The organism is Stenotrophomonas sp. GL_111 (genome assembly GCF_057835245.1).
Window position 1 is genome coordinate 228645 of sequence record NZ_CM174421.1, and the last position, 111696, is coordinate 340340.

Annotated in this window: 104 protein-coding genes, 1 tRNA gene and 1 riboswitch (2 of these 106 running past the window's edge); of the genes, 65 read left to right on the forward strand and 40 right to left on the reverse strand. The window is 67.3% G+C overall.

Features of this window, described 5'->3' with window-relative positions; genetic code table 11:
- Together AC3IPM_RS00980 and AC3IPM_RS00985 are read left to right on the forward strand one after the other, a co-directional pair.
- Positions 1-447: the 3' portion of a pseudouridine synthase gene (locus AC3IPM_RS00980; protein ID WP_489302066.1), read on the forward strand. The gene continues 285 nt to the left of window position 1, outside the view; the window shows 447 of its 732 coding nt (coding positions 286-732); its start codon lies beyond the left edge, outside the window; the stop codon is at positions 445-447.
- A complete protein-coding gene (locus AC3IPM_RS00985) occupies positions 435-1331 on the forward strand; it encodes an RHS repeat domain-containing protein (protein ID WP_489302067.1) in 897 nt (298 codons plus the stop codon). The genes AC3IPM_RS00980 and AC3IPM_RS00985 overlap by 13 nt, the downstream gene beginning before the upstream one ends.
- A gap of 350 nt (positions 1332-1681) precedes the next feature.
- Here the strand turns inward: AC3IPM_RS00985 and AC3IPM_RS00990 are convergent, their stop codons facing one another.
- Positions 1682-2233, reverse strand: a complete 552-nt coding sequence (locus AC3IPM_RS00990) for a DUF2059 domain-containing protein (protein WP_489302068.1) — start codon at positions 2231-2233, stop codon at positions 1682-1684.
- Positions 2234-2372: 139 nt separating this feature from the next.
- On the opposite strand from AC3IPM_RS00990, the gene arfB reads away from it, so the two are divergent.
- The 3 genes from arfB to dcp all read left to right on the forward strand — a co-directional run bounded on the left by arfB (position 2373) and on the right by dcp (position 5678).
- Positions 2373-2804 carry an alternative ribosome rescue aminoacyl-tRNA hydrolase ArfB gene (gene arfB, locus AC3IPM_RS00995; protein WP_489302069.1) on the forward strand — a complete coding sequence of 144 codons (432 nt, stop codon included), beginning with the start codon at positions 2373-2375 and terminating at the stop codon, positions 2802-2804.
- 46 nt (positions 2805-2850) lie between these two features.
- Entirely contained in the window at positions 2851-3411 is a 561-nt protein-coding gene (locus AC3IPM_RS01000) for a lysophospholipid acyltransferase family protein (protein ID WP_489303986.1), read from the forward strand.
- Positions 3412-3521: 110 nt separating this feature from the next.
- Positions 3522-5678 (forward strand): peptidyl-dipeptidase Dcp, encoded by a 2157-nt coding sequence (dcp, locus tag AC3IPM_RS01005; protein WP_489302070.1) that lies wholly within the window; start codon positions 3522-3524, stop codon positions 5676-5678.
- A gap of 115 nt (positions 5679-5793) precedes the next feature.
- Here dcp and AC3IPM_RS01010 read toward each other — a convergent pair whose 3' ends face one another.
- Both AC3IPM_RS01010 and AC3IPM_RS01015 read right to left on the reverse strand, forming a co-directional pair.
- Entirely contained in the window at positions 5794-6243 is a 450-nt protein-coding gene (locus tag AC3IPM_RS01010) for a 3-dehydroquinate dehydratase (protein WP_489302071.1), read from the reverse strand.
- 3 nt (positions 6244-6246) lie between these two features.
- A complete protein-coding gene (locus AC3IPM_RS01015) occupies positions 6247-6663 on the reverse strand; it encodes a hypothetical protein (protein ID WP_489302072.1) in 417 nt (138 codons plus the stop codon).
- Between the two features lie 180 nt (positions 6664-6843).
- On the opposite strand from AC3IPM_RS01015, the gene lepB reads away from it, so the two are divergent.
- Positions 6844-7464, forward strand: a complete 621-nt coding sequence (gene lepB, locus AC3IPM_RS01020; protein ID WP_489302073.1) for a signal peptidase I — start codon at positions 6844-6846, stop codon at positions 7462-7464.
- 136 nt (positions 7465-7600) lie between these two features.
- A complete protein-coding gene (locus AC3IPM_RS01025; RefSeq protein ID WP_489302074.1) occupies positions 7601-8884 on the forward strand; it encodes an MFS transporter in 1284 nt (427 codons plus the stop codon).
- On the opposite strand, the gene AC3IPM_RS01030 is transcribed toward AC3IPM_RS01025, so the two are convergent.
- Together AC3IPM_RS01030 and AC3IPM_RS01035 are read right to left on the reverse strand one after the other, a co-directional pair.
- Positions 8874-9779, reverse strand: coding sequence for a LysR family transcriptional regulator (locus tag AC3IPM_RS01030; protein WP_489302075.1), 906 nt, complete (start codon positions 9777-9779; stop codon positions 8874-8876). The genes AC3IPM_RS01025 and AC3IPM_RS01030 overlap by 11 nt on opposite strands.
- 11 nt (positions 9780-9790) lie before the next feature.
- Entirely contained in the window at positions 9791-10756 is a 966-nt protein-coding gene (locus AC3IPM_RS01035) for a LysR family transcriptional regulator (RefSeq protein WP_489302076.1), read from the reverse strand.
- Positions 10757-10863: 107 nt separating this feature from the next.
- Here AC3IPM_RS01035 and aceB point away from each other — a divergent pair, with 107 nt between their 5' ends.
- From aceB to AC3IPM_RS01055, 4 genes are all read left to right on the forward strand, one after another.
- A complete protein-coding gene (aceB, locus tag AC3IPM_RS01040) occupies positions 10864-12495 on the forward strand; it encodes a malate synthase A (protein ID WP_489302077.1) in 1632 nt (543 codons plus the stop codon).
- A gap of 63 nt (positions 12496-12558) precedes the next feature.
- The gene (aceA, locus tag AC3IPM_RS01045) at positions 12559-13851 is read left to right on the forward strand and encodes an isocitrate lyase (protein ID WP_489302078.1); all 1293 of its coding nucleotides are present in this window, start codon (positions 12559-12561) and stop codon (positions 13849-13851) included.
- Positions 13852-14046: 195 nt separating this feature from the next.
- Positions 14047-15090: a GGDEF domain-containing protein gene (locus AC3IPM_RS01050; protein ID WP_489302079.1), complete on the forward strand. Its 1044-nt coding sequence runs from the start codon at positions 14047-14049 to the stop codon at positions 15088-15090.
- A 15-nt stretch (positions 15091-15105) separates the two neighbouring features.
- Positions 15106-17646 carry a putative peptide modification system cyclase gene (locus AC3IPM_RS01055; protein ID WP_489302080.1) on the forward strand — a complete coding sequence of 847 codons (2541 nt, stop codon included), beginning with the start codon at positions 15106-15108 and terminating at the stop codon, positions 17644-17646.
- Here AC3IPM_RS01055 and AC3IPM_RS01060 read toward each other — a convergent pair.
- Complete coding sequence (locus AC3IPM_RS01060; RefSeq protein ID WP_489302081.1) at positions 17633-17932, reverse strand: NHLP-related RiPP peptide; 300 nt, start codon at positions 17930-17932, stop codon at positions 17633-17635. The genes AC3IPM_RS01055 and AC3IPM_RS01060 overlap by 14 nt on opposite strands.
- 190 nt (positions 17933-18122) lie before the next feature.
- Here AC3IPM_RS01060 and AC3IPM_RS01065 point away from each other — a divergent pair, with 190 nt between their 5' ends.
- Complete coding sequence (locus tag AC3IPM_RS01065) at positions 18123-19298, forward strand: putative peptide maturation dehydrogenase (protein WP_489302082.1); 1176 nt, start codon at positions 18123-18125, stop codon at positions 19296-19298.
- 9 nt (positions 19299-19307) lie between these two features.
- On the opposite strand, the gene AC3IPM_RS01070 is transcribed toward AC3IPM_RS01065, so the two are convergent.
- From AC3IPM_RS01070 to AC3IPM_RS01080, 3 genes are all read right to left on the reverse strand, one after another.
- Positions 19308-21299 (reverse strand): acetyl/propionyl/methylcrotonyl-CoA carboxylase subunit alpha, encoded by a 1992-nt coding sequence (locus AC3IPM_RS01070; RefSeq protein ID WP_489302083.1) that lies wholly within the window; start codon positions 21297-21299, stop codon positions 19308-19310.
- An 89-nt stretch (positions 21300-21388) separates the two neighbouring features.
- Positions 21389-22999 carry a carboxyl transferase domain-containing protein gene (locus AC3IPM_RS01075; RefSeq protein ID WP_489302084.1) on the reverse strand — a complete coding sequence of 537 codons (1611 nt, stop codon included), beginning with the start codon at positions 22997-22999 and terminating at the stop codon, positions 21389-21391.
- A 9-nt stretch (positions 23000-23008) separates the two neighbouring features.
- A complete protein-coding gene (locus tag AC3IPM_RS01080) occupies positions 23009-24172 on the reverse strand; it encodes an isovaleryl-CoA dehydrogenase (protein WP_489302085.1) in 1164 nt (387 codons plus the stop codon).
- A 169-nt stretch (positions 24173-24341) separates the two neighbouring features.
- On the opposite strand from AC3IPM_RS01080, the gene AC3IPM_RS01085 reads away from it, so the two are divergent.
- The 3 genes from AC3IPM_RS01085 (at position 24342) to AC3IPM_RS01095 (ending at position 27176) form a co-directional block, all read left to right on the forward strand.
- A complete protein-coding gene (locus AC3IPM_RS01085; RefSeq protein ID WP_489302086.1) occupies positions 24342-24947 on the forward strand; it encodes a TetR/AcrR family transcriptional regulator in 606 nt (201 codons plus the stop codon).
- A 114-nt stretch (positions 24948-25061) separates the two neighbouring features.
- On the forward strand, positions 25062-25580 hold the full coding sequence (locus AC3IPM_RS01090) for a c-type cytochrome (protein WP_489302087.1): 519 nt from the start codon (positions 25062-25064) through the stop codon (positions 25578-25580).
- A gap of 153 nt (positions 25581-25733) precedes the next feature.
- A complete protein-coding gene (locus tag AC3IPM_RS01095; RefSeq protein WP_489302088.1) occupies positions 25734-27176 on the forward strand; it encodes an ExeM/NucH family extracellular endonuclease in 1443 nt (480 codons plus the stop codon).
- Between the two features lie 30 nt (positions 27177-27206).
- On the opposite strand, the gene AC3IPM_RS01100 is transcribed toward AC3IPM_RS01095, so the two are convergent.
- Positions 27207-28067: an EamA family transporter gene (locus AC3IPM_RS01100; protein WP_489302089.1), complete on the reverse strand. Its 861-nt coding sequence runs from the start codon at positions 28065-28067 to the stop codon at positions 27207-27209.
- Between the two features lie 42 nt (positions 28068-28109).
- Here AC3IPM_RS01100 and AC3IPM_RS01105 point away from each other — a divergent pair, with 42 nt between their 5' ends.
- Entirely contained in the window at positions 28110-28793 is a 684-nt protein-coding gene (locus AC3IPM_RS01105; RefSeq protein WP_489302090.1) for an alpha/beta hydrolase, read from the forward strand.
- Entirely contained in the window at positions 28790-29890 is a 1101-nt protein-coding gene (zapE, locus tag AC3IPM_RS01110; protein WP_489302091.1) for a cell division protein ZapE, read from the forward strand. Before AC3IPM_RS01105 ends, zapE begins: the two co-directional genes overlap by 4 nt.
- Positions 29891-29922: 32 nt before the next feature.
- On the opposite strand, the gene AC3IPM_RS01115 is transcribed toward zapE, so the two are convergent.
- Positions 29923-30753 (reverse strand): DUF2884 family protein, encoded by an 831-nt coding sequence (locus tag AC3IPM_RS01115; protein ID WP_489302092.1) that lies wholly within the window; start codon positions 30751-30753, stop codon positions 29923-29925.
- 590 nt (positions 30754-31343) lie between these two features.
- Between AC3IPM_RS01115 and AC3IPM_RS01120 the strand changes: the two genes are divergently transcribed.
- The 5 genes from AC3IPM_RS01120 (at position 31344) to AC3IPM_RS01140 (ending at position 37650) form a co-directional block, all read left to right on the forward strand.
- Positions 31344-33755 carry a ribonucleoside-diphosphate reductase subunit alpha gene (locus AC3IPM_RS01120; protein WP_489302093.1) on the forward strand — a complete coding sequence of 804 codons (2412 nt, stop codon included), beginning with the start codon at positions 31344-31346 and terminating at the stop codon, positions 33753-33755.
- A gap of 231 nt (positions 33756-33986) precedes the next feature.
- On the forward strand, positions 33987-35006 hold the full coding sequence (locus AC3IPM_RS01125; RefSeq protein ID WP_489302094.1) for a ribonucleotide-diphosphate reductase subunit beta: 1020 nt from the start codon (positions 33987-33989) through the stop codon (positions 35004-35006).
- A gap of 136 nt (positions 35007-35142) precedes the next feature.
- Entirely contained in the window at positions 35143-35556 is a 414-nt protein-coding gene (locus AC3IPM_RS01130) for an acyl-CoA thioesterase (RefSeq protein WP_489302095.1), read from the forward strand.
- Positions 35557-35600: 44 nt separating this feature from the next.
- The gene (locus AC3IPM_RS01135) at positions 35601-36422 is read left to right on the forward strand and encodes an NAD-dependent protein deacetylase (RefSeq protein WP_489302096.1); all 822 of its coding nucleotides are present in this window, start codon (positions 35601-35603) and stop codon (positions 36420-36422) included.
- Between the two features lie 82 nt (positions 36423-36504).
- Positions 36505-37650 (forward strand): NADH:flavin oxidoreductase/NADH oxidase, encoded by a 1146-nt coding sequence (locus AC3IPM_RS01140; protein WP_489302097.1) that lies wholly within the window; start codon positions 36505-36507, stop codon positions 37648-37650.
- Positions 37651-37692: 42 nt separating this feature from the next.
- Here the strand turns inward: AC3IPM_RS01140 and AC3IPM_RS01145 are convergent, their stop codons facing one another.
- Entirely contained in the window at positions 37693-38625 is a 933-nt protein-coding gene (locus tag AC3IPM_RS01145; RefSeq protein WP_489302098.1) for a substrate binding domain-containing protein, read from the reverse strand.
- A 121-nt stretch (positions 38626-38746) separates the two neighbouring features.
- Here AC3IPM_RS01145 and aceE point away from each other — a divergent pair, with 121 nt between their 5' ends.
- The 3 genes from aceE (at position 38747) to purU (ending at position 43343) form a co-directional block, all read left to right on the forward strand.
- Positions 38747-41413 (forward strand): pyruvate dehydrogenase (acetyl-transferring), homodimeric type, encoded by a 2667-nt coding sequence (gene aceE / locus AC3IPM_RS01150; RefSeq protein WP_489302099.1) that lies wholly within the window; start codon positions 38747-38749, stop codon positions 41411-41413.
- 208 nt (positions 41414-41621) lie between these two features.
- The gene (locus AC3IPM_RS01155; RefSeq protein ID WP_489302100.1) at positions 41622-42422 is read left to right on the forward strand and encodes a hypothetical protein; all 801 of its coding nucleotides are present in this window, start codon (positions 41622-41624) and stop codon (positions 42420-42422) included.
- A gap of 69 nt (positions 42423-42491) precedes the next feature.
- Positions 42492-43343: a formyltetrahydrofolate deformylase gene (gene purU / locus AC3IPM_RS01160; RefSeq protein ID WP_489302101.1), complete on the forward strand. Its 852-nt coding sequence runs from the start codon at positions 42492-42494 to the stop codon at positions 43341-43343.
- On the opposite strand, the gene pncA is transcribed toward purU, so the two are convergent.
- The 4 genes from pncA to AC3IPM_RS01180 form a co-directional block, all read right to left on the reverse strand.
- Complete coding sequence (pncA, locus tag AC3IPM_RS01165) at positions 43344-43970, reverse strand: bifunctional nicotinamidase/pyrazinamidase (protein ID WP_489302102.1); 627 nt, start codon at positions 43968-43970, stop codon at positions 43344-43346.
- Between the two features lie 57 nt (positions 43971-44027).
- Positions 44028-44699 carry an epoxyqueuosine reductase QueH gene (locus tag AC3IPM_RS01170; RefSeq protein WP_489302103.1) on the reverse strand — a complete coding sequence of 224 codons (672 nt, stop codon included), beginning with the start codon at positions 44697-44699 and terminating at the stop codon, positions 44028-44030.
- 66 nt (positions 44700-44765) lie between these two features.
- Positions 44766-47063, reverse strand: a complete 2298-nt coding sequence (gene metE, locus AC3IPM_RS01175) for a 5-methyltetrahydropteroyltriglutamate--homocysteine S-methyltransferase (protein WP_489302104.1) — start codon at positions 47061-47063, stop codon at positions 44766-44768.
- 214 nt (positions 47064-47277) lie between these two features.
- Positions 47278-47512: riboswitch (cobalamin riboswitch) on the reverse strand.
- A gap of 46 nt (positions 47513-47558) precedes the next feature.
- Positions 47559-47855: a HigA family addiction module antitoxin gene (locus AC3IPM_RS01180; protein WP_489302105.1), complete on the reverse strand. Its 297-nt coding sequence runs from the start codon at positions 47853-47855 to the stop codon at positions 47559-47561.
- 279 nt (positions 47856-48134) lie between these two features.
- Here AC3IPM_RS01180 and AC3IPM_RS01185 point away from each other — a divergent pair, with 279 nt between their 5' ends.
- The 12 genes from AC3IPM_RS01185 (at position 48135) to AC3IPM_RS01240 (ending at position 59683) form a co-directional block, all read left to right on the forward strand.
- Positions 48135-48908, forward strand: coding sequence for a hypothetical protein (locus tag AC3IPM_RS01185; protein WP_489302106.1), 774 nt, complete (start codon positions 48135-48137; stop codon positions 48906-48908).
- Positions 48909-48978: 70 nt separating this feature from the next.
- Positions 48979-49548: a sigma-70 family RNA polymerase sigma factor gene (locus AC3IPM_RS01190; protein ID WP_489302107.1), complete on the forward strand. Its 570-nt coding sequence runs from the start codon at positions 48979-48981 to the stop codon at positions 49546-49548.
- Positions 49545-50330: an anti-sigma factor gene (locus tag AC3IPM_RS01195; RefSeq protein WP_489302108.1), complete on the forward strand. Its 786-nt coding sequence runs from the start codon at positions 49545-49547 to the stop codon at positions 50328-50330. Before AC3IPM_RS01190 ends, AC3IPM_RS01195 begins: the two co-directional genes overlap by 4 nt.
- A gap of 149 nt (positions 50331-50479) precedes the next feature.
- On the forward strand, positions 50480-51439 hold the full coding sequence (locus AC3IPM_RS01200) for an acyl-CoA desaturase (RefSeq protein WP_489302109.1): 960 nt from the start codon (positions 50480-50482) through the stop codon (positions 51437-51439).
- A 1-nt stretch (position 51440) separates the two neighbouring features.
- Positions 51441-52721, forward strand: coding sequence for an NAD(P)/FAD-dependent oxidoreductase (locus tag AC3IPM_RS01205; RefSeq protein ID WP_489302110.1), 1281 nt, complete (start codon positions 51441-51443; stop codon positions 52719-52721).
- On the forward strand, positions 52718-53485 hold the full coding sequence (locus AC3IPM_RS01210; protein WP_489302111.1) for a DUF1365 domain-containing protein: 768 nt from the start codon (positions 52718-52720) through the stop codon (positions 53483-53485). The genes AC3IPM_RS01205 and AC3IPM_RS01210 overlap by 4 nt, the downstream gene beginning before the upstream one ends.
- Complete coding sequence (locus AC3IPM_RS01215) at positions 53482-54738, forward strand: class I SAM-dependent methyltransferase (protein ID WP_489302112.1); 1257 nt, start codon at positions 53482-53484, stop codon at positions 54736-54738. The genes AC3IPM_RS01210 and AC3IPM_RS01215 overlap by 4 nt, the downstream gene beginning before the upstream one ends.
- Position 54739: 1 nt before the next feature.
- Positions 54740-55297: a DUF2878 domain-containing protein gene (locus AC3IPM_RS01220; RefSeq protein ID WP_489302113.1), complete on the forward strand. Its 558-nt coding sequence runs from the start codon at positions 54740-54742 to the stop codon at positions 55295-55297.
- Complete coding sequence (locus AC3IPM_RS01225) at positions 55294-56091, forward strand: DUF1295 domain-containing protein (RefSeq protein ID WP_489302114.1); 798 nt, start codon at positions 55294-55296, stop codon at positions 56089-56091. The genes AC3IPM_RS01220 and AC3IPM_RS01225 overlap by 4 nt, the downstream gene beginning before the upstream one ends.
- Positions 56088-57161 (forward strand): SAM-dependent methyltransferase, encoded by a 1074-nt coding sequence (locus tag AC3IPM_RS01230; RefSeq protein ID WP_489302115.1) that lies wholly within the window; start codon positions 56088-56090, stop codon positions 57159-57161. Before AC3IPM_RS01225 ends, AC3IPM_RS01230 begins: the two co-directional genes overlap by 4 nt.
- Before the next feature lie 10 nt (positions 57162-57171).
- Positions 57172-57711 (forward strand): lipocalin family protein, encoded by a 540-nt coding sequence (locus AC3IPM_RS01235; RefSeq protein ID WP_489302116.1) that lies wholly within the window; start codon positions 57172-57174, stop codon positions 57709-57711.
- Between the two features lie 82 nt (positions 57712-57793).
- The gene (locus tag AC3IPM_RS01240) at positions 57794-59683 is read left to right on the forward strand and encodes an RpoH suppressor (protein ID WP_489302117.1); all 1890 of its coding nucleotides are present in this window, start codon (positions 57794-57796) and stop codon (positions 59681-59683) included.
- Between the two features lie 85 nt (positions 59684-59768).
- Here AC3IPM_RS01240 and AC3IPM_RS01245 read toward each other — a convergent pair whose 3' ends face one another.
- Positions 59769-61139 (reverse strand): helix-turn-helix domain-containing protein, encoded by a 1371-nt coding sequence (locus AC3IPM_RS01245; protein ID WP_489303988.1) that lies wholly within the window; start codon positions 61137-61139, stop codon positions 59769-59771.
- A gap of 111 nt (positions 61140-61250) precedes the next feature.
- Between AC3IPM_RS01245 and AC3IPM_RS01250 the strand changes: the two genes are divergently transcribed.
- The 5 genes from AC3IPM_RS01250 to mmsB are packed head-to-tail and all read left to right on the forward strand — an operon-like array spanning position 61251 to position 66788.
- Positions 61251-62756: a CoA-acylating methylmalonate-semialdehyde dehydrogenase gene (locus tag AC3IPM_RS01250; RefSeq protein WP_489302118.1), complete on the forward strand. Its 1506-nt coding sequence runs from the start codon at positions 61251-61253 to the stop codon at positions 62754-62756.
- Positions 62757-62780: 24 nt separating this feature from the next.
- Positions 62781-63935, forward strand: coding sequence for an acyl-CoA dehydrogenase family protein (locus AC3IPM_RS01255; RefSeq protein WP_489302119.1), 1155 nt, complete (start codon positions 62781-62783; stop codon positions 63933-63935).
- Complete coding sequence (locus AC3IPM_RS01260) at positions 63932-64729, forward strand: enoyl-CoA hydratase (RefSeq protein ID WP_489302120.1); 798 nt, start codon at positions 63932-63934, stop codon at positions 64727-64729. Before AC3IPM_RS01255 ends, AC3IPM_RS01260 begins: the two co-directional genes overlap by 4 nt.
- Positions 64726-65901: an enoyl-CoA hydratase/isomerase family protein gene (locus tag AC3IPM_RS01265; protein ID WP_489302121.1), complete on the forward strand. Its 1176-nt coding sequence runs from the start codon at positions 64726-64728 to the stop codon at positions 65899-65901. The genes AC3IPM_RS01260 and AC3IPM_RS01265 overlap by 4 nt, the downstream gene beginning before the upstream one ends.
- Positions 65898-66788, forward strand: a complete 891-nt coding sequence (gene mmsB / locus AC3IPM_RS01270; RefSeq protein ID WP_489302122.1) for a 3-hydroxyisobutyrate dehydrogenase — start codon at positions 65898-65900, stop codon at positions 66786-66788. The genes AC3IPM_RS01265 and mmsB overlap by 4 nt, the downstream gene beginning before the upstream one ends.
- A gap of 130 nt (positions 66789-66918) precedes the next feature.
- Here mmsB and AC3IPM_RS01275 read toward each other — a convergent pair whose 3' ends face one another.
- From AC3IPM_RS01275 to AC3IPM_RS01285, 3 genes are all read right to left on the reverse strand, one after another.
- Positions 66919-68694, reverse strand: a complete 1776-nt coding sequence (locus tag AC3IPM_RS01275; protein ID WP_489302123.1) for a peptidoglycan-binding protein — start codon at positions 68692-68694, stop codon at positions 66919-66921.
- A 37-nt stretch (positions 68695-68731) separates the two neighbouring features.
- Positions 68732-69157, reverse strand: coding sequence for a lysozyme inhibitor LprI family protein (locus tag AC3IPM_RS01280; RefSeq protein ID WP_489302124.1), 426 nt, complete (start codon positions 69155-69157; stop codon positions 68732-68734).
- A gap of 146 nt (positions 69158-69303) precedes the next feature.
- Positions 69304-69729: an organic hydroperoxide resistance protein gene (locus AC3IPM_RS01285; protein WP_489302125.1), complete on the reverse strand. Its 426-nt coding sequence runs from the start codon at positions 69727-69729 to the stop codon at positions 69304-69306.
- A gap of 111 nt (positions 69730-69840) precedes the next feature.
- Between AC3IPM_RS01285 and AC3IPM_RS01290 the strand changes: the two genes are divergently transcribed.
- A complete protein-coding gene (locus AC3IPM_RS01290; RefSeq protein ID WP_489302126.1) occupies positions 69841-70674 on the forward strand; it encodes a cupin domain-containing protein in 834 nt (277 codons plus the stop codon).
- 15 nt (positions 70675-70689) lie between these two features.
- On the opposite strand, the gene AC3IPM_RS01295 is transcribed toward AC3IPM_RS01290, so the two are convergent.
- A complete protein-coding gene (locus AC3IPM_RS01295; RefSeq protein WP_489302127.1) occupies positions 70690-71646 on the reverse strand; it encodes a cation diffusion facilitator family transporter in 957 nt (318 codons plus the stop codon).
- A gap of 196 nt (positions 71647-71842) precedes the next feature.
- On the opposite strand from AC3IPM_RS01295, the gene AC3IPM_RS01300 reads away from it, so the two are divergent.
- From AC3IPM_RS01300 to AC3IPM_RS01320, 5 genes are all read left to right on the forward strand, one after another.
- Positions 71843-73306, forward strand: coding sequence for a SulP family inorganic anion transporter (locus tag AC3IPM_RS01300; RefSeq protein WP_489302128.1), 1464 nt, complete (start codon positions 71843-71845; stop codon positions 73304-73306).
- A gap of 81 nt (positions 73307-73387) precedes the next feature.
- Entirely contained in the window at positions 73388-74419 is a 1032-nt protein-coding gene (gene dusA, locus AC3IPM_RS01305; RefSeq protein WP_489302129.1) for a tRNA dihydrouridine(20/20a) synthase DusA, read from the forward strand.
- 212 nt (positions 74420-74631) lie between these two features.
- A complete protein-coding gene (locus AC3IPM_RS01310) occupies positions 74632-75003 on the forward strand; it encodes a hypothetical protein (RefSeq protein WP_489302130.1) in 372 nt (123 codons plus the stop codon).
- A gap of 74 nt (positions 75004-75077) precedes the next feature.
- Entirely contained in the window at positions 75078-75761 is a 684-nt protein-coding gene (locus AC3IPM_RS01315; protein WP_228884579.1) for a response regulator transcription factor, read from the forward strand.
- A gap of 22 nt (positions 75762-75783) precedes the next feature.
- A complete protein-coding gene (locus tag AC3IPM_RS01320) occupies positions 75784-77211 on the forward strand; it encodes a sensor histidine kinase (RefSeq protein ID WP_489302131.1) in 1428 nt (475 codons plus the stop codon).
- A 42-nt stretch (positions 77212-77253) separates the two neighbouring features.
- Here AC3IPM_RS01320 and AC3IPM_RS01325 read toward each other — a convergent pair whose 3' ends face one another.
- Both AC3IPM_RS01325 and AC3IPM_RS01330 read right to left on the reverse strand, forming a co-directional pair.
- On the reverse strand, positions 77254-78060 hold the full coding sequence (locus AC3IPM_RS01325) for a M90 family metallopeptidase (protein WP_489302132.1): 807 nt from the start codon (positions 78058-78060) through the stop codon (positions 77254-77256).
- Positions 78027-78299 (reverse strand): hypothetical protein, encoded by a 273-nt coding sequence (locus AC3IPM_RS01330; RefSeq protein ID WP_489302133.1) that lies wholly within the window; start codon positions 78297-78299, stop codon positions 78027-78029. The genes AC3IPM_RS01325 and AC3IPM_RS01330 overlap by 34 nt, the downstream gene beginning before the upstream one ends.
- A 129-nt stretch (positions 78300-78428) precedes the next feature.
- On the opposite strand from AC3IPM_RS01330, the gene birA reads away from it, so the two are divergent.
- The 4 genes from birA to AC3IPM_RS01350 all read left to right on the forward strand — a co-directional run bounded on the left by birA (position 78429) and on the right by AC3IPM_RS01350 (position 81089).
- Entirely contained in the window at positions 78429-79394 is a 966-nt protein-coding gene (gene birA, locus AC3IPM_RS01335; protein ID WP_489303990.1) for a bifunctional biotin--[acetyl-CoA-carboxylase] ligase/biotin operon repressor BirA, read from the forward strand.
- Positions 79391-80122: a type III pantothenate kinase gene (locus AC3IPM_RS01340; RefSeq protein WP_489302134.1), complete on the forward strand. Its 732-nt coding sequence runs from the start codon at positions 79391-79393 to the stop codon at positions 80120-80122. Before birA ends, AC3IPM_RS01340 begins: the two co-directional genes overlap by 4 nt.
- Positions 80123-80158: 36 nt before the next feature.
- Entirely contained in the window at positions 80159-80971 is an 813-nt protein-coding gene (locus AC3IPM_RS01345) for an SPOR domain-containing protein (RefSeq protein WP_489302135.1), read from the forward strand.
- Between the two features lie 42 nt (positions 80972-81013).
- Positions 81014-81089 (forward strand) — tRNA-Thr (locus AC3IPM_RS01350).
- A gap of 11 nt (positions 81090-81100) precedes the next feature.
- On the opposite strand, the gene AC3IPM_RS01355 is transcribed toward AC3IPM_RS01350, so the two are convergent.
- On the reverse strand, positions 81101-82306 hold the full coding sequence (locus AC3IPM_RS01355) for an XVIPCD domain-containing protein (protein ID WP_489302136.1): 1206 nt from the start codon (positions 82304-82306) through the stop codon (positions 81101-81103).
- A 2-nt stretch (positions 82307-82308) separates the two neighbouring features.
- Positions 82309-82716, reverse strand: coding sequence for a hypothetical protein (locus tag AC3IPM_RS01360; protein ID WP_489302137.1), 408 nt, complete (start codon positions 82714-82716; stop codon positions 82309-82311).
- 188 nt (positions 82717-82904) lie between these two features.
- Here AC3IPM_RS01360 and rocF point away from each other — a divergent pair, with 188 nt between their 5' ends.
- From rocF to AC3IPM_RS01375, 3 genes are all read left to right on the forward strand, one after another.
- Positions 82905-83825, forward strand: coding sequence for an arginase (gene rocF, locus AC3IPM_RS01365; protein WP_489302138.1), 921 nt, complete (start codon positions 82905-82907; stop codon positions 83823-83825).
- A 231-nt stretch (positions 83826-84056) separates the two neighbouring features.
- On the forward strand, positions 84057-84194 hold the full coding sequence (locus AC3IPM_RS01370) for an entericidin A/B family lipoprotein (protein WP_282294989.1): 138 nt from the start codon (positions 84057-84059) through the stop codon (positions 84192-84194).
- Between the two features lie 187 nt (positions 84195-84381).
- Positions 84382-84603 (forward strand): CsbD family protein, encoded by a 222-nt coding sequence (locus AC3IPM_RS01375; RefSeq protein ID WP_489302139.1) that lies wholly within the window; start codon positions 84382-84384, stop codon positions 84601-84603.
- Between the two features lie 87 nt (positions 84604-84690).
- Here AC3IPM_RS01375 and AC3IPM_RS01380 read toward each other — a convergent pair whose 3' ends face one another.
- Positions 84691-85503 carry a hypothetical protein gene (locus AC3IPM_RS01380; RefSeq protein ID WP_489302140.1) on the reverse strand — a complete coding sequence of 271 codons (813 nt, stop codon included), beginning with the start codon at positions 85501-85503 and terminating at the stop codon, positions 84691-84693.
- Positions 85504-85612: 109 nt separating this feature from the next.
- Between AC3IPM_RS01380 and AC3IPM_RS01385 the strand changes: the two genes are divergently transcribed.
- From AC3IPM_RS01385 to AC3IPM_RS01400, 4 genes are all read left to right on the forward strand, one after another.
- Positions 85613-86902, forward strand: coding sequence for a tryptophan--tRNA ligase (locus tag AC3IPM_RS01385; RefSeq protein ID WP_489302141.1), 1290 nt, complete (start codon positions 85613-85615; stop codon positions 86900-86902).
- 115 nt (positions 86903-87017) lie between these two features.
- Positions 87018-87356 carry a hypothetical protein gene (locus tag AC3IPM_RS01390; protein ID WP_489302142.1) on the forward strand — a complete coding sequence of 113 codons (339 nt, stop codon included), beginning with the start codon at positions 87018-87020 and terminating at the stop codon, positions 87354-87356.
- Between the two features lie 30 nt (positions 87357-87386).
- The gene (locus tag AC3IPM_RS01395; RefSeq protein ID WP_489302143.1) at positions 87387-88322 is read left to right on the forward strand and encodes an MBL fold metallo-hydrolase; all 936 of its coding nucleotides are present in this window, start codon (positions 87387-87389) and stop codon (positions 88320-88322) included.
- Between the two features lie 68 nt (positions 88323-88390).
- Positions 88391-90043: a M28 family metallopeptidase gene (locus AC3IPM_RS01400; protein WP_489303992.1), complete on the forward strand. Its 1653-nt coding sequence runs from the start codon at positions 88391-88393 to the stop codon at positions 90041-90043.
- A gap of 39 nt (positions 90044-90082) precedes the next feature.
- On the opposite strand, the gene AC3IPM_RS01405 is transcribed toward AC3IPM_RS01400, so the two are convergent.
- On the reverse strand, positions 90083-91417 hold the full coding sequence (locus tag AC3IPM_RS01405; RefSeq protein WP_489302144.1) for an MFS transporter: 1335 nt from the start codon (positions 91415-91417) through the stop codon (positions 90083-90085).
- A gap of 217 nt (positions 91418-91634) precedes the next feature.
- On the opposite strand from AC3IPM_RS01405, the gene yedA reads away from it, so the two are divergent.
- Together yedA and rarD are read left to right on the forward strand one after the other, a co-directional pair.
- Positions 91635-92534, forward strand: a complete 900-nt coding sequence (gene yedA, locus AC3IPM_RS01410) for a drug/metabolite exporter YedA (RefSeq protein ID WP_489302145.1) — start codon at positions 91635-91637, stop codon at positions 92532-92534.
- Positions 92531-93439 (forward strand): EamA family transporter RarD, encoded by a 909-nt coding sequence (gene rarD, locus AC3IPM_RS01415; protein ID WP_489302146.1) that lies wholly within the window; start codon positions 92531-92533, stop codon positions 93437-93439. The genes yedA and rarD overlap by 4 nt, the downstream gene beginning before the upstream one ends.
- A gap of 156 nt (positions 93440-93595) precedes the next feature.
- Here the strand turns inward: rarD and AC3IPM_RS01420 are convergent, their stop codons facing one another.
- From AC3IPM_RS01420 to AC3IPM_RS01440, 5 genes are all read right to left on the reverse strand, one after another.
- Positions 93596-96418 carry a TonB-dependent receptor plug domain-containing protein gene (locus AC3IPM_RS01420; RefSeq protein WP_489302147.1) on the reverse strand — a complete coding sequence of 941 codons (2823 nt, stop codon included), beginning with the start codon at positions 96416-96418 and terminating at the stop codon, positions 93596-93598.
- 407 nt (positions 96419-96825) lie between these two features.
- The gene (locus AC3IPM_RS01425; RefSeq protein WP_489302148.1) at positions 96826-98136 is read right to left on the reverse strand and encodes an ABC transporter permease; all 1311 of its coding nucleotides are present in this window, start codon (positions 98134-98136) and stop codon (positions 96826-96828) included.
- 10 nt (positions 98137-98146) lie between these two features.
- The gene (locus tag AC3IPM_RS01430; protein ID WP_489302149.1) at positions 98147-99307 is read right to left on the reverse strand and encodes an ABC transporter permease; all 1161 of its coding nucleotides are present in this window, start codon (positions 99305-99307) and stop codon (positions 98147-98149) included.
- Between the two features lie 14 nt (positions 99308-99321).
- On the reverse strand, positions 99322-100011 hold the full coding sequence (locus tag AC3IPM_RS01435) for an ABC transporter ATP-binding protein (protein WP_256777044.1): 690 nt from the start codon (positions 100009-100011) through the stop codon (positions 99322-99324).
- A gap of 209 nt (positions 100012-100220) precedes the next feature.
- Positions 100221-101462 (reverse strand): efflux RND transporter periplasmic adaptor subunit, encoded by a 1242-nt coding sequence (locus AC3IPM_RS01440; RefSeq protein WP_489302150.1) that lies wholly within the window; start codon positions 101460-101462, stop codon positions 100221-100223.
- 204 nt (positions 101463-101666) lie between these two features.
- On the opposite strand from AC3IPM_RS01440, the gene AC3IPM_RS01445 reads away from it, so the two are divergent.
- The 4 genes from AC3IPM_RS01445 to AC3IPM_RS01460 are packed head-to-tail and all read left to right on the forward strand — an operon-like array spanning position 101667 to position 105191.
- On the forward strand, positions 101667-102566 hold the full coding sequence (locus AC3IPM_RS01445; protein WP_489302151.1) for an ABC transporter ATP-binding protein: 900 nt from the start codon (positions 101667-101669) through the stop codon (positions 102564-102566).
- Positions 102563-103330 (forward strand): ABC transporter permease, encoded by a 768-nt coding sequence (locus AC3IPM_RS01450; protein ID WP_489302152.1) that lies wholly within the window; start codon positions 102563-102565, stop codon positions 103328-103330. Before AC3IPM_RS01445 ends, AC3IPM_RS01450 begins: the two co-directional genes overlap by 4 nt.
- Before the next feature lie 20 nt (positions 103331-103350).
- Positions 103351-104592 (forward strand): sensor histidine kinase, encoded by a 1242-nt coding sequence (locus AC3IPM_RS01455; RefSeq protein ID WP_489302153.1) that lies wholly within the window; start codon positions 103351-103353, stop codon positions 104590-104592.
- On the forward strand, positions 104589-105191 hold the full coding sequence (locus AC3IPM_RS01460) for a response regulator (protein ID WP_489302154.1): 603 nt from the start codon (positions 104589-104591) through the stop codon (positions 105189-105191). The genes AC3IPM_RS01455 and AC3IPM_RS01460 overlap by 4 nt, the downstream gene beginning before the upstream one ends.
- A gap of 48 nt (positions 105192-105239) precedes the next feature.
- Here AC3IPM_RS01460 and AC3IPM_RS01465 read toward each other — a convergent pair whose 3' ends face one another.
- From AC3IPM_RS01465 to AC3IPM_RS01500, 8 genes are all read right to left on the reverse strand, one after another.
- Complete coding sequence (locus tag AC3IPM_RS01465; protein WP_489302155.1) at positions 105240-105809, reverse strand: cytochrome b; 570 nt, start codon at positions 105807-105809, stop codon at positions 105240-105242.
- Positions 105806-106918: a catalase family peroxidase gene (locus tag AC3IPM_RS01470; protein ID WP_489302156.1), complete on the reverse strand. Its 1113-nt coding sequence runs from the start codon at positions 106916-106918 to the stop codon at positions 105806-105808. Before AC3IPM_RS01470 ends, AC3IPM_RS01465 begins: the two co-directional genes overlap by 4 nt.
- Before the next feature lie 155 nt (positions 106919-107073).
- Positions 107074-108444 (reverse strand): leucyl aminopeptidase family protein, encoded by a 1371-nt coding sequence (locus AC3IPM_RS01475; RefSeq protein ID WP_489302157.1) that lies wholly within the window; start codon positions 108442-108444, stop codon positions 107074-107076.
- 23 nt (positions 108445-108467) lie between these two features.
- A complete protein-coding gene (locus AC3IPM_RS01480; RefSeq protein ID WP_489302158.1) occupies positions 108468-109178 on the reverse strand; it encodes an HAD family hydrolase in 711 nt (236 codons plus the stop codon).
- 46 nt (positions 109179-109224) lie between these two features.
- Positions 109225-110316: an AI-2E family transporter gene (locus tag AC3IPM_RS01485; RefSeq protein WP_489302159.1), complete on the reverse strand. Its 1092-nt coding sequence runs from the start codon at positions 110314-110316 to the stop codon at positions 109225-109227.
- A 67-nt stretch (positions 110317-110383) separates the two neighbouring features.
- Positions 110384-110848 (reverse strand): protein sip-5, encoded by a 465-nt coding sequence (locus AC3IPM_RS01490; RefSeq protein WP_489302160.1) that lies wholly within the window; start codon positions 110846-110848, stop codon positions 110384-110386.
- Positions 110845-111345 carry a phage holin family protein gene (locus AC3IPM_RS01495; RefSeq protein WP_489302161.1) on the reverse strand — a complete coding sequence of 167 codons (501 nt, stop codon included), beginning with the start codon at positions 111343-111345 and terminating at the stop codon, positions 110845-110847. The genes AC3IPM_RS01490 and AC3IPM_RS01495 overlap by 4 nt, the downstream gene beginning before the upstream one ends.
- 6 nt (positions 111346-111351) lie before the next feature.
- Positions 111352-111696 carry the 3' portion of a hypothetical protein gene (locus AC3IPM_RS01500; RefSeq protein ID WP_256777031.1) on the reverse strand. The gene runs 21 nt beyond the window's last position, so 345 of the gene's 366 nt are visible here — the last part of the coding sequence; its start codon lies off the right edge, out of view — the gene reads right to left on this strand; it ends in the stop codon at positions 111352-111354.

Sequence of the window (111696 nt, forward strand, 5' to 3'; positions counted from 1 at the left end):
GACGTGGCCAAGGATTACCTGGCGATCTGCCGGGGGTGGCCGGCCGAGGAGGCCTTCACCGTCGACCATGACCTGGACGGCGGCCCCGGCAAGCCGGTCAAGAAGCAGGCGATCACCCATTTCCAGCGGTTGGCCGTGGGCGAGATCGCGGTCCCGGTCGGCGAGTTCGAGACGTCACGCTATGCGTTGCTGCGCTGCCAGCCGCAGACCGGCCGATTCCGCCAGATCCGCCGCCACCTCAAGCACCTCTCGCACCATCTGATCGGCGACACCAGCCACGGTGATGGCCGGCACAACCGCAGCTTCCGCATGCAGGGCATCCACCGCATGCTGCTGCACGCCGAACGCCTGCGTTTCCCGCACCCGGACGGCACCGCGATGGATGTCAGTGCCCCGGTGGACGGTGAATTCGCCAAGGCGATGGGCCTGTTCGGTTGGGAAATGTAGCAACGATCCAAGCAAGTCTGGTTGACAGCATCGCCGTAATCAACTTCATTCACACGGATGCGCTGGGATCAATCGTCGCAATTACGGACGAGTCGGGACAGATCATCGAGCGGAGGTCGTACGAGCCATGCGGTCGGCAGTTGGAAACGGTTTCGCAGAATGGTCCTGGCTTTACAGGGCATGTGCAAGATTCCGAAACAGGGCTGAATTATATGCAGCAGCGCTACCAGGACCCGGAAACGGCAAGTTTTCTTTCGTTGGATCCTGTTACCGCACATTCTGGTGATGTCCGCCACTTCAATAGGTACAGCTACGCCTACAATAATCCGTACAAGTTCAATGACCCAGATGGAAGGTGTCCGGCCTGCATCGGAGCAGTCATTGGCGGCCGAATTGAGATAGGCATACAGCTTGCTACCAAGGGAACAGTGGACAACTGGACAGCAGTGGGAATCTCAACTGCGGTAGGCGCGGTTACGGGAGGCGTTGGAAGTTTGGTGGCAAAAGCAGCACTCAGTGGAACAATGACAACCACGGCAGCGGTCGCGAGCACTGCGGTTGTGGGGGGAGCAACATCCGGTACCGGGAAGGTGATTGAGGGACAGCTTACTGGCAAGCCTGCCAGTGCAGCAGAAGTGGCCGTTGCTGCTACAGCGGGTGCCCTGGGAAGTGGAGCCGGTGCAAAAATTGGTCTCCAGGGTGCCGCAAAGTTGGAGTCGATGGCAGCCAGCAACGGGCTTGCCGGTCATGTAGGTCGTACAACCCAATCTGCTGTTCAGCAAGGTGGAAGGATTACGGAGGCCAGCACATCCGCTTCCCAGCAAGCCGCGCAAATTACTTCAGACAGCGCTGCCGCGTATGCGGAGAAGCGGATAAATAAATGAAAATAACCACTTTCGCGGACTCTTCCCTTTCGGGTTATATCTATTTCGCAACGCGAATGGGGCTGGTGTCCTTATTGCCGGCGCTTGTCTGCACTTTCACATCCGGGTTGTGGGTCGGCTTCAAAGTATTTCTTGTTTTTTCCATTGTCATACAGCTGGTTGGAGTTTGGATATTCAGGAGGAACCTTGCCAGCGCATTTCAACGGTGGCGCAAGTGTAGGCGTTAGGTAGAAGCGCTCTGAACTTCAGGTAGTGCCGGCCGCTGGCCGGCAGCCCTTCGCGGCGGCACCGCGCAGCCACGCATGGCGTGGCTCTACCTATGCGCGTCCACGGCAACCGTGGTCCTGCGCTTACTTGCCTTTGGCAGGCGCCGCCGGTGCCGGTTCTTCGTTGACGATGGCTTCCAGGTCCTTCTGCAGGTCCACGAACAGCGGCTGCATCTTGGTCTGGATGGCCACCATCACGTTCTGCATCAGCGCCGGGGTCTTGTCGAGCAGGCTCTGTCCGGCCGAGCTCTCGTAGAACTCGGCCATCGCCAGCACGTCTTCCTTGCTGAAGGACTTCTTGTACAAGTCCACGTACATCGGTCGCAGCTCCTTCCACGACAGTGCCTGGCGGAGGGTCTGGCTGGTGCGTTGTTCGATCCGCTGCAGCTGTTCCTGGCGCGCCGGATCGAGCTGGCGCTGCGCGGCAACCTGGGCGAACTGCTGGCGCTGCATCGCCTCGATCTGCGGCAGCATCGTGTCCAGCATGCTCTGCGCGCGCGAGGCGGCGAGCAGGCGATTGATATCGGCATCGGAAGGCGGCGCGGCCAGCGCCGGGGTGATCACGGCCAGGCCCAGCGCCAGGGCCAGGCCGAAGCGGGTCAGGCCACGTCGGGCCAGCGGGGGGATCGAAAGCATGTGCGGGGCATCCTGCGTTGCATGGAACCCCGAGAATACCCGCGAAGTTGTCATCGGGTCGTAATTTGCAGACGTTGCCTGCTCATCGGGGCATGTTCCGCCCACCGCAGTGCCCGGTCCTGCCTTTACAATGCCGCCCATGGGAAATGGGCCTGTCACCATCAGCGCACACCTGGCGATTCCGGATACGGAGATCGTCGAGCGGTTCGTGCGCGCCAGTGGCGCCGGCGGCCAGAACGTCAACAAGGTCTCCACCGCGGTGGAGCTGCGTTTCGACGTGGCCGGCTCGCCTTCGTTGCCCGAGCCGTTGCGTACCCGTCTGCTGGCGCGTCGCGACCGGCGCATGACCGGCGAAGGCGTGCTGGTCATCGATGCCCAGCGTTTCCGTACCCAGGACCGTAACCGCGAGGACGCGCGCGATCGCCTGGCCGCCTTCATCCAGGCGGGGCTGAGCGTGCCCAAGGCGCGCGTGGCCACCAAGCCGACCTACGGGTCGAAACTGCGTCGTCTGGACGCCAAAAAGGGCCGCGCGCAGATCAAGCGCGGGCGCACCACACGCAATTGGGAGTGATTGCTTGAACAACCGAAGTCCGCTGTTGCCGAACATCCCGCCCAGGATGCCGCAGGTCAAACCCAACCGCTTCATCCGCTGGCTGGCCCGCTGCACGTTGCGGCTGGGTGGCTGGCGCGTGGTGGGCACGCTGCCGGATGAGCCGAAGGTGGTCTTCATCATCGCCCCGCATTCATCCAACTGGGATGGCTTCTGGGGCATGGCAGCGAAGATCGCGCTGGGCATGCAGGTGAAGGTGTTGGGCAAGGCCTCGCTGTTCTGGTGGCCGCTGGGCCCGCTGCTGCGCAAGCTGGGCGTGATCCCGCTTGACCGCAGCTCGCCGCAGGGCACGGTCGAGCAGGCGGTGCGCTTGATCCGTGAGTCCGACCAGATGTGGTATGCCATCACGCCGGAGGGCACCCGCAAGGCGGTGCAGAGCTGGAAGGCCGGCTTCCTGAAGATCGCGCGCATGGCCGACGTGCCGGTGCTTGCAGCGTACTTCCACTACCCGGACAAGGTGATCGGGATCGGCCCGCTGTTCCATCCCAGCGGCGACGATGCGGCCGACATGGCCGCCATCCGTGCGTACTACCGGCCCTGGCAGGGCAAGAACCGCGGCACCGTCTGAGTCCCGCACAGCCAGGCGCCACGTCCGGCACATGCCCGTGGCGGGTAATGGGAGTAGGGTGATCGGCTGCGGTTTTTCGCCGCATCACCTCATTCCAAGGAGCCCGTTTCATGTCGCGTACCGTAGTTTTGGCCGCTGCCATCAGCCTGGCGCTGGCGGCTTGTTCCGGCAAGGAGTCCACCCCCGTGTCCGACACCCAGACGCCCGCCGCCACGCAGCCGGCCGATGCCTCCACCAACCCCCTGTTGAGCGCCAGCACGCTGCCGTTCCAGGCCCCGCCGTTCGACAAGATCAAGGACAGTGACTACCTGCCGGCCTTCAATGAAGGCATGAAGCAGCACCTGGCCGAAGTCCGCAAGATCGCCGACAACCCCGAGCCGGCCACCTTCGACAACACCATCGAAGCGCTGGAGCGCAGCGGCGAGACCCTGACCCGCGTATCGCGCATCTTCTTCGGCCTGGTCCAGGCCGACACCAACGATGCGCGTCAGAAGATCCAGGAAGAAGTGGCGCCGAAGCTGGCCGAGCACCAGGACGAGATCAACCTCGACCCGAAGCTGTTCGCCCGCATCAAGAGCCTGTACGACCAGCGCGCCTCGCTGGGCCTGGACCCGGTGCAGACGCGCCTGGTCGAGCGTGATTACCAGGAGTTCGTGCGCGCCGGCGCGCAGTTGAACGATGCCGACAAGGCGTCGCTGCGCAAGCTCAACGTGGAAGAAACCACGCTGGCCACGCAGTTCCACACCCGCCTGGTGGCCGCCACGGCCGCCGGTGCGGTCGTGGTGGACGACAAGGCCAAGCTGGCCGGCCTGGACGAGGATGCGATCAACACCGCCGCCGCCGATGCCAAGGAGCGCAAGCTTGATGGCAAGTTCCTGCTGCCGCTGCAGAACACCACCCAGCAGCCGGTGCTCGGTTCGCTGAGCGACCGCGAACAGCGCGCTGCCGTGCTCAAGGCCTCGGAAACCCGTGCTGAAAAGGGCGATGCCAACGACACCCGGGAGACCGTGCAGCGCCTGGCTCAGCTGCGTGCGCAGAAGGCCAAGCTGCTCGGCTTCGACAACTACGCCGCCTACAGCCTGGCCGACCAGATGGCCAAGACCCCGGCCGCCGCGCTCAAGCTGCTGACCGACACCGTGCCGGCGGCCACCGCCAAGGCGCGTGGCGAGATCGGTGAAATGCAGAAGGTGATCGACGCGCAGAAGGGCGGCTTCAAGCTGGCTGCATCCGACTGGGACTTCTACGCCGAGCAGGTGCGCAAGGCCCAGTACGACCTGGACGAAGCCCAGATCAAGCCGTACTTCGAGATGGACAACGTGCTGCAGAACGGCGTCTTCTACGCCGCCACCCAGCTGTACGGGATCACCTTCAAGCCGCGTACCGACATCCCGACCTACCACGCGGACATGAAGGTCTACGAAGTGTTCGACAAGGACGGCACCTCGCTGGCCCTGTTCTACACCGACTACTTCAAGCGTGACAGCAAGTCCGGTGGCGCCTGGATGGACGTGTTCGTCGAACAGGATGGCCTGACCGGTGCCAAGCCGGTGGTCTACAACGTGTGCAACTTCACCAAGCCCGCCGCTGGCCAGCCGGCCCTGCTCAGCTTCGATGACGTCACCACCATGTTCCACGAGTTCGGCCACGCGCTGCATGGCATGTTCTCCAAGGTGAAGTACCCGTCCATCGCCGGCACCAGCACCTCGCGCGACTTCGTGGAGTTCCCCTCGCAGTTCAACGAGCATTGGGCGCTGGACCCGAAGGTGTTCGCCAACTACGCCAAGAACTACAAGACCGGCGAGCCGATGCCGCAGGCGCTGGTGGACAAGATCCTCAAGGCACGCACCTTCAACCAGGGCTACGCGACCACCGAGTACCTGTCCGCGGCGCTGCTCGATCTGGCCTGGCACACCCAGCCGGCCGACGCCAAGCTGCAGGACGTGGCCACTTTCGAAGCGGCCGCGCTGAAGAAGTTCAAGGTCGACCTGCCGCAGGTGCCGCCGCGTTACCGCACCACCTACTTCGACCACATCTGGGGCGGTGGCTATTCGGCCGGGTACTACGCCTACTTCTGGGCCGAAGTGCTCGACCATGATGCCTTCGAGTGGTTCAAGGAAAACGGCGGCCTGACCCCGGAGAACGGCCAGGTGTTCCGCGACAAGATCCTCTCGCGCGGCAACAGCGTGGAGCTGGCCGACCTGTACCGCGAATTCCGCGGCAAGGATCCGTCGGTGGAACCGCTGCTGGTCAACCGCGGTTTGAAGTAACCCGGGTCTTCGGGTGGATGCCGACCGTTGGTCGGCACACCTCCTGAAAAACGAACGGCAGGGGAAACCCTGCCGTTTTTGCATCCGTAGTTCCGATGGCCTCGCACGCGTGCCGTCACGTCCCCACGTGCACCCCGTCCACGATCTCGCTGCAGCCCAGGTGATCCAGTGCGATCTCCAGCGCATGCATGTAACTCTGCGCGCAGTACCCATGCGCCACGCCGATGCGCTGGCCGACATTGGCCGGCAGGCAGGCTTCCGGCGCGCGGCTGTCATCGTCGTGCACTTCCACGTAGGCATTGCGCAGGTGCGGCAGCAGCCGTTGCAGGCGCGGGCTGTCCACGCATGCACCGGGATCGAGCAGGGTCACTTCGCCACGGCTGTGGTCGGCCACGCGCAAGGCATCCAGCAGTTCCTGCTCCGACCCGCAGGCGCGGATCGCCACCGTGGTGCCGGCATCGATGGCCCGGTGCACCAGCGATTTCAACACCGGCGGCGGCAGCGGTTGCGCGGTACGGATCAGCTGGCCGCTGGCTTCCGGGCCACGGATGATGAAGATCGACATGGCTCAGGCCCTCCCCGCCACCGGCTGCAGCCGATGCGCGGCGATCGCCAGCGACAGCCGGCAGGCATCGGCGTGGCCGCTGCTGCACACCACCCGCGCGGCCGGTGCATGCTGCGGGTGCAGGTGCTCGTCCAGGGCATCGTCGTCATTGCTGGCCATCTCGATGTAGGGCGCCGGCAGTGCCTCCAGCGCCGTGCGCAGCGCCTGCCCATAGCGGGCCCACTGCGGCGCGTCCACCGTACTGGTGGCGATCAACACCAGCGCCGGGCGGCTGCGCTGGGCGCGCTGCAGGCAACGCACCAGCGCCGGCAGCGAGTCGCAGTCGCGGCACGCCACGCGGTGCCCGGCGACCCGGGCAGGCAGCGGCGTGGCATCCGGTGCGGCGCCAGGCGGCGTGTGCCGGATCATCAGGATGGTCATGGAACACCTCGTTGAAGCGCCCTGCGGCGCGGTGTGGCCACGATGCGACCGGCGCCCGTAAAACCGCCATGCCAGCGCCGCCCGCACGGCGTAAACAATGCGTAGCTTCTGTACGTGCGGGCGGGAACTTGCCCGGTGCTGCCGCAGTCCCATCCACCACCCTTTGCCCGGAGACGCTCCATGGATGCCAGCCCCGCCGCCCCCAACCGCGTGCTGCTCTGGTTGAAGAAGGAGGCTGTGCCGCTGTTGATCATGCTTGGCCTGCTGGCCGCCGCACGCGACAGCCTGGCCAACCACTACCAGGTGCCCAGCGGCTCGATGCAGTACACCCTGATGCCCGGTGACCGGGTGGTGGTGGACATGCGCGCCTATGGCCTGCGCCTGCCGTTCACCGCGGTGGAGCTGCTGCACACCGGCCAGCCGCAGCGCGGCGATGTGGCGGTGTTCGACTCCCCCGTGGACGGCATCCGCCTGATCAAGCGCATCGCCGCGGTAGGCGGTGACCGGGTGGAACTGCACGATGGCCACCTCAGCATCAACGGCCAGCCCCTGGCCGAGGCCAACGCGGGCGAGATCGAAGATTTCGGTCAGCACCTGGCCCGGCTCGATCTGGGCCAGGGCGGCGGCCCGGACATCGCCGGCCTGACCGTGCCGGCCGGCAAGGTGTTGATGCTGGGCGATCATCGCGGCAACAGTGCCGATGGCCGCTTCTTCGGCCTGGTCGATGCCCACGCGCTGTATGGCAAGGCGTCGCACGTCTACTACCGGCGTGGCGACGGCTTCACCTGGCAGGCGCTTTGAGGCACCACGGCACAAAGCTGGATTGATACCTTGAACATATCAATCCAGACATTACAGGTTATGGATCGACCCGTGAGCGCTGCCTATGCTGGGCCCTGTCCTTTGGCTCCCGCCCGGTTGCACGGGCCTTTCCGGCATGAACGGCGACACCGCAGCAGTCCCTGAGCGCAGCTCGATCGATCCGCCTTGCGATGCGGGTGCGCCCGTTGCGCCGTACATCCAGCAGGGCACCCCTGCCTTCCGGCGCACGTCGGTGGCGCTGTTCCTGGCCGGTTTCTCCACTTTCGGCCTGCTGTACTGCGTGCAGCCCCTGTTGCCGGAGTTCGCGCAGCACTTCGGGGTGTCGGCGGCCAACAGTGCGCTGGCGCTGTCGGTCACCACCGGGGTGCTGGCAGTAACCATGCTGCTGGCCGGTTTCATTTCCGATGCGCTGGGCCGGCGCCCGGTGATGATTGCCTCGCTGCTCGGCTCGGCCGTGCTGAGCGTGGCCTCGGCCCTGGTCGATGACTGGACCACGCTGCTGGTGCTGCGCACCCTGCTCGGCATCACCCTGAGCGGGGTGCCGGCGGTGGCGATGACCTACCTGGTCGAGGAAATGGACAGCCGCGCGCTGGGCCTGGCGATGGGGCTGTACATCGGCGGCAATGCGGTGGGTGGCATGAGCGGGCGGCTGATCGCCGGCATCGTGGCCGACCACTGGGGCTGGCGTGCCGGCATCGGCGTGGTCGGGGTGATCGCCCTGCTTGGCGCGGTGCTGCTGTGGACCCAGCTGCCACCGTCGCGGCACTTCCTGCGCCGCCGCGGCAACCTGCTGCACATGCCCGCGCGCTTTGCCACGCTGTTCCGCGACAACGGCCTGCCGTGGCTGTTCGTGATCGGCTTCGTGCTGCTTGGGGTATTTGTCACCCTCTACAACTACCTCGGCTTCCATCTGCTGGCACCGCCCTACAGCCTGAGCCAGACCGTGGTCGGGCTGATCTTCACCCTGTACCTGGTGGGCAGCATCAGCTCGGCGTGGATGGGCCAGCTGGCCACGCGGCTGGGCCGGGGGCGGGTGCTGCTGCTGGCGTTCGGGCTGATCCTGGCCGGTATCGCGTTGCTGGCCTTGCCGTGGGTGGCGGCGATGATCGCCGGTATCGCGCTGGTCACCTTCGGCTTCTTCGGTGGGCACTCGGTGGCCAGCAGCTGGGTCGGCACGCTGGGCGGGGCGATGCGCGCCGAAGCGGCGGCGTTGTACCTGTTCGGCTACTACCTGGGCTCCAGCCTGGCCGGTGCGCTGGGCGGGGTGTTCTACACCCGCTGGGACTGGCCGGGGGTGTGCCTGTTCGCGGCAGTGCTGACCCTGGCCGGCGCGGCGATCGCCTGGCGGCTGGGCCGCAGCGTCGGCGAGACGGGTGCGGCGCTCGCGCTCAGCCGCTGAGCCCGCCCTGCAGCAGCCGGGTGAACTGGGCGATCAGCGGCGACATCGGCCCGCGCCGGCAGGCCACGTGCACTTCCGAACTGGCGGCACGGTCGCTGAGCGCGACGAAGCGCGCGCCGTCCACCTGGATATGGCTGCACGACGAGGGCAGCACCGTCACCCCCAGCCCGGAGGCGGCCAGGCTGATCAGGGTCGAGGCTTCGCCGGCCTCCTGCACGATGCGCGGGGTGAAACCCGCGCTGCGGCACAGCGCGATGACATGGTCGTGGATGCCCGCGCCTACTTCGCGCAGGAAGCCGACGAAGGGCTCATGCGCGAACGTGCGCAATGCCACCGGCGCATCGTGGGCCAGCCCGTGCAGCAGCGGATGCTGGTCGTGCACCACCAGCGCCAATGGATCACTGAACAGCTTGCGCGACATCAACGGTGCGGGCAGGGCGCGTTTGCGGATCAAGCCGACGTCGAGTTCGCCGGCCATCAACGCATCGATCTGCTGCAGCGTGTTCATCTCACGCAGCTTCAACTGCACCTGCGGGAACTGCTGGCGGTAAGCAAAGATCGCACGCGGAATCTGCGTGGACAGCGGCGTGGCACGGGTCAGCCCGATGCGCAGCTCGCCGGTTTCACCGCGCTGCGCGCGCTGGGTGAGGTCGACCGCCTTGTCCATGCGCTCCAGTACCGCACTGGCCTGCTCACGCAGCACACGCCCGGCTTCGGTCAACTCCACGCGGCGATTGCTGCGCAGGAACAGACGCGCGCCCAGCAACGTTTCCAACTGACGGATCTGCTGGCTGAGCGGCGGCTGCGACATCCCCAGGCGCTCGGCCGCGCGGCCGAAGTGCAGCGTGTCGGCCACGGCGAGGAAGTAGCGGAGGTGGCGCAGTTCGATCGACATGGCAGACGCCTTCAACGCTCCGAATGACCACTTTCATCATAGCTGCGCGGACTGAACAGGTCCGGCTGGATCAGCTCGATGAAGGCGCGCGCCTGCGCGGACAGGAAGCGCCCGCGGCGCACGATCACCCCGTAGCTGCGTTCGGGAAACCACGCACTCATCGAGCGCGTCACCAGCTTGCCGCGGTCGGCATCGTTGAGGCACAGCGCCGGCACGATCGAGATGCCCATGCCCATCGCCACGTACTGCTTGATCACCTCCCAGCCGCCCACTTCCAGGGCCACGGTGTAGGGCAGGCGATGGCGCTGGAACACCTGGTCGACCAGGCGGTAAGTGATCTGGCGCTTGGGCGGCAGCACCAGCGGGTACTGCGAGATCGCCTCCAGGCTCAGCTCGCCACGCAGCAAAGGATGATCCTGCGGCGCGATCAGCACCTGCTCGAAGCGGTAGGCCGGGGCGTAGCTGAGATCGGCCGGCACGTCGGTCATCGAGCCTACCGCCAGGTCGGCCGCGTCGCTGCGCAGCAGGTCGGTGCCGTCGGCGCTGATCGCGTTGTGCAGGGTCAGGCGCACATCCGGATGGCGCTGGCGGAAACGCTCCACGATGCGCGGCAGCAGGTACAGGATGGTGGAGCTGTTGGCGGCGATGTTGAGCTCGCCCGCGTCCAGCCCTTTGACCTTGTCGCGGAAGCTGGCCTCCAGCCCGTCCAGGCTCTCCACCAATGGCAGCGCCATGTCGTACAGCAGCTGGCCCTCGCGGCTGGGTACCAGGCGACGCCCGCTGCGCTCGAACAGGCTCACCCCCACTTCGCGTTCCAGCGCCTGCAGCTGCTGGCTGATCGCCGGTTGGCTGACGAAAAGTGCCTCAGCGGCCCGTGAGACTGACCCCAGGCGCACGGTCTGGCAGAACGCCCGCAGCGGCTTGAGCCGGTCGGATTTGTAGGAAAACCGGGGGCTTGGGGTGCGGGATGTGGGCATGGCGTCATGAGTATAAGCACAACTTATGTAGTGCATTGCAATAACTGTTTTGCCAAATACCACACCCCGGCGCACGGTACAGGCCTACCGCAACGCAGGAGCCCGCCATGTCCGCCGTCGCTTACGCCACCGCCCAGCCGACCCCCGCCGATGCCCCGGCCACCCCGGGAATCACCGTGACCACCCAGCTCGCCGGCCAGTCCGCGCTGCTGCCGGCCGGGGTACTGGCGCTGCTGGTGTCGCTGCATCGCGCGGTGGAGCCGGAGCGCCAGCGTCGCCTGCTGGCCCGCCAGGCCCGCCAGGCGTTCTTTGACGGCGGTGGCCTGCCGGACTTCCGTACCGACACCGCGCAGATCCGTGCCGACGACTGGACCGTGGCCGCGCTGCCCGACGCGCTGCAGGACCGCCGCGTGGAGATCACCGGCCCGACCGACCCGAAGATGGTGATCAACGCGCTGAACTCCGGGGCCAAGGTGTTCATGGCCGACTTCGAGGATTCCACCGCCCCGGCCTGGCGCAACCTGCTGGCCGGCCAGCAGGCGCTGATCGGCGCGGTGCGCGGCGACCTCACCCACACCGCGCCCAACGGCAAGCAATACGCGCTGCGCCCGCTCAACGAACAGGCGGTGCTGATCGTGCGCCCGCGCGGCTGGCACCTGGACGAGAAGCACGTGCGCATCGATGGTCAGCCCATCGCCGGCGGCCTGTTCGATGCGGCGGTGTTCGCCTACCACAACGCCCGAACCCTGATGTGCCGCCAGCGCGGCCCGTACTTCTACCTGCCCAAGCTGCAGTCGATGGAAGAGGCCGCGCTGTGGGAGACCGCGCTGTCGCACATCGAAGGCATGCTTGATCTGCCGCACGGGCAGATCAAGGTCACGGTGCTGATCGAGACGCTGCCGGCGGTGTTCGAGATGGACGAGATCCTGCACGCCCTGCGCGACCGCATCGTCGGCCTCAACTGCGGGCGCTGGGACTATATTTTTTCCTACATCAAGACCTTCCGTCGCCACGCCGACAAGGTGCTGCCCGAGCGCGGCCAGGTGACCATGACCCAGCCGTTTCTGAAGGCCTATTCGGAACTGCTGATCAAGACCTGCCACCGCCGCGGTGCGCACGCGATGGGCGGCATGGCGGCACAGATTCCGATCAACCACGATGCCGCCGCCAACGAACAGGCCATGGCGCGGGTGCGCGCGGACAAACTGCGCGAGGTGACCGCCGGCCACGATGGCACCTGGGTGGCCCATCCGGCACTGATTCCGGTGGCGCAGGCGATCTTCGACGAACACATGCCCGGCCCGAACCAGCACGCGGTGCTGCGCCGTGACGTGCAGGTGGGCCGTGATGCGCTGATCGCCGCGCCCACCGGCAGCATCACCCGCGCCGGGTTCGAGGGCAACGTGGAAGTCTGCGTGCGCTACCTGGCCGCCTGGCTGGACGGCAACGGCTGCGTGCCGATCCATCACCTGATGGAAGACGCGGCCACCGCCGAAATCAGCCGCAGCCAGCTGTGGCAGTGGTTGCACGTGCCCGGCCAGCACCTCGACGACGGCACCGCCATCGATCTGGCCCTGCTCGACGCCACCCTGGCCCAGCTGCCGGCACGGCTGGGCGAGCGCAGCGCGCTGCCCGGCGGTGGCCGGATCGACGAGGCGATCGGCCTGCTGGCCGAGCTGAGCCGCCGCGATGAACTCACCGACTTCCTGACCCTGCCCGCCTACGCCCGTCTCGACTGACCTGTACCACCCGCCTTCCGCACCGCCTTACCCATTCAACGTATTCCCCCCTGGAGAAACGCCATGAGCAAGCTGCCGACCGCCGAACAGATCCAGCACGAATGGAACACCGACCCGCGTTGGGCCGGGATCCAGCGCAACTACACCGCCGCCGACGTGGTGCGCCTGCGCGGCACCGTGCACGTGGAGCATTCGTTGGCCCGGCTGGGCGCGGAGAAGTTGTGGGGCTACCTGCAGGAAAAGGAGTTCGTCAACGCGCTCGGCGCGCTGACCGGCAACCAGGCCATGCAGCAGGTCAAGGCCGGCTTGAACGCGATCTACCTGTCCGGTTGGCAGGTGGCGGCCGATGCCAATCTGGCCGGTCAGATGTACCCGGACCAGTCGCTGTACCCGGCCGACTCGGTGCCGGCCGTGGTCAAGCGCATCAACAACACCCTGCTGCGCGCCGACCAGCTGCACCATGCCGAAGGCAAGGATGACATCGACTTCCTGCAGCCGATCGTGGCCGATGCCGAGGCCGGGTTCGGCGGCGTGCTCAACGCCTTTGAACTGATGAAGGCGATGATCGAAGCCGGTGCGGCCGGCGTCCACTTCGAAGACCAGCTGGCCTCGGTGAAGAAGTGTGGGCACATGGGCGGCAAGGTGCTGGTGCCAACCCGCGAGGCGATCGAGAAGCTCAACGCCGCGCGCCTGGCCGCGGACGTGATGGGCGTGCCGACCCTGCTGGTGGCGCGCACCGACGCCGAGGCGGCCGACCTGCTGACCAGCGACATCGACGCCAACGACCAGCCCTTCGCCACCGGCGAGCGCACCGTGGAAGGGTTCTACAAGACCCGCAACGGCCTGGACCAGGCGATCAGCCGCGGCCTGGCCTACGCGCCCTATGCCGACCTGATCTGGTGTGAAACCGGCAAGCCGGACCTGGAGTTCGCGCGCCAGTTCGCCGAAGCCATCCATGCCCGGTTCCCGGGCAAGCTGCTGGCCTACAACTGCTCGCCCAGCTTCAACTGGAAGAAGAACCTGGACGACGCCACCATCGCCACCTTCCAGAAGGAAATCGCCAAGTACGGCTACAAGTTCCAGTTCATCACCCTGGCCGGCTTCCACGCCCTGAACTACTCCATGTTCAACCTGGCCCACGGCTATGCACGCCGCCAGATGAGCGCCTTCGTGGAACTGCAGGAAGCTGAATTCGCGGCCGCCGAGCGTGGCTTTACCGCGGTCAAGCACCAGCGCGAGGTCGGCACCGGCTACTTCGACGCGGTGACCCAGGCTATTCAGCAGGGCAAGTCCTCCACCACCGCGCTGACCGGTTCGACCGAGGAAGAGCAGTTCAACGCCGAACGCGCGGCCTGATCGCATCCCCGGGACGGCCCGGGAAGGGGGCGGCGGTCGGTCGGGGGACCGTCCGCCGCCACTTGGCCATGGCGTGAAGACCGCCCGGGCACGAAAAATCGACACCCATATCCAAAAATGGGATGAGGCGCACAGTTTTGATGGGTGCTATCCTCCGCAGCTCACCGGGGGAACGCTGGGAAGCGGGTGCACGGGATGACCGGCAAGGTTGCGGCAATGGTGTGCGAACAGGAGACAGGCATCGCACAGACGGCGATGGCTGAGATCGTGCATGCCGTCTTGAGTCCAGGTGAATTTGCCCTGTTCAGCGAGTTTGGTCAACAGCGGCATCTGCGCGGCGGCGACTTCCTGTTCCATCGCGGCCAGGGCGGCGAGACGATGTACGTGATCGTCAGCGGCGGCATCGAACTGGATTTCGGTGAAGACCTGGTGGTGAAGTCGCTGGGCCCCAACGAATTCTTCGGCGAACTCGGCCTGCTGATCGGCGACCATCCGCGTAGCGCCGACGCGCGCGCGGTAACGGACACCGTGGTGCTGGAGCTGGGCAATGCCGATTTCCAGCGCCTGGTCGACCGCGACCCCGGCCTGGTGGCGTATTTCCTGCGCCGCACGATCATGCGCGTGGTCAGCAACGAACAGGTCCTGATCCGCCAGCTGCGCCGGCGCAACCACGACCTGGAAACCGCGCTGGACAATCTGTACATCACCACCCACCAGCTCACCCACACCCGTGAGCTGGTACGCACCGACGAGCTGACCGGCCTGCACAACCGCCGCGGCCTGGCGCTGTACCTGCAGGAATGCCGCGTGCATGAAGACGGCCCGCCGCAGGGCCTGCTGCTGATCGACTGCGACCGCTTCAAGCAGGTCAACGACGAGCACGGCCACCAGGCCGGCGACCGGGTGCTGCAGAGCGTGGCCAACATCCTGCGTTCGGTGGCCACCGAACTGGACATGGCCTGCCGGCTGGGCGGCGACGAGTTCTGCCTGCTGCTGCGCGCCGCCGACAACGACACCCTGCAGCACGCCGCCGAGTTCATCCTCAGCGCGGTGCACGGCCTGATGGGCCGCGCGCATGGCGTGCCACACGTGTGCCCGGTCAGCATCGGGCTGTCGCTGCTGGACGGCCATACCGACTGGAGTGAGTGGTACGCTCGCGCCGACAATGCGCTGTACCAGGCCAAGCGCCTGGGGGGAAACCGGCTGCACTGGTCGCGTGCCGCGACCGCCGCGTCCTGATCGGGGATTGACTGCATGAACGGCGACAACGGAACGTCGACCCAGGCCCCGCAGATGCGGGCATTGTTGTTCACCGACCTGTGCGATTCGTTGATGCTGGTGGAGCGGATAGGCGACGCTGCCGCAGCGGAACTCTTCCAGCAGCATGACCGCCTGGTACTGACGTTGCAGCAGCAGTGGAACGGGCATCAGATCGATCGTTCCGACGGGCTGTTCCTGTTGTTTGAGCGGGTGGTTGACGCCCTCGGGTTCGCATTGGATTACCAGGAGCAACTCCTGCAGCTGGGCCAGAGGCTGCGCGTTCCGCTGCGTGCGCGTGCCGGTCTGCACGTGGGTGAAGTCATCCTGTGGAACAACAGCGCCGAGGCGGTGGCACACGGTGCCAAGCCGATCGAAGTGGAGGGCCTTGCCAAGCCGATGGCTGCCCGCTTGATGCAGTTGGCGCGGCCCGGGCAGATCCTGTTGTCGGCGTTGGCCGAATCCGTGGCCCGTCGCAGCAGCGGGGAACTCGGAGAGCACGCCCGCAGACTGGTGTGGAAATCCCACGGCCGTTGGCGATTCAAGGGCATGCCCGATCCGCAGCAGGTGTATCAGGTGGCGGCACCGGAGTCGCCCACGATGCGGCGTCCGGCCAGCACCAAGAAGGCTTGGCTGGATCGCCCCTTGTGGCTGCGGCCGGGCGCGCTGCTTGCCGAGGCCACTGCATGTGTGATGGTCGCCCTCGTGTTGTGGACATTGCTTCGACCGGAGCCGGCGATTGCCTTCGCCGAGCGCGATTGGGTAGTGATCGGCGACATGCGCAATCTCACAGGCAATACCCTGCTCGATGATTCGTTGCAGCAGGCCCTGCGGATCAGCCTGGAGCAGTCGCGATACGTCAATGTCCTCAGCGATATGAAGGCGCGCGATGTCCTGCAGCTGATGCAGTTGCAGGGAGGTGCACGCCTGGATGCGCATGTTGCATCGGAAGTGGCGATGCGTACCGGTGCGCGCATGGTGCTGATGCCAACCGTGGCCGAAGTCGGTGGCCGCACGCGGGTCAGTGTGGAGGTAGTGGATCCACATTCCCAGCAGACCGTGGCCGTGGCCACGGCGGAAGCCGATGGAATGGGCTCGATGCTGGATTCGGTGGACAAAGTCACCGCCAGGCTGCGCCAACAGCTGGGTGAAGCAGCACCGCAGATGCGTGCCGATTCCAAGCCGCTGCCCTTGGTCACCACTTCGAGCCTGGATGCACTGCGGGCCTATGCACTGGGCCAGAATCTCTATGCGGCGGGCGACTACGACGGCGCACTGGCGATGTACGAGAAAGCCGTTCGCCTGGACGAAGGGTTTGCGCTCGCCTGGATGGGACAGGTACGTGCCCGTTTCACCAGCATGGATCGGGCCGGCGCCTTGGTGGCCCTGAAACGGGCGCAAGGGCTTTCGACGCGGCTGACGCCGCGCGAAGTCCTATACCTGGATGCCTGGTCGGCAAGCCTGACCGACCAGGGGCGCGCTGCCACTGCCTGGACACAGTTGGCTTCGCTTTATCCGGACTACTTCGCTGCCCAACACAATGCGGCGATGTGGTTGTACGTCGACAACCGCTTCAAGGAAGCGGTGCCACACGCGTTGAAGGCTTCCGACTCCCGCTTCGAACTCTCCAACATTGCTTACGACCAGTTGGGTCGCATTCTGCTGGCGATGGATGATCAGCCGGCCGCACGGCGGGCACTTGAAAAGGCGGTGTCCGGTGGACGCAGCGCGAGCCAGCGCTACCTGGCTGGCGTGGCGGCAAGTCAGCGTGATTACAGCCGCGCCGAAGTGCTTTTGGACAAGGTTCCGCTGAACAGATACGCCGATATCGAGCGCACATCCTTGGCTGCCGATCGCCGCCAATGGCAGCGTGCGGAGGCTTCGGCGCGTGCGGGCTTGCAGCGCATGGCGCTGGAGACGGGCTACGACCACCGTCTCTACATGCTGCCCTTGGCCACCGTGCAATGGGCTGCAGATAATCGCGATGCGGCTGCACAAAGCCTGCGCATCGTCATGGATGCAACGCTGTCACGTCTGGCCGATCCCACCAGTGCTGACACCAGCGATGATGCAATGGCGGCGCTGGGCGCGGCATTGCTGGCTTTGCGCATGCACGATGCGCCCGCTGCATCGCGAGCGCTTGCCGCCGTGCGGGCACGACCGGAACTGTCACGCGAAGCACCCTTGAATGAAATGAGCCACGTGGTGGAGGCCGAGCAGGCACGTCTGGCTGGCAATCCTGCTCGATCACTTCAGCTGCTCAAACCATTCCTGGGTACCCATGCGCGTTTCCAGACCCGCGTGGTGGCGATGAGGGCTTTCTTGGCATTGGGACAGCGTGAGAACGCCCTGATTCAGGCCCGCTTCCTGAGCCGCAGCCGTGGTCTGGCGTACTCGGAGTTGAACTGCGGCTACTGCATGCAACCACTGAACGTCATCGACAGCAACGCGGCTGGCCAGATCGTGGCTGAGCTGGCAGTGCCTGCCAGCGCAGTGGTCACCATTCCCGCATCGGCAAGGCCGGTTACGGGGATTTGAGGCTGTGACCGCCCTTGGGGTTTGCATCCAGTGCGGGCACGATCTGACCCAGGCCGGCGGTCAGCATGTTCTGGATTTCCTGCTGTGCCTCCTGGATGGCCTCCTTCGATGCAAGCTGCCCGACGCGGCAGCAGACCCGCATGGCCTCTGCGCGCTCGCTGGGTAGACCTGCCTGGATCAACGCCGCGACCGGGTCATTGCGGAACAGCTCGCGAAAGTCGTCGTTGTTGGAGAGCAGGCGGGTGAGTCCCAGGGCCAGGGCGGGTTCGAGCGGGGTGGAGGACATGGGTGTTTCCATTGGAGGAGGGGATGCTGGGCGATGATGAAGCGCGGACTAAGAGCCTACATCGACCGTTGTACGCCCGCCTTTAGCTCGATGTTGTCGATTACCGGTTATCCAGATCTGCGGCGTGCAGCCGATACCCCGGCATGCCGCACCAGCAAGGTGCGATCATGCCCATGATGAGGAAAGACAGGTGCGTATACGTCGCTGCGGAATCCTGATGCTCGAACCGATAGAGCAGGCACGCTTCCAGGTGGAGGATTTGCTTGCTGGCGGCAGTGGCCTGGTGCGTTCATTGCAGTGGCAGGCGCTTGCGCCACATCTTGATGCGCCGGTCGTGGTGGATGCGCAACAACGCGAACTGCTGGGTCAATTGAGCCCGAGCGAGTGGACGGACCCAACAGCGCTCTCGCTGGATACCAGGGCGCTGAATACATTGCTTGAGAAGGGCCTGATCCTGCCCGAGCCTGGGTCGAACCCTTCGATTGAACTGGCACATCATGACAACGATGTGCGGCTGCGCGCGGTGCACTGGCATCCACTGGGTGCGATCCTGCACGCGTTCACGCGTTGGGAAGCGGTGGATGCGGTCAAGAACACACTTGATTCGGGCACCGATACCGCAACGGGCATGCGTGAGGTACTGGGGCCGCCGCCGGCAATGCGCGAGGTGGATCTGGCGGATGCCGTGGCACTGCCACGCGTGCCGGGGGATGACTTTGATGCGCTGCTCCAGCGCCGGGCCACCTGCCGGAACTTCGATGAGGATCGCGCGCTGCCGCTGGCCCTGTTCGCACAGATGCTGCAGCGGGTGTTCGCAGCGCAGGCGGAAGTGAGAGTCGGGGATGATCTGGTCTTCCAGAAGAAGAACAGCCCTTCCGGAGGCGGCTTGCATCCGATGCAGGCCTACCTGATCGTGCAGAACGTGGAAGGGGTTGCACCGGGTCTGTACCGTTACCTCTGTGACTCCCATCAGTTGCTGCCGTTGCCGCCCGGTGCCCAATCCCTGCGCGACTTCAGCATGGAAGCGGTGGGTCAGCAGCACTGGTTCGCCAATGCGCACTGCCTGGTTGTGATGGTCCCGCGTTTCGACCGCACCTTCTGGAAGTACCGGCGGCACGCCAAGGGCTACCGCGTGGTGACGCTGGAGGCAGGGCACCTGTCGCAGACGTTGTACCTGTCGGCAACCGACCTGGGACTTGGCGCCTTCATCACCGGTGCCATCAACGAAAAGCACCTGGAGCGTGGCTTCGGCCTGGACCCCATCCAGCAAGGAGCGCTGGCGGTCTGCGGCTTCGGCTGGCGGGCAACGACGATGCAGACCGCCGAGTTGGACCCCCTCGAACAGATCTGGCAGCGGGTGGGGTGAGGCGCGGATTCAAGCCGCCCCATCCACCTCGAAATCCACCAGCACCGCCCCATCGCCCACCTGATCCCCGGCCTTGACCCGGTACCCCTGCACCACGCCATCGGCCGGTGCCTGCAGGGTGTGCTCCATCTTCATCGCTTCGAGCACCAGCAGCGGCGCACCGCGCTTGACCTTGGTGCCCGGTGCCACCGAGGTGGCGACGATACGTCCTGGCATCGGCGCCAGCAGGCTGCCGGCATCGGCCACGCTCTGGTCGGCTTCGCTGACCGGGTCGTGCAGGGTGAAGCGCTGCGTGCCTTCGCCGCCGAACAGGTACAGCTCGCTGCCATCGCGGACCACGCGGGCGCGGTGCAGGGCGTCGCCGCTTTGTACGCGCAGGGCGTCACCATTGAGGGCGCCGTAGGCGAGCACGCGGGTGTCGCCCACCGTCACCGTCCACGTACCGTCGTGTTCCAGCGCCGTCACCGGCTGCTGGGTGCCGCGATGCTCCAGGGTGAGTGCATGCGCCGCACGGGCGCCCAGGCGCCAGCCATCCTGCAGCTGCCAGGGCGAATGCGGGTCACGCGCATCGATGCGCGCGGCGGTCTGGCTGCCCACCGCGGCAATGGCCGCCAACGCCCACAGCGTCGGGTCGCTGTCGCCGGCATTGGGCGCCAGCGCGGTGTGTTCGCGCTCGATCAGCGCGGTATCCAGGTTGGCCTGGGTGAACGAATCGGTCAGTACCAGGCGGCGCAGGAACGCGGCGTTGGTGGTCACGCCGACCACTTCGCAGTCGGCCAGCGCCTGCTGCATGCGGCGCAGCGCGGCAGCGCGGTCGACGTCCCAGACGATCAGCTTGGCAATCATCGGGTCGTAGAACGGGGTGATCGCATCGCCCTGCTCGACACCGGCATCCACGCGCACATGGGCGTTCGCAACAGGCAGGCGCAGGTGGCGCAGCGTACCGGTGGAGGGCAGGAAGCCACGGTCGGCGTCTTCGGCGTACAGCCGCGCTTCCAGCGCATGGCCGTGGATCTTCAGCTGGTCCTGGCACAGCGGCAGTCGCTCGCCGCTGGCCACGCGCAGCTGCCATTCCACCAGGTCGGTGCCGGTGATGTACTCGGTGACCGGGTGCTCGACCTGCAGGCGGGTGTTCATTTCCATGAAGAAGAACGTGCCGTCCGGTGCGGCGATGAACTCCACCGTGCCGGCACCGACGTAGCTGACCGCGCGCGCGGCATTCACCGCGGCCTGGCCCATTGCAGCGCGGCGCTCGGGGGTCATGCCCGGCGCAGGCGCCTCTTCCAGCACCTTCTGGTGGCGGCGCTGCACCGAGCAGTCGCGCTCGAACAGATGCACCACGTTGCCGTGGCTGTCGCCGAACACCTGGATCTCGATATGGCGCGGGCGCTCGACGTACTTTTCCACCAGCACGTGCGCGTTGCCGAAGGCCGATTGCGCTTCGCGCTGGCAGCTGGCCAGCGCTTCGATGAAGTCGGCGCTGGCATCCACCCGGCGCATGCCCTTGCCGCCGCCGCCGGCGCTGGCCTTGATCAATACCGGGTAGCCGATGGCATCGGCCTGTTCGCGCAGGAACTGCGGCTCCTGTTGGTCGCCGTGGTAGCCGGGGGTCAGCGGCACGCCGGCCTGCTGCATCAGCGCCTTGGCCGCGCTCTTGTCGCCCATCGCGCGGATCGCCGCAGCGGTCGGGCCGATGAAGACGATGCCGGCCTCGGCACAGGCCTGGGCGAAGTCGGCGTTCTCGGAGAGGAAGCCGTAGCCGGGATGGATCGCCTGCGCCCCGGTGCGGCGCGCGGCGTCCAGGATGGCGTCCGCGCGCAGGTAGCTGTCGCGGGCGGCCGCCGGGCCGATCGCGATGGCTTCGTCGGCCAGGCGCACATGGCGCGCGTTGCGGTCGGCTTCGGAGTACACCGCCACGGTGGCGATGCCCAGGCGTTGGCAGGTGGCGATGACGCGGCAGGCGATTTCGCCGCGGTTGGCGATCAGGATCTTGGTGAACATGGTCTTCTCGTTGCGCGTGCCAGGGGCGGGCGGTCGGAAATACGGGGAGCGTCAGGCGGGCAGGGCGGTGCCGGGGCACCGCCACGGCCTTACATGCGGAACACGCCGAACTCGGTCTTGCGCGCCGGTGCGTTGAGGCTGGCCGACAACGCCAGGCCCAGCACGCGGCGGGTGTCGGCCGGGTCGATCACGCCGTCGTCCCACAGCCGTGCGCTGGCGTAGTAGGGGTGACCCTGCTGCTCGAACTGTTCGCGGATCGGGGATTTGAAGCCGTCTTCTTCCTCGGCCGACCACTGCCCGCCCTTGGCTTCGATGCCATCGCGCTTGACCGTGGCCAGCACGCTGGCGGCCTGCTCGCCGCCCATCACGCCGATGCGCGCGTTCGGCCACATCCACAGGAAGTTGGGCGAGTAGGCGCGGCCGCACATGCCGTAGTTGCCGGCACCGAACGAGCCGCCGATCACCACGGTGAACTTGGGCACCTTGGCGCAGGCCACCGCCATCACCAGCTTGGCGCCGTCCTTGGCGATGCCGCCATGTTCGTACTTGCGGCCGACCATGAAGCCGGTGATGTTCTGCAGGAACACCAGCGGGATGCCGCGCTGCGTGCACAGTTCGATGAAGTGCGCGCCCTTCAGCGCGGACTCGGAGAACAGGATGCCGTTGTTGGCGATGATGCCCACCGGGTAGCCGTGCAGGTGCGCGAAGCCGGTGACCAGGGTGTTGCCGTAGCGCGGCTTGAACTCGTCGAAACGCGAGTCGTCGACCAGGCGCATGATCACTTCGCGCACGTCGTAGGGCTTGCGCGTGTCGGCCGGGATCACCCCGTACAGGTCCTGCGCCGGGAACCGCGGTTCGACCGGTGCCTGCACCGCCAGCGCCGGCTCGGGCTTGCGCCAGTTGAGCTGGGCGATGATCGCGCGGACCCGGGCCAGCGCCTGCAGGTCGTTGTCGGCCATGTGGTCGGCCACGCCGGAAATGCGCGTGTGTACGTCGGCGCCGCCGAGTTCCTCGGCCGTCACCACTTCGCCGGTGGCGGCTTTCACCAGCGGCGGGCCGCCGAGGAAGATGGTGCCCTGCTCGCGCACGATCACCGTCTCATCGCTCATCGCCGGCACATAGGCGCCGCCGGCGGTGCAGCTGCCCATCACGCAGGCGATCTGCGGAATGCCCTGCGCCGACAGGTTGGCCTGGTTGTAGAAGATCCGGCCGAAATGGTCGCGGTCCGGGAACACCTCGTCCTGCAACGGCAGGAACGCACCACCGGAATCCACCAGGTAGATGCACGGCAGGCGGTTCTGTTCGGCCACTTCCTGCGCGCGCAGGTGCTTCTTGACCGTCATCGGGTAGTAGGTGCCGCCCTTGACGGTGGCATCGTTGGCCACGATCACGCACTCCACGCCCGACACCCGGCCAATGCCCGCCACCACACCGGCACTGGGAATGGGGTCGCCGTACATGCCGTGCGCGGCCAGCGGTGCAATCTCAAGGAACGCGCTGCCCGGATCGAGCAGTGCGTCGATGCGGTCGCGCACCAGCAGCTTGCCGCGCGCGGTGTGCTTGGCGCGGGCCGCCTCGCTGCCGCCCAGCGCGGTGCGCGCCAGGGTGGCGCGCAGGTCATCCACCACCGCCTGCAGGGCAGTGCGGTTGGCTTCGAACGTCTCGCTGCCGGGTTGCAGCTGGGTGGTCAGTACGGTCATGGGGTGCCCTTACTTGGTGCGCTGGAACAGTTCGCGGCCGATCAGCATGCGGCGGATCTCCGAGGTGCCGGCGCCGATTTCATACAGCTTGGCATCGCGCCACAGGCGGCCGGCCGGGTACTCGTTGATGTAGCCGTTGCCACCGAGGATCTGGATGGCCTGCCCGGTCAGCCAGGTGGCCTTCTCGGCCGAGTACAGGATCGCACCGGCAGCATCCTGGCGGGTGGTGCGGCCCTGGTCGCAGGCGCGCGCCACCGCATACACATAGGCGCGGCAGGCATTGAGGCCCACGTACATGTCGGCCAGCTTGGCCTGGATCAGCTGGAAGGTGCCGATCGCCTGGCCGAACTGCTTGCGCTCGTGCACGTAGGGCATCACTACGTCCATCGCCGCGGACATCAGCCCCAGCGGGCCGCCGGACAGCACCACGCGCTCGTAGTCCAGCCCGGACATCAGCACCTTGACGCCGCCGCCGACGCTGCCCAGCACGTTCTCGGCCGGCACTTCGCAGTCCACGAACACCAGTTCGCAGGTGTTGGAGCCGCGCATGCCCAGCTTGTCCAGCTTCTGCGCGGTGGAGAAGCCCTTCATGCCCTTCTCGATCAGGAACGCGGTGATGCCCTTGGCACCGGCGTCCACGTCGGTCTTGGCGTACACCACCAGCACGTCGGCATCCGGGCCGTTGGTGATCCACATCTTGTTGCCGTTGAGCACGTAATGGTCGCCACGCTTGTCGGCACGCAGCTTCATCGACACCACGTCCGACCCGGCGCCGGGTTCGCTCATCGCCAGCGCGCCGACCTTCTCACCGCTGCACAGGCCGGGCAGGAAGCGCTGCTTCTGCGCCTCGGTACCGTTCTTGCGCAGCTGGTTCACGCACAGGTTGGAGTGCGCGCCGTAGGACAGGCCGATGCTGCCGGAGGCGCGCGAAATTTCTTCCATCGCCACCACGTGGGCCAGGTAGCCCATGCCGCTGCCGCCGTATTCTTCTTCCACGGTCAGGCCGAGCAGGCCCTGTTCGCCCAGCTGGCGCCATAGTGCGTGCGGGAACAGGTTCTCTTCGTCGGCCTTGGCCGCCAGCGGCGCGATCTGCGCCGAGGCAAAATGGGCCACGCTCTGGCGCAGCAGGTCGATCTCGTCACCGAGGTCGAAGTTCATGGTGGGCACGTGCATGGGGCAACTCCGCAACTGCTTGGATGGACGCGCCAGGTGGGGACGCGGTGGTTGGGGCGGCTCAACCCGTCCGGCGGTTCAGGGCCGTCCCACGGGCGATTTGGCCCAGCGTAGCGGGGTTCGCGGAAGAAGTGAACACAAATTCAAAAATTGAACATAGAATCAACAAATGGCCTACAAACGCTCTGCACTGATGGAAGAACGCCTGGCCGGAGCCCGTGAACGGATCCTGCTGGCCACCCGTGTGCTGGTTGCCGCCGGCGGCTACCGCAATGCCCCGGTGACCGCCGTGGCGGCCGAGGCCGGGGTCTCCACCGGGCTGATCTACCGCCACTTCCCGTCCAAGGCCGAGCTGTTCGTGGAGGTGCTGACCGCCGCGGTGGAGCACGAGCTGCGCATCTTCGAGGCGATCGCGGCCGAGCCGCTGCCCGCCCCGGAACGGCTGCGCCGGGCGATCACCGCCTTCGTCCGCCGCGCGCTCGCCGGGCCCGGGCTGGCTTACGCCTTCATCGCCGAGCCGGTCGACCCGGAGGTGGAAGCCGAGCGCATCCGCTGCCGTCGGCTGTTCGGTGAGGTGTTCCGGCGCATCGTCGCCGACGGCATCGAGGCGGGCACGTTCCCGGCGCAGGACACCCATGTCGCGGCAGCCTGCATCGTCGGTGCCTTCACCGAAGCGCTGGTCGGCCCGACCGCACCCAGCCGCGACGCGCATGGCGATGAAGTGGCACTGGTGGAGTCGATCTGCGTTTTCTGCCTGAGGGCGGCCGGCGCCTGAGCCGTGCCGATGTTGCAATGCGACACCCCGGCGTGGCTTGCAGAGCCCCGCCGACGCTGGTCATACTCGGGCAACAAGCCGTGGTCCAACGACTACCAGCCAGGGGTATAGAGAGTGCGGAATTACGACCTCGAGTTCCTGAAACGCTTTTCCATGGTCATTGCCTTATTGATGGCCATCACGCTCGGCCTGATTCTGTTCGCTGCGTACCTGCACACCAGCATTCCCCCTGAAATCTCACCGATGGCGGTCAAGCGCACCGAACAGCGCATTGCCCCGGCCGGTGCGGTCTACGCCGGCAGTACCGGCGCGGCCGCGCAGGCGGCTGCCAAGGCCGCCTCGCTGGCCAAGGCGGCCTCGCAGGTGGCCTATGGCGGCACCAAGGATGGCAAGGTGATCTTCGACAACCTGTGCACTGCCTGCCATACCAACGGGGTGGGCAATGCGCCGACCCTGGACCACCGGCATTGGGATGCGCGCATCGCCCAGGGCAAGGACACCCTCTACAAGCACGCGCTGGAGGGCTACACCGGCCCGGACGGCGGGATCATGCCGCCCAAGGGTGGCAACCCGGCGCTGACCGAAGAGCAGATCCACGCCACCGTCGACTGGATGCTGGCCAACCTCAAGTAGGCCCGTTCAGGCTTTGCCGGATCTGCCCACCGACGCCGCCGCAAGGCGGCGTTGTCGTTGCGTTGCTACCATCGGCGACGGTCGTTGACGGGCACATGGCCCGGTCATCTTTTGTTGCCAGACTTGCCGTACTTTCCCGGAGTCGTGTTGCCCATGCGTCGTTCCCCGCTTGTGTTCGCCCTCGCGCTGGCCCTGTCCGGCACCGTCCACGCCGCCCAGCCGCAACGCACCGCCACGGCGCAGGCGCAGCCGGCCCCGGCCAGCGCCACGCTCACCCTGACCGCCGCCCCCAACGATTGGCGCGCACTGGAGGGCAAGCAGGTCCGCATCGCCGCGCCGCTGACGTTGGCCGGCACCGACGGGCTGTCGCGCTTCGGTGAGCTCACCGTGGCCTTCGGCGGGCGCCTGTGGCAGCCCAGCGAAGTGGCCGCACCGCGCACCGCCGGGCATGCCCAGGTGGCCGCCGACAACCAGCACCGCCGCCTGTTGCTGGACGACGGCAGCGACGCGCGCGACCCGGGCCCGGTGGCCTACCTGCCGGCCGGTGCCAACCTGCGTACCGGCATGGTGCTGCGCAATGTCGAAGGGATCGTGCGGGTGGACGCCAAGGGCACGCCGCGTCTGCAGTTGAGCAAGCCCCTGCAGCTGCCCGCGCTGCAGCGCCCGGCGGTACCGGTGGTGGCCGGCACGCTGCACGTGGCCGCCTTCAACCTGGAGAACTTCTTCAACGGTGACGGCCAGGGCGGTGGCTTCCCGACCCTGCGCGGCGCACGCACGCCGGCCGAGCATCTGGCGCAGAAGACCAAGCTGGTGGGCACCATCAATGCACTCGGTGCCGATGTGGCCGCACTGATGGAGCTGGAGAACGACGGCTACGGCCCCACCTCGGCGATCGCCCAGCTGGTGGATGCGCTCAATGCCGACCGCGGTGCCGGTGCCGACTGGCGCTTCATCGATGCGGCCAAGGGCCCGGGCGAGAACCCGATCCGGGTCGGCATCATCTACCGTGCCTCCAAGGTCACCCCGGTCGGCGCGCCGGCCGTGCTGGAGCAGGGCCCGTTCGGCCCGCACAGCCGGGTACCGCTGGCGCAGGCGTTCCGCGCCGGCCAGGGTGCGCCGTTCGTGGTGGTGGCCAACCACTTCAAGTCCAAGGGCTGTTCGGAAGCCAGCGGCGCCGATGCCGACCAGAAGGACGACCAGGCCTGCTGGAACGCCACCCGCGTGGCCTCGGCGCAGCTGCTGGACCAGTGGCTGCGTACCGACCCGACCGGTGTTGGCAGCACCGATGCCGTGCTGCTGGGCGATTTCAACGCCTATGCAATGGAAGACCCGATCCGCACCCTGCACGATGCCGGCTGGCGCGATGCCTTCGCGGTGGCCAAGGTCGAGCGCCCCTACAGCTACGTCTACAACGGCATGAGCGGGCGACTGGACCACGCACTGCTCAGCCCGGGCATGGCGGCACGCCTGCGCGGCGCGGCCGAATGGCATACCAATGCCGATGAGGCCGATGACGTGGGCTACCGCGACCGCAATGAAACCGGCCCGTGGCGCAGTTCCGACCATGATCCGCTGCTGCTGGGGTTTGACCGGTAAGGACATCCTGGCCGCGCAAGCGGGGGACTGTCAGGCGGCCCAGGCGATCAACCCGATCGCCACCACCGCCAAGGCCAGGCCCGCGCGGTTCCAGCGCGTGGTGGGCTCGCCGAAGGCGGCCATGCCCACCACCGCGCCCAGCACCACCACGCCGATGTTCATGCCCGCGAACACGGTGGCCGGGCTGGTCGGCAACGCCTGGTGGGCGTGCACGTAGAACAGGATGTTGCCGCCGTTCAACAGCCCCAGCAGTGCGCCGGCGCCGAGGTTGCGCCAGGCCATCGGGCTGCGCCCGGTCACGTGCCGCCACAACTGCAGCGCCAGCATCAGCACGAAGGCGAGGCTGAAGCAGACCAGCAGGGCCGCCATCGAGGGCGTGCCCGACAGCGCCACCTGCTTGAGCAGGATGTCCACCACCGCAAACCCGATCCAGACGCCCAGCAACCAGCGCCAGTTGCCTGCGCTGGCCTCCACCGCCGGTCCGCGGGGGCGCGCGCTGATGGCCACCATCGCCACCAGCCCCAGGCCCAGCCCGGCCAGCTTCCACGGCGTGGCGGTCTGCCCGAAGAACGCGAACGCGGCGATCAGCGAGAGCAGCAGCGACAGCCGCTGGGCCACATCGCTGCGCACGATCCCGGCCACCGCCACCGCGCGGCCCAGCACCAGGAAGATCGCCGGCAGCACCACCGCCAGCGTCAGCAGCGCCAGCCACGGCGCGTGCGGTGCACGCAGGCTGTCCAGCGGCGGTTGCAGCACGCTGGCGGTCAGGGTGGCGGCCACCAGGTAGTTCCAGGTAACCATCTGCGCCACATCCAGGCGATGGCGCGTGGCCAGCTTGAGCAGCACGGACACCAGCACGCTGCAGAGCACGGCCAAAGAGAGGTAGAGCATGGGCGGGGACAGGCCAGCGGCGGGGGACGTTATCATGGTGCCATGCAAAATCCCCACGTCCCCACGTTCCCTGCCGCGTCCGGCCCCCTCACCCTGGCCGGCCCGGTCGGCCCGCTGGAGGTCGCTGTCGACCTGCCCACCGGCGATGCGCCGGTGCAGCCGATCGTGGCGGTGATCTGCCACCCGCTGTCCACCGAAGGCGGCACCCTGCACAACAAGGTGGTGACCATGGTCGCCACCACCCTGCGCGCGCTGGGCATCACCACGGTGCGCTTCAACTTCCGCAGCGTGGGCGCCTCGGCCGGCAGTTTCGACCATGGCATTGGTGAGCAGGACGACCTGGCAGCCGTGGTGGCCTGGGTCCGCGCGCAGCGCCCGGATCAGCGCCTGTGGCTGGCCGGCTTCAGTTTCGGTGCGTTCGTCTCGCTCAAGGCGAGCGGTGCGCTGCAGCCCGACGCGCTGATCTCGATCGCACCGCCGGCCGGGCGCTGGGACTTCAGCGGCGTGCAGCCGCCGGCCCAGTGGCTGGTGATCCAGGGCGAGCAGGACGAAATCGTCGACCCGCAGGCCGTGTATGACTGGCTGGCGTCGTTGGAGGCGCCGCACGAACTGGTGCGCATGCCCGACACCAGCCACTTCTTCCATCGCAAGCTGATCGATCTGCGCGGCGCGCTCACCCACGGCGTCAAGCACTGGCTGCCGCAGCCGGACAGCAGCGCGGCATGAGTGAGCAGGCAATGACCCCGTCGCAGCGCTACGCCGAGGGCGTGGCCCGGGGCGAATGGCAGAACGACCCGGCCCAGCACGCCGCGCTGGCCGAGCTCGATCGCATCCACACGGCCCTGGTGGACAGCGCCCAGGACGGCTGGCTGGACCGGCTGTCGGCCTTCTGGAAGAAGCCCGAGCCGGTCAAGGGTTTGTACTTCTGGGGCGGGGTGGGGCGCGGCAAGACCTTCCTGGTCGATCTGTTCTATGACGGCCTGCCGATCGAGCAGAAATACCGCACCCATTTCCACCGCTTCATGCGTGGCATCCACGAGCGCCTGCGCGAGCACCAGGGACAGAGCGACCCGCTGGCGAAGATCGCCCAGGAATGGCGCAGCAAGCTGCGCGTGCTGGTGCTGGACGAGTTCTTCGTTACCGACATCGGCGATGCCATGTTGCTGGCGCGCCTGCTGGAGCGCCTGTTCGCCGAAGGCGTGACGTTGGTGACCACCTCCAACACCGCCGTGGAGAACCTGTACCTCAACGGCCTGCAGCGTGACAGCTTCATGCCGGCGATCGGCCTGCTGCAGACCTACTGCGTGGAGCTGTACGCCGAGGGCACCGAGGATTACCGGATGCGCGCGCTGACCCGCTCGCCGGTGTACCAGGCCCCGCGTGACGCCGGCAGCGATGCGTGGCTGGCCTCGCGCTGGGCTGAGCTCAGCGGCGGCCAGCCGGCCAAGGCCGGCAACATCGAAATCGAAAGCCGCAAGATCCCGGTGCGTGGGCGCGGCAAGAGCATCGTCTGGTTCGATTTCAAGGCGCTGTGCGAGGGCCCGCGCGGTCCGTCGGACTACATCGAGATCGCGCATGAGTTCAACACCTTGCTGCTGGGCGACATTCCGCATTTCGACAAACTCAACGAGGACGCGGCACGGCGCTTCGTCAACCTGATCGATGAGCTGTACGACCGCCACGTCAACATTGTCTGCACCGCCACCGACAGCCCGGTCGCGCTGTACTCGGGCGTCCGCCTGCAGGGCGCGTTCGAACGCACCGCCTCGCGCCTGATCGAAATGCAGAGCGCCGAATACCTGGGCACGCCGCACCGGGCGTAGTGCGGCGCGTGTGCGGCGCTACCGCTGCCCGCTCAGGGCTTGGGCAGCGCCAGCGCGTTGGTGTGCGGCTGCTCATGGGAGACCGCTGCGGCGTCCTCGTCGCGGTCCATCACCATCATCGCCAGCGGCTTGCCCTGGTAGCGCACTTCCAGCGCCTGCTGCAGCTGGTCCAAGGCCAGCACCTGCGTGCACAGCGCCTCGGCCTGGCCTTCCAGTGCCTGCGCGCGCACCTCCATGCGCTGGTCCAGCTCGACCTCCATCTTCTCGGCACGGGCCTCGATGCGGGCAGCGGCGCCGGTGAACATCGACCACATCATGCCGCTGGCCAGCGAACTGGCCACCGACTCGGCCGCCTGTTCGACGTGCTGCTCGAAGCCTGCGTTGAAATCGTCCTGTTCCCAGATGCCGCGGCCCAGGGTGCGGCCGACGTAGTCGTGGGCGTCCGCGCGCAGGCTGTCCACCTGTTTGGCCTTGCGTCGGCTGCCGCTGAGGATCTCCACGGTGGCCCCGAACGCATCGAAGGCGATGTCGACCGCCCCGCCGGCCACCCCGGCCACCGCCGGTACCAGCTGCCGGGTGCCCCATTCGAGCTGGCGCAGGCGCTGCGCATCGGCGGCGCTGACCGGGATCGGCTGGCGGTCGATGTTCAGTTCGCCATCGTGGAAGAAGATCTCCGCCGGCACCTGGTCGCGCTGGCGCAGCCAGATCCCGCCACTGTCCACCAGTACGTTGTAAGGCGTACTGACCCCGCACTGGCGCGAGTTGAGCTGCAGCCCCGCGCCCTTCTCGGCGGCCGCTGCCACGGGGGCGCCGATGGCCAGCGCCAGGCTCAACGACAGACATCCGGTCAGGGGCAGGCGCATGCGGCGGGCTCGGAGCAGGGAGTGGGTCCAGCCTCGCACTGGCGGTGGGGGCCTGCGCGGGTCGGAAGTCACCCTGACCGGCGGCAACCGGGCGGGCGATGTTAGGGTCCTGTGAGGGTCGCTGTTCTGTTTTCCGCGCCCCTGCGTCGCATCCGGAATGGCTGTTCCGGCCTTGACTGCGCACGTGCTTTCGACGGGTCCAGACCGCTCGTCGGATGCCCTCCAGGAGGAATCCTTGCGCCGCAAGGGATTGCCCATTTTCACTACATTTGGCGTTGACGATCCCCGGTACCCCCACTATCTTGTGGCCGTCGGTCCCGGCGACCACAAGTCGTCGGGTATATCGCCTTCACGCCATTGGCCTGAAGACCTACTGACAACAGCACGAAGTACAGCGTGCGGAACGGGTCGCAACACTCTCCAGGGGGAGAGGACCGGTGAGACAGGGGAACCGCCCGCGCAGGCCTGCCTGCGCCAGTCGCGGCTCCTGCGACACCGTTGGTCCACCCTGAGAGACCCTGCGCCGGTCCGGCGCCTGCCAAGCAGGCCAGACGCTGTGCCACCCCACATCACGCCAAGAGGAAAACGCCGTGAGCACCGAAACCAGCGCAGCCATCGATAAGGAAAGCGAGTTCCTGCTGACCTCGCCGCCCACGGCCACCGCCATGAGCGTCACCAAGCGCAACGGCACTACCGAACTGGTGGACCTGAACAAGATCGTGCGCGCCGTGCAGCGCTCGGCCGAGGGCCTGCATTCGGTTGATCCGATGCGCGTGGCCACCCGCACCATCTCCGGCCTGTACAACGGTGCCACCACCCAGGAGCTGGACGAACTGTCGATCCGCACCTCGGCGCTGCTGATCGGTGAAGAACCTGAATATGGCCGTCTGGCCGCGCGTCTGCTGGCCAACTTCATCGCCAAGGAAGTGTCGGGCCAGGAAATCTACGCCTTCTCCCAGTCGGTTGGCCGTGGCCACGAAGTGGGCCTGATCAACGACCGCCTGCTGAACTTCGTGCAGACCAACGCGCGCAAGCTCAACGATGCGATCGACATCTCGCTTGACCTGAATTTCGATTACTTCGGCCTGCGTACCCTGTACGACCGCTACCTGCTGCGCCATCCGCACACCCGCAAGGTGATCGAGACCCCGCAGCAGTTCTTCCTGCGCATCGCCAGTGCACTGAGCGAAGACGTGCCGGAAACCCTGGCGCTGTACAAGCGCATGGGCAGCCTGGACTACCTGCCGTCCAGCCCGACCCTGTTCAACTCCGGCACCACCCACGAGCAGCTGTCCTCGTGCTTCCTGCTCGATTCCCCGCAGGATTCGCTGGAGTCGATCTATTCCAAGTACGGCGATATTGCCCAGCTGTCCAAGTTCAGCGGCGGCATCGGCGTCAGCTACAGCCGCGTGCGTTCGCGTGGTTCGTTGATCAAGTCGACCAACGGCCATTCCAACGGCATCGTGCCGTGGCTCAAGACCATGGATTCCTCGGTCGCTGCGGTGAACCAGGGGGGCAAGCGCAAGGGCGCGGCCTGTGTGTACCTGGAAACCTGGCACGCCGACATCGAGGACTTCCTCGAGCTGCGTGACAACACCGGTGACGAGTCGCGCCGTGCGCACAACCTGAACCTGGCCAACTGGATCCCGGACCTGTTCATGAAGCGCGTGGAGGCCGACCAGGAATGGTCGCTGTTCGATCCGCGCGTGGTGCCCGAGTTCACCGACCTGTTTGGTGAAGCCTTCGAGCAGGCTTACCTGCAGGCCGAAGCCCAGGGCAAGGCCAACCGCACCATCTCCGCGCGCAAGCTGTACTCGCGGATGATGCGCACCCTGGCCGAGACCGGCAACGGTTGGATGACCTTCAAGGACAAGTGCAACCGCGCCAGCAACCAGACGCTGCGCGCCGGCAACGTGATCCACCTGTCCAACCTGTGCACCGAAATCCTGGAAATCACCTCGGCCGAAGAAACCGCGGTGTGCAACCTGGGCTCGATCAACCTGGGCAACCACTTCGACGGCAACGGCGAGTTCGACTACGACAAGCTGGCCGACACCGTGCGCCTGGCCGTGCGCCAGCTCGACCGCGTCATCGACCTGAACTTCTACCCGATCGAAACCGCCCGCCGCGGCAACCTGCGCTGGCGTCCGGTCGGCCTGGGCTGCATGGGCCTGCAGGACGTGTTCTTCCGCAAGCGCCTGGCCTTTGACAGTGCCGAAGCCCGCGCGCTGTCGAAGAAGATCGCCGAGACCATCTACTTCCACGCGCTGGAGACCTCGGTCGAACTGGCCCAGGAACGCGGCAAGCACCCGTCCTTCGCCGACACCCGTGCGGCCAGCGGCGAGCTGCAGTTCGATGCCTGGAACGTGGTGCCCGAAGATGCCGCCCGCTGGGATGCCCTGCGCGAGCGCATCAAGGAACATGGCCTGCGCAACTCGCTGCTGATCGCGATTGCCCCGACCGCCACCATCGCCTCGATCGCCGGTTGCTACGAGTGCGTCGAGCCGCAGGTGTCCAACCTGTTCAAGCGCGAAACCCTGTCCGGTGACTTCCTGCAGGTCAACCGCTACCTGGTCAACGAGCTGAAGAAGCTGGGCCACTGGACGCCGGAAATGCGCGATGCGATCAAGCTCGCCGAAGGCTCGATCCAGGGCATTCCGCAGATCCCGGAAACGCTGCGCCACATCTACCGCACCGCGTGGGAACTGCCGATGCGCTCGCTGATCGACATGGCCGCCGAACGCGGCGCGTTCATCGACCAGTCCGCCTCGCTCAACCTGTTCATGGAAAGCCCGAACATCGGCGCGATGTCCTCCATGTACATGTACGCCTGGAAGCAGGGCATCAAGACCACCTACTACCTGCGTTCGCGTCCGGCCACCAAGATCGCCAAGACCACGATCAGCCAGGGTTCGCATGCCGCACCGGAGAAGGTGTTCAGCCCGGACGAAGCCGTGGCCTGCTCGCTGGAGAACCCGGAAAGCTGCGAGGCGTGCCAATAAAAAGGCGTGCCGGCCCAACGGGCCGGCACCTCCCGCTGCGGTAGGTACCGACCGTTGGTCGGTACGAAACATGATCGACACCGTTACACCGCCGGGCCACGCCCGGCTGCTCCACCCCCGATACCGCTGTCACCGCAGGCGCGCCTGCGATGCCGGAAGCCCGCCGCGCACACGCGCGGGTCTTTCGACGCCTCCCCGATCGGGAGGCCGCCACTGAATCAAGGAATTCCCATGGCCGACAAGCCCAAGCAGATGTTGCTCGATCCCGGTTTTGAACTGACGTTGCGCCCGATGCGCTACCCGCAGTTCTATGACATGTATCGCAACGCGATCAAGAACACCTGGACCGTCGAGGAAATCAATTTCCAGATCGACATCAGCGACCTGCACGGCAAGATGTCGCCGGGCGAGCGCCACCTGATCCATCGCCTGGTCGCGTTCTTCGCCACCGGCGACTCGATCGTGTCCAACAACCTGGTGCTGAACCTGTACCAGCACTTGAACGCGCCCGAAGCGCGCATGTACCTGTCGCGCCAGCTGTACGAAGAAGCGCTGCACGTGCAGTTCTACCTGACCCTGCTCGACAACTACCTGCCCGATCCGGACGAGCGCGTCAAAGCGTTCGCGGCGGTGGAGAACATCGACTCGATCAAGAAGAAGGCCGATTTCTGCTTCAAGTGGATCGACTCGATCCAGGACCTGCGCCGCATCGAAACGCGCGAAGAGCGCCGCCAGTTCCTGCTCAACCAGATCTGCTTCGCCGCCTGCATCGAAGGCCTGTTCTTCTTTGCCGCCTTCGCCTACGTGTACTACTTCCGTTCGCGCGGCCTGCTCAACGGCCTGGCCTCGGGGACCAACTGGGTGTTCCGCGACGAAAGCGCGCACATGGACTTCGCCTTCGAGTGCGTGGACGTGATCCGCGAGGAAGAGCCGGACCTGTTCGACGATGCGATGAAGCAGCAGGTCTATGACATGCTGGCCGAAGCCATCGAATGCGAAGTCCAGTTCGCCGAAGACGTGCTGTCCGGCGGCGTGGCGGGCATTTCCACCCGCGACATGCGCCAGTACCTGCAGCACTGCGCCGACAACCATTTCCACCGCCTGGGCATGGAGCGCAAGTACAACGTGCGCAACCCGCTCAGCTTCATGGAACTGCAGGACGTGCAGGAACTGACCAACTTCTTCGAACGCCGCTCCTCGGCCTACCAGGTGGGCGTGCAGGGCGAAGTGTCGTTCGACATGTCGTTCTGATTCCGACCGCACGAACGCGACACTGAAAAACCCCGGCCACCGCCGGGGTTTTTCGTTTCAGCCCCCCGCCCGCCCTCCCACTCACACTCCCTGCCGTATCATCCGCGCCGAACCCCAAACACAACCGGCCACCGCCATGTCCCCGACCCCCGACCCCCTCGCGCCCACTGAAATCAGCATGGCCGAGATCGTCTTCCCCAACCACACCAACCACCTGGGCACCTTGTTCGGTGGCCAGGCGCTGGCATGGATGGACAAGGCCGCTTTCCTCGCCGCCGCCCGCTACTCGCGCCGCACCGTGGTCACCGCGCGCTCGGACCAGGTCGATTTCAAGCTGCCGATCCGCATCGGCCAGATGGTGGAGACCATCGGCCGCATCGTCGAAGTGGGCCGCAGCTCGATGAAGGTCGAAGTGGAACTGATCGCCGAAGACCTGCACACCGGCGAGCGCAAACTCTGCACCCGCGGCCACTTCGTGATGATCGCCCTGGACGCCGACGGTCACCCCATCGCCGTGCCGCCGCTGCCCGAGGCCATCCCCGGCCCGTAATGCCCGCCATTGCCTGATCGGCCCTGCGACCCCATCTGGTTCCCATGTCCAGCCCGCTCGCCGACTTCATCCACCGCGCCCAGCGCCTGTTCGTCCTCACCGGCGCCGGCTGCAGCACCGACTCGGGCATCCCGGATTACCGCGATGCCGATGGCCAGTGGAAGCGCACCCCGCCGGTGACCTACCAGGCCTTCATGGGCGAGCTGGCTACCCGCCAGCGCTACTGGGCGCGCAGCCTGCTCGGCTGGCCGCGCTTCGGCCGGGCCGCCCCCAACGGCACCCACGCCGCGCTGGCCGCGCTGGAAGCGCGCGGCCAGCTCGAAGTACTGCTCACCCAGAACGTGGACCGCCTGCACCAGCGCGCCGGCAGCCAGGCCGTCATCGACCTGCACGGCCGCCTCGACCAGGTGCGCTGCATGGGCTGCGACGCCCACATCCCGCGTGAAGACTTCCAGCACACCCTGTTGGCCCACAACCCGGGCTGGGACCAGCTCGACGCCGCGCTGGCCCCGGACGGCGATGCCGACCTGGAGAACGTCGACTTCAGCACCTTCCAGGTACCGGCCTGCCCGCACTGCGGCGGGGTGCTGAAGCCGGACGTGGTGTTCTTCGGTGAAACCGTCCCGCGCGACCGCGTCGCCACCGTGCAGGCGCACCTGGCCCGCGCCGACGCGGTGCTGGTGGTCGGCTCCTCGCTGATGGTCTATTCCGGCTTCCGCTTCGTCCAGACCGCCGCCAATGCCGGTGTGCCGGTGGCCGCGCTCAACCTGGGCCGCACCCGCGCCGACGACCTGCTCAGCCTGAAGGTCGAACAGCCCTGCGCGCCCGCGCTGGCCTTCCTTCTGCCCAGCGCCGCCCGCGCCTGAGCGGCCTTGCGGCGGCAAAGGTGTACTGCCACGAAACACTGATCCATCGACACGGTTGCCTCGCGCGCGAGACAGGAGTGCAATGGCGCCCGGTTTCCCGCATCCGCCAGAGTCCCCCTTGAGTCAGCTTTTCTCCCCCGTGTTCTTTGGCCCGCTGTCGCTGGCCAACCGCATCGTCATCGCCCCGATGTGCCAGTACTCCTCCACCGATGGCCTGGCCAACGACTGGCACCAGATCCACCTGGGCCAGCTGTCCCAGTCCGGTGCCGGCCTGCTGATCCTGGAAGCCACCGCCGTGCTGCCCGAAGGGCGCATCAGCTGGGCCGACCTGGGCCTGTGGAACGATGCCACCGAAGCGGCGCTCAAGCAGGTGATCGACGCGGTGAAGCGCTGGTCGCCGATGCCGCTGGGCGTGCAGCTGGCGCATGCCGGGCGCAAGGCCTCCTCGGCGCGCCCCTGGGAAGGCGGCGGCGCACTGCCGGCGACCGACCCGCGCGCCTGGACCACCCAGGCGCCCTCGCCGATTCCCTTCAGCCCCACCGACCCGACCCCGCAGGCGCTCGACCTGGCCGGCATTGATGCGGTGGTCGAGGCCTTCGTCGCGGCCGCACAGCGTGCCGAGCGGATCGGCCTGGACCTGATCGAACTGCATGCCGCGCACGGCTACCTGCTGCACCAGTTCCTGTCGCCGCTGAGCAACCGCCGCGACGACGAATACGGCGGCTCGCTGCAGAACCGCATGCGCCTGCTGGTGCGCGTGTTCGATGCGGTACGTGAAGCGGTGTCCGAGCGCATTGCAGTGGGCGTGCGCATCTCGGCCAGCGACTGGGTGGCCGGGGGCTGGGATATCGAACAGACCACCACCCTGGCGCACGTGCTGGATGGGCGGGGCTGCCAGTTCCTGCACGTGTCCAGCGGCGGCAACGACCCGCGCCAGCAGATTCCGCTGTCGCCGGGCTACCAGGTGCCGTTCGCCGAGGCGATCAAGGCGCAGAAGCTGCGCATGCCGGTGATCGCGGTGGGCTTGATCACCGACCCGGCCCAGGCCGAGTCGATCCTGCGCCACAGCCACGCCGACGCCATCGCGCTGGCCCGCGGCATCCTCTACGACCCGCGCTGGCCGTGGCATGCCGCCGCCGCGCTCGGCGATTCGCTCGAACCGGCGCCGCAGTACCTGCGCTGCGAACCGCGTGAAGCGCGCGGCGTGTTCATCGCACCGCCACGCTGAAACCGTCCGCAGGCGATGGCAAGCCGCCATCGCCTGCACGGCTCATCCCACGTCGACCCGCCACTCCGCCGGCAGGCCATCGACCACGTGCTGCATCAACGCCCGCACCTTCGGGGTCAGGTCGCGGCGGTCGCTGACGCACAGGAACAGACGCATCGGTTCTGGTGAGGCCTGTGCATCGCCGGCATCGTTGCCTTCGAACAGCGCCTGCAGCTCGCCGCGGGCCAGGTACGGTGCGGCCACGAATGCGGCCAGCCGGGTGATGCCACCGCCGGCCAGCGCCATCGCCGCCAACGCATCGATGTCATCGCTGACCAGCGCCGGACTCACCTCGGCGTCGAAGCGCAACCCATCGCGCACGAATCCCCAGCGCAGGTGGCGCCCATCCTGCGGATGCCGGAACAGCAGGCAGCGGTGTTCGCGCAGTGCTTCGGGTGTGCGCGGCACGCCGGTACGCGCCAGATACGAGGGCGCTGCGCAGAACACGAACGGCACCTGCGCGATTGGCCGTGCCACCAGGCCTTCCTCCAGCTGTGGCTCGATGCGGATGCTCACGTCCACGTCTTCGCGCGCGTGGTCCACGTTGCGGTCGGCCAGCATCAGCTCGATCGCCAGCCGCGGATACCGCGCCTTCAACGAAGGCAGCAGCGGGGCCAGCTTGTGCCGCCCGAAGGACGTGCTGCAGGCGATGCGCAGGCGGCCTTCAGGCGTGGCATCCAGGTCGGTCACTGCGGCCTGGGCGCGTTGCAGGTCGCGCTCGATGTAGCGCACCTGCGCCAGGTACAGCGCGCCGCGTTCGGTCAGCGCCAGCTGGCGGGTGGTGCGGTTGAACAGCCGCACCCCCAGGTGCGCCTCCAGCCGCGCGATGTTCTGCCCGACCGCCGCCGCGCTGATGCCCAGGGTGCGCGCGGCCGCAGCGAGGCTGCCGGCGTCGGCGGTACGGATGAAACTGCGGATTGACTGGAGAATATTCATGATGGCGACCATTCTCGCCGGTCATTGCAAAGATTGTCTTTAGAAAGAGCGAAGCCGGCCCCGTCTATCGGCCTCCACGGCGGGCTCCTATCGTGCTGGCTGCCTTCCCCGGAGTTTGCCCGTGACCCCTGCGCTCGCCCCCCTCGATACCGATCCCGTGGAAACCCAGGAGTGGCGTGAAGCGCTGGAGGCGGTGACCGACGTCGCCGGTCGCCCGCGCGCGCAGTACCTGATCGACCAGCTCACCGACCTGGACGTGCAGCGCCACGGCGACCTGCAGACGCGTGCGTGGACGGCCTACGTCAACAGCATCCCGCTCGAACGCCAGCCGGCCTACCCCGGCGACCTGGCCATCGAGCGCCGGCTCAACGCGATGATCCGCTGGAATGCGATGGTGATGGTGCTGCGCGCCGGCAAGCACTCCAACGTGGGGGGCCACATCGCCACCTATCAGTCCGCCGCGGTGCTGTACGACGTCGGCTTCGATCACTTCTTCCGTGGCCGCACCGACAGTTTCGGCGGCGACATGATCTACATCCAGGGCCATTCCGCACCGGGCATCTACGGGCGCGCGTACCTGGAAGGCCGGTTCAGCGCGGAACAGATGGACAACTTCCGCCGCGAAGCCGACCGCGATGGCTTGTCCTCGTACCCGCACCCGCGCCTGATGCCGGACTTCTGGCAGTTCCCCACCGTCTCGATGGGGCTGGGCCCGCTCACCGCCGCCTACCAGGCGCGCTACATGCGCTACCTGGAATACCGTGGCCTGAAGGAGCACCAGGGCCGCAAGGTCTGGGCATTCCTGGGCGATGGCGAAATGGACCAGCCCGAATCGCTGGCCGCCATTTCCGTGGCCGGGCGCGAGCGGCTGGACAACCTGGTGTTCGTGGTCAACTGCAACCTGCAGCGCCTGGACGGCCCGGTGCGCGGCAACGCCAAGGTCATCCAGGAGCTGGAAGGCACCTTCCGCGCCGCGGGTTGGAACGTGATCAAAGTGCTCTGGGGCGGCGGCTGGGACGCGCTGCTGGCCAAGGACCGCAGCGGCCTGCTGCTGCAGCGGATGATGGAATGCGTGGACGGCGACTACCAGACCTTCAAGTCGCAGAGCGGTGCCTACGTGCGCGAGCATTTCTTCGGCCGCTATCCCGAGCTGCTCGCGCTGGTGGCCGACATGAGCGACGACGACATCTGGGCGCTGACCCGCGGCGGGCATGATCCACAGAAGGTGCATGCCGCCTACGCGCAGGCGGTGGCCACCGCGGGCCGGCCGAGCGTGATCCTGGCCAAGACGGTCAAGGGTTTCGGCATGGGCGAGGCCGGTGAAGGCCAGAACATCAACCACCAGCTCAAGAAGATGAGCGCCGATGCGGTGCGCGCCTTCCGCGACCGCTTCAACCTGCCGGTCAGCGACGATCAGCTCGAAGACATGCCCTACCTGCGCCCGGTACCCGGCAGCGACGAAGAACGCTACTTCGCGCAGCGCCGCCAGGCCCAGGGCGGACAACTGCCGGCCCGGTTGGCCACGGTCGAGGCGCTGCCGGTGCCGCCGCTGTCCACCTTCGCCAGCCAGCTGCAGGGCAGCGGCGAGCGCGGCCAGTCCACCACGATGGGCTTCGTGCGCATCCTCACCACGCTGCTCAAGGACCCTGAACTGGGCAAGCTGATCATTCCGATCGTGCCCGATGAATCGCGCACGTTCGGCATGGAAGGCCTGTTCCGCCAGATCGGCATCCATTCCTACCTCGGCCAGCTGTACACCCCGCAGGACGCCGGCCAGCTCAGCTATTACAAGGAGGCCAAGGACGGCCAGATCCTGCAGGAAGGCATCAACGAGTCCGGTGCGATCTGCTCGTGGATCGCCGCCGGTACCGCCTACAGCAACCACGGCCTGGCCACGATTCCGTTCTACATCTTCTACTCGATGTTCGGCCTGCAGCGGGTGGGCGATCTGGCCTGGGCCGCTGCCGATGCACGCACCCGCGGCTTCCTGCTCGGTGCCACGTCCGGGCGTACCACGCTGATGGGCGAGGGCCTGCAGCACGATGACGGCCACAGCCACGTGCTGTCCTCGGTGATTCCCAGCTGCATTTCCTACGACCCCACCTACAACGCCGAACTGGCGGTGATCATCCAGGATGGCCTGCGCCGGATGTACGTGGACCAGGAAGACATCTACTACTACATCACCTTGCTCAACGAGAACTACCCGCACCCGGCGCTGGTGGAAGGGTCCGAGCAGGGCATCCTCAAGGGCCTGTACCTGCTGCGCGCCGCCAGCGCCAACGCGGCGCCGCGCGTACAGCTGATGGGCAGTGGTTCGATCCTGCGCGAAGTGGAAGCCGCCGCCGCGCTGCTGGAACAGGATTTCGGCATCGCCAGTGACATCTGGAGCGCCACCAGCCTGACCGAAGTGCGCCGCGATGGTCTGGCGGTGGAGCGCTGGAACCTGCTACATCCCGAAGGCGAGCCGCGCGTGCCCTACGTGCAGCAGTGCCTGGCCGGGCATCCCGGCCCGGTGGTGGTGGCCACGGATTACATGAAGATCGTGGCCGACCAGATCCGCCCGTTCGTCGACGGCCGCCGTTTCATCGCGTTGGGCACCGATGGTTTCGGCCGCTCGGATACGCGTGAATCGCTGCGTACGTTCTTTGAAGTGGACCGCCATTTCATCGTGCTTGCCGCGTTGAAGGTGCTGGCCGATGACGGCCTGGTCGAACGCAGCCAGGTGAAGGTCGCGCTCGATCGGTATGCGATCAACCCGGACAAGGTGGATCCGGCGACGGTGTAAGGCGTAGCGATTGAATCCTGCGATGCCGTGAGCACAGTCACGGCATCGACGCGGCGGGCCGGGCTATGTTGCCGGCTCGGCCACGCAGCAGGATCACCTCGCCATGCAGACAAGGAAGTGCGCATCGTCCCTGTATACCGTGTGGTGGATACTGCTCGGCCTGCTGTTGAACCTCATGGCTCCCGCAGCGTTGGCAGCCGAACCCAGCTTGTTCAACCAACTGCGGCAGATTGACCAGCAACAGCCACTCGTTTCCGTACCAGACCGGCTACGTGCTCTTCACAAGACCTACGCGGCCGGCGTACCCGAGGTGTTGACCGACACCGGCTGCAGCACTGTTTCCGCAGATCAACTGGACGATCTGTTCCAGGCCACGGCGTTGCTGGGGTTCTATGAGCGCGATGCAGGCCTGTTGGCACGATTGCGCTGCCTGCACGCCGCACTCGACGCGCACGGTCGCCTCGAACAGGACCACCATCGACAGCTGCGCGGCGCGTTGCTGGCGGCGCGCCGCTTCGAGGACGCCAACGCGCTCCGCGCACGCATGGACACCCCTGGCCCGGTACTGCCCACGATCCGGGGCGACACCCTGATGGCGCGTCCGCTGCTGCGTCTTGCCGAACCGGGTGTGGTGGAACGCGCCGGGCTGGCCACCGATGGCGTGCATGTCATCGCCATGGTCCATCCCTACTGCGGCTTTTCCCGGCGCGCGCTCGAGGAGATCGTGGACAACCCGGACTATGCCTGGCTTCAACCGTATCTGCAGCTGGTGGTACAGAACGGACAGAACTGGCCGGAACGGGACATGCGGGACTGGAACCGGGCCCATCCCGCCTTGCCCATGCAGGCGGCAGTCTCCGATCCGTCCTGGATCGGTTTCGATCTGAGCAGTACGCCCGTGTTCCATCTGGTCCGCGATGGCAAGGTCATCGGCACCGCCAGCGGCTGGAGCGGCGGTGGTGCGGAGTTGACCGGATTGAGGCAGGCACTGGAGGCCGAACTGCGCTGAGCAGCGCCCGGCTTGGTTGCATCTGAGAGCATCGTCCGCGTGCGCACGATGCTCATTTACACTCGCACGATGCGCCCTGATTCCATTCTCACCCTGTCATGCCCGGACCGTACCGGGATTGTCTACCGCGTGTCCGGCCTGTTGTTCGAGCTGGGCTGCAACATCCTCGATGCCCAGCAGTTCGGTGACGAGGAAAGCGGCCGGTTCTTCCTGCGCGTGCACTTCGATCGCGCCGTGGCCCTGTCGCTGGCCGATGTGGAGGCCCGCATGGCCACGCTGGCAGCCGAGTACCAGATGGACTGGCAACTGCACGATGCGCGCCGCAAGGCCCGGCTGCTGGTGCTGGTCAGCAAGCAGGGGCACTGCCTGAACGACCTGCTGTTCCGCACGCACAGCCGCCAGCTCCCGGTGGAGATTGCCGCCGTGGCCTCCAACCACGACGACTTTGCCGCGTTGGCCGGTTCCTACGGGGTGCCGTTCCATCACCTGCCGGTGAACGCCGACAACCGCGCCGTGCAGGAACAGCAGATCATCGACCTGGTCGAGCGTGAGGCCATCGACCTGGTGGTGCTGGCGCGCTACATGCAGATCCTCTCGCCGCGGCTGTGCCAGGCGCTGGCCGGCCGCGCGATCAACATCCACCACAGCTTCCTGCCCAGCTTCAAGGGCGCGCAGCCGTACCACCAGGCGCACGCGCGTGGGGTCAAGATCATCGGCGCCACCGCGCACTACGTCACCGAAGACCTGGATGAAGGCCCGATCATCGAACAGGACGTGGCGCGCGTGGACCATGCCATGACCCCGCGTGACCTGGTGCGGCTGGGCAGCGATACCGAATCACAGGTGTTGGCGCGCGCAGTGCGCCGCCACGTGGAGCACCGCATCCTGCGCAACGGCCACCGCACGGTGGTGTTCCGCTGATCAGAGGATCGCGATCTTCGCCTTGGCCAGCGCCTCGCGCACCATCGCGTCGTTGGCCTCGGTGACCGGCCGGGTCAGGTTCCAATGGAATTTGACCCGGAACCCGGCTTTCACCGCATCCTGCGCACTCCACAGCACGCAGTAGTCGCGCGCCAGGCCGCACACATGCACCTCGCGGATGCCGCGTTCGTGCAACCAGCCAGCCAGGCCGGTGGCGGGGCGGCTGCCGTCCGGGCCGTGGTTCTCGCGGAAGGCGCTGTAGGAGTCCACCTGCTGGCGGGTGCCCTTGCGCAGGATCAGGTCGGCCACGGCCCAGTCCACGCCCGCGTGCAGCGCGGCACCTGCGCTGCCCTGCACGCAGTGGTCCGGCCATAGCGTCTGCGGCTGCGCGTGCAGCAGGATCGCTTCGAACGGCAGATGCCCGGGGTGCTGGCTGGCAAAGGAGGCATGGTCGGCCGGGTGCCAATCCTGGGTGGCCACCACGGTGCGGTAACGGCGCTGCGCCAGCAGGGCGGCAATCGGCGCGACCAGCGCGTCGCCCTGTTCGCAGGCCAGCGTGCCCCCGGGCATGAAGTCCGGCTGCAGGTCGATCACCAGCAGGGCGACATCGGCGGGGAGGGCGCTCATGGCAGGTCCGGCACAACGGAAGAGGGACGACCAGCGTGGCCGCCCCTCGCACGCACGTCAATCGCCCGTGGGCGCACCGTTGTCCTGCCCGTAATACAGCAGCCCGATCTTGATACGTTCACGGCCGTTCTCGCGGCGGTGGCGGTTGGCGTCGCGCAAGGAGTACACGCAGCCGCAGTACTCCTGCTGATAGAACTGCTCGCGCTTGCTGATTTCCACCATGCGCGAGGCGCCGCCGCCCTTGCGCCAGTTGTAGTCCCAGTACTGGATGCCCGGGTAGTGGGTGGCGGCGCGCTGGCCGCAGTCGTTGATCTGGTTCATGTCCTTCCAGCGCGAGATGCCCAGCGAGCTGCTGATGACCGGGAAGCCATGTTCGTGCGCGTACAGCGCGGTACGCACGAAGCGCATGTCGAAGCACATCGTGCAGCGGATGCCGCGTTCGGGCTCGTTCTCCATGCCACGCGCCCGCGCGAACCAGTTGTCGGTGTCGTAGTCGGCGTCCACGAAGGGCACGCCATGCTGCTCGGCGAAGCGGATGTTCTCCTGCTTGCGCAGTTCGTATTCCTTCACCGGGTGGATATTGGGGTTGTAGAAGAAAATCGTGTAGTCGATGCCGGAGGCGGTGATGGCCTCCATGACTTCGCCCGAGCACGGGGCGCAGCACGAATGCAGCAGCAGCCGGGTGTGGCCGTCGGGCAGGAACAGGGTGGGGCGGATCAGTTCGGTCATGCGTAATCTCATCGACCGCACCGCCGGCAACGGCGGCGGTGCGGTCCTTGGGGGTGGCTACACCGCTCAGGCGGCGCTGGCTTCAGCGTTCTCGTCACGCAGTTGGCGTGCGGCGGCCACCAGGGCCTCCAGCGCCGCCCGGGTTTCCTTCCAGCCACGGGTCTTCAGGCCGCAGTCGGGGTTGACCCAGATCTGCTCCGGGCGCAGCACTTCGGCGGCCTTGCGCAGCAGCGCCAGCATCTCCTCCTTGTCCGGCACGCGCGGGGAGTGGATGTCGTACACGCCCGGGCCGATCTCGTTGGGGTACTGGAAGCGCACGAACGCATCCAGCAGCTCCATGCGCGAACGTGAGGTTTCGATTGAGATCACGTCGGCATCCATCGCCGCCACCGAATGGATGATGTCGTTGAACTCGGAGTAGCACATGTGGGTGTGGATCTGGGTGGCATCGCGCACGCCGCTGGCACTGATCCGGAACGCTTCCACCGCCCAGTCCAGGTAGTCGCGCCACTGCGCACGGCGCAGCGGCAGGCCTTCGCGGATGGCCGGCTCGTCGATCTGGATCACGCCGATGCCGGCCGCTTCCAGGTCCAGCACTTCATCGCGCAGGGCCAGCGCGATCTGCCGGCAGGTATCGGCACGCGACTGGTCATCGCGCACGAACGACCACTGCAGCACCGTTACCGGGCCGGTCAGCATGCCCTTCATCGGGCGCTCGGTCAGTGATTGTGCGTACTGCGACCAGCGCACCGTCATCGGCTGCGGGCGGGTGACATCGCCGAAGATCACCGGCGGTTTCACGCAGCGCGAGCCGTAGCTCTGCACCCAGCCGTTCTTGGTGAAGGCGAAGCCATCGAGCTGCTCGCCGAAGTACTCGACCATGTCGTTGCGTTCGAACTCACCGTGCACCAGCACGTCCAGCCCGATCTGTTCCTGCACGCGTACGCAGTGTTCGGTCTGGGTGGCCAGGAAGGCATCGTAGTCGGCATCGGAGAGCTTGCCGGACTTGTTGCGCGCCCGCGCCTCGCGCACTTCCAGCGTCTGCGGGAACGAGCCGATGGTGGTGGTGGGGAAGCGCGGCAGCTTCAGCGCGGCGGCCTGGGCCAGGTGGCGCTGCGGGTAGCGGCTGTGGCGCTGCGCATCGGCCGGGGTCAACGCGGCCAGGCGTGCGGCCACCTCGGGCTTGTGCACGCGTGGCGACTGCCGGCGCGATTCGATGCGCTGGCGCGATTCGGCCAACCCGGCCTCGGCGTGCGGCTTGCCGTCCAGCGCATCGGCCAGCAGGCGCAGTTCCTGCAGCTTCTGCCGCGAGAACGCCAGCCAGCCGCGCAGCTCATCGTCCAGCTTGGTTTCCAGGCCCAGATCGACCGGGCTGTGCAGCAACGAACACGACGGTGCCAGCCACAGCTTGTCCGGGCCCAGGTGGCCATGCGCATAGCGGGCCAGCACCAGCGCGTTGTCCAGGTGGGTACGCCAGATGTTGCGGCCGTTGACCAGGCCGGCCGACAGCACGCGCCCGGCCGGCAGTGCCTTGATCACCGCGTCCAGCTGTTCCGGTGCACGCACCAGGTCCACGTGCAGGCCATCCACCGGCAGCGCGGCGGCCAGTGCCAGGTTGTCGTCGAGTGCACCAAAGTAGGTAGCGACCAGCAGCTTGGGGCGTGCGGCCTCACCCAGTACGGCATAGGCGCGCTCGAATGCGGCGCGGGTGGCGTCGTCCAGGTCCTGCACCAGCACCGGCTCATCGAGCTGCACCCAGTCCGCACCGGCATCGCGCAAGGCCGACAGCAGCTGCACATACACCGGCAGCAGCGCGTCCAGCAGGTCCAGCGCATGGCTGCCATCGGTGGTCTTGGACAGCAGCAGGAAGCTGACCGGGCCCAGTAGTACCGGACGGGTCTGGATGCCCAGCGCCTTGGCTTCACGGTATTCGGCCAGCGGCTTGTCACCACGCAGCGCGAAGCCTTGGCCGGCCTTCAGTTCGGGCACCAGGTAGTGGTAGTTGGTGTCGAACCACTTGGTCATTTCCAGCGCATGCAGGTCGATGCCATCGCGCTGCAGGCCACGGGCCATGGCGAAGTAGCCGGCCAGCGGCTCGGCATCGGCCAGCGCGCGGTAGCGGGCCGGGATCGCATCGAACAGGAACGCGGTATCCAGCACCTGGTCGTAGAAGCTGAAGTCGTTGCTCGGCGGCACATCCACGCCCGCTTCGCGCTGCAGCTGCCAGTGGCGGGTACGCAGCGAACGCGCGGTGTCCTGCAGGGCGTCGGCGTTGCTCTCGCCGGCCCAGTACTGCTCAAGTGCCCGCTTCAGTTCGCGCTTGGCGCCGATGCGGGGAAAACCCAGGTTGGTAACAGTGGTCATGGAACGTGTCCTCATTGCATAAGCGGCATTGAGGAACGAAGGAACCGCGCGCCGTCCACGGCATTGCTGCCGCGCCCGCCCCGCCAGCGACCTTCGCCCCCGCGGGCGAACCGGATGTCGTGGAGCGGACGCACGGGGGCAGCGCCACGCTGACGGCATGGCGGCAGGCCCCGGCAACCTCCCCGCGGACGTTCCAGGTCGAATCAGGGGACGGTCGTGTCCCCCGGCCGGGGCCGGTATTCGGGCTGATGGACCCAGGCGCAACGCGCCTACCTACTACCTGCCGCTTCCCAGGCGGTAAGGCCCAGTGCTGTTGGCAGGATTCGTTTCCATTCACCGCTGCGGGGCAGCTCCGGAATGGGCGCACAAGGCGCCTTCACCGGATTCCCGTTTAAACCCATCCCTTCATCTGCATGAAGAGATGGATACCTTCGGCGAGCACACGATAGGTCTTGGCGCGGGGATGGTCAAGCGGGGTGATGACGCCGGTGGTGCTCAGGCGGCGTGGTGATAGGGCTCGATACCGGCCAGCACGTCGGCCAGCGCGTCGCGGGCCTGGGCTGCGTCGTGCGCCATCTGCAGGTTCAGCCAGAAGATGTCGGCGGTACCGAAGAAGCGCGCCAGGCGCAGCGCGGTATCGGCACTGATGCTGCGGCGCCCGGCGATGATCTCGCTGATGCGGGTCTGCGGTACGCCGATGCGCTGGGCCAGCTTGTACTGGCTGAGCCCGAACGGGATGAGGAATTCTTCCTGCAGGATCTCGCCCGGATGGGGATAGGGGATGGAACGCATGGTGATGTTCCTCAGTGGTAATCGCAGATCTCGACGTCGGTCGGGCCTGTGGCGGTCCAAGCGCCAAGTCGCAGTGCAACGGAACGCGCGGATGGACATGGCGGATCCAGTAGAACGAATAGTATCGTAGCGCGTTAGTAACGTAAAGCGGTAGTATCCGGCGCGGGTTCAACGCGACTACCGCGCTGCGGCGCCCAGTCTGCTCAACCGCTCCGGCCCCTGCATCCATAACGGCGTCTGCTGCGTATCTCTCTGCAAGCCCACCGTGGTGCCGACCCCATGCGAACCCTGCTGCTGCCGATAGCGATGCTTGCCCTGCCGTGCCTGCCTGCCGCCGCCCAGAACGTGCAGCGTCAGGAGGGGCGCGCCTATGCGGCCAGCGGCGGCGCGCTGCTGTACCGCGAGAGCCACTGGCTGCAGGGCCCCGCCGCGACCCAATCGCGGCTGGTGCTGTACCGCTGCGCCGATGGCCGCGCCTTCGCGCGCAAGTGGATGACCCCGCAGGGCAGCGCGCAGACGCCTGATTTCGCCTTTGAGGATGCGCGCACCGGCTACCAGGAAGGTGTGCAGGTCACCGCCGGTGCCCGCAGCGTGTACGTGCGTGAAGACGCGCACGCCGACCGGGTCAGCCGCGCCATCGCGGTTCCGGCCGAGGCGGTGGTCGACGCCGGTTTCGACGCCGCCGTGCTCGGTCATTGGGACACCTTGCAGGCCGGTCGCAGCGTGGCCTTCCAGTTCCTGCTGCCGAGCCGGCATCGGCTGGTACCGCTGCGCCTGCAGCGCGTCGGCACCGTGCAATGGCAAGGCCAGCCGGCCGAAAAACTGCAGATGAAGCTCGACGCCTGGTTCGGTTTCGCGGTGCCGGCAGTGACCCTGGTGTATGCGGCCAACAGCCCGCGCCTGCTGCAGTTCAGCGGCACCGGCAACATCCGTGATGCGCAGGGTCGCTTCCCGCAGGTGCGGGTGGAATTCCCCGCCGGTCCGGTGCCCAGCACCGCTGCGGAGCTGGCCGCCGCACGCGCCCAGCCGCTGGTGAAGACATGCGCCTCCTGAATGCCCTCTTGCAGCCAGCGCCGCGAGCAAGGAGGATGCCGGTACGCCCTTTGCCGACATTGAGCTTGCGATGCCTGAGCTGGACGCTGCCGACACCGGTGCTGCACAGCGCCTCGACGAACTGCTGCTGCGCGTCGCCACAGGCGACCGCCAGGCTTTTGAGACGGTCTACCAGTTGTCCTCCGGGCGCCTGTTTGCGATCTGCCTGCATGTGCTGCGCGACCGCGGCGATGCCGAAGAGGTGCTGCAGGATGTCTTCACCTCGGTCTGGCACAAGGCGGCGCAGTTCGACCGCGCCAAGGCGGCGGCCATGACCTGGTTGTCGATGATGGCGCGCAACCGCGCAATCGACCGTCTGCGTGCGGCCCCGCCGCGTCCGCTGGACGACCTGTCGGTGGCCGAGGAAATCCCGGATTTCGCCCCGCAACCGGCGCAGGCCGCCGAGCAGGCGTCCGACCACGAGCGTCTGGAGCTGTGCCTGGAGACACTGGAGCCGCGTCGGCGCTCGCTGATCCGGCTGGCCTTCCTCGATGGCGCCAGCTATGAAGAACTGGCGCGCCGGATCGGCTCGCCGCTGGGTTCGGTCAAGAGCTGGATCCGCCGTGGGCTGGGCCAACTACGGGTGTGCCTGGAACGATGAACACACGCGATCTCCACGATCTGCACGACGACGGGCAACCGCCGAGCGCCGACATCCTGGCCGGTGAATACGTGCTGGGCGTACTCGATGCCGGCCAACGCGCCGAGGCCGAACGGCGCGTGGCCAGCGATCCGGGCTTCGCGCGGCTGGTGCATCAGTGGGAAAACCGGCTGGCGCCGCTGCTGGAGTCGCTTGGCAGCGAGGAGGTGCCGGCGCATCTGTGGCCGCGCATCCGCACCGCGCTCGGCTGGCCGTCGGTGGCCACGGCACCACCGCGGGTCTGGCAACGCACCGGCTTCTGGCAGGGCATGACCGCCCTGGCGGCCGCACTGGCCCTGGTGGCGGTGTTCAGCCGTCGCGAGCTGGCGCCCAGCGCACCGGTCCCCACGCCGGTGGTGGTGACGCCGACCGCCCCGCCGACCCCGAGCGAACCCGAGCAGGCGACCAAGCCGGTCACCCCGCTGCTGCACGACGATGGCAGCCCGGGTTGGCTGGCCTCGGTCGACAAGGCCCACGGCAAGGTGCTGATGGTGCCGGTGCCGGCTGCGGCCGATGCCGCCGGGCGCGCGCCGGAGCTGTGGCTGATTCCGGCAGGTGGTACCCCGCGCTCGCTGGGCCTGGTCTCGATCGACCGTGCTCACACCGTGGCCGTGCCCGATGCGCTGCGGGATGCACTGGTGAACGGCTCGATGCTGGCGATCACGCTGGAACCGTCGGGCGGTGCGCCGCAGGGCGTCCCGACCGGGCCGATCATCGCCAAGGGCGATATCGCCAACCTGTAATCCTTGGGCCTGCGTGGGTGTCGCTGACACCCGCGCGGGCCGCCGTCGCCACCCGGCTCACGTGGCCTGCACAAAATAACTCCGGATCCGTGCATCCGCCGCGCCGCTTGTCCCGTATCTCCTGCTGAACGCATCAGGAGATCCGCGACATGCCGTCCCGCACCACCCCGGCCGTCTCCCGGTCCCGCCTCCAGGCGGGCTGGGCCACCGTGCGCCGCTGGTTCGATACCGATGCCAGCAGCGCCCCGGTCGAGGCCGCACCGCAGCGCGTGGACTGGGTACGCGCGATCCCGTTCGCGGCGATGCACCTGGCCTGCGTGGCGGTGATCTGGGTGGGGGTGTCCTGGGTCGCGGTGGCCGTGGCGGTGGCGTTGTACGCGGTGCGCATGTTCGCGATCACCGCCTTCTACCACCGCTACTTCTCGCACCGCACGTTCCAGACCTCGCGCACGGTGCAGTTCGTGTTCGCCCTGATCGGCGCGGCCAGCGTGCAGCGCGGGCCATTGTGGTGGGCGGCGCATCACCGCAACCATCACCGCCACACCGATACCCCGGCCGATCCGCATTCCCCGCGCGTGCACGGCTTCTGGTGGAGCCACATGGGCTGGTTCCTCACCGTCGAGGGCTTCCGTACCGACTGGGCGCGGATTCCCGACCTGGCGAAATTCCCCGAGCTGCGCTGGCTGGACCGTTTCGACACCCTGGTGCCGATCGCACTGGCGGCCGCGCTGTTCGGGTTGGGGGTCTTGCTGCAGCACGTGGCGCCCGGGCTGGGTACCAGCGGTGGGCAGATGCTGGTGTGGGGCTTCTTCATCTCCACCGTGGTGCTGTTCCATGCCACGGTCACCATCAATTCGCTGGCGCACCGCTTCGGCCGTCGTCGCTTCGCGACCGGTGACGACAGCCGCAACAACCTGTGGCTGGCGCTGCTGACCTTCGGCGAAGGCTGGCACAACAACCACCATTTCTTCCCGGGCACCGCACGCCAGGGTTTCTACTGGTGGGAAGTGGACATCACCTGGTACGGCCTGCGCCTGATGGCGGCACTGGGCCTGGTACGCGAACTCAAGCCGGTACCGGCCTGGGTACTGGCCAAGGCGGAGCACTGACATGCGTATCGCGATCGTCGGTTCGGGTATCGCCGGTCTGGCCAGTGCCTGGTGGCTCAGCCAACAGCACGAAGTCACCCTGTTCGAAGCCAACGACTACTTCGGTGGGCACACCCACACGCACGACCTGCACATCGATGGCCGCGCGCTGGCGGTGGATACCGGCTTCATCGTCTTCAATCCCGCTCATTACCCGCTGCTGACCGGGTTGTTCGACGAACTCGGCGTGGCCTCCCAACCCACCACCATGAGCTTCTCGGTGCACAGCGCGCGTAGCGGGCTGGAGTACAACGCGACCTCGCTGGATACCCTGTTCTGCCAGCGTCGCAACCTGGTCTCGCCGCGCTTCTGGGGCATGCTCCGCGATCTTCGCCGGTTCTATCGGGAAGCGCCGGCGCTGCTGCAGGGCGACGACGAAGGGCCTTCGCTCGGCGACTACCTCAACGATGGCCGCTACGGGCGCGCCTTCATCGAAGAACACCTGCTGCCGATGGCCTCGGCGCTGTGGTCCTCGCCGACCGCCAGCCTGGCTGCGTTCCCGGCGCGCTACCTGGTGCAGTTCATGGCCAACCACCACATGCTGCAGCTCACCGGGCGTTCGCCGTGGCGGGTGGTGCGTGGAGGTTCGGCGCAGTACGTGAAGGCGCTACGCGCGCGCTGGCAGGTGCGCGAACGGCTGGAGTGCCCGGTGTTTGGCGTGGAGCGGCTTGCGCAGGGCGTGCGTGTGCACAGCGCGGCGGGGCTGGAAGGCTTCGACCAGCTGGTGCTGGCCTGCCACAGCCACCAGGCGCTGGCCCTGCTCTCCGACGCCGACCACACCGAGCGCGCCGTGCTCGGCGCGATCCGCTACCAGCCCAACGAGGTGGTGCTGCATACCGACGCCAGCCTGCTGCCGCGCAACCGCAAGGCCTGGGCAGCATGGAATGCGCACGTGCCGCGCGATCCGATGGCACCGTGCACGGTCAGTTACTGCATGAACCTGCTGCAGGGCCTGGATACCCCGACGCCGCTGGTGGTGACGCTCAACCGCAGCGCGGCGATCGATCCGGACAAGGTGCTGCGCCGCCTGCAGTACGACCATCCCGTGCATGACCATGCAATGGTGCGTGCACAGCAGCGCTGGGCCGAGATCCAGGGCCAGCGCCGCACCTGGTTTGCCGGTGCGTACTGGGGCTGGGGCTTCCATGAAGACGGCATCCGCAGTGCACGGCGCGTGGTCGATGCATTGCAGGCACTGGATACCGAGGCCTACTGGCCGTTGTCCGAGGCGTTGCCGGCATGAGCGCCAGCGCGATCTACCGTGGCCGCATGCACCACAGCCGCCATGTGCCGCATGCGCATGCATTCGGCTACCCCACCGCACAACTGCTGATCGACCTGGATGAACTGGACACGCTGTTCCAGGGCCGCTGGCTGTGGTCGGTGGGCCGGCGCAACCTGGCCGAATTCCGCCGCAGCGACTACCTGGGTGATCCGGCGCAGCCGCTGGCCGAGGCCGTGCGCGACCGGGTTGCCGCCGCGCTGGGGCAGCGCCCGCAGGGCCCGGTCCGGGTGCTCACTCACCTGCGCTACGCCGGCCACGTGTTCAATCCGGTCAGCTTCTACTACTGCTACGCCGCCGACGGCTGCACGCTGGACAGCATCGTGGCCGAGATCACCAACACGCCGTGGAAGGAGCGCCACGCCTACGTGCTGCCGGTGACGCAGGCCGATGCACAGGGTCGCGCGCTGGCCTGGTCGTTCGACAAGCAGTTCCACGTCTCGCCGTTCATGCCGATGGACTGCCGCTACCACTGGCGCTTCACCGCGCCGGGCGAGGACCTGCACGTGCACATGCAGGTCTGGCGCGAGGGCGTGCGCCAGTTCGACGCCGCGCTGTCGCTGCAGCGGCATCCACTCGATGGCCGCGGCCTGGCCCGGGTGCTGCTGCGCTATCCGCTGATGACCCTGCAGGTGGTGGCGGCCATCCACTGGCAGGCACTGCGCCTGTGGCTCAAGCGCAACCCCATCCACGACCACCCTTCGCTTGCGGGAAAACAACCATGAACGACATGACCCGGCCACTCGCGCTGCCCGTGCCCACCGCGCTGGAGGTGTTCCTGCGCAAGCGTCTGCTGGTACAGCTCGGCGCGCTGCAGGGCGGCAGCCTGCACCTGCGCGATGCGCTCGGTGACGTGCTGCTCGGTGATCCAGCCGCGCTGCCGCGCGTAACGGTGTGGGTGGATGACCCGGCGTTCTACCGCGCGGTGGCCGCACAGGGCAGCGTCGGTGCGGGTGAGGCCTACATCCGCGGCGACTGGCGCTGCGATGATCTGGTCGCACTGGTGCAGTTGCTGGTGCGCAACCGGGACCTGCTCGATGGCATGGAGCGCGGGCCGGCTCGGCTCGGTGGCCTGCTGCTCAAGGGCTGGAACCGGCTGCGCCGCAATACCCGTGAGGGCAGCCGCCGCAACATCGCCGCGCACTACGACCTGGGCAATCCGTTCTTCTCGCTGTTCCTGTCCAGCGACCTGATGTACTCCTCGGCCCTGTTCGCCGCACCGGACGATACGTTGGAGACGGCTTCGCAGCGCAAGCTCGCGCGCATCTGCGAACAGCTGCAGCTCACCGCGTCCGACCGGGTGATCGAAATCGGTACCGGCTGGGGCGGCTTTGCGCTGTATGCGGCGCAGCACATCGGCTGCCATGTCACCACCACCACCATCTCGGTGGAGCAATACACCCTGGCCAAACAGCGCGTTGAAGCCGCGGGTCTGCAGGACAGGGTGACCTTGCTGCTGAACGACTACCGCGACCTGGAGGGCGAGTACGACAAGCTGGTCTCCATCGAAATGATCGAGGCAATCGGCGCGCAGTACCTGGATACCTACTTCGCCACGCTCAGCCGCCTGCTCAAGCCTGATGGGCTGGCCCTGCTGCAGGCGATCACCATCGAAGACCAGCGCTACGAGCAGGCCCGGCGCAGCGTGGATTACATCAAGCGCTTCGTGTTTCCAGGCAGCTTCATTCCCGCGCTCAACGCGATCATGGCGGCCAAGACCCGCAGCAGCGACCTGCAGCTGATCGGCCAGCACGACTTCGGGCATTCCTATGCGCTGACCCTGCGTGCCTGGCGCAGGCGTTTCCTCGCGCAGCTGCCGGCCGTGCGGGCGCAGGGCTTCGATGCGCGCTTCATCCGCCTGTGGGAGTTCTACCTGGCCTACTGCGAAGGCGGTTTTCTGGAACGCTCCATCGGTGTCTCGCAGCTGCTGCTGGCCAAGCCGGGGTATCGCGCGCCACTGCAGCGCGAGGTCGGCTGAGATGCTGCGCTTCTGGGCCAATGTGGTGGGCAACCAGCTGGTCTGGCTGTGCGCGGTGGTGGGCGCCGGGCGTGGGCTGCGCTGGCCGGCGCTGCTGGCCGCAACGGTTTACGTGATCACCCAGCTGGCGTGGTCGCCGCAGCCGCGGGTGGAGTTGAAGGTGATGGCGCTGGCGATCGGCTGCGGCCTGCTGGTCGATGGCATCGCCGCAGGCAGTGGGCGGGTGCTGTATGCCGCCGGCAACACGCCGGCATGGCTGTCACCGCTGTGGATTCTGGCGCTGTGGGCCTCGTTCGCGATGACGGTGACGGTCTCGCTGGCGCTGCTGCAACGGCACCTGCGCGTGGCAGCGCTGGTCGGCCTGCTGCTGGCGCCACTGGCGTACCTGTCGGCCGCGCGCGGCTGGGGCGCTGTGCAGTTCACCGCACCGGTCTGGCAGGGGCTGGTGCTGCTGGGGCTGGGCTGGTCGCTGGCATTGCCTTTGTTGGCGGCATGCGCGGGCCGTTGGCAGCGCGGTGCGGCCTCCCTCCCCGTCACCTTGCAGGGAGAGGCACCATGAAGCTGCTCTGGTGGGTCTGGCTGTACGCAGCGGTGATCATGAGCTGGGGCTGGTGGTGGCAACACCGCCACCAGAACATCGGCGTGGTCGATGTGCTGTGGGCCAAGGGCGTGGCCGCCACCGCGTTGCTGCTGGCATGGCTGGGCGACGGCGCGCTGTGGCCGCGGATCGCGTTGGCGGTGCTGGGCGGCGTGTGGGGCGCGCGGCTGGCCCTGCACCTGTGGCACCGCGTGCGCCACGAACCCGAGGATGGCCGCTACCAGCAGCTGCGCCGGCATTGGCAGGGCAATCCCTTGTGGATCTTCGCCTTCTTCCAGTTCCAGGCACTGCTGATCGTATTGTTCGCGCTGCCGTTCGTGGCCGTGGCGCACAACCCGCAGCCGTATCCCTGGGGGTGGATGATCGCCGCGCTCGTGGTGTGGCTGCTCAGCGTGAGCGGTGAGACCGTGGCGGATCGCCAACTGGCGCGCTTCCGCGCCGATCCGGCCAACCGCGGCCGCACCTGCCGGCAGGGGCTGTGGCGCTATTCGCGGCACCCCAACTATTTCTTCGAGTGGCTGCACTGGTTCAGTTACGTGCTGCTGGCGGTGCAGTCACCGCTGTGGTGGCTGGCCTGGTCCGGGCCGCTGGTGATGTACGTGTTCCTGCGCTGGGTCAGCGGCATTCCCTTCACCGAGGCGCAGGCGCTGCGCAGCCGTGGCGAGGACTACCGCGACTACCAGCGCACCACCCCGATGTTGTTTCCGTGGTTTCCCTCCCGTGTTCCGCACCCCCGCAAGGAGTCGTCATCGTGAATGTCGCCAGTGAATACCTGCCAGCACCGGACTACGCCAACGGGCTGACCGGCCTGGCCGAGCGCGGCCTGCTGCCCGATGCGCTGCTGCGGTTGGGCATCCGCCGCCAGTGCGAGGCGAGGTTGCGCGAGGAGTTGGCCGGTGGCGTGCAGGCGCAATCGCAGCGCTTCGCCGAGCGCATCGCCGGCTTGTCGCACAGCGCGGTGGCCCTGCATGTGGATGCCGCCAACCGCCAGCACTACGAAGTTCCCGCAGCGTTCTTCCAGCACTGCCTCGGGCCACGCCTGAAGTACAGCAGCGCCTACTACGCCACCGGCAATGAAAGCCTGGAGGCGGCCGAAGTGGCGATGCTCACGCTGTACGGCGAACGCGCGCAGTTGGCCGATGGCCAGGACATCCTCGAGCTGGGCTGCGGCTGGGGCTCGCTGACCCTGTGGATGGCCGAGCACTATCCGAATGCGCGCATCACGGCGGTGTCCAACTCGGCCAGCCAGCGTGCGCACATCCTGGCGCAATGCCAGGCACGCGGGCTGGGCAACGTCACGGTGATCACCCGCGACGTCAACCACCTGGTGCTGGATGCGGCCGCGTTCGATCGTTGCGTGTCCATCGAGATGTTCGAGCACATGCGCAACTACGCACAGTTGCTGCAGCGCATCCAGCGCTGGCTGCGCCCGGACGGCAAACTGTTCGTGCACATCTTCGCGCACCGCAGCGTGATGTACCCGTTCGAGACCGAGGGCGAGGACAACTGGATGGGCCGGCACTTCTTCACCGGTGGCCTGATGCCCGCCGCTGACACCCTGCTGTGCTTCCAGCAGCATCTGCAGCTGCAGCAGCGCTGGCTGCTGGACGGCACCCATTACCAGCGCACCGCCAACCACTGGCTGGCCAACCAGGACGGCGAGCGCGAGGCGGTGATGGCCGTGTTGCGTCAGTGCTATGGCCAGGCCAACGCGGCGTTGTGGTTCCAGCGCTGGCGGATGTTCTGGATGGCCTGCGCGGAGCTGTTCGGCTACCAGCAGGGCCAGCAGTGGCTGGTGGCCCACTACCTGTTTGCACGCGACTGAGGGCACCGCCATGAAGATGCATGGGTTGTTGGGTGTGTTGGCAGTGGGCGTGCTGCTCGGCGGCTGCGGCGGCAACACCCGCCCGATCCCGCCGGTGGCGCAGGTTGATGTGCCGCGCTTCATGGGGGACTGGTATGTGATCGCGCATATTCCCAGCCGCCCCGAGCGCGAGGCCTTCGATGCGGTGGAGTCGTATGCACTGCGTCCGGATGGGCGCATCCAGACCACCTTCCGCTACCGCAAGGGCAGTTTCCAGGCGCCACTGAAAACCATGCATCCGGTCGGCACGGTCACGCCGGGCAGCCATGGCGCGGTGTGGGGCATGCAGTTCATCTGGCCGATCCAGGCCGAGTACGTGGTGGTCTACCTGGACGCGGAGTATCAGCAGACCATCGTGGGCCGCAGCAAGCGCGACTACGTGTGGCTGATGGCGCGGACCCCACAGATATCCGATCAGGATTACCGCGCCGCCACGGCCCGGATCGCCGCGTTGGGCTACGACCTGTCGCAGCTGCGGCGGGTGCCACAGTCCGCTTCGACAGGGCGCTGAGCGCTTCTGCGGCGTGGTTCTCAGGCCCTGAGAAGGGCTTGGGCGATACTGTCCCCACGGGTGGCGGACAGAGGGTGGCGACGTGGCGGACAAGTACTGCGATCTGGTCATGAAGGGCGGCATCACCAGCGGCATCGTGTATCCCAACGCGGTGCTGTCACTGGCCAGCGAATACCGTTTCAAGAGCATCGGCGGCACCTCGGCAGGCGCCATCGCCGCTGCGGTGGCCGCTGCCGCCGCACTGGGTGATCGCCGTCGCCATGCCGGGCAGGACGTGGGCGAGCTGGTGGGCTTCCCCGGGTTGGCGGCGGTATCGGCACAGCTGTCCACGCGCGGCTTCATCTACAGCCTGTTCCAGCCGGCGCACGGCGCGCGCACCGCCTATCGCCTGCTGGTGATGCTCACCGGGCGCTCCAGCCTGCCGCGCAAGATCGCCTGCCTGCTGGCGGCGGTGTTCGCCATCGCGCCGCTGGAGCTGCTAGGGGCGCTGGCGCTGCTGCTGGGTACGGGCTGGCTTGCCGCCGGCTTCGATGGGGTGGTGGCCACGCTGCTGCCGTCGTTGTTGTGCGCCTACGGCGCCGGCGTGCTGGCCGCCGCGCTGCGGGTGGCGCGGGTGGCGCGGCGCAACCTGTTGGGGCTGTGCAGTGGGGCCACCCAGGCCGATGCCTCCGCGCCGGCGCTGACCGACTGGCTGCACGAGCGCCTGCAGGCCCTGGCCGGCAAGCCGCTGGACCAGCCGCTCACGTTTGGCGATCTGCATCAGGCCCCGCGTTATGGCGGCGAGCCGGTGGGCGCACACGCGATCAGCCTGCAGATGATCACCACCTGCGTGTCGCATTCCGAGCCGCGCACCCTGCCGTTCCATGCCGCGCACTTCTGGTTCGTGCGCGAGGAATTCGCCCAGTTGTTCCCGGCCAACGTGGTCGATTGGCTGGTGGCCCAGGCCGGCGCGCCCGAGCGCGTCGACGGGCGCGACTATTACCGGCTGGTCGACGGCGAGCAGATGCCGGTACTGGTGGCGACCCGCATGAGCCTGAGTTTCCCGTTGCTGATCAGCGCGGTGCCGCTGCACGAGCCGGCGCGGCGCGAGCGTCGCTGCGAGCCCGGCGAAGAGGCGGTGCCGCGGCGCGACAACAGCAACGTCGCCGACAGCATGGAAGGGCTGACCAGTGGCGGCCAGAACTGCGGCCCGGTGATCACCGCGTTCCGCGTGTGCTGGTTCTCCGACGGCGGCATCAGCAGCAACTTCCCGATCCACCTGTTCGATGCGGCGCTGCCGCGCTGGCCCACGTTCGGCATCAACCTGGCCTACCCGCGGCATGCCGATGCCAGCAACGTCCCGGCCGATGCCGGCGAGGTGGCGCAGATCGAGCGCTCGGTGTTCCTGCCCACTGAGAACCGTCAGGGCTGGCAGCGCAGCTACCATTCCATCGCCCAGCCGCTGGCAGCGGCGGAGATGTCCGGTTTCCTGTTCTCCATCGTCTCGACCATGCAGAACTGGCGCGATGTGCTGCAGGCGCGTGCACCGGGTTACCGCGACCGCATCGTGCACGTCTCGCTGCAGGGCGACGAGGGCGGCATGAACCTGGACATGGCGCAGGACGTGCTCAGCCGCATCGCGGCCAAGGGCAGCGTGGCCGGCGAGCGCTTCTGCGATTTCTCCTTCGAGAACCACTACTGGATCCGTTGGCGCAATCTGGCCTCGGCCTATCAGCGCTATACGCTCGACGTGGCACGCACCGATGACCCGGCCCAGCGCGTGGTCGCCTGGGCGGGGGCCTACGACAGCGTCGCCAACGGCGAGCCACCGCCGCCGTCGTACCGGTTGGGCTCGGAAGACAAGCGCCGTGAATCGCAGCAGCTGTGGCGGATGATGGTCGAGCAGGGCCAGAGCTGGGAAGACCTCGGCCCGGACCTCACCGAAGGCGCGCCCCGGCCATTGCCGCAGATGAAGGTGACGCCGATCTATTGAGGCGCGCGCGTACCACGCATAACGTGGCTGGCACAGGTAGTGCCACGCCATGCGTGGCAGCGGTGCAACGGCGCCGCAATGCCCCCTAAGCCCGCCCAGGCAACTGCGCGAACGCACGCTGCATGCAGTCCTCACGCGGGCACACCCGGCAACCAGGGCCGATCGACACCGAGTTGCCCGGGCTCTGGATATCCAGCCCGCGCGAGTAGATCAGCCGTTCGGCGTGCTGCAGGTCGCAACCCAGTGCCACCGCGAAGGTCTTGCGCGGTTGCCCGTGCCCCACCGGCCCGCTGCTGACCTGCCGCGCCAGCCAGAAATGGCGGCGCCCATCGGGCATGCGTGCGGTCTGGGTCAACACGCGGCCGGGCTGGTTGAAGGCCTCGTAGACGATCCACAGCGGGCACGAGCCACCCACCTGCGAAAAGTGGAAGTCGGTGGCCGAGTGGCGCTTGGACACATTGCCGGCGCGGTCCACGCGGATGAAGAAGAACGGCAGGCCCGGTGCACTGCGTCGTGCCAGCGTGCTCAACCGATGGCAGACCGCCTCGAAGCCCACGCCGAAGCGATGCGCCAGCGCATCGATGTCGTAGGCACTGTGCTCGGCGGCGCGCAGGAACTGCGCATACGGCATCACCAATGCCCCGGCGAAGTAGTTGGACATGCCGATCCGGGCCTGTGCGATCTGCTCCGGTTCGCGGAACCCCGCGCGTGCGATCACCGCGTCGATCTGTGCGGCATAGCCCAGCAGCGCCAGTTCGGCGGCCATCTGGAACGCCTGCTGGCCCGCCTCCAGGTAGTCGGGCAGCCACAACGTGCGGCTGCCGCCGTCGTAGACGCGCTTCTCGCGCCCGGCCTGCAGCGGCCCCACCTCCACCAGCACGCCGTGGCGGTCGGCCAGCAGCTGGCGCAACCGCGGTGCCACGTGCCCGGCCACCAGCCCCCATTCGCCGAACAACTGCTCGGCCAGGTCATCCAGCTCCGGGATGTGGTTGTGCATGCGGTTGAAGAAATCGCGCACCTGGTCGCCGGCCGGCAGCGCCTGCCCGGCATGCACGTCGCCGAGCTGGAACTCCAGCGCGGCGGCATGCTCGCGCAGCATCAGGTGGCGGCGGTGCAGGTCGAGCAGGGCACGGCTGATCTGCGGCAGGTTGCCCGCCATCGCGCGCAGCTCGGTGCTGCTGACATCGTCCAGGCCCAGGTCGCGTAGGGTCTCGCCCAGCGATTCCTGCAGCGCGCCGGGCTCATCCACGTCGAACAACCCGGAAACGTCGCCCAACACCTCGTGCAGACGGCTCTGCACCGCCGGGGTCAGCGGGCGCTTGTTGCGCTCGATCTGGTTCAGGTAGCTGGCCGACAGCCCCAGCGCCCGCGCCAGCGCCACCTGGCTGTAGCCACGTTGCTCACGCAACTTCAGCAGGCGCAGGCCGATCTGGCGTTGGGGCAGCTGGCTATTCACAGAATTCACAATAATCGTAGCGGGCATTGGCCAGATTAAGCGTATACAGCCCGGAAATCGAGCGTGGTGGTGTGAATAATGCCAATAACTTTCGCACCCGCCGGAATTGTCATGACTGTTGCAGCGCCCCGTATCCGTATGTTGATCGATGGCCAGTTCATCGAATCGGCCAGCTCGCACTGGCAGAACGTGGTCAATCCGGCCACCCAGGACGTCCTGGCCCAGGTGCCGTTCGCCACCGTCAGTGAAGTCGATGCTGCCGTGGCCTCGGCCAAGGAAGCCTTCAAGACCTGGCGCAAGACGCCGATCGGCACCCGTGCGCGCATCTTCCTGAAGTACCAGCAGTTGATCCGCGAAAACATGAGCGAGCTGGCGCACATCCTCAGCGCCGAGCAGGGCAAGACCGTGCCGGACGCCGAAGGCGATGTGTTCCGCGGGCTGGAAGTGGTCGAGCACGCAGCGGCGATCGGCAACCTGCAGCTCGGCGAGCTGGCCAACAACGTGGCCAACGGCGTGGACACCTACACCCTGCTGCAGCCGCTGGGCGTGTGCGCGGGCATCACCCCGTTCAACTTCCCGGCGATGATTCCGCTGTGGATGTTCCCGATGGCCATTGCAACGGGCAACACCTTCATCCTCAAGCCGTCCGAACAGGACCCGATGGTCACCATGCGCCTGGTCGAACTGGCGCTGGAAGCGGGCATCCCCAAGGGCGTGCTCAACGTCGTGCACGGCGGCGAAGAAGTGGTCAACGCGATCTGCGACCACCCGGACATCAAGGCCGTTTCGTTCGTCGGCTCTACCCGCGTCGGTACCCACGTTTACAACCGCGCCTCGCTGGCCGGCAAGCGCGTGCAGTGCATGATGGGCGCCAAGAACCACGCCGTGGTGCTGCCGGACGCCAACAAGGAACAGAGCCTCAACGCGATGGTCGGTGCCGCCTTCGGTGCGGCCGGGCAGCGCTGCATGGCCGCCTCCACCCTGGTGCTGGTCGGCGAAGCCCGCGCGTGGGTGCCCGACCTGGTGGCCAAGGCCAAGACCCTGAAGGTCAGCGGCGGCGGCGTCGCCGGGACCGACGTCGGCCCGGTGATCTCCTGCGCGGCGCGTGAGCGCGTCGAAGCATTGATCGCCTCGGGCGTGGAGCAGGGCGCCAAGCTGGTGCTGGACGGCCGCAACCCGCAGGTCGATGGGTTCGAGAAGGGCAACTTCGTTGGCCCGACGATCTTCGACGGCGTCACGCCGGGCATGCGCATCTACGACGAGGAAATCTTCGGGCCGGTGCTGGTGATCCTCGAAGCGGACACGCTGGAAGATGCCATCGCGCTGATCAACGCCAACCCGAACGGCAACGGCACCGCGCTGTTCACCCAGTCCGGCGCGGCCGCACGCAAGTTCCAGGAAGACATCGACGTCGGCCAGGTCGGCATCAACGTGCCGATTCCGGTGCCGGTGCCGCTGTTCTCCTTCACCGGTTCGCGCGCCTCCAAGCTCGGCGACCTGGGCCCGTATGGCAAGCAGGTGGTGATGTTCTACACCCAGACCAAGACGATCACCTCGCGCTGGTTCGACGACGAGACGCTGGGCCACGGCGTCAACACCACGATCAGCTTGAAGTAAGGGAGTTCGACCATGAGCCACTCGATGACGACGGAACTCGAAGAAGCGCAGCAGGCCTATAGAGAGGCGGCGCGTGACTTCGCCCAGGCCGAACTGGCGCCGCACGCCGCGCAATGGGATGCGGAGGGCATCTTTCCGCGCGAGGCGATCGCCAAGGCCGGGGAACTCGGGTTCTGTGGCCTGTACATGGACCCCGAGGTCGGTGGCAGCGGCCTGAGCCGTCTGGACGCCGCCGTCGTCATCGAGGAGCTCGCCAACGTGGACCCGTCCACCGCGGCCTACATCAGCATCCACAACATGGCCTCGTGGATGGTGTCCAAGTGGGGCCAGGACAGCCTGCGCGCTGCCTGGGGCACCGACCTGTCCTCGGGCAGCAAGCTGGCCTCGTACTGCCTCACCGAACCGGGCGCAGGCTCGGACGCGGCGTCGCTGAAAACCACGGCCGTGCGTGATGGCGACCATTACGTACTGAACGGGTCCAAGGCCTTCATTTCCGGCGCCGGTGCCACCGAGCTGCTGGTGGTGATGGCGCGTACCGGCGGTGCCGGTGCCGGCGGCATCAGTGCCATTGCGGTGCCGGCGGACCTGCCGGGCATCAGCTATGGCCGCAAGGAAGAGAAGATGGGCTGGAACAGCCAGCCCACCCGCGGCATCACCTTCGAGAACGTGCGCGTGCCGGTCAGCCACCTGTTGGGAGAGGAGGGTGGCGGCTTCAAGCTGGCGATGAAGGGCCTGGACGGCGGCCGCATCAACATCGCCGCCTGCTCGCTGGGCGCGGCGCAGGGCGCGCTGGACGCCGCACGCCGCTACATGGGCGAGCGCCGCCAGTTCGGCAAGGCACTGGCCGAGTTCCAGGCACTGCAGTTCAAGCTCGCCGACATGGCCATTGAACTAGTCGCCGCGCGGCAGATGGTGCATACCGCGGCGCGCAAGCTCGATGCCGGTGCCAGTGATGCCAATGTGTGGTGCGCGATGGCCAAGCGCTTCGCCACCGATGCCGGTTTCAACATCTGCAACGACGCGCTGCAGCTGCACGGCGGCTATGGCTACATCCGCGAATACCCGATCGAACGCCTGCTGCGCGATTCGCGCGTGCACCAGATTCTGGAAGGCACCAACGAGATCATGCGGGTGATCGTTGCCCGCCACCTGCTCAACACCGAAGAGGAACTGCGATGATGGATTGGCGCACGCACGAACACACTGGCCTGAAGGTCGAAGTCGATGGCCACGTCGCGGTGGTGACGCTCAACAATCCGCCCGCGCATACCTGGACCGTGCACAGCCTGTCGGCGTTGCGCGACCTGGTCGGTGCGTTGAGTGCGGACAAGGACATCTACGCGCTGGTGATCACCGGCGACGGCGAGAAATTCTTCTCCGCCGGTGCCGACCTCAAGCAGTTCGCCTCCGGCGACAAGGCCGCTGCACGTGAAGCGGCACGCCGCTTCGGCGAAGCCTTCGAAGCCCTGTCGGCGTTCCGCGGCGTGTCCATCGCCGCGATCAACGGCTACGCCATGGGCGGTGGGCTGGAATGCGCGCTGGCCTGCGACCTGCGCATCATCGAAGACCACGCCCAGGTGGCGCTGCCGGAGGCCACCGTCGGCCTGCTGCCGTGTGCCGGCGGCACCCAGAACCTGCCGCGTCTGGTCGGCGAGGGGTGGGCCAAGCGCATGATCCTGCTCGGTGAGCGCATCGATGCCGAAACCGCCGTACGCATCGGCCTGGCCGAGGAAAAAGTCGGCAAGGGCGAAGCCAAGGCCCTGGCCCTGGCGTGGGCGCACAAGGCGGGCAAGCAGAGCCCGACCAGCATCGCCGCCTGCAAGACGCTGGTGCAGGCCACCCGCACCGGCACCCACGCTGCGGCGCTGGTCGCCGAGCGCGAAGCCTTCGTCGACCTGTTCGACAGCGCCGACCAGGCCGAAGGCGTGAACGCCTTCCTGGACAAGCGCGCCGCGCAGTGGAAGAACGCATGAGCACCGTCGCCGCCAGCGACGAAGCCCCGGTCCTGTTCGAAGAGCGCAGCGCCGGCAACGGCAAGCGCATCGGCATCGCCACGCTCAACGCCGCGCGCACCCTCAACGGGTTCTCGCTGCCGATGGCGCACCTGCTGCGCGAGCGGTTGGATGCGTGGGCCAGCGATGCCGGCATCGCGCTGGTGGTGCTGCAGGGTGCAGGTGAAAAAGCCTTCTGCGCCGGTGGCGATCTGCACAGCCTGTATCGCAGCATGCTGGCCTACCGCGACGCGGGCAGTACCGATATCCGCGACAACGCCTACGCCGCCGAATTCTTCGACGTCGAATACCGCGTCGACTACGCCATCCACACCTATCCCAAGCCGATCCTGTGCTGGGGCCATGGCATCGTCATGGGCGGTGGCATCGGCCTGATGTCCGGTGCGAGCCATCGCGTGGTCAGCGAGCGCTCCAAGCTGGCCTTCCCGGAAATCACCGTCGGCCTGTTCCCGGATGTCGGCGGCAGCTGGCTGCTGCCACGCGTGCCCGGCCAGGGCGGGCGCTTCCTGGCGTTGACCGGCGCACCGCTCAATGCTGGTGATGCCATCTACGCCGGCATGGCCGATATCCATATCGCCGAAGCACAGCGCGAGGCGGTGTTCGCCGCGCTTACCGAAGTGCATTGGAGCGATGTGGCCAAGCGCAACCACGAACAGCTCAGCGCCCTGCTGCAGCAGCACGCCAGCGATGCGGCCACCGGCCCGCTGCTGCGCAACGCCGCCAGCATCGATGCGCTGTGCGAGGGCGATGACCTCGCCGCGATTGTCGAGCGGATCACCGCGCTGCAGACCGATGACCCGTGGCTGCAGGCGGCACAAGCCACGCTCGCCGCCGGGGCGCCGGGCTCGGCACGGCTGGCCTTCGAACTGCAGCGTCGTGCCGCGGGTGCATCGCTGGCCGAGGTGTACCGCTTCGAGTACGTCACCGCGCTGCATTGCGCTGCCCACGGCGATTTCGCCGAAGGCATCCGCGCGCTGCTGGTCGACAAGGACCGCAACCCGCAATGGCAGCCACGCACGCTGGCGCAGGCCACGGCGGCGTGGGCCGATACCTTCTTCGTTTCGCCCTGGTCCAACGCCACGCATCCGCTGGCCGACCTGGGTGCCACCGTCCCTGAAAGGAGCCTCGCATGAGCCGTATCGCATTCATTGGCCTGGGCAACATGGGTGGCCCGATGGCCGCCAACCTGGCCAAGGCCGGCCACGCCGTGCGCGTGTTCGATCTGGTCCCCGCTGCCGTGCAGGCGGCGGTCGATGCCGGCGCCACCGCCGCAACCTCCGCGCTGGATACGCTGACAAATGCCGAGATCGTGATTTCGATGCTGCCGGCCAGCCGCCACGTCGAAGGCGTGTACCTGGGCGATGACGGCCTGCTCGCCGATATTCCCGGTGGCGCATTGGTCATCGACTGCAGCACGATCGCCCCGGCGACTGCGCGCAAGGTTTCCGAAGCGGCGGCCGCACGCGGCCTGCAGATGCTGGATGCACCGGTCTCCGGTGGCACCGCGGGCGCGCAGGCCGGCACCCTGACCTTCATCGTCGGTGGTGAATCCGATGCGCTGGAGCGCGCCCGCCCGCTGTTGCAGGCGATGGGCAAGAACATCTTCCATGTCGGTGCCAGCGGTGCCGGCCAGGTTGCCAAGCTGTGCAACAACATGGCGCTGGGCGTGATCATGGCCGTCACAGGCGAATCCATCGCGCTGGGCGTCGCCCACGGGCTGGACCCGAAGGTGCTGTCGCAGATGATGGCGGTCAGCACCGGCCGCAGCTGGGCCACCGAAGTGTGCAACCCGTGGCCGGGCGTGCTGGACAACGCGCCCGCTTCGCGCGGCTACAGCGGCGGTTTCGGCAGCGACCTGATGCTCAAGGACATGGGCCTGGCGGTGGAAGCGGCGATGAGCGTCGGCGCTTCGATTCCGCTCGGCGAACTGGCCCGCAACCTGTACTCGATGAACCACCAGGCGGGCCGCGGCAAGCTGGATTTCTCCAGCGTCGTGCAGTTGGTAACGAGCGAGAAGTAACCCCGGCGACCGCATCGCGGTCGCCCACACCGGGAACCAGACGCATCCCGGGCCTTGCCCGGGATCCACCGCGGTGGGATGGGCGGTTGCCAGGCGATCAAGCCAGGCAGCCGCCCATTTTTATGCTGCCTCAGGCCATCGCCGTGCGCGGCCCATGTTGCTGGGTCTGCTGGTCGATCTGGCGCTGCTCGCGCTGCTGGTCACTGGCCAGCTGGGCGCGCTCACCACTTTCCTGCAACGACTGGTTCACCGCCTCGGCGGTCGGCACCGGCGCGCCATTGCGGTTCATCGCCGATTCGTCGCGCATCGCATTGGCCTGCACCGTACGTGCCATCGATCCATCCTGGTTGAACTCCACCCGGTCGATGGTGTGCTGGCCGGCACGCACCGCTTCCACGGTCAACGCGCCTGCCAGCCGCTCGCTGTGCTGGCCGGACGGAATGCCACGGGCCTCTTCGGCTTCGTGCACGCGCATCAGCGTTTCCATGTACAGCACATGCTGCGGGTGGCCGGCATCGGACAGTGGACGTCCCGGCGCAGCCTCGGCGGGCGTCGGTGTCGGTGTCGGTGTCGGCGTAGCCGTCTCGCGGCCCGGTTCGACTGGCGTGGCCATCGCCGCGCGGGTTGCCGCATCGACCACGCCGGTCGCCTCCAGTCCGTGTGCATTCTGATAGGACGTCATCGCCTCGCGGGTGCCCGCACCCAGATGACCATCGACCCCGAGCGGGCGGCCCTTGGCATCGGTGTGGCCCTGCGCGGCCAGCTCGGTCTGCAGCTGGCGCGCTTCGCGGTCGATCGCCGCCAGCGTCGCCGGGCCGGCCTTGCCGTCCACCGGCTCCAGGCCGTGCGCGCGCTGGAATGACTCCACCGCTGCGTGCGTATCGGCGTCGAAACGCTTGTCGGCGTTCAACGCCTTGCCCTCGGCACCGGTGTAGCCCAGCACCGACAGGTTGTCTTCCAGCTTGCCCACCTGCCGGCCCTGCGAACCCTCCTTCAGCACCTGCGAGGCCGCCGCGCGTGCCGGCGGCTGGATATGCGCCAGCGCGGTGCGGATGTCCGCATCCTGGCCTTCGCCACCGGGCGAATAGCCTGCGCTGCTCACCTTGGTGTGGGCGCGGTCCATCGCGTCCTTGTTGGTGGCGTAGGCGTCCTCGTAGGTCACCGCGATGTCGGCCGCCTTGGGGCCGTCGTAGTATTTGTAGGTGCCGCGGATCGCGGTGGCTTCATCGCGAAGCGCCTGGTAGTCGCCGCCGTCCTGGAGCACTTTCTGCAGGCGCGGTAACTGGCTGGGCAGCTGGTTGGCGGTCTTGGCCAGCAGGCTGATCGCCTCGAAGCGATGGTCTTCGCTGATCTGGCTGCCGTGCTTGTCCACGATGTCCATCGCGGTCTTGGTCGCGTTGCGCACCTGCGGGTAATCGATATTGGTGTGGATCCACTGCTTGCCTTCATCCGAACCGGCCCAGGCGTTGATGCTGTCGCGGGTGTCCTTGTCGATGAAGCGGATGGACGTACGTTCCTGCAGGCCGTTGCCATGGCTGAGCAGGTCGGCGCGCAGGTCTGCGTGGTCGCGGGTGAAGGGCAGATTGTGCGAGGTTGCATAGGCCTGTGCCTGGCCGATCACCGCATCGACGTAGGTCTTCTCGCCCGGCTGCAGCGCACGGCCGGAAATCGCACCCAGCGCCCAATCGCCGCGCTGGCCGAAATCCACCTGGATCGCGCCCAGGCTGTAGCCGCTGTTCTGCGCGACGCTGCTGACCACGCCCCAGTCGGGCTCACGCAGCCCCTGGGTGATGCCGGCGATGGCCAGGTGGTAGGACGCCGGACCGCCTTCGGTGCCGCGGCCCACGGAGAAGTAGACCGCGCCGGAAGTGGCGTCCAGGTTGCGGGTGTCGATGTTGGTAGGCATCACATACGTCCTTGTATCGGAAGAGGGTATCGCCGGCTCAGTTGAGCAGGTCGAGATAGGTCTGCAGCTGGTCGGCGCGTGCGCTCAGGCGCAGCATGTCGGTCTCGCTGCCCTGCAGGTTGCCCGGTTGCGAGTCGTCATACAGCACCGCTTCGAGGCGGCCATCGAGATCGCGCGAGCTCAGCCACGCGCGCTGCGCGGCCACCAGCTTCGCCTTGCGCGAGGCATCCAGCTTGGTCTGCAGCTGCTTGTAGACCCGGTTCAGGCGCTGGTCCTGGCGGGTGCGTTCCTGCGAGATGCAGGCCGCCTGTTCGATCGCGCCATGCGCCTGCTGTTCGCAGGTCGTGTACGTCGCGCTGACCCCTTTGGCGGAGGCGGCGGGGGCGGCATTCACTGTGGCAGTAGCGGCCAGACCAGCCAGCATCAGTGCTGCCAGGGAGGATCGGATGTACTTGGCCCGCATGCTTCACTCCACCATTCCATAGTTGGAGGCCGAGTATACGAAGCCTGGCTGACTGTCACCGTCACATTCTTGACGCCGCAAACGCGCACGGCGGACCAGGCAATGCCCGGCCCGCCGTGGGTCCGTTTCAAAGGCGCCGAAGCGGCTTAGATCACGGTCAGGGTCACATCGATGTTGCCGCGGGTGGCGTTGGAGTACGGGCACACGATGTGGGCCTTCTGCACCAGTTCCTCGACCTGCTCGCGCGGCAGGCCCGGCACCGAGATCTCCAGCGCCACTTCGATGCCGAAACCGGTCGGGATCTGGCCGATGCCCACTTTGCCGGTGATCTGGGTCTCGGCCGGCAGGGCGACCTTGGCCTGGCCGGCCACGTACTTCAGTGCGCCCAGGAAGCAGGCCGAATAGCCCGCGGCGAACAGCTGCTCCGGGTTGGTGCCCGCACCGCCGGCGCCGCCCAGCTCGCGCGGGGTCGACAGCTGCACGTCCAGGACGTTGTCGGAGGAGACGGCGCGGCCGTCGCGGCCGCCGTTGGCAGTGGCCTGGGCGGTGTACAGAACGTTGGCAATGGACATGGGAATCTCCTGCGGTGTGAAAGGAAGGGGCCAGTTGGCGAGGTCTACTTTGACGCCTTCGTGGGTGCTTTGGGTTACATTTCGTCTATCAAACTTGATCAGAAGTCCGAAATGGTCGATCGACTGCAGTCCCTGCTCAGCCGTTTCGCGGTCAGCGCCGAAGTCTTCCATGCCGGGGCCCTGTGCGGCATCAACGACTTGGCCGCGGACGGTGAACGCGGCCAACTGCACCTGATCCGTGACGGCGAGGTCCGTGTCGAGCATGCCGATGGCAGCGTGCTGCAGATCACGCGCCCCAGTGTGCTGCTCTACCCCCGTCCGCTCGCGCATCGCTTCGTCACCGATGCGCAGCGCGGCGCTGATTTCGCCTGTGCGCACCTGCAGTTCGAGGGCGCCGGCAACAACCCGGTCGCCGCCGCATTGCCACCGGTGATCTGCCTGCCGCTGGACGATCTGTACGGTGGCCAGCCGGTGCTGTCGCTGCTGTTCGAAGAAGCCTTCGCGCAGCGCTGCGGTCGCCAGGCGCTGTTGGATCGGTTGTTCGAGGTGGTACTGATCCAGATCCTGCGTGCGCTGATGGAAAGTGGCCAACTGCGCGTCGGCCTGCTCGCGGGCATGGCACATCCGCGCCTGCGCCACGCGCTGGTGGCCATGCACGAGGCACCGGCCGAGGAGTGGACACTGGAGCTGCTGGCGCAACGCGCCGGCATGTCGCGCAGCGCCTTCGCCGACAGTTTCCGCGACACCATCGGCAGCACCCCCGGCCAATACCTGCAGGGCTGGCGCACACGACTGGTGCAGCAGGCACTGCGCCGTGGCCATCCGCTCAAGCGTATCGCCATCGAGGTGGGTTACGGCAGCGAGGCGGCGCTGTCGCGCGCGTTCAAGGCGCAGACCGGGCATTCGCCGCGGCAGTGGAAACAGGCTACGGCTGCGGTGCGCTGATAGCGGGCGACCCCCTCAGATCGTCCACTCCCGATCGGTGGTGAACATGATCGTCAACCAGCGGTCCGGTGACTCCTCCCCCAGCGCCTCGCCGATCTGATCGCGCAGCCGGTCCCATTCCACGAGCGGTCGCGGTGCGTCGTCCTCGGGCACCACGAAGAACAGTTCGATCTGTTCGCCGCGCCCGACCTTGGCCACATAGCTGCGGTGCTCGATGAAACCGTGCTGCGCCACGATCGCGCGCGCTACTTCATCCACGTGCGCCTGCAGGTCCACCGGGGTGATCAGCAGAATGTCCGACAGCGCCTGGCGTACCGTGCCCAGCGGCGCCACCATCACGAACAGGCACACCAGCAGCAGGATCGCCGGATCGATGTAGGGCACCAGCCAGGCCCATGCGCTGTCGCGCAGCAGATAGCCACCGCCGAAGGCGACCAGGTAGGCGGCCGACATGCTGGCCGACACCACCCAGTTCTTGCCGTCCAGCGCGATGAACTCCGATCCGATGTTGCGGTTGACCCGACGGATGAAGAGCGCCAGCCCGATCTCGGCCACGATGGTCAGCCCGGCGAACAGGATCGCCGGCCCCAGTGCGATCTGGCGCCCGCCGGACATCAACGCGTCCACCGCATTGACCGCTGCGTACAGCGCCGCACCGATCATCAAGGTGCCGCTGACCCCCAGCACGATCGGCTCCAGGTGCCAGAAGCCCATGGTGAAGCGCTGGTTCAAGCGCGACTGCAGCGCATCCACGTTGGTGGACAGGCTGATCAGGCGCACCACCAGCAGCGACAGCCAGGTCATCACCACGTCGATCAGGCCGTAGATGCCGTCGAAGATGATCAGCGAAGAGTTGGCCAGGAAACCGAACACCACCGCCGCGGCGGCCATCGCCAGCGAGGCGGCGATGGACAGGCGCAGGACGCCTTGTTCGGTGGTGGGGTCGAAGCCGGTGAGGCGGGGGAACGTCATGGTGGAGCTCAAGGTGGGGGGGCAGGCGATGGCGTATTCTCCCTTGTTCGCGCTGCACCGCGCGTATCGGCCGGGCATGCGACAGGCCCGCTGGCAAGGGGTTGCCCGGTAGGCGGCCGGCCTGCCCGGCTCAGGAACCCGCGTCTTTCCACTGTAGCGCCCCGTGGCTGTGGCCGCGTGCGCGCGGAGTTTTTACATGCAAACCGCTTATCCGCTGCGCCAGCAATGGTTCGGCAACATCCGTGGTGACCTGCTGTCCGGCACCGTCGTCGCCCTGGCGCTGATTCCCGAAGCCATCGCCTTTTCGCTGATCGCCGGTGTCGACCCCAAGGTCGGCCTGTACGCCGCATTCTCCATCGCCGTCATCACTGCGATCGCGGGCGGTCGGCCGGGCATGATCTCCGCCGCGACCGGCGCGATGGCGTTGGTGATGGTTGACCTGGTCCGCGATCACGGCCTGCAGTATCTGTTTGCCGCCAGCATCCTGGCCGGACTGCTTCAGGTGCTGGCAGGTGCCTTCAAGCTCGGCGCACTGATGCGCTTTGTCTCGCGGTCGGTCATCACCGGCTTCGTCAACGCGCTGGCGATCCTGATCTTCCTTGCGCAGATGCCGGAACTGCTGGGTCGAGGAACCACGGTGTACGTCGTGTGTGCCGCGGCGTTGGCGATCATCTACCTGCTGCCGCGCATCACCCGTGCCGTGCCGTCGCCGCTGGTGGCGATTGGTGTGTTGACGGCGGTAGTAGTGGGCTTCGGGATCGACGTGCGCAGCGTCGGTGACATGGGCCAACTCCCTGACAGCCTGCCGCACTTCTTCATCCCGGACGTGCCGTTGACCTGGGAGACGCTGCGCATCGTGCTGCCCGTGTCGGCCACGCTGGCGGTGGTGGGCCTGCTCGAATCGATGATGACCCTGCAGATCGTGGAGGACATCACCGAGACGCCGAGCGAGCGCAACCGCGAATGCATCGGCCAGGGCCTGGCCAATACAGCGACCGGCTTCCTGGGTGGCATGGCCGGCTGCGCGATGATCGGCCAGTCGGTGATCAACGTGACCTCCGGCGGCCGTGGTCGTCTGTCGTGCCTGGTGGCTGGTGTGCTGCTGCTGGTACTGGTGGTGTACGGCGGCGCGCTGGTGCGGCAGATTCCGATGGCCGCTCTGGTGGCAGTGATGATCATGGTCAGCATCGGCACCTTCAGCTGGCGCTCGCTGCGCGACCTGCGCACGCATCCGCGCAGCTCCTCTGCGGTGATGCTGTTGACCGTAGTGGTCACCGTGGCGACCCACGACCTGGCCAAGGGCGTACTTAGCGGCGTGCTGCTGTCGGCCGTGTTCTTCGCGCGCAAGGTTGGCCGCATGCTGGAGGTCCAGCGTGAGGACACCGATGGCGTGCAGATCTACCGCATCTGCGGGCAGGTGTTCTTCGCCTCGGCCGGCCAGCTCGGCGCCGCGTTCGACTACCAGCATGTCGCGTCGAACGTACGGATCGATCTGCGGCAGGCGCATCTGTGGGACCTGACCGCTGTCGCGGCGCTCGAACGCGTGCAGGAGCGGTTGGCCGCGCACGGTGCGCAGGTGGAGGTGGTGGGACTCAACAGCGCCAGCCAGACGTTGATCGAGCAGGTGGGAGGCAAGGGTGTCGGCAGCGCTGACCATTGAGCGTGCCTGCGAGGCTGGGCAGGGCGGGGCAGTGCCCGGCGCCATTCAGTCGCCCGGTGTAAACTATTGATCTCACTGGCAATGCCAGTTTCCACGACCAACCACCCGATGACGTCCGCCGCCGCCCGTTACGCCGCCTCCCTGCGCCTTTCCGTCGCCCCGATGATGGACTGGACGGACCGCCATTGCCGGTATTTCCACCGGTTGCTGGCACCGGGCGCGCGGCTGTACACCGAGATGGTGCACGCCAATGCGGTGATCCACGGCGACCGCGAACGCCTGCTCGGCTTCGATGGCAGCGAGCATCCGCTCGCCCTGCAGCTGGGCGGCAGCGATCCGGCCCTGCTCGCGCAGGCCGCGCGGATTGCCCAGGACTGGGGCTACGACGAGGTCAACCTCAACTGCGGCTGCCCGTCCGACCGGGTCCAGGCCGGGCGCTTCGGTGCCTGCCTGATGCGCGAACCGGCGCTGGTCGCCGACTGCGTGGCGGCCATGGTCGCGGCGGTGGATATCCCGATCACGGTGAAGTGCCGGCTGGGCGTGGATGAAGACAACGACTACGAAACCTTCCGCAATTTCGTCGATCAGTCGACCAATGCCGGCAGTGCCATGTTCATCGTGCACGCCCGCAATGCCTGGCTCAAGGGGCTGTCGCCGAAGGAAAACCGCGAGGTTCCGCCGCTCAAGTACGACTGGGCGCACCGGCTCAAGGCCGACCGCCCGGCGCTGCAGGTCGTGCTCAACGGCGGGCTGGCCACGGTCGAGGCGGCGCAGGCGCAACTGCCGGCACTGGACGGCGTGATGCTGGGCCGCGCGGCCTACCACGACCCCTACGTGCTGCATCAGCTCGAGGCCGCGCAGATCGGCGCGGCGCTGCAGCCGCGTGACGCCCTGCTGCGCGCGATGCGCCCCTACATCGAGGCGCAGCTCGGCCGTGGCCTGGCCCTCAAGCACATCACCCGGCACCTGCTGGGCCTGTTCCACGGCCAGCCGGGTGGCCGCGCGTTCCGCCAGGTACTCAGCGAGGGCGCCCACCGCGCCGGGGCCGATTGGACATTGATCGAGCAGGCGCTGGCGGTCACCCGTGCCCAGGCGGAGCGGGTCGCTGCGTGAACCGCGTCACGCCGTCGGCTTGACAAGGGGCCCACTTTAGCCGCCAATGTTCACTTAGATGAACGGCGCGACGGCCTGGCAGGAAAAGTTCAGACCGGATTCACTGCGTAAAACCAAGAATTTGCAAAAGATTCGTAAAGCGCCGGCCCAGGCTGGCGGTTGTCGATTCACAACTTTTGAACGTTTTGCCGCGCTCCGCTAGGATCAGACCGATGTTCTCCGTGACCCGCTACTGCCGTCTTGTCGTCCTCGCCCTCCTGGCGACGGGCGCCGCTGCCTCCATCGGCAGTGCGGGCGCGCAGGAGCCACCGCAGGATCAGGCCCGTGCCGAGGCCATGGCGCGGGCTGCCCGTGGTGCCCAGCCGGAGCGGTCGCTGTCCGACGCGGTGCGGCGGGTCCAGCGCACCACCGGCGGCCACATCCTCGGTGCCGAGCGCGTGCCCTTCGACGGGCGCGACATCAACCGGGTGAAGTACATGGATGACCGCGGTCGCGTCCGTTACATGGACGACCCGGCGCCGTCGCGTTCACAGCCCCGCGCGCCCCGTTCGGATATGTCATCACTACGCGGCGATAACCCCTGAACAGGGATAGTTGTCCGCAGTCATCTGTATTACCCACTGGCCCCCGGCCACACCCAGGACACTAGGGAGAGTTCATGCGTATCCTTCTGGTCGAAGACGAAGCCCCGCTGCGGGAAACACTGGCGGCCCGGCTCAAGCGCGAAGGCTTTGCCGTCGATGCCGCGCAGGACGGTGAGGAAGGTCTGTACATGGGCCGCGAAGTGCCGTTCGACGTTGGCATCATCGATCTGGGCCTGCCCAAGATGTCGGGCATGGAACTGATCAAGGCGCTGCGCGACGAGGGCAAGAAATTCCCGGTGCTGATCCTGACCGCTCGCTCGAGCTGGCAGGACAAGGTCGAAGGGCTCAAGCAGGGCGCCGACGATTACCTGGTCAAGCCCTTCCATGTCGAAGAACTGCTGGCCCGCGTCAATGCGCTGCTGCGCCGTGCCGCTGGCTGGAGCAAGCCGACCCTGGAATGCGGCCCGGTCGCACTGGATCTTGCCGCGCAGACGGTGAGCGTTGCCGGCAGCAACGTGGACCTCACCAGCTACGAGTACAAGGTGCTGGAATACCTGATGATGCATGCCGGTGAACTGGTCTCCAAGGCCGACCTCACCGAACACATCTATCAGCAGGATTTCGACCGCGACTCCAACGTGCTGGAAGTGTTCATCGGTCGCCTGCGCAAGAAGCTCGATGCCGACGGCGAACTCAAGCCGATCGAAACCGTGCGTGGTCGCGGCTATCGTTTCGCCATTCCGCGCAACGAAGGTTGAGCCCTGATCCGGCAATGGGATGATGTCAGGCCGTCTGTGGTTCTTTAAACGCTGGCGGCCGCGCTCCCTGCAGGCTCGCCAGCTGCTGGCCGCCTCGGTCAGCCTGCTGGCGTTCCTGGCGATCGCCGGCTACGCGCTGGATGCAGCCTTCGCCGACACCGCGCGCGCCAACATGCAGGATCGCCTGAAGAGCTATGCCCGGGCCTACGCGGACGGCATCGACTTCACCCGTGACCGCTCGCTGTACATCCGCGAGCAGCCGCCGGATTCGCGTTTTGATGGGCCCGGTAGCGGCCTGTACATGCAGGTGGTGATGGCCGACGGCAGCAAGGCCAATTCGCTGTCGGCCGAAGGGCCGATGCTGCCTACCGTGGGCGGCGGCATGCTGGCACCACGCCAGGAAATATTCGAAGGCCCGCTGCCGATGATCCAGATCGATGGCAGCCCTGGTGCGGTGTACCGCTACGGCATGGGTCTGGTATGGGACGCCGATGCCGATCCGGCCACCGAATTTCCGTACACCATTTATGTGATGGAAGACTCCGGCGCACTGGGAGCACAGCTGCGCGTGTTCCGTGGCCGGGTTTGGTTCTGGATGGGCGGCGCGGGCTTGATCCTGCTGCTGCTGCAGACCGTGATCCTGCAATGGAGCCTGCGCCCGATGCGGCGCGTGATCAACGAGCTGACCAAGGTCCAGCGCGGCGAGACCGAGCGCATGAGCGAACGCCATCCGCGTGAGCTGGAACCGCTGACCGACAGCATCAATGCCTTCATCGAGAGCGAGCGCGAAAACCTCGAGCGCCAGCGCAATACCCTGGCCGACCTGGCGCACAGCCTGAAAACGCCACTGGCGGTGCTGCGCACGCAGCTCGACAGCGGTGCGCAGGACCAGGACCTGCGCGAGGAATTCGATGTGCAGCTGCGCCGCATGAACAACCTGGTGTCCTACCAGCTGGCGCGTGCGGCTTCGTCCGGGCACAAGCTGTTCTCCGCACCGTTGCCGATTGAATCCAACGCCGAAGAAATCGTGCGCGGGCTGGAGAAGGTGTACGCCGGCAAGGGCGTGCTGTGCGAGTTCGACATCGATCCCGCCGCGCGCTTCCATGGCGAGCCGGGCGACCTGCAGGAACTGCTCGGCAACCTGCTTGAGAACGCCTTCAAGTGGGCCAAGCGCCGCGTGCTGCTCACGGCCAAGCCGTTGCCGGCACCGGGTGCGCGCCGTGCCGGGCTGTTGTTGTCGGTGGATGACGATGGCCCCGGCATTGCGCCGGAGGATATCGCCAAGGTGCTGCAGCGGGGCGTGCGCGGCGACGAGCGCGTGCAGGGCCATGGCATCGGCCTGTCGATCGTGCAGGACCTGATCAAGGACTACCGCGGCGAACTGCAGGTGAAGGCCTCCCCCGAACTGGGTGGCGCGCGCTTTGAAGTGAAGTTGCCGCCGGGACCGTAAGCACGCGGCGCGCAGCCGCGCGCGATGCCTGGTGGTTGGGTTTCAGCGCGGATCGGTTGCGAGGGAGGGCAACATCGGCGATGCGCCGTAGAAGCGGTGCAGATGATCGGCCACCGTCGGCATTTCCCTCTGCAGCAGCGCCGGCCCCGAGAAGTGATACTCGCTGGTGACCGCGAAGAACTCTTCCGGTGCTTCGCTGGCGTAGGGATCGATGGCGGTCTCGCGGCCGCGGTCGATCTGTTCGCAGAAACCATCGTAGGCGCGCTGGAAATCGGCGGCCCATTGCCGTTGCCAGGTGCGCGGCAACGGTGGCGTGCCATCGATTGCACCGTCCAGTGCATCGATCTTGTGTGCCATCTCGTGCACGGCCACGCAGTAGCCGGCGTGCGGATCGGCGATGTCGGCCTGGATGTCGGCCCAGGACAGGATCAGCGGGCCGCTGTCCCAGGATTCGCCGATCAGCTCATCATCCCATTGGTGCAGCACGCCTGCGGCATCGACGTGGCTGCGCTGCACGCGGAACGCGTCCGGATAAACGATCAGCTGCGACCAACCGCGCAGCCCGACCTCGCCCAGTTCCAGCAGCGGCAGGCAGCACAACGCCGCCAGCAGCACGCCATCGCCTTCATCCAGGGTCAGGCCCGCCACCGGGCTGATCGACTTCTCGTGCAGGAAACGCGCGCTGAGCTGTTGCAGCCGGTCGCGCCGGGCCGGGTCCAATGCCTGCAGCCAAGGGCCGCGTTGGCAGGTGCGCTGCCACAGGTCTGGATCGATCGTGCGCGGCGTGCGCCGCAGCCACCCCCACATACGTTCGATCAGCGGAACATGCCCGGCAGGAAGCTGTGCCACTTCGGCGCGCGCAGGCGCGGCAACACGTCGTCATCGCCACCGCCGCCAGTGCTGGTGCCGCTGGCGCTGGGCTTGGTGCTGGCCGGGGTGGTCGCCGCCGGGGTGGTGCTGGTGCTGGTACGCTCGGCTTCGGCCGGCGAGTAGACGCAGCCGCCCCGGCCCGTGCTGGTCAGCGCATCGGAAGCGTGCGCGGCCAACGGGGCCATCAGCAGGATCAGGCAATGGGCGATGGGGCGCATCGTCAATATCCGGAAAGGCGGGTCAATTCTCGATTCTAGCCCGATTCAGCGCCCGCATTGGAAGCCCCCCTGCGGGCATCGGCCGTGGCTTTCCCGCATAATTTTGCCGATCACCTGATGGAAGCTGCCGTGGACGACCGCCAACTGCTGGCCAAACTGGGCGCCGGGCGCCTGTCCGGCGACGCGCTGGCCCGAGAACTGGGCCAGACGCGCGCCGCGATTTGGAAGCGGATTCAAGGACTTAGGGCGGCCGGTATCGAGGTCGAGGGACGCGCTGGCGAGGGCTATGGGCTGACCCGGCCTCTGGACCTGCTGACACCCGAGGCGATCCGCGCAGGCCTGCCCCCGGCCACCGCCGCCCTCCTGCATGACCTGCAGGTGGCCTGGACAGTGGACTCCACCAACGCCGAATTGCTGCGGTGCAGCGCGCCTGAGCGGGGTGTTCGCGTCCTGCTCGCCGAGCGTCAGACCGGCGGCAAGGGGCGTCGTGGCCGTACCTGGGCTTCACCGCTGGCCGCGCATGTGTACCTGTCGGTACTGCGGCTGTTCTCCGGTGGGCTGGTGCGCCTGAGCGGGTTGAGCCTGGTGGCCGGCATCGCGGTGGCCGAGGCGCTGCACGACCTGGGCTATGTGCAGGCGCGTTTGAAGTGGCCCAACGACCTGATGGTGGACGGGCGCAAGCTGGTCGGCCTGCTCGCCGAAGGTGGTGGCGAGTACGCCGGCCCGGCGCGGGCGGTGATCGGTATCGGCATCAACGTCCACATGCCGGCTGCATTCGCTGCCGGGATCACCCAGCCGTGGGTGGATCTGGATACGCTGGCCGGTACCGCGGTGGACCGCAACACGGTGGTGGCCGCAGTGCTGGCGCGGCTGCTGCCGGCGTTGGAAACCTTCGATGCCGAAGGCCTGGCGCCGTTCCTGCCACGTTATGCAGAATTGGACCTGTTGCGCGGCAAGACCGTGCGCGTGGAGCAGGGCGGGCAGTGGCGCGAAGGCATTGCGCTGGGCCTGGCCGAAGATGGCGCGCTGCGGGTGCGCATCGATGGCGTGGAGCAGCACGTGCATGCCGGCGAAGTCAGCGTGAGGGCGCAATGAGCGACTGGTTGTTCGACCTGGGCAATTCCCGTTTCAAGTTCGCACCGCTGCAGGGCGCGCATGCCGGTGATGTGCAGGCCTGGCCGCACGGTGCCGAGACCATGCCGGCCGGTGCGCGCGATGCACTGCCCAGCGGCGAGGTCGCCTACGTGGCCAGCGTTGCCGCCGCGTCACTGACCCACACCATGCTGGAAGTGCTGCAGGCGCGCTTCAAGCAGGTGCGGGTAGCGCGTACGCGGGCGAGCTGCGCTGGCGTGCGTATCGCCTATGCGGACCCGGACAAGTTTGGCGTCGATCGCTTCCTGGCCTTGCTGGCCGTGGTCGAGCGTCGCCAGGCCGTGGTGGTGGCCGGTGTCGGCACCGCGCTGACCATCGACCTGCTCGACGCCGACGGCCAGCACCACGGCGGGCGCATCGCGGCCTCGCCGACCACCATGCGCGAGGCATTGCATGCGCGCGCGGTACAGCTGCCGGCCACGGGTGGGACGTACCAGGAGTTCGCCAACGAAACCGCCGACGCCTTGGCGTCCGGGTGCGACGGTGCGGCCGTGGCGTTGATCGAGCGCAGCCGGGCGCAGGCTGCGCAGGTGCTGGGTACACCGGCGGCCCTGCTGGTGCATGGTGGTGGCGCCCCGGCGCTGCTGCCGCTGCTGGACGATGCACAGTTCCATCCGGCGCTGGTGCTCGACGGCCTGGCCCGTTGGGCCGTGCACAATCCGGCCGACTAGCCCCGCAACGCGCGCGCTTCCGCCTAGAATCCCTGCATGCTTACCCGTGCCCTGATCGTTGTCCTGGTCATCCTCAATGTCGGCGTCGCGCTGTGGTGGCTGCTGCGTGGGGAACCCGTCGCGGCCCCGGCGGCTGCACCGACCGGTGTGGCCCAACTGCAGCTGCTGCCGAACACGGCACCGGCGTCGTCACCGGCCGCTGCCGCGAGCGGCGATGCCACTGCCCTGAACGACGTCACCCCGACCCCGGAAGCGACTGCGCCCAAGCCGGTGCCGCCGCCTGCTGCCGCTGCGCCGACACCCACACCGGCGATCGCCGCGGCCCCGACGCCTGCGGCGGTCGTACCGCCCAAGGCGCCACCGGTTACGCCCGTGGCCGCCGCTCCGGCGCAGTGCGTCAGCCTGGGGCCGTTCACCGACCGCGCCGCCGCCCAGGCCGCGCAGGGCAAGGCCGGTGCCGCGCTGCGCGGCGTGCGCCTGCGTGAAGTGGCCGATGCCGGGGCCACCCGCTACCGCGTGATACTGCCAGCAGCGGCCAGCCGCGAAGAGGCCCAGGCCACGGTCAAGCGGATCGTGGCCGCCGGGCTGAGCGACTACTACATCATTGCCCAAGGCGAGGAAGTCAACGCGATCGCGCTGGGCCAGTACCGCAACCGGGAAGGCGCCGAGCGGCGCATGGCCGCGCTGGGTGCGGCCGGGTTCAACGCGCGGCTGGTGGCCAGTGGTGGCGATGGCAGCGCGCAATGGTGGCTGGATGCGACCCTGGCCGAGGGCAGCGACCCCGCCACCGCGCGCCAGCGCAGTGGCGCGGCCCAGCAGCGCTCGCTGGACTGTGCGCGCTTGCGCTAGAATCGCAACGCCCCACGCGTGACGTAGGGCCGTTCCACCCATGCCGCTTTAGCTCAGTTGGTAGAGCAACTGTCTTGTAAACAGTAGGTCATCCGTTCGATTCGGATAAGCGGCACCATCTTTCCAGTACTACACCAAACGCGGCGCCGCTGGCGCCTGGGCGTCCATCGCGGCGGTGTTCTGCTGCTGATTCGAGTGCAGGGTCGCCTGCTCCAGGCGGGTCTGCTCCAATCGCGCATCACTTACTTCCAGCGGCTGCTGTACCGCAGCCAGCACCTCCACGGCCGAACGTCGCGCCCACGGCACCGCAGCGTCGGCATTGTCCACTGCGAACGCCCTTGTGCCGTTGTCATTGAGCAGCACCTGCTGGATCGAGCCCAGTCCGTCGGCCTTGCTCTGCGCCGTCAAAGCAGCGGCCAACTGCTGCGACTGCAGGTCCGGTGTGCGCCCGATCCGTTCGTCCAGGCGCACCACACCCGCATACGCCTGAAGGTAGAGACCATGGTCGGCGTTGCCGGGATCCAGCATGCTGCTGCGGTCACGTGCCGGCGCTTCGTGCTGCGCGCTGTTGAACGACCCTGAGCGGGAGGGGGCGGCCTTGTCCAGTCGCTCGGTGGCTTCGCCCTTCATCGGTGGCTGCAAGGTCTGGCCATCGTCGTCTTTCCACGTTTTGCCATCAAAGCGGTAGCCACTGCGCCAGGAGCCCACGCCGATATCCTGGTAGAGCGGTTCGCCAAAGGCCGGTGCCGATACGCGGGTACCGTCGTCGCGGGTAGGCAGTTCGGGCTTGACGCCGACAGCATTGAGCAGCGCGGTGGACACGTTGTTGCAGTTGTTGGAAAGCGGCGAGTACTCCATGCCGGCGTTGGTGATCTGCTGCCCGGCCTGCCGCGCGGCGCCGAGTTTGGCTTGCAGCTCGGCATCGCTGCCAGTCCAGAGCACACGTCGTTCGTGGTGCTCGCCGGGCAGGGGCCAATCCACCGCCGTGATCGGTGCGATGAGCAGCCCTTTGCCCGTTCGGACGAACTCCGGATCTTTGCCGTCGGACATTTCCACCGGTACGTACTCGCGCTCACCGTCCGGGTGCAGCTTTACATAGGCACTGACCGATTCCTTGTAGGGCATCGCGTCCACACGGATGGACCCGTACCTGTCCGACCCCAGCAGCGTGCTGTCTGCCAACGCGGCCAGCGCATCACCATCCGGGTTGCGCGAAGGGCCGCCGCGGATGACGGTCTGCTCCCCATTCGACGATTCAAACAGCAGATACGTGTGCCGCCGATCCGCACCTACTGGGCTGGCACCGATGAGAATCCTTGCCTCGGGCTCGCCCATGCTCAGTCCCCGATGTCAGCGGGGAAGCGGGTCGCATACAGCTTCTCAACACCCCCGCGCGCACCTTCGGTCAGCAGGACGGTCCAGACCACGGGAGCGAGACGTACCACCTGGGTGCCACCTGGTTCGGCGTACGACAGACTGCACACCATGCCCTGCATCGATGCATGTGCCGGTACTCCACCAGCCTCGCACGTGAATCCTCTTCCCTCCAACGTCGCAACGGCGTCGTGCATGGGCGTGCCGGCAGGTATCCAGGAATCGAGCTGGGCGGTGGCGTCCTTGCGGGTCTGCTGATGTTGGAATGTCTGTGACTGCGACTTTCCCTGGTCATCCATGGCGGAACATCCTGTCGTCGAGAGGAGGGTCAACGTGCCGGCAAGCAGCACGTGAATCAAGCGGGTGGTCATGGCCGTCGCATCCTGGCAGCGGTTGCCGCCGACCTGTCTGTGCAGATGGCGGCGGCGGAGTGTTCGATTATGGAGATTGCAGGGCCGCAGGTCTGTGACGGGGCGCCCCGCCTGCTGCACCGCCGCGAGTAGCCGCGTTCCGGGCTGGATAGACTGTGACTCTTTTTCGTTCCTGCAGGAGTCCTCCCATGGCCACGTATTCCCCGGTTTCCCTGATTGGCGTTCCCACCGATATCGGGGCCGGCCACCGTGGCGCGGGGCTGGGACCGGATGCGCTGCGTATCGCCGGCCTGGCCGAGGCGCTGGAAGGGCGTGGGGTGGACGTGCGCGACCTGGGCAACCTGGATGGTCCGCGCAATCCGTGGACCGCACCGGTGCAGGGCTATCGCCATCTGGATGAAGTGGTGGCCTGGAACCGCGCGCTGATGGACGCCACGTATGCCGAGCTGCAGGCCGGGCGCATGCCGATCATGCTCGGTGGCGATCACTGCCTGGGCATCGGCTCGATCACGGCGGTGGCGCGCTGGTGCCGCGAACAGGGCAAGACCCTGCGCGTGCTGTGGCTGGATGCGCATTCGGATTTCAACACCAGCGAGGTGACGCCGTCGGGCAACGTGCATGGCATGCCGGTGGCGTGCCTGTGCGGGCTGGGCCCGGATGCGTTGACCCGGCTGGGCGGTGACGCGCCGGCGATCCGTCCGCAGCAGGTGCACCAGATCGGCATCCGTTCGGTGGACCAGGAAGAGAAGCGCCTGATCAAGCAGCACCAGGTGGATGTGTATGACATGCGCTACATCGACGAGGCGGGCATGAAGCGCACCATGGAAGCGGCGCTGCAGGGCATCGATGACAACACCCACCTGCACGTGAGTTTCGACGTGGACTTCCTCGACCCCAGCATCGCCCCGGGCGTGGGCACCACGGTGCCAGGCGGGGTGAACTACCGCGAGGCGCAGCTGGTGATGGAAATGATCGCCGACACCGGGCGCATGGGCTCGCTGGACATCGTGGAGCTGAACCCGCTGCTGGACAACCGCAACAGCACTGCGGTGCTGGCGGTGGACCTGGTGGAAAGCCTGTTCGGCAAATCCACCCTGATGCGCGACTGAGGCCCGTCTGGCGCGGCCTGGGGGCCTTTGGCTGAACCGTGGCGGCACGCGTTCACATCGACTGCACGCCGCTGCCGCCAGATTGCACTTCACGCGGCGGCCGTGCCGGAAACGGTAACGACGTCACCGCGATCGGGAAGAAGGACCGCCACGTGCCTGGCACGTTGGCGGGTTCATCTGACAGGTGGGACCGGATTCCGGTGTCGACGTAGATCAAACAGGAGAACCCCTATGAAGCGTGTTATTGCACTGATGCTGTTGTCGATGTTCTCGGTGGCCATGCTGTCCGGCTGCAACACCGTTGCCGGTGCCGGCAAGGATGTGCAGAAGGCGGGCGAGAAGGTCGAAGACGCTGCCAAGGGCAACTGATCCGCGCGATCGGGCGTCAACGGAAAAGGCCGGGATTTCCCGGCCTTTTTCATTTCTGCAACCGCGCAGCAGTGAACCATTCAAGCAGGTGAGCACGCGTTTCATCCGCGCTTGACCGGCGCCGAACGTCCACCGCGTCATCCTGTTCGTGCGGCGAAGATGCCGTTGCAATCAAGGAATTGAACCCATGAACAAAGACATCATTTCCGGCAAGTGGACGCAGCTCAAGGGTAAGGCGCAGGCGAAGTGGGGCGATCTGACCGACGACGATTTCAAGGTGGCCGAAGGCAATGCGGAGTACCTGGCTGGTCGCCTGCAGGAACGCTATGGCTGGGCGCGCGATCGTGCGGAAACCGAAGTGCGCGACTTCGAAAAGGCCATGCGCAAGGACTACCCCGACTACCACTGATCCTCCACGGATCTTCATCGGGTACCGGGGGTATGACACACGAAACGGGCCGCAGCTGCGGCCCGTTTTGTCATGCCCGCACCGCGCTCAGCGCCAGCCCTGCTGCGGCGGGTCGGGCACGTAGCCCGAAGGGAATGCCTGCGGCCGGCCGGGTTGTTGGCGCGGGCCGCTGGGCAGGATGCCGCGCGCGCGCAGATTGCGCTCGCTGTCGTAGCGCAGCTCGAGCTGCTGTGTGGGCGCGCTGCTGGCGCGTTCGAAGGCGGTGTCGCGTACCTGTGAGGTCTCGCGGTCGCCGTGGCCGGTGCCCAGGCGCTGGGTCGGGGCAGGTGCCTGCTTGGCGCTGGAACGGGCCATGTCGGCCACCGACTCGTTGGCGGCCTCGCCGCGCGACGCCGGTTCGGCACGACGGGCGATTGCCGGAGACAGATCACGCCGGTACGGGGTGGCTTCGCGGAACACGGCGATGCCGATCACGCCGATGTTGTCCGGGCGCCCGGTACGGCTGGCGTAGCTGCGCCCCGGCGAGGTGAACACGAACTGCGCCACCTCGTCCTGCGACTTGCGCCAGCCGCTGATGTCGGCACTCTGCCAGGGGTCGAGCACGTAGCCGGTCTGGCCAGGCGCGGCCACTTCGCCGGTGATCGCGTTCAGGCCATCCACCGAGAGCACCACCAGCACCCGCGCGCCGCTGGTGTTGCGCATGCGCACGCTGTAACGGTGGCCCTTCTCGCCGGCGACCCAGCGCTGCTGTTCGTCATCGCGCCAGGTGGGCAGGGCCTGGCCCTGCTCGCGGTCGACGATGCTCAGCTGCACCGGGCCGGACGTGAATGTGGGGGCAGGGCCGGGGCGGAAGCCGCACAAGGCCAGGATGGCGATCAGGGGCAGCAGCAGACGTTTCATGGTGGGGCTCCGCGGACAGGTACGGGGTTGAACGGGCCAGCCCGTGCAACGGGGTTGCGCCGGGGCAGGTAAACTGGAGCGGTTCACCTGTCAGTCAACGATCCCCCACATGACCACCCGCGTTCTTACCGGCATCACCCCCTCCGGCACGCCCCACCTGGGCAACTATGTTGGCGCCATCCGTCCGGCCATTGCGGCCAGCCGGGCGTCGGACATCGAGAGCTTCTTCTTCCTGGCCGACCTGCACAGCCTGATCAAGGCGCAGGAGCCGGAGCGGACCCAGCGCTCGACCCTGGAGATCGCCGCCAGCTGGCTGGCGTGCGGGCTGGACCCGGACACGGTGTGGTTCTACCGGCAGAGCGATATCCCCGAAACCACCGAGCTGATGTGGTTCCTGACGGCGATCGCCAGCAAGGGCATCCTCAACCGCGCGCACGCCTACAAGGCGGCGGTGGACAAGAACCGTGAGGAGCAGCTCGACGAGGATGCCGGGATCAGCGCCGGCCTGTTCATGTACCCGGTGCTGATGGCCGCCGACATCCTGATCTTCAAGGCCAACCGGGTGCCGGTGGGCCGCGACCAGATCCAGCACATCGAGATGGCGCGCGACTTCGCCCAGCGTTTCAACCACGTGTACGGCAAGGACTATTTCCCGTTGCCCGAAGTGGTGATCGACGAACAGGTGGCCACGTTGGCCGGCCTGGACGGGCGCAAGATGAGCAAGAGTTACCACAACACCATTCCGCTGTTCGCCCCGCGCGCGGAGCTGAAGAAGCTGGTGTTCTCCATCCTCACCGACTCGCGTGCACCGGGTGAGGCCAAGGACACCGACGGCTCGCCGCTGTTCCAGATGTACCAGGCTTTCGCCACCGCCGAACAGACCGCTGCGTTTGCCCAGGCCTTTGCAGATGGCATCGGCTGGGGCGAGGCCAAGCAGCAGCTGTTTGAGCGTATCGATGCCGAGCTGACCCCGCTGCGCGAGCGTTACGAGGCGCTGATGGCCGAGCCGGAGAAGATCGAGGCGCTGCTGCGCCGTCGCGGCCAGCAGCTGCGCGAGCAGTTCGCGGTGCCGCTGCTCAAGGAACTGCGCCACGCGGTGGGTCTGCGTGACCTGTCCAGCGCGGGTGCTATCGCCGGTGATGCCTCCACTGAAGCACGCGCGGCACCGCCGCTGTTCAAGCAGTACCGCGAGAAGGACGGCCGCTTCTACTTCAAGCTGCTGGCCGGCGATGGCGGGCTGCTGATCCAGAGCGAGGCGTTCGACTCGCCGCGCGATGCCGGCCAGCTGATCGGTGTGCTCAAGCAGGCCGAACATGGCGACCAGCTGCAGAGCCCGCTGCTGAAGATCGAGGCCGAGGTGGACGTGGTGCTGGCCGCGCTGCAGGAACTGCGCGGGTAATCCGGGTCGCTGGCCGGCAACCAGCCAACCGTGGCGGTACGTGGCGCCGGCCAGCGGCCGGCACTACCGGATCGAGCACGTGGCATGATGCGGTCATCCTGAAGGGGAGACTGCGATGGCCTGGTTGTCGTTGTTGTTGTTCCTGCCGTGGTTCGTGCTGCTCGGCGCGCTGTACTGGCTGTTTCCACGCCAGCCGCGCGATGCGGCACGGCGCGGATTCGACGGTGTCGCGCTGCTGCTGGCCTTCGTGCTCAGCATCGCCGCGATGCTGTGGGGCCACCATATCGGCGTGGTCCAGAGCGATGCCGGGCCGATCTGGCGGCAGGTTCTGGCGGTGCTGTATGCCTACGGTGCGTTCCTGGCGGTGCTGGTCGCCGCGATCCTGCTGCGCAGCACGTGGTTGGCACGACGTGCGACCAAAGCCGCATCGAAGCCGATGCACGGATCGTCCTAAACTGGGACGCAATCCGCCAGGGATGAACCGATGTTCGTCGACCCCAGCATCCACACCATCGATACCGCGTTCATGCAGCGCGATGCTTTCGACGCGGCCTACCTGGTCGTGGAGCACGGCCGTGCGGCCTTCATCGACTGCGGCACCGGGCTGGCCGTGCCGGCCATGCTTGCGGCACTGGCACGCGCCGGCTGCACGCCGGAGGCGGTGGACTGGCTGATCCTCACCCATGTGCACCTGGACCATGCCGGCGGCGCCGGCCTGCTGATGCAGCAGCTGCCCAATGCGCGCCTTGTGGTGCACCCGCGGGGCGCGCCGCATATGGTCGACCCGACCCGGCTGATCGCCGGGGCCACCGAGGTATATGGCGAGGCCGAGATCGCACGCAGCTACGGCCCGATCCTGGCGGTGGCGGCCGAGCGGGTCGTGATTGCCGAGGATGGCCACCGCGTTGATCTGGCCGGGCGTGAACTGCTGTGCGTGGATACCCCCGGGCATGCCCGCCATCACCTGTGCGTGTGGGATGCACGCAGCCGCAGCTGGTTCACCGGCGACACCTTCGGGCTGTCCTACCGCGAGCTGGACAGTGCGCGCGGTGCATTCATCGTGCCGACCTCCTCGCCGGTGCAGTTCGATCCGGAACCGCTCAAGCAGTCCATCGCGCGGATGCTTGCCCAGGAACCGGAGGCGATGTATCTCACCCACTACGGGCGAGTGCAGGATCCGCAGACGCTGGGCGCCGCGCTGATCGAGCAGATCGATGCGATGGTCGGCATCGGCCAGCAGTGCGATGGGCGTCCGGACCGGCACCGCTGCCTGGTGGCGGCGCTGACCGCGCTGTATCTGGAACGCGCGCAGGCGCACGGCTGTCCGCTGGACGATGCGGCAGTGACCCGGGTGCTGGCGATGGACATCGAACTCAATGCGCAGGGCCTGGCCTGCTGGCTGGATCGCGACCGCCGCTAGCGCGCGGTCACACGGGTGTCACGCTACACTGCCGGCTTCCGTTTTTTCTGGTGTCTGCCGTGAATCCGATGCGCATGCTGCTGCTGTCGTCCTGTCTGTTCGTGGGTGGGCTGGCCCACGCCGCCAACGACCTGCCGGGCGGCGGCATCGACCCGGACGCACTGTCGCGGCATGTGCGCATCCTGGCCTCGGATGCCTTCGAAGGCCGCGCGCCGGCCACGCCGGGCGAAGAGCGCACCGTGCAGTACCTGATCGAGGAGTTCCGCAAGTACGGCCTGCAGCCAGGCGGTGAGGCGGGCAGCTGGGTGCAGCCGGTGCCGATGGTGCGCGCGCAGGTCGACGGTGCGATACGTGCGCAGCTGCGCCAGAAGGGCAGCACGCGCGCGCTGGCCAATGGCGAGGATGTGACCCTGCAGAGCCTGCGACCGCAGGCGGTGGTGGATATCCAGAATGCACCGCTGGTGTTCGTCGGCTACGGCATCGATGCGCCGGAGCGGCAGTGGAACGACTACAAGGATGTGGACCTGCGCGGCAAGATCGCGGTGGTGCTGATCAACGATGCCGACTTCGAAGCCGACCAGCCCGGCGCGTTCGACGGCAAGGCGGTGACCTACTACGGCCGCTGGACCTACAAGTTCGAGGAAGCGGCCCGCCGCGGTGCGCAGGGCGTGCTGATCGTGCATGAGACCGCGCCGGCCGCCTACGGCTGGGCCACGGTGAAGAGCTCGGGTACCTCGCCGCTGTTCGATATCGAGCGCAGCCCGGAGCAGGCGCTGGCCCAGCACGTGCCGGTGCGCGGCTGGATGCAGCGCCGCATGGCCGAGCAGCTGTTCCGCGATGCCGGGCTGGATTTCGACACCGAGAAGCGCAAGGCGATGACCGCGGCATTCAAGCCGGTGGCATTGGGTGATGCCACGCTGTCGGTCAATTTCAAGCTCAAGCGTGAGCAGGTGATCACCCGCAACGTGGTGGCCAAGCTGCCCGGCAGCACCCACGCCGATGAGGCGGTGATCTTCTCCGCGCACTGGGATGCCTTCGGGATCGGCCAGCCCGATGCCAAGGGGGACCGCATCCGCCGGGGCGCGATCGACAACGCCACCGGCGTGGCCACGGTGCTTGAGCTGGGCCGGGTGTTCGCCGCTGGCCCGCAGCCGCAGCGCACGCTGTACTTCGTGGCGTTGACCGCCGAGGAGAAGGGCCTGCTCGGCGCCAGTTACTACGCCGCGCACCCGCTGGCGCCGCTGGACAAAACTGCCGCGGTGATCAACATCGAGATGTTCAGCCCGGATGGCCCAACGCGTGATATCGCGTCGTGGGGCAAGGGTCGGGTGTCGCTGGAAGGCGACCTGGAGCGCGTGGCCAAAGCGCGTGGCCGCAGCTACTCGCCGGACCCGAATCTGGAAGCGGGTTTCTTCTACCGCGCCGACCATTTCGCCTTCGCCCGTCTGGGCGTGCCGGCGATCACCATCGGCCCGGGGCTGGACATGCGTGAGGGTGGGCTGGAGAAGGGCCGTGCGCTGCGCGAAGCCTATTTCGCGGCCTGCTACCACCAGGCCTGCGATGCCTGGACCCCGCAGTGGGATGCCAGCGGCCATGCCGCCGACACCCTGTTGGTCTACGACCTGGGCCTGGAGCTGGCCAACAGCCGGCGCTGGCCGCAGTGGGAAGAGGGTTCGGAATTCCGCAAGGTGCGCGAGCAGAGCGAATCCGCGCGCCGTTGAGGGTGCAGCCACCGGTTGCCCGGTGGCTGCACGGCCTAGCTACTGGCGCGTACCGTCCAGCCAGTTCGGGCCCTTGTTCTTCAGGAAGAAGATGTACACCACCAGCGACACCGCGATCACCGCCGTGACGTAGATGGCGAACTGGTTGACATGGCCGGTCTTCAGCGCGCCCTGGTACAGCAGCGGCGCGGTGCCGCCGAACAGCGAGTTGGCCATCGCATAGCCGAAGCCCACGCCCAGAGCGCGTACATGGGTGGGGAACAGTTCGGCCTTCACCACGGCGTTGATCGAGGTGTAGCCGGTGAGGATGACGAAGCCGATGGCCAGCACCACGAAGGCCATCAGCGGATCGTGCTGGTTGGGCAGCTGGGTGATCAGGTACCAGGTGTAGAGCACGCCGCCGACACCGAAGAACACCAGCAGGCTCTTGCGCCCGACGATATCCGACAGCCAGCCGCCGATCGGCTGCAGCACCATCAGGAAGGTCAGTACGCCCAGGTTGATCAGGGTGCCGGTCATCACGTCGTCGCCAGCGAACGCGCTCTGGATCATCTTCGGCCCGTTCACCGAGTAGGTGTAGAAGGCCACGGTGCCGCCGGCGGTGATCAGGAAGCACAACAGCAGCGGCCGCCACTGGTGCACGAACAGTTCGTACATCGAACCGGAGGCCTTGGCGCGGCCTTCCTTGGCGGCTTCGATGGATTCGGACTGCAGCGACTCGTCCATCGAACGGCGCAGCCAGAACACGACGATCGCCGCGATGCCGCCGATGCCGAAGGCGATGCGCCAGCCCCACTCGGAAATCTGCGGCTTGTCCCAGAAGGTGAGCATGCCCAGCAGGGTCAGCTGCGCCAGCACATGGCCACCGACCAGGGTGACGTAGTGGAACGAGGACAGGAAACCACGGCGGCCGGGAATCGCGGCCTCGGACATGTAGGTGGCGCTGGTGCCGTACTCTCCGCCGGTGGCGAAGCCCTGCAGCAGCCGCGCGAACAGCAGGATGATCGCCGCCCAGATGCCGATCTGCGAGGCGTTGGGGGTGATGGCGATCAGGAACGAACAGCCGGCCATCACCGTCACCGACACCGTCAGTGCCAGGCGACGCCCGTAGCGGTCGGCGAAGCGGCCGAAGTACCACGCCCCGATCGGGCGCATCAGGAAGGTGGCGGCGAAGATCGCCCAGACGTACATGGTGGAGTTCTTGTCGGCGGCCGAAAAGAACTGCGACTCGAAATACACTGCGAACACCGAGTAGACGTAGACGTCATACCACTCGACCAGGTTGCCGGCCGAGCCTTTGAGGGTGTTGGAGATCGAGCGCCGCAGCGCGGCCTTCTCGGAAAGTTTGACGGCGGAGGGGGGCGAAGTGCTCATGCAGGAAGGGTGTCCTCACGGGAAACGGTGCAGGTGGGCAGGGCACCGCGGACACGGCCCCCTGGCACTGGCTGCCTTCCTGGCAGCACAGCGCATGGGCCTGAGGGTAACCATTTCATGCGACAGGATGCGTGAGCGGATACAGCTTGCCGTTTTCCGCCATGCTCCCGGCGCCGCGGTGGCCTAGAATCGCGGTTCCCCCGGATGGTGGTGTGCGATGTCTTCACCTGAACCCTCAGCGGCTGCTCCCCGGAGCGGCCTGGTCGTACTGGCCTTGTTGCTGGTGTACGTGGTCTGGGGGTCCACCTACCTGGGAATCCGGCTGGCGCTGGAGGGCGGCGCGCTGCCGCTGACCATGGTGTCCGGGGCGCGCTTCATCATCGCCGGCAGCGTGATGTATGCGGTGCTGCGTTGGCGCGGGATGGCCGCACCCACCCCGCGCCAGTGGCGCAACCTGGCCCTGATGGGCCTGACCATGCTGGTGCTGGGCAACGGCATGGTGGTGCTGGCCGAACAGACGGTGTCCTCGGGCCTGGCGGCCACGGCGGTGGCCTCGGTGCCGTTGTGGATGGCGCTGTTCGGTGCGCTGCGTGGCCAGCATGCCAGCCGCGGGGAATGGCTGGGCATCGCGATCGGCTTCCTGGGTGTGGTCTGGCTCAATGCCGGCAGCAGCCTGACCGCCTCGCCGCAGGGGCTGATCCTGTTGCTGATCGCGCCGATCGGCTGGGCGTTCGGCTCGGTCTGGGCGCGTGGCCTGGACCTGCCCAACCCCTTCATGACCGCCGCCGGGCAGATGCTGTGCGGTGGCGTGATGCTGGTGGCACTCGGACTTGCCACGGGCGAGCGCCCCACCCAGTGGCCCAGCATGAATGGCCTGCTGGCGGTGGCCTACCTGTGCATGTTCGGCTCGATCGTGGCGTTCACCGCCTACGTGTGGCTGCTGCACAACGTGCGCCCGGCGCTGGCGGCCAGCTACGCCTACGTGAACCCGGTGATCGCGGTGATCCTCGGCGCGGTGATCGGCCATGAGCGCTTCGGCACGCACGACCTGCTGGCGATGGCGGTGATCCTGGCCGGGGTGGTGGTGCTGACCCTGGCCCGGACGCGGGCGAAATGAGCACGCTGCCCGAACACAGCGCGCAGGAGCAGCGCCGCGGCCTGGCGATCACCGCCTTCACCTTCACCCTGTGGGGGCTGGTGCCGGTGTACTGGCACCTGCTCAAGGCGGTGCCGTCGCAGCAGATCATCGCCCACCGCATCATCTGGAGCACGGTGCTGGTGGTGGCCTTCCTGCTGCTCAGCGTGGGCACCGGCTGGTGGAAGCCCATCGCCGCGCAGAAGCGCGCGCTGCCGACGCTGGCGCTGAGCAGCCTGGCGATCGCCTTCAACTGGGGGCTGTACATCTGGGCGATCAACGCCGGGCACGTGATCGAGACCAGCCTGGGTTACTTCATCAATCCGCTGGTCAGCGTGCTGCTGGGCGTGGTGGTGCTCAAGGAGCGCCTGCGTGGCCTGCAGTGGCTGGCGGTGGGCTGTGCCGCGCTGGGCGTGGCCTGGCTGACCGTCGACGCGGGCAGGCCGCCGTGGATCGCGCTGGGGCTGGCCTGCTCGTTCGGCTTGTACGGGCTGCTGCGCAAGCTGATTTCGGTGGACCCGGTGGCCGGGCTGGGCGTGGAGAGCCTGTACCTGTTTCTGCCGGCGATCGGCTTTGCGCTGTGGAGCGAGAACGGCCACGGCGGGGGGTTCTTCGGTGGCTGGGGCTGGAAGAACGACGTGCTGCTGATCCTCGGCGGTGCGGTCACCGCGTTGCCGCTGATCGGCTTCGCCTACGGGGTCAAGCGCATCCCGCTGTCGCTGGTGGGCATCCTGCAGTACATCGCGCCGAGCCTGGGCCTGCTGCTGGGCGTGTTCTTCTTCCGCGAAGCGTTCGACACGGCCAAGGCCATCGGTTTCGCCGCGATCTGGACCGGGCTGCTGTTGTTCATCGGCGACAGTGTGTGGCGGTCGCGTCGGGCGGTGTAGACGAGAGCACTGCCGTCTTCCTGCACCGCGAAGCCTTACCCGGGAAAAGTCCGCAGTGGACGTCTCCTGCAGCCAACAGAAAAACCACAAAAAAAGGCGGCGCCCGAGGGCGCCGCCTTACTTCCATTCAACGGCTTGGAGAGAGTAAGCCGTGGATCAGAAACGCTGCTGGTACTTCATGTACATGTAACGGCCGATATCGAAGCCACCGTAGTAGGTGAAGCTGCTGTTGGGCTGGCTGTACATGATCGGACCCTGGTGGTCGAACACGTTGTTCAGGCCCATCGAGACGGTGCCGTTCCAAGGCAGGATGTAACGCATCTGGATGTCGTGGAAGGTGTTCGAACCGACCTTGTTGACGCCCTGCTTGCCGGTGTACGGCGAGATGAAGCCCGGGTTGCTGCACTCGGTGGCGATCGCGCAGTTTTCCTGCATGCCCGAGTAGTAACGCGCAGTCCAGCCGATGCCCAGGTTGCCGTACTGCCAATCCAGGTTCAGGTTCGAACGCACGCGGAAGTTGCCTTCCCAGCCGGTGTACTGGCGTACCGGGGTGGTGTCGGCGTTGTCGTTCTTGCGCTCCAGGTAATCCACGTAGGTGGTGTTCCAGGAGATCGCGAACTTGCCGATCGCCATTTCCGGCAGACGGTAGCGCACCGCGATGTCGTAGCCAGCAGTTTCCTGGTAACCGGCATTGAGCAGGGTACGGTCCAGGTTGTTGACCTGGCCGATGGTCTTGCCCGACTTGGAACGGGTGAAGCGGCTGCAGGCCGTGTCCACGCCCAGCAGGTAGCACTGGTTGAGCATGTCCGTTGCCGACTCACCGACGATCACGTCGTTGATGCGGATTTTCCACCAGTCCAGGCTCAGATCCAGGCCGGAGACGAACTCGGGGCTGTAGACCACGCCCACGGTCCAGGTCTTGGCGGTTTCCGGCCTCAGCTCGGCGTTGGAGCCGGAGGTGAAGTCGGTGCCACCCTGCTGGCCCGGGACGGTGGCAGCGGTGCCATCGGCGCCGAGCTGGCGGAAGTTGGCCGGCACGCCGCCGGCCAGGCAGCGTGCCAGCACCTGCGGGTTGTTGGCCGCGGCGCCGAAGCTGGTGTCGCACGGATCGGTGTAGGAATCACGCGTGGTGACGGTGCCGCCGTACAGGTTTTCCACGGTCGGAGCGCGGAAGCCGGTGCCGTAGGTAGCGCGCACCAGCAGGCTGTCGATCGGCTTCCACTTCAGGCCGAACTTGGTGTTGGTGGTCGAACCGAAGTTGTTGTAGTCCGAGTAACGTGCCGCCATGTCCACCGACAGCTCGCGGGCGTAGGCCATGTCGGCCAGCAGCGGAATCTGCAGTTCCAGGTAGGCTTCGTTGAGCGAGTAGTCGCCACGGGTCGGCTGGCCGGAGGTGCCGGCGATCTGGCCCTTCTGCACCATCATGTCCGGGCTGTAGCTGGCTTCTTCGCTGCGGTGCTCAAAGCCCATCGCGCCCATGATGTCACCGGCCGACAGGCTGAACAGCGAGCCGGAGATGTTCGCGCTGGCCACCTTGGTGGTGCTCTGCATCTTGTCGGTGAAGCGGGTGAACAGGAAGTCCTGCACGTCCTGGTTGCTCAGCGAGCCCGGGCCGGTGTTGCCCATCGGCGCCAGCGGGTTCCACGGGGTGCAACCGGCGATCACGTTGCCGACGGTGCCGCAATGGGCCACGTTGTTGCCATCCAGGAACGAAGGACCGACCGCCTGGTTGACGTTCGGCTGGTACATGCTGCCGGTACCGATGCGCTCGCCTTCATTGCGGTTGTACATGTAGCTGACGTTCCAGTCCCAGTAACGCGAACCGGTTTCGAAGCTGCCTTCCACGCCAACGCTGGCGCGCTTGGTGGTCAGGTTGTTCTCGGTGCCGCGCGGCAGCTCTTCGGTACGGTGCGCGAAGGCCACGTCCTTGCCGAACGGGTTGAAGGCGCTGTCCTTGGACAGCAGCGCACGCGAACCGGTGCTCTGGTACGGGTAACCGGCCAGCTGCTTGGTCGACTCGCGCTCGGTGTACAGCGCATCGGCGACCAGGCGCAGGTTGTCATTGATCGAGAAGCCGCCGTTGGCGAACACCGACTTGCGCTGCAGACCCGTGAGCAGGCTCATGTTGGTCTTGGTGTTGGCATCGTTGGCCGGGTTGGTCGGCTTGAAGTTGGCCAGCTGGGTCGAATCACCGCCCGGGCCGACGCTCACGTTCTTGCCATCGACGGTGGCGTAGCCCCACGGGGTGATGCCGCTCAGGCCCAGGCCCGGGTGGCGCGGGCCGTTCGGGTAGGCGGTGAACTCACGCGCGCTGCCCAGGATTGCATCTTCGTCGGAGTATTCGCCGCCAACGGTGACCCAGCCGCGGTCGAAGGTCTTGCCGAAGGTCGCGCTGTAGGCGGTCTTCTGGCCGTCGCCTTCGCTGAACTGGCCGACGTAGGCGTTGACTTCAGCGCCGTCGAAGTTCTTGCGGGTGATGATGTTGACCACGCCGGCGATGGCGTCCGAGCCGTACAGCGCCGAGGCGCCATCGGTCAGCACTTCCACGCGGTCCACGATCGAGGACGGGATCGAGGCCAGGTCGGAGTAACCGGCGGCGCTGACGCCCATGCGGCGGCCGTCGATCAGCACCAGGCTGCGTTCCGGGCCCAGGTTGCGCAGGCTGACGTACATGCCGCCGAAGTCGCGGCCGGATTCCAGCGAGTTGGCGCGGCTCATGCTCGGCGAACCGGCGGCGGTCACGTCCTGCAGGATGTCGGCGACGTTGACGTAGCCCTTCTTTTCAATCTCGGCGCGGTTCAGCGCGACGACCGGCTGGGCGCTTTCGACGCTGGCCTGGCGGATGCGCGAACCGGTGATTTCAATGCGGTCCAGATTGGTGGTGCCGTCATTGGCGGTCTGGGCGAAGGCAGGGGCACTGCAGCTGGCGACAAGCGCGATGGCAATCGCGTTGCGCAGCGGGTGGGTCTTCAAATACATCCGTGCGATATCTCTTTTCAGGAAAAACAAGCGCCCTTGCGGGCGGCGTGGGGACAGCTATCACGACGCGGGGGCCGGGATTCTAATGACTTTTCGAAATTTTTACTTTCATCTGAAAGCATAAAAACCGCTGAAAATGAACACTCGCTGACAAAATCGCCACACAGCGAACTATCTTTTTCCGGATGCACGCGCGGCGCACATCGCGCACACATAACGGCGTCGTGCATGCAGACTTGAGGGCGCGCGAATGCGCGTGGCCGTGCACGGTTCAGCCCCGCGCGACGCAGCTAAATGCGCAGTGAATGCAACACGCAAAAAAAGAACCGCACCCTTGCGGATGCGGTTCGTGAATTGCTAATTGCGTGCGCGCCTGTGTGCGCGCGTTCATTCCCTGCGTGCTGCGCTCAGGTCTCGCGCAGCGCGGTGGTGATCGGCAGCCGTGCCGCACGCAGGGCCGGGAACAGGCCACCGACCAGGCCGATACCGAGCGCCCACTTCAGGCCGGTCCACAACAGGGTCGGGGAGACCTGGAACTGGAATACCACCTGGCTGAAGTTGTTGCCCAGCGTGGACACGGTGTAGTTGTTGAACACCAGCCACGCGACCAGGCCGCCGAGTACGCCGCCGAGCAGGGCCAGCAGCATCGTCTCCAGCATCACGGCGGTGACCACCGGCAGGCCGCGGAAGCCGATCGCGCGCATGGTGGCGATCTCCCGCGCGCGCGTGGCCACGGCGGCGTACATGGTGTTGAGCGCGCCGAACACCGCGCCGATCGCCATGATGCCGCCGATCACCGTGCCCAGCACGCTGATCAGCTTGCTGAGCCCGCCGGACTGCTTGCTGTAGTAGGCGCGGGTGGTTTCCACGTCCAGCTTCAGGCGCGGATCGGCTTCCATCGCCGCCTTGAACTGCTTGAATCCCGCCGGGCCGTCGGTGCGTACGTTGACCGACTGGTAGGCGCTGCGGTTGTAGGTGGTGGACAGGGTCTGGGTGTCGGCCCACAGCTCGGATTCGTGCACGTCATTGGAGGCGAACACGCCCACCACGGTCCAGTCCTGTTTGCCCAGCTGCAGGGTCTTGCCCACCTCCAGGCCTTCGAACTGGGCCTGCGCGCCCTTGCCCACCACGATTTCACGCAGCCCCGGCTTGAACTTGCGGCCTTCGATGATGCGCAGCGTGTCACGCACCTCCCAGGCCTTGTCGCCGACGCCGCGGAACTGCACGTTGGTATCGCTGTGGTCGCTGCGCGAGAGCAGGCTGATCACCTGCGACAGTTCGGCCGAGACCAGCGGCTTGCCGTCCTTGCCACGGGCCACGCCGGGCAGGTTCTGGATCAGCGGCAACTGGTCGCGCATGATCACCGAGTTGGTTTCCGCCTGCGAGCCACCGCGCAGCACGATGGCCACATCGTCGCTGCCGCTGCGGTTGAGCGTGGCCTTGAAGCCATCGCCCATCGCCAGCATCGCCACCAGCACGCCAACCACGCCGGCAATGCCCACCACGATCACCGACGAGGCACCCCAGCGCTGCGGCAGGCTGGCGATGCCGATCCTGGCCGCTTCCAGCGACAACCGGCCGCTTCGGGTGAACAGCAGCCAGCCCGCCAGCGCGATGACGATGGCCAGCACAGCCGGCCACGGCAGCACGATCCACACCGCCAGTGCGACCAGCAACGCCAGCACCGTCAATGCATTCCACAACCATTGAATTTTCATGATGGGCTCCTCAGCGTCCGGCCAATGCATCGACGATCTTCAACCGCTGCGCGCGCAATGCGGGCAGCAGCCCCACCACGACTCCGATCACCGCCATCAACCCCAGCGCCATGCCCCAGGTCTGCGCGGGCACGCCGGGCAGGCTGATCATGCCCTGGCTGTTGGCGCTGATCACCGGCATCAGGATCGCGGCCAGGCCCATGCCGATCAGCCCGCCCAGCACGATCAGCAGCACCGACTCGACCATCACCAGCACCAGCACGGTGCCGTCCTTGAAGCCCAGCGTCTTGAGGATGGCCAGTTCCGGGATGCGCTCGCGCACGGCCTGGGCCATGGTGTTGCCGGTCAGCAGCACCAGGGTGAAGAACACCGCGGCCATGATCCCGGTGACGATCAGCCCGATATCGGCGAACTGCTTGGCGAAGGCCTGCGAGAACGCCGCCTCGGTCTGCGACTTGGTTTCACGGTCGGAGTTCAGCGACAGCGCATCGATGGCCTGGGCGACCCGCGAGGCGTGGGCCGGATCGTCCAGCTGCACGGTGTAGAAGCTCACCTGGTTCTTGATGTAGTCGTTGGATTCGTCGAAATAACTCCAGTGCAGCAGCAACTGGTTTTCGGCGGCCGCATTGCTGCGGTCCTTTGCCCGGTAGATGCCGACCAGTTCCAGCGGCCAGTCGTTGCTGCCCTTGCGCGGGAAGATGGTGGCCTGCATCGGGATGGTATCGCCGAGCTTCCAGCCGAAACGCTTGGCCAGGGTTTCGCCGACGATGGCACCGGTACGGGTGTTCTTGAACGCCTCGGCCTGGGCCGGCGGCAGCTCGAACTCCGGGTACAGGTCCATGTAGTTGTCGGACACCGAGAAACTGGGGAAGAAGTTCTTCGGGTCCTGGTAGATACCGCCGAACCACATCGCGTAGTTCACCTTGCGCACGCCGGGCGTGGCTTCGATATCGCGCAGCAGGCGCAGCGGCAGGCTCTGGGTGATCGACAGCTTGGACGACACCACCAGCCGCTTGGCGCCTTCGATGGTGTCACCGCCGGAATTGAAGGCCACGCGCACCGAGTCGAGCATGCCGAACAGCAGGAAGGCAGCCACCACCGAGAGCAGGGTCAGCAGGGTCCGCGTCTTGCTGCGGAACAGCTGCGCCCAGATCAGCGAGAAATACTTCATCGCGGCATCCTCCGTCAGTGGGCCGCTGGCGCGGTGGCCAGTTCGCCCTTGTCCAGGTGCACCGTATGGGTGGCGTACTCGGCGGCCTTGGGATCGTGGGTGACCATGATGATGGTCTTGCCGTGTTCGCGGTTGAGCTGCTGCAGCAGGCCCAGGATCTCCTCGGCGGACTGGCGGTCGAGATCGCCCGTGGGCTCATCGCAGATCAGGAAGGTAGGATCGGAGACGATCGCGCGGGCAATCGCCACGCGCTGCTGCTGGCCGCCGGACAACTCGTTGGGGCGGTGGCTGCGGCGGTCGGCCAGGCCGACCAGGGTCAGCGCGATCTCGGCATTGCGCTTGCGCTGCGCGGCGCCCAGGTGGGTCAGCAGCAAGGGCAGCTCCACGTTCTTCTGCGCGGTCAGCATTGGCATCAGGTTGTAGAACTGGAACACGAAGCCGACGTGGTGGCTGCGCCAGGTGGACAGCTGGCCGCCGCTCATGCGGTCGATGCGCTCGCCTTCGATCTCGATCTCGCCACCGCTGGGCGTATCGAGCCCGCCGATCAGATTCAGCAGGGTGGTCTTGCCCGAGCCGGAGGGACCCATCAGGGCGACGAAATCGCCGCGCTGGATGTCCAGGTCGATGCCGTGCAGCACCTGTACTTTCTCAGGGCCGCGCTGGTAGGTCTTGGTGATGTTGCGGAGCGAAACCAGGGTGGACATGGGTGGTTCTCCGGGATCGAAAACAGGAAGGCATGCGGCGACCGGTGCCGGCATGCAGCGATGGGAACGTCGTGCCTGCTGGGGTTGCGCGGTGGCGGACAGCGGCCGACCGACGCGCCTGACGGGCACGGGTAGCGCACATACGGTGCCGTGCGGCGGTGGCAGCACGGGTAACGCACTACGTCGCTGCGCCAGACCGGCGCAGCGGGTCAGGGCTGTTTCTTTTCCACGACCAGGCTGCCGTCGTGCAGTTCTGCCGGCGGGTCCACGACCACCACCTCACCGGCGCTCAACCCTGCGCTTACCTGGCGATCGGTGTTGAGTGCGGTGCCGGCGCTGATCTCGCGCTGTTCCACGTGCTTGTCGTCCTTGACCACGAAGGCAACGGTCTTCTGCTCGCGCGTGACGATCGCCGCAGCGGGCACGCGGACGCCCTTGGGCGCGGCGGCCTGGGCCGGTGCGGCAGCTTCCAGGAAGCTGACCCGCACGCCCATCTCCGGCACGATCCGCGGGTCTTTCAGCTTCAGCGCCACGCGCACCTTGACGGTGGCCTTGCCGCGGTCGGCGGTGGGAATGATGGCAATCACTTCGGCCGGGATCTTCCAGTCCGGGTAGGCATTGAGCGTGGCCTCGACCGGCATCTTCGGCTGCACGCGGCCGATGAACGACTCGCCCACTTCCACTTCGATCTCCAGCGATTCCATGTCCACGATGGTGCCGATGCCGGTACGCGTGAAGCCACCGCCGGCCGACAGCGGCGAGACGATCTCGCCCGGCTGCGCGGCCTTGGCGGTGACCACGCCGGAGAACGGCGCGCGCACGGTGTTGTTGTCCACGCCAAGCTCGGCGATGGCCAGTGCATCGTTGGCCACCCGGGTATTGCGTTCGGCGGTGCGCAGCTGCGCACGCAGGCTGTCACGCTGGGCGATGGCCAGGTCGTACTGCGAGCGTGAGACCAGCTGCTGGCCGACCAGGGTCTGCAGGCGGCCGGCTTCGGCGTTGGCCTGGGCGACCTGCGCCTGCAGCCCGGACAGCTGGCTGCGCGCGGCCTCCAGCTGCGAAGCGCTCAGGCTGCGCTGGGCGTTGGCATCGATCGGGTCGAGCGTGGCCATCACCTGGCCTTCCTCCACGCGCATGCCTTCTTCGATCATCACCTCGCGGACCTTGCCGGTGATCTTGGCCGACACCGTGGCCATGCGTCGTGCCACGACATAGCCACTGGCATCGAGCACCGAACTGCTGGCCGTGCCCTGCTGGATCGCCACCACCGGTGCGGTGGTCACTTCGATCGGGCGTTGCCGGCCGAACACGAACCAGCCGATGCCGGCCAGAAGCAGCAGTGCAACGATGGCCAGCACGATCCACAGCCCACGCCGGGGCGAGGACGGGGGCGGCGTGGCCGCCTTGCGGTCGATGCGGAGTTCCTTGAGCAGTTCAGCGGATGCGTTCATCGTGACTCTGGACGGGGAATCGGGCCGAGTGTGACCGCAACAGCGCTGGCGGGGCAAACCGGCACGGGGCGGGGTGGTCGACAGCATGCCGATTGCGGCGACGGCGCGGCAGTGACAGCTGTCACCTGCTTGCACTGACGACGGCCACTGGGGCCGCCGCCCACCGCGGCGGATGCTGGCGCCGTCATCCTCGGGAGTCCACCCATGTCCGACCCAGCTGCTGTTCCCCTGGCCCGGCTGCACGCCGCCCAGCTCCACTACGGTACGGTTGCCGCGCTGCAGGGGGTTGGCTTTTCGCTGCACCGCGGCGAGATTCTGGCCCTGCTGGGGCGCAACGGCGCCGGCAAGAGCTCGGCGATTTCGGTCCTGCTGGGTCTGCGCCGGCTCGATGCCGGCCTGGCCGAGCTGCTCGGCGGCGACCCGCAGCAGCGCAGCACCCGCCGTGGCATCGGGGTGATGCTGCAGAGCACCGCGCTGCCACCGGTACTGCAGGTGGCCGAACTGATCGAACTGGCGCGGGCCTGCTACGACGACCCGCGCCCGCTGCAGGAGTGCCTGGCCTTGGCCGGGCTCAGCGATCTGGCGACACGCCGCTACGGGCGCCTGTCCGGCGGCCAGCAGCGCCGCGTGCAGTTCGCCATCGCGATCTGCGGACGGCCGCAGCTGCTGTTCCTGGACGAGCCCACCACCGGGCTGGACATCCAGGCACGGCAGGGCCTGTGGCAGGCGATCCGGCAGTTGGCCGGTGAAGGCTGCGGCGTGCTGTTGACCACCCACTACCTGGAGGAGGCCGAAGCCCTGGCCCAGCGCGTGGTGGTGATCGAAAACGGCCAGGTGCTTGCCGATGGGCCACTGGCGCAGTTCCGCCAGCAGCTGGCCCCGCGCCGGATCCGGTGCCGCAGCACCCTGGATGCCGAGGCGTTGAAACACTGGCCGGGGGTGCGCGAGGTTCAGCGCGATGGGCTGCGCCTGCAGCTGCTGGCCGAACCGGCCGAGCCGGTGGTGGCGCGCATGCTGGCCGAAGATCCCTCGCTGCAGGAACTGGAAGTGCAGGGCGGCGGCCTGGCCGATGCCTTTGTCGAACTCACCCGGGAGGCCGCATGAATACCCTGACCACGACGCAATCCCCCGCCCGCCGCACATCGGTGTGGCGCATCTACCGCATCGAAGCGCTGTGTGAGCTGCGCCGGGCCTGGCGCACGCCGGCCTTCGTGCTGCCTTCATTGCTGTTCCCGGTGTTGTTCTACAGCCTGTTCGGGCTGTTGCTGGGCCGGGGCCACGCCGCGCAGTACCTGTTGGCTACCTACTGTGTGTTCGGTGCGATGGCACCGGCGTTGTTCGGCTTCGGCGTGCAGTTGGCGCTGGATCGCGAAGGCGGCCTGCTCACCTTGAAGCGTGCATTGCCACTGCCGCCGCTGGCGCCGTTGCTGGCGCGCCTGATGATGGCGGTGGCCTTCGCCCTGCTGGTGGCCACGATACTGATCGGTGTGGCTACGGCGGCCGGTGTGGCGGTATCGGTGGGCACCGCCGCGCGGCTGCTGGCTGTCGCTGCCTTCGCGGCGCTGCCGCTGGGCGCGATCGGGCTGTGGATCGGCAGCCATGTCAGCGCCAGTGCGGCACCGGCGGTGGTCAACCTGGTGTACCTGCCGTTGGCGCTGTTGTCCGGGTTGTGGCTGCCGTTGTCGGCGCTGCCGGCGATGTTCGGCACATTGGCCCCGCTGTGGCCCACCTGGCACCTGGCGCAGCTGGCCCTGCCGGCGGTCGGCCAGCCCGCGCAGGGCAGCCCGTGGGTGCACGTGGCGGTGCTGCTGGCGATCACCGCCGTGGCGCTCGGGCTGGCGCAGCGGCGCCTGCGCCGGGTCGGGTGAGGGCAACGGACGAAGATGGCATGATCGCCCCTGACCACCCCGCTCTGGAACCGCCCGTGTCGTCCAGCTGGATCGCTTCCTTCCTGCGTCCCGCGCCGGATTCGGCCGTGGCCGACAACCTGCGCCGCGGCAAGCCGGCGTGGGCCGACGCGGTGCACCTGCTGTGGACGGGCTGGGTCTTCCTCACCCCGATGTTCAGCAACGGCTACAGCTGGAACTGGCTGTGGCTGACCCTGCTGACCTACCCGGTGTTCCTGGCGCTGTATGCCAAGGAGCTGCTGTCACTGCGCCACCATGGCCCGCGTTACGCGCTGGCGATGGTGGCGATGGGGCTGGCGCTGCTGCCGTGGTATCCCTCGGGGATCAGCTACTTCATCTTCGGCTGCGTGATGCTGCGCATCTGTCGGGGCAGCAGCGCGTGGCGCTACCTGGCCCAGCTGCTGGTGCTCAACGCCCTGTTCGCGGTGATCGCGCTGTGGGTGGGCTACCAATGGCAGTTCATCGTGTGGATACCGTCGATGGCGCTGATCATCGGCATCATCGTCAACGTGGAAAGCACCAACAAGGATCGTGACGCGGCGCTGCAGCTGTCACAGGAGGAAGTGCGGCGGCTGGCTGCCACCGCCGAGCGCGAACGTATCGGCCGTGACCTGCACGACCTGCTCGGGCACACGCTGTCGCTGATCACCTTGAAGCTGGAGCTGTCGCGCAAGCTGGCCGAGCGTGACCCCACCGCCTCGCGCCGCGAAGTGACCGAAGCCGAAGCCATCGCGCGCCAGGCGCTGGCCGAAGTGCGCAGCGCGGTCACCGGCATCCGCGCCAGCGACCTGGCCGCCGAGCTGGCGTCGGCGCGGCTGCTGCTGGAATGCCAGCACGTGCACCTGCATTACACGCCGCCGCCGCCGATGCCGGCCGATGTCGAGCGCGGGTTGTCGCTGGTGCTGCGCGAGGCCGCCACCAACATCGCCCGGCATGCGCAGGCGCACCAGGCCTGGATCCGCTTCGAACAGGAAGGACGCAGCCTGCTGATGGAGATCCGCGATGATGGACGCGGCGGCGCACACAGCGATGGCAATGGCTTGAGCGGCATGCGCGAGCGGGTGGCCGCACTGCGCGGCACGCTGGTGCTTCAGTCGGTGCGTGGCGAAGGCACCAGTGTGTCGGTACGGGTGACCCTGCCCGCCGCGACCACGGCCGTGCCCATGCTGGCGGCGGAGACTCCCGTGGCGCTGCCGGCGCAACCGCTGGAGGGCAAGCCATGATCCGTATCGTGCTGGCCGAAGACCAGGCGATGGTGCGTGGCGCGTTGTCGGCGCTGCTCGGGCTGGAGCCGGACATCGAGGTGCTCGGCAGTGCCGCCGATGGCGAGAGTGCCTGGCGGATGCTGCAGCAGCTCAGCCCGGACATCCTGGTGACCGATATCGAGATGCCCGGCCTGTCCGGGCTGGAGCTGGCGCAGCGGATCGCGCGCCAGCAGCTGCCGATCAAGGTGGTGATCGTCACCACCTTCGCGCGCTCGGGCTTCCTGCGCCGCGCACTGGATGCCGGCGTGTGCGGCTACCTGCTCAAGGACGCCCCGGCCGAAAAACTGGCCGATGCCCTGCGCCAGGTACAGCACGGCGGCCGTGCGATCGACCCGCAGCTGGCGCTCGATGCGTGGTCGCAGGCCGACCCGCTCAACGACCGCGAACGCCAGGTGCTGCGCCTGTCCGGCGATGGCCGCTCGGCCAGCGAGATCGCCAGCCAGCTGGGCCTGTCGCATGGCACCGTGCGCAACTACCTGTCCGAATGCATCGGCAAGCTGGGCGTGGCCAACCGCATCGAGGCGTATCGGTTGGCGCGGCAGAAGGGCTGGTTGTAATCCGAAACGGCCATGCCGGCCAGCGGCCGGCACTACCGAAGCGGGGGATCAGTGTGGGTCTGTGTCGGTGTCGGTTGGCTCGCGCTCCGGCCCCTTGGCCATCGCCTGGAACACACCATCGCGGCGTACCCACAGGTGGAACAGCGCGGCCGACAGGTGTGCCACCACCGTGGTGAACAGCACGTAGGCGAGCAGGCTGTGCGCGCTGCGCAGCGCGGCGTACAGCGCCGGGTCGTGCGGCACGATGGCCGGCAGCTGCATGCCCGGCCACAGCACGATCGGGTAGCCGCCGGCGGACAGCATCGACCAGCCGATCAGCGGCATCGCCAGCATCAGGCCATACAGCACCCAGTGCGAGGCATGCGCGGCGAAGGCCTGCCAGGCGGGCAGGTCGGCCGGCAGCGGCGGCGGCCGATGGCGCAGGCGGTTGTACAGGCGCACCAACACCAGCAGCAGAATGGCGATGCCGAGCGGGCGGTGCAGGTCGATCAGCAGCGGCCGCCACTGCAGCGAGGCGACCATGCTGACGCCGATGAACAGCATCGCCAGGATCATCGCCGCCATCAGCCAGTGCAGCACCCGTGCGGTGAGATTGAAGTGGCCTGCGTCGTTGCTCATTGCGCACGCTCCTTGCCGGTGGCCGCGGCCGCCTTGCCGGTGGCGATCTCGCGCTCGCGGCGATTGAACGACTGCGAGTACACCGCCGAACGCGCGGCCAGGATCGGGTCGTTGGAGCCGGCGATGCCGCTGGGCAGGATCAACGGATCGTAGTTGAGGTCGCGGCAGGCACCGGTGGCCTGCGGCTGCTGCGAGACCAGGTTGAGCGTACCGAGCTTGACCTGGCGGCGCGTGTCCGGCCACACCTGCGAGGGGTCGTCGATGGGGTCACCGTCCTCGGCAATCGTTGCCCACATGTCCCAACGCACCGGGCCCTGGGCCAGCCGTTGCTGGAACTCGTCGGCGAGATAATCCAGCCCGGCCTGCGCGCGCTGTTCGGCAGTCATCTCCACGAACGGGGCCTGGGGGCGCATGCTCCAGCGCACGAAGTGCTGGCTGCCATCGGCGGCACTGAAGCGGAAGCTGTTGACGCCGTTGTAGTCGGTGTTGGCCCAGCTGTTGGACCACGGCGCGGTCTTGGCCCATTCCCCGAAGGCGCGTGCGCTGGGGTATTTGGCCTGCACCGCGGCCATCTTCGCCGGGTCCGGTTTGCCGGTGGCCGGGTCGGGGATGCCGGCGCGGGTCTGCTCCAGGAACGCCTCGGCGGTGGGCACGGCGAAGAACGGGAAGCTGTTCATGGCCATGCGCCATTCCTGGCCGTCATCGCTGACCAGCTGCAGCGCCATGCTGCGCACGCGCGCGTTGGCATCGGCACCGTGCGGGTCGCCTCCGCCGATCGACAGCCGACCCAGCACCGGGACTTGGCGCTGCGCGAACACGCGGGCCGAACTCAGCGTCGCCGCCTCGGGCGCAGCCTGGAAACTGCCCACCACGCACACGCCCTTGCTGTGTGCGCGGCGGAACCCGGGATGGGCCGGCCCGGTCGCTTCGATGCTGTCGGTGAAGGCCTGCGCGGTGGCGCGATCGCGGCCGATCCAGCCGGCCAGCCAGGCAAAGGCCAGCACCAGCGCACCGGCGATGAGCGCGATCAGCGCGATCCAGCCCAGCGGCGAGGGCGGGCGTGGTGCGCCGGGCGTGCGGCCGGCGCGGGTAAAGCCAAAGAGCGACATGTCCGGATTCCTGCCTTCACGACATCGTGTGGGTGGGTACCCCGGCATCGTCTCAGAACAGCGGGCAGGCCGATATTCACATTTTCGACAACTCTTCCAAACGCAGATCCCCGCCGAAGCGGGGATCTGTCGGGACCGGCCTGCGGCGCGCGGGCTCAGCCGGCGTAGCGTACCTTCAGCATCGCCCAGGCCGAACGCAGGGCCAGGGCTTCGCCACCGGCCGGACGGCCCGGGCGCTCGCCATCGTTCCAGGCATACACGTCCAGGTGCGCCCAGACCTGGTTCTGGGCGATGAAACGCTCCAGGTACAGTGCGGCGGTGACCGAGCCGGCCATGCGCGAGCCGGCGTTGGCCAGGTCGGCGATGTTGCTGTGCAGGTAGCGCAGGTACGGGCGCCACAGCGGCATGCGCCAGACCGGGTCGCGGGTGCTGTCGCCGGCGCTCAGCCACTGCTGGGCCAGGGTGTCGTTGTTGCTGAACAGCGCCGGCAGGTCCGGGCCCAGCGCGATGCGTGCCGCGCCGGTCAGGGTGGCGAAGTCGAGCACGATCTCCGGCTGCTGCTCGCTGGCATAGGTGAGTGCATCGCACAGCACCAGGCGGCCTTCGGCGTCGGTGTTGTCGATCTCGATGCTCAGGCCCTTGCGGGTGGCGATCACTTCGCCGGGGCGGAACGCATCGGGGCCGATCGCGTTTTCAACGGCCGCGATCAACAGGGTCAGCTGCACCGGCAGCTGCTGGGCCATGACCAGCCCGGCCAGCGCCAGTGCGTGTGCGGCGCCGCCCATGTCCTTTTTCATGTTGCGCATGCCGTCGGCCGGCTTGATGTCCAGCCCGCCGGTATCAAAGCACACGCCCTTGCCAACCAGTGCCACGTGCGGTTGGCCTTCCTTGCCCCAGCGCAGCGCGATCAGGCGCGGTGCGCGATGCGAGGCACGGCCGACGGCGTGGATGGCCGGGAAATTCTGCTCCAGCAGCGCATCGCCGCTGATCACCTCGATCTGCGCACCGTGTGCGCTGGCCAGCTCGCGCGCGGCGTCTTCCAGCTGCTGCGGGCCCATGTCTTCGGTGGGCGTGTTCACCCAGTCGCGCACGCGCAGGCTGGCGATGATCACATCGCGCACTTCCGCGGTCGGGGTGGCAGCCAGCTGTGCCGGCGCACGGTTGGGCTTGCGGTAGCGCGCGAAACGGTAGCTGCCCAGGCCCCAGCCCAGGTGCAGCAGGGTTTCGATTTCCGCCGGCAGCGCTTCGGCCAGCTGCCACACCGTGCCTTCGGGCAGCGCGAACGGCGCGTGCGCGTAGGCATAGGCATCACCGGGATCACCCACGCCGATGATCGCCCCGGCCAGGCCGTGCTCACCGGGCAACAGCACCACGCTGCCACCGCTGCCGTTGAAATGCTGCGCGTCCAGCCAGGCCACCAGCGCCGGGCTCTGCTGCGCGCGCCACGCGGTGAACTGTTCGCGTTCCATCACGCGCAGCGGCAAGGCCTTGGTGGTATCGGTGGTGAAGCCGTTGATCTGGGTCATGCGGGGTGAGGCTCCGTTCGTGGTCAGGCGTGCGGGTGGGATGCGTTGGCATCCAGCCAATCGGCCAGCCCGGTCAGGGTGTCGAACTGCAGGTCAGGCTGCAGCGAAGGATGGGTCCAGGTGTGTTCGACGCGGTTGATCCAGCAGCCACGCAGGCCGGCCTGGATCGCACCGGCCACGTCCATTTCGGCATGGTCGCCCACGTGCAGCACCTGTGCCGGGGCAACCCCCAGGCGCGTACAGGCGGCATGGAAGATGCTCGCTGCCGGTTTGGCCGCGCCGTGTTCGCGCGAGCCCAGCTGGAAGGCGAACAGATGCGACAGACCGATCCGCGCTAGGTCGGCGTTGCCGTTGCTGAGCGCCGCCACCGGCACCCGCGCGGCAATCCGCGCCAGCGCGTCCACCGCATCCGGGTAGAACTCCACCTGGTTGCGTGCGGCGTAGAACGCCTCGTAGGCCGGTTCCAGCAGGGCCAGGTCGGCGCCGCTGTTCTCCAGTGCTTCGCGCAGGGTCAGCCGGCGCAGCGCGCTCAGGTCATGGTGCAGCTGGGGGTTGTCGTGGAAGGAGCGCTCGCGCAGTTCCCGCATGGCCGCTACCGGGTACATCGCGGCAGTGGCGGGGCTGTGCTGCAGCATCCACTCGTACAACACCTGGTCGATGCGGGCGCCGATGGGGGCGAACGGCCACAAGGTGTCGTCGAGGTCGAGGGTAATGGCAAGGACAGGAAAATTCACCACGCCATTCTACTCCCGCCGCTCGCGGGCAGGGACCGGCCGTGGTTCATTCCAGCAGCCGTGCCCAGCCCTGCGTGCCGTCCAGCCGCGCCAGCACCAGCTTGATGCAGACCAGCAGCGGCACCGCCAGCAGCAGCCCGACCATGCCCCACAACCAGCCAAATACCATCAGCGCCAGGATCAGGATCAGCGGTGAGATCGCCATGCGCCGGCCGAGCACGATCGGGGTGACCACCTGCCCTTCGACGGTGTGCAGGGCCAGGTAGCAGGCCGCCGGCAACAGCGCCTGCAGCGGGTCGGAGAACTCCACGAAGCCCATCAGCAGCATCAGCGCCACCCCGATCAACGGGCCCACGTAGGGCGCGAAGTTCAGCAGCGCCGCCACCGTGCCCCACAACAGCGCCTCCTGCAGGCTGATCCCGAGCAGCAGCAGAATGCCGCCGAACAGCAGCCCGACCGCGGTGTTGATCACGGTGATGGTGAGCACGTAGCGCGACACCTCGCGCTCGATCGCGCGCAGGATGTCGGCGGTGAAGCGCTGCTGCTGGCGGCTGGGGAACAGCGCGATGGCGTGCTTCTGCAGGCTCTGCCCGTAGATCATGAAGAACAGCGTGAGCAGCACCACCGCCAACACCGAGGCGGCGAGGCGGGGCGCGCGGGTCAGCACCTTGTAGGGGTCATCCAGCTGGGTGCGCACGATCTGCACGCGGTGGCTGCCTTCACCGCCGGCCACCCGGGCGAAGTTTTCCGCGGCCTGGTTGGCCTGCTGCACCGGTTTGGTCAGGTTCTGCACCTGGCGGGCCACCTTGCGCAGCTGCTGCGGCGCTTCCTGTGCCCATTCCATGGCCGGGCCGACCAGCTGCACGCCCAACGCCGCCGCCCCACTCAGGCCCACGCCCAGCACCAGCACCGCGCCGAGGAAGCGCGGAATCCACAGTTTGCCGAGCAGGCGCAGGATCGGGTTGCCGACCAGTGCGAAGAACATGGCCAGCAGCACCGGCAGGATCACCTCCTGCGCGGCCCACAGGGTGAAACCGACAGCCAGGGTGGCCAGCACCACCAGCGACATCGGCGCGCGCGGACGCGGTGGGAGCGGGCTGACCGCCGTGTCGTCAAGGGAAGGAGCCGGGACGCTCATGCAGGTAGCACGCAGGAAAAGAGCGCCATTATTGGCCAGGCCAGGTGGCGATGGTGTGTTGTGCGGCTCAGCGTTCGGAGAGATCGGTAGCCGCTTCGGCCGGCTGCGGCTGTTGCGCGGCCACGGCGTTGCTGCGCGCTGACGGCACATCGCGGGCCGCCGTGGCACGTGACGCGGCGACATCGTCGCTGACCGCGGCGGCAGCGTCATCGACACGCTCGGCGGCCTGCTCGGCACTGTCTGCGGCTTCGCTGGCCTGCATCGCGGCAAAGGCCCCTTGCGCACTGGCCATCAGATTGGAGACCGAGCCGATCATCTGCAGCCAGCGGGCACCCTGGAAGCGTGCATTGCCCGGCTCCAGCTTGCCGGCTAGGAAACCACCGGCCAGGCCCACGGTGATGATGCGCAGCGGTGTCCAGCCCGAGCGCCAGACCTGGCTCAGGGTGGACCAGCTGCCCTGGGTTTCATCGACCCGGATCGACACCACCTGTTCGGCGCGTTTGACCCGGCGGCGCAGCGCTTCAAAATTCATGGCTGGCCCTCCGCACGGCCGACATGGGCATCGGGGTCTTCCTCGGTGGGTTCGTCATACAGGCCCAGCCGCGACAACTGGCGGCGGGTGGCATGCATGCCGGTGTGACGGAAGAAGTAGGACACGCGCCAGATCGCATAACCGGTGACGGCCAGGCTGAGCACCGAGGTGATCAGCAGCGAGTGGAACCAGGACATGCCCCAACGCACCATCAGCGCGATCAGGGTACCGGCCAGTAGCAGCCAGGCCGAGGCGCCGAACACGATCGCCACCCCGCTCCAGGCCAGGGCGCGGCCGAACGCACTGCGCGCCAGCGCGAAGTCGGCCGAGGCCAACCGGCGCAGCGAGCGCATCGTGTGCTTGGCGGAATCGACGGTGGCGCGGCCGGCTTGCCCGACCTGGCGGATGCTCTCGTCCAGGCGCGGTGTTTCGGCACCGCCTTCCGGTGGCGGGCTACCCGCGCCACCGTCGGCGGTTGACTGGGCTTGATCGCTCACGCCGACTTACTTGTCGCCGCCGCTGCGGGCCAGCTTGGCGATGATCCAACCGGCGGCGAAGGCCACGCCGAAGGAGGCCAGCGGGCGCTCGCGGATCAGTTCGGCAGCGCTGTCGACCAGGTCCTTGCCCTTGTCCATCAGCGCATCGACCTGTTCCTTGGCCGCGGCACCACCGAACTCGGCGGCCGCCAGGCCCGACAGCGCGGTATCGGACAGCTCGGCCTTGACGTTGGCCTTGCCGATGCGCAGTTCATCGCCGGCCGCGCCGGTGGCACCCTTGATCGCACCGCCGGCGGCGCTGGCCGCGGACTTCAGGTGCGAACCGGCTTCACCCAGGTGTTCCTTCAGATT

Bases quoted from the DNA above. Each gene is read 5' to 3' on its own strand.
- AC3IPM_RS00990 (WP_489302068.1), bottom strand. From the start codon at position 2,233: ATGCTTTCGATCCCCCCGCTGGCCCGACGTGGCCTGACCCGCTTCGGC.
- arfB (WP_489302069.1), top strand. From the start codon at position 2,373: ATGGGAAATGGGCCTGTCACCATCAGCGCACACCTGGCGATTCCGGAT.
- AC3IPM_RS01000 (WP_489303986.1), top strand. From the start codon at position 2,851: ATGCCGCAGGTCAAACCCAACCGCTTCATCCGCTGGCTGGCCCGCTGC.
- dcp (WP_489302070.1), top strand. From the start codon at position 3,522: ATGTCGCGTACCGTAGTTTTGGCCGCTGCCATCAGCCTGGCGCTGGCG.
- AC3IPM_RS01010 (WP_489302071.1), bottom strand. From the start codon at position 6,243: ATGTCGATCTTCATCATCCGTGGCCCGGAAGCCAGCGGCCAGCTGATC.
- AC3IPM_RS01015 (WP_489302072.1), bottom strand. From the start codon at position 6,663: ATGACCATCCTGATGATCCGGCACACGCCGCCTGGCGCCGCACCGGAT.
- lepB (WP_489302073.1), top strand. From the start codon at position 6,844: ATGGATGCCAGCCCCGCCGCCCCCAACCGCGTGCTGCTCTGGTTGAAG.
- AC3IPM_RS01025 (WP_489302074.1), top strand. From the start codon at position 7,601: ATGAACGGCGACACCGCAGCAGTCCCTGAGCGCAGCTCGATCGATCCG.
- AC3IPM_RS01030 (WP_489302075.1), bottom strand. From the start codon at position 9,779: ATGTCGATCGAACTGCGCCACCTCCGCTACTTCCTCGCCGTGGCCGAC.
- AC3IPM_RS01035 (WP_489302076.1), bottom strand. From the start codon at position 10,756: ATGCCCACATCCCGCACCCCAAGCCCCCGGTTTTCCTACAAATCCGAC.
- aceB (WP_489302077.1), top strand. From the start codon at position 10,864: ATGTCCGCCGTCGCTTACGCCACCGCCCAGCCGACCCCCGCCGATGCC.
- aceA (WP_489302078.1), top strand. From the start codon at position 12,559: ATGAGCAAGCTGCCGACCGCCGAACAGATCCAGCACGAATGGAACACC.
- AC3IPM_RS01050 (WP_489302079.1), top strand. From the start codon at position 14,047: ATGACCGGCAAGGTTGCGGCAATGGTGTGCGAACAGGAGACAGGCATC.
- AC3IPM_RS01055 (WP_489302080.1), top strand. From the start codon at position 15,106: ATGAACGGCGACAACGGAACGTCGACCCAGGCCCCGCAGATGCGGGCA.
- AC3IPM_RS01060 (WP_489302081.1), bottom strand. From the start codon at position 17,932: ATGTCCTCCACCCCGCTCGAACCCGCCCTGGCCCTGGGACTCACCCGC.
- AC3IPM_RS01070 (WP_489302083.1), bottom strand. From the start codon at position 21,299: ATGTTCACCAAGATCCTGATCGCCAACCGCGGCGAAATCGCCTGCCGC.
- AC3IPM_RS01075 (WP_489302084.1), bottom strand. From the start codon at position 22,999: ATGACCGTACTGACCACCCAGCTGCAACCCGGCAGCGAGACGTTCGAA.
- AC3IPM_RS01080 (WP_489302085.1), bottom strand. From the start codon at position 24,172: ATGCACGTGCCCACCATGAACTTCGACCTCGGTGACGAGATCGACCTG.
- AC3IPM_RS01085 (WP_489302086.1), top strand. From the start codon at position 24,342: ATGGCCTACAAACGCTCTGCACTGATGGAAGAACGCCTGGCCGGAGCC.
- AC3IPM_RS01095 (WP_489302088.1), top strand. From the start codon at position 25,734: ATGCGTCGTTCCCCGCTTGTGTTCGCCCTCGCGCTGGCCCTGTCCGGC.
- AC3IPM_RS01100 (WP_489302089.1), bottom strand. From the start codon at position 28,067: ATGCTCTACCTCTCTTTGGCCGTGCTCTGCAGCGTGCTGGTGTCCGTG.
- AC3IPM_RS01105 (WP_489302090.1), top strand. From the start codon at position 28,110: ATGCAAAATCCCCACGTCCCCACGTTCCCTGCCGCGTCCGGCCCCCTC.
- zapE (WP_489302091.1), top strand. From the start codon at position 28,790: ATGAGTGAGCAGGCAATGACCCCGTCGCAGCGCTACGCCGAGGGCGTG.
- AC3IPM_RS01115 (WP_489302092.1), bottom strand. From the start codon at position 30,753: ATGCGCCTGCCCCTGACCGGATGTCTGTCGTTGAGCCTGGCGCTGGCC.
- AC3IPM_RS01125 (WP_489302094.1), top strand. From the start codon at position 33,987: ATGGCCGACAAGCCCAAGCAGATGTTGCTCGATCCCGGTTTTGAACTG.
- AC3IPM_RS01130 (WP_489302095.1), top strand. From the start codon at position 35,143: ATGTCCCCGACCCCCGACCCCCTCGCGCCCACTGAAATCAGCATGGCC.
- AC3IPM_RS01135 (WP_489302096.1), top strand. From the start codon at position 35,601: ATGTCCAGCCCGCTCGCCGACTTCATCCACCGCGCCCAGCGCCTGTTC.
- AC3IPM_RS01140 (WP_489302097.1), top strand. From the start codon at position 36,505: ATGGCGCCCGGTTTCCCGCATCCGCCAGAGTCCCCCTTGAGTCAGCTT.
- AC3IPM_RS01145 (WP_489302098.1), bottom strand. From the start codon at position 38,625: ATGAATATTCTCCAGTCAATCCGCAGTTTCATCCGTACCGCCGACGCC.
- purU (WP_489302101.1), top strand. From the start codon at position 42,492: ATGCGCCCTGATTCCATTCTCACCCTGTCATGCCCGGACCGTACCGGG.
- pncA (WP_489302102.1), bottom strand. From the start codon at position 43,970: ATGAGCGCCCTCCCCGCCGATGTCGCCCTGCTGGTGATCGACCTGCAG.
- AC3IPM_RS01170 (WP_489302103.1), bottom strand. From the start codon at position 44,699: ATGACCGAACTGATCCGCCCCACCCTGTTCCTGCCCGACGGCCACACC.
- metE (WP_489302104.1), bottom strand. From the start codon at position 47,063: ATGACCACTGTTACCAACCTGGGTTTTCCCCGCATCGGCGCCAAGCGC.
- AC3IPM_RS01180 (WP_489302105.1), bottom strand. From the start codon at position 47,855: ATGCGTTCCATCCCCTATCCCCATCCGGGCGAGATCCTGCAGGAAGAA.
- AC3IPM_RS01185 (WP_489302106.1), top strand. From the start codon at position 48,135: ATGCGAACCCTGCTGCTGCCGATAGCGATGCTTGCCCTGCCGTGCCTG.
- AC3IPM_RS01190 (WP_489302107.1), top strand. From the start codon at position 48,979: ATGCCTGAGCTGGACGCTGCCGACACCGGTGCTGCACAGCGCCTCGAC.
- AC3IPM_RS01195 (WP_489302108.1), top strand. From the start codon at position 49,545: ATGAACACACGCGATCTCCACGATCTGCACGACGACGGGCAACCGCCG.
- AC3IPM_RS01200 (WP_489302109.1), top strand. From the start codon at position 50,480: ATGCCGTCCCGCACCACCCCGGCCGTCTCCCGGTCCCGCCTCCAGGCG.
- AC3IPM_RS01205 (WP_489302110.1), top strand. From the start codon at position 51,441: ATGCGTATCGCGATCGTCGGTTCGGGTATCGCCGGTCTGGCCAGTGCC.
- AC3IPM_RS01210 (WP_489302111.1), top strand. From the start codon at position 52,718: ATGAGCGCCAGCGCGATCTACCGTGGCCGCATGCACCACAGCCGCCAT.
- AC3IPM_RS01215 (WP_489302112.1), top strand. From the start codon at position 53,482: ATGAACGACATGACCCGGCCACTCGCGCTGCCCGTGCCCACCGCGCTG.
- AC3IPM_RS01220 (WP_489302113.1), top strand. From the start codon at position 54,740: ATGCTGCGCTTCTGGGCCAATGTGGTGGGCAACCAGCTGGTCTGGCTG.
- AC3IPM_RS01225 (WP_489302114.1), top strand. From the start codon at position 55,294: ATGAAGCTGCTCTGGTGGGTCTGGCTGTACGCAGCGGTGATCATGAGC.
- AC3IPM_RS01235 (WP_489302116.1), top strand. From the start codon at position 57,172: ATGAAGATGCATGGGTTGTTGGGTGTGTTGGCAGTGGGCGTGCTGCTC.
- AC3IPM_RS01250 (WP_489302118.1), top strand. From the start codon at position 61,251: ATGACTGTTGCAGCGCCCCGTATCCGTATGTTGATCGATGGCCAGTTC.
- AC3IPM_RS01255 (WP_489302119.1), top strand. From the start codon at position 62,781: ATGACGACGGAACTCGAAGAAGCGCAGCAGGCCTATAGAGAGGCGGCG.
- AC3IPM_RS01260 (WP_489302120.1), top strand. From the start codon at position 63,932: ATGATGGATTGGCGCACGCACGAACACACTGGCCTGAAGGTCGAAGTC.
- AC3IPM_RS01265 (WP_489302121.1), top strand. From the start codon at position 64,726: ATGAGCACCGTCGCCGCCAGCGACGAAGCCCCGGTCCTGTTCGAAGAG.
- mmsB (WP_489302122.1), top strand. From the start codon at position 65,898: ATGAGCCGTATCGCATTCATTGGCCTGGGCAACATGGGTGGCCCGATG.
- AC3IPM_RS01275 (WP_489302123.1), bottom strand. From the start codon at position 68,694: ATGCCTACCAACATCGACACCCGCAACCTGGACGCCACTTCCGGCGCG.
- AC3IPM_RS01280 (WP_489302124.1), bottom strand. From the start codon at position 69,157: ATGCGGGCCAAGTACATCCGATCCTCCCTGGCAGCACTGATGCTGGCT.
- AC3IPM_RS01285 (WP_489302125.1), bottom strand. From the start codon at position 69,729: ATGTCCATTGCCAACGTTCTGTACACCGCCCAGGCCACTGCCAACGGC.
- AC3IPM_RS01290 (WP_489302126.1), top strand. From the start codon at position 69,841: ATGGTCGATCGACTGCAGTCCCTGCTCAGCCGTTTCGCGGTCAGCGCC.
- AC3IPM_RS01295 (WP_489302127.1), bottom strand. From the start codon at position 71,646: ATGACGTTCCCCCGCCTCACCGGCTTCGACCCCACCACCGAACAAGGC.
- AC3IPM_RS01300 (WP_489302128.1), top strand. From the start codon at position 71,843: ATGCAAACCGCTTATCCGCTGCGCCAGCAATGGTTCGGCAACATCCGT.
- dusA (WP_489302129.1), top strand. From the start codon at position 73,388: ATGCCAGTTTCCACGACCAACCACCCGATGACGTCCGCCGCCGCCCGT.
- AC3IPM_RS01310 (WP_489302130.1), top strand. From the start codon at position 74,632: ATGTTCTCCGTGACCCGCTACTGCCGTCTTGTCGTCCTCGCCCTCCTG.
- AC3IPM_RS01315 (WP_228884579.1), top strand. From the start codon at position 75,078: ATGCGTATCCTTCTGGTCGAAGACGAAGCCCCGCTGCGGGAAACACTG.
- AC3IPM_RS01320 (WP_489302131.1), top strand. From the start codon at position 75,784: ATGTCAGGCCGTCTGTGGTTCTTTAAACGCTGGCGGCCGCGCTCCCTG.
- AC3IPM_RS01330 (WP_489302133.1), bottom strand. From the start codon at position 78,299: ATGCGCCCCATCGCCCATTGCCTGATCCTGCTGATGGCCCCGTTGGCC.
- AC3IPM_RS01340 (WP_489302134.1), top strand. From the start codon at position 79,391: ATGAGCGACTGGTTGTTCGACCTGGGCAATTCCCGTTTCAAGTTCGCA.
- AC3IPM_RS01345 (WP_489302135.1), top strand. From the start codon at position 80,159: ATGCTTACCCGTGCCCTGATCGTTGTCCTGGTCATCCTCAATGTCGGC.
- AC3IPM_RS01355 (WP_489302136.1), bottom strand. From the start codon at position 82,306: ATGGGCGAGCCCGAGGCAAGGATTCTCATCGGTGCCAGCCCAGTAGGT.
- AC3IPM_RS01360 (WP_489302137.1), bottom strand. From the start codon at position 82,716: ATGACCACCCGCTTGATTCACGTGCTGCTTGCCGGCACGTTGACCCTC.
- rocF (WP_489302138.1), top strand. From the start codon at position 82,905: ATGGCCACGTATTCCCCGGTTTCCCTGATTGGCGTTCCCACCGATATC.
- AC3IPM_RS01370 (WP_282294989.1), top strand. From the start codon at position 84,057: ATGAAGCGTGTTATTGCACTGATGCTGTTGTCGATGTTCTCGGTGGCC.
- AC3IPM_RS01375 (WP_489302139.1), top strand. From the start codon at position 84,382: ATGAACAAAGACATCATTTCCGGCAAGTGGACGCAGCTCAAGGGTAAG.
- AC3IPM_RS01380 (WP_489302140.1), bottom strand. From the start codon at position 85,503: ATGAAACGTCTGCTGCTGCCCCTGATCGCCATCCTGGCCTTGTGCGGC.
- AC3IPM_RS01385 (WP_489302141.1), top strand. From the start codon at position 85,613: ATGACCACCCGCGTTCTTACCGGCATCACCCCCTCCGGCACGCCCCAC.
- AC3IPM_RS01390 (WP_489302142.1), top strand. From the start codon at position 87,018: ATGGCCTGGTTGTCGTTGTTGTTGTTCCTGCCGTGGTTCGTGCTGCTC.
- AC3IPM_RS01395 (WP_489302143.1), top strand. From the start codon at position 87,387: ATGTTCGTCGACCCCAGCATCCACACCATCGATACCGCGTTCATGCAG.
- AC3IPM_RS01400 (WP_489303992.1), top strand. From the start codon at position 88,391: ATGCGCATGCTGCTGCTGTCGTCCTGTCTGTTCGTGGGTGGGCTGGCC.
- AC3IPM_RS01405 (WP_489302144.1), bottom strand. From the start codon at position 91,417: ATGAGCACTTCGCCCCCCTCCGCCGTCAAACTTTCCGAGAAGGCCGCG.
- yedA (WP_489302145.1), top strand. From the start codon at position 91,635: ATGTCTTCACCTGAACCCTCAGCGGCTGCTCCCCGGAGCGGCCTGGTC.
- rarD (WP_489302146.1), top strand. From the start codon at position 92,531: ATGAGCACGCTGCCCGAACACAGCGCGCAGGAGCAGCGCCGCGGCCTG.
- AC3IPM_RS01420 (WP_489302147.1), bottom strand. From the start codon at position 96,418: ATGTATTTGAAGACCCACCCGCTGCGCAACGCGATTGCCATCGCGCTT.
- AC3IPM_RS01425 (WP_489302148.1), bottom strand. From the start codon at position 98,136: ATGAAAATTCAATGGTTGTGGAATGCATTGACGGTGCTGGCGTTGCTG.
- AC3IPM_RS01430 (WP_489302149.1), bottom strand. From the start codon at position 99,307: ATGAAGTATTTCTCGCTGATCTGGGCGCAGCTGTTCCGCAGCAAGACG.
- AC3IPM_RS01435 (WP_256777044.1), bottom strand. From the start codon at position 100,011: ATGTCCACCCTGGTTTCGCTCCGCAACATCACCAAGACCTACCAGCGC.
- AC3IPM_RS01440 (WP_489302150.1), bottom strand. From the start codon at position 101,462: ATGAACGCATCCGCTGAACTGCTCAAGGAACTCCGCATCGACCGCAAG.
- AC3IPM_RS01445 (WP_489302151.1), top strand. From the start codon at position 101,667: ATGTCCGACCCAGCTGCTGTTCCCCTGGCCCGGCTGCACGCCGCCCAG.
- AC3IPM_RS01450 (WP_489302152.1), top strand. From the start codon at position 102,563: ATGAATACCCTGACCACGACGCAATCCCCCGCCCGCCGCACATCGGTG.
- AC3IPM_RS01455 (WP_489302153.1), top strand. From the start codon at position 103,351: ATGATCGCCCCTGACCACCCCGCTCTGGAACCGCCCGTGTCGTCCAGC.
- AC3IPM_RS01460 (WP_489302154.1), top strand. From the start codon at position 104,589: ATGATCCGTATCGTGCTGGCCGAAGACCAGGCGATGGTGCGTGGCGCG.
- AC3IPM_RS01465 (WP_489302155.1), bottom strand. From the start codon at position 105,809: ATGAGCAACGACGCAGGCCACTTCAATCTCACCGCACGGGTGCTGCAC.
- AC3IPM_RS01470 (WP_489302156.1), bottom strand. From the start codon at position 106,918: ATGTCGCTCTTTGGCTTTACCCGCGCCGGCCGCACGCCCGGCGCACCA.
- AC3IPM_RS01475 (WP_489302157.1), bottom strand. From the start codon at position 108,444: ATGACCCAGATCAACGGCTTCACCACCGATACCACCAAGGCCTTGCCG.
- AC3IPM_RS01485 (WP_489302159.1), bottom strand. From the start codon at position 110,316: ATGAGCGTCCCGGCTCCTTCCCTTGACGACACGGCGGTCAGCCCGCTC.
- AC3IPM_RS01490 (WP_489302160.1), bottom strand. From the start codon at position 110,848: ATGAATTTTGAAGCGCTGCGCCGCCGGGTCAAACGCGCCGAACAGGTG.